General features: G+C 56.7%; 104 protein-coding genes and 3 pseudogenes (2 of these 107 only partly in view). 52 read left to right on the top strand and 55 right to left on the bottom strand.

Going from position 1 to position 113,269, the window contains the following annotated elements; genetic code table 11:
* Positions 1–1,529 carry the 5' portion of an autotransporter domain-containing protein gene (locus LOY55_RS30565; protein WP_223522304.1) on the bottom strand. The gene continues 628 nt to the left of window position 1, outside the view, so only the first 1,529 of its 2,157 coding nucleotides appear in the window; its start codon is at positions 1,527–1,529; its stop codon lies beyond the left edge, outside the window.
* 450 nt (positions 1,530–1,979) lie between these two features.
* Here LOY55_RS30565 and LOY55_RS30560 point away from each other — a divergent pair.
* A pseudogene (locus LOY55_RS30560) lies at positions 1,980–2,543 on the top strand (HipA domain-containing protein); the annotation flags it as partial.
* Complete coding sequence (locus LOY55_RS30555) at positions 2,540–2,818, top strand: helix-turn-helix domain-containing protein (RefSeq protein ID WP_223522303.1); 279 nt, start codon at positions 2,540–2,542, stop codon at positions 2,816–2,818. The pseudogene LOY55_RS30560 and the gene LOY55_RS30555, both read left to right, overlap by 4 nt.
* 66 nt (positions 2,819–2,884) lie before the next feature.
* Here LOY55_RS30555 and LOY55_RS30550 read toward each other — a convergent pair whose 3' ends face one another.
* The 3 genes from LOY55_RS30550 to LOY55_RS30540 are packed head-to-tail and all read right to left on the bottom strand — an operon-like array spanning position 2,885 to position 4,653.
* Positions 2,885–3,556 carry a GNAT family N-acetyltransferase gene (locus tag LOY55_RS30550; RefSeq protein WP_223522302.1) on the bottom strand — a complete coding sequence of 224 codons (672 nt, stop codon included), beginning with the start codon at positions 3,554–3,556 and terminating at the stop codon, positions 2,885–2,887.
* A 17-nt stretch (positions 3,557–3,573) separates the two neighbouring features.
* The gene (locus LOY55_RS30545; protein WP_223522301.1) at positions 3,574–4,020 is read right to left on the bottom strand and encodes a GNAT family N-acetyltransferase; all 447 of its coding nucleotides are present in this window, start codon (positions 4,018–4,020) and stop codon (positions 3,574–3,576) included.
* Positions 4,021–4,029: 9 nt separating this feature from the next.
* Positions 4,030–4,653 (bottom strand): FMN-binding negative transcriptional regulator, encoded by a 624-nt coding sequence (locus tag LOY55_RS30540; protein WP_223522300.1) that lies wholly within the window; start codon positions 4,651–4,653, stop codon positions 4,030–4,032.
* Between the two features lie 90 nt (positions 4,654–4,743).
* Here LOY55_RS30540 and LOY55_RS30535 point away from each other — a divergent pair, with 90 nt between their 5' ends.
* Positions 4,744–6,294, top strand: a complete 1,551-nt coding sequence (locus LOY55_RS30535) for a PLP-dependent aminotransferase family protein (RefSeq protein WP_223522299.1) — start codon at positions 4,744–4,746, stop codon at positions 6,292–6,294.
* A 21-nt stretch (positions 6,295–6,315) separates the two neighbouring features.
* Here the strand turns inward: LOY55_RS30535 and LOY55_RS30530 are convergent, their stop codons facing one another.
* The 7 genes from LOY55_RS30530 to LOY55_RS30495 form a co-directional block, all read right to left on the bottom strand.
* Positions 6,316–10,866, bottom strand: coding sequence for a dermonecrotic toxin domain-containing protein (locus tag LOY55_RS30530; protein WP_258667369.1), 4,551 nt, complete (start codon positions 10,864–10,866; stop codon positions 6,316–6,318).
* A gap of 151 nt (positions 10,867–11,017) precedes the next feature.
* Complete coding sequence (locus LOY55_RS30525) at positions 11,018–12,118, bottom strand: polyamine ABC transporter substrate-binding protein (protein WP_046030780.1); 1,101 nt, start codon at positions 12,116–12,118, stop codon at positions 11,018–11,020.
* A 12-nt stretch (positions 12,119–12,130) separates the two neighbouring features.
* Entirely contained in the window at positions 12,131–13,162 is a 1,032-nt protein-coding gene (locus tag LOY55_RS30520) for a histone deacetylase family protein (protein WP_223522297.1), read from the bottom strand.
* A 1,884-nt stretch (positions 13,163–15,046) separates the two neighbouring features.
* Positions 15,047–16,051 carry a hypothetical protein gene (locus LOY55_RS30510; RefSeq protein ID WP_258667366.1) on the bottom strand — a complete coding sequence of 335 codons (1,005 nt, stop codon included), beginning with the start codon at positions 16,049–16,051 and terminating at the stop codon, positions 15,047–15,049.
* Between the two features lie 199 nt (positions 16,052–16,250).
* Positions 16,251–17,063 carry a hypothetical protein gene (locus tag LOY55_RS30505; protein ID WP_408980970.1) on the bottom strand — a complete coding sequence of 271 codons (813 nt, stop codon included), beginning with the start codon at positions 17,061–17,063 and terminating at the stop codon, positions 16,251–16,253.
* A gap of 242 nt (positions 17,064–17,305) precedes the next feature.
* Positions 17,306–17,545 carry a hypothetical protein gene (locus LOY55_RS30500; protein WP_258667363.1) on the bottom strand — a complete coding sequence of 80 codons (240 nt, stop codon included), beginning with the start codon at positions 17,543–17,545 and terminating at the stop codon, positions 17,306–17,308.
* Positions 17,546–17,947: 402 nt separating this feature from the next.
* A complete protein-coding gene (locus tag LOY55_RS30495) occupies positions 17,948–18,238 on the bottom strand; it encodes a hypothetical protein (RefSeq protein ID WP_223525578.1) in 291 nt (96 codons plus the stop codon).
* Positions 18,239–18,786: 548 nt separating this feature from the next.
* Here LOY55_RS30495 and LOY55_RS30490 point away from each other — a divergent pair.
* Entirely contained in the window at positions 18,787–19,065 is a 279-nt protein-coding gene (locus LOY55_RS30490; RefSeq protein WP_223525579.1) for a hypothetical protein, read from the top strand.
* Positions 19,066–19,304: 239 nt separating this feature from the next.
* On the top strand, positions 19,305–19,616 hold the full coding sequence (locus LOY55_RS30485; protein WP_194940115.1) for an addiction module antidote protein: 312 nt from the start codon (positions 19,305–19,307) through the stop codon (positions 19,614–19,616).
* 293 nt (positions 19,617–19,909) lie between these two features.
* Here LOY55_RS30485 and LOY55_RS30480 read toward each other — a convergent pair whose 3' ends face one another.
* On the bottom strand, positions 19,910–20,815 hold the full coding sequence (locus LOY55_RS30480; protein WP_258667356.1) for a LysR family transcriptional regulator: 906 nt from the start codon (positions 20,813–20,815) through the stop codon (positions 19,910–19,912).
* A 128-nt stretch (positions 20,816–20,943) separates the two neighbouring features.
* Here LOY55_RS30480 and LOY55_RS30475 point away from each other — a divergent pair, with 128 nt between their 5' ends.
* The 5 genes from LOY55_RS30475 to LOY55_RS30455 all read left to right on the top strand — a co-directional run bounded on the left by LOY55_RS30475 (position 20,944) and on the right by LOY55_RS30455 (position 24,919).
* Entirely contained in the window at positions 20,944–21,795 is an 852-nt protein-coding gene (locus tag LOY55_RS30475) for a transporter substrate-binding domain-containing protein (protein WP_258667354.1), read from the top strand.
* 15 nt (positions 21,796–21,810) lie between these two features.
* Positions 21,811–22,491 carry an amino acid ABC transporter permease gene (locus tag LOY55_RS30470; protein WP_223525586.1) on the top strand — a complete coding sequence of 227 codons (681 nt, stop codon included), beginning with the start codon at positions 21,811–21,813 and terminating at the stop codon, positions 22,489–22,491.
* A complete protein-coding gene (locus LOY55_RS30465; RefSeq protein WP_258667352.1) occupies positions 22,481–23,143 on the top strand; it encodes an amino acid ABC transporter permease in 663 nt (220 codons plus the stop codon). Before LOY55_RS30470 ends, LOY55_RS30465 begins: the two co-directional genes overlap by 11 nt.
* A 25-nt stretch (positions 23,144–23,168) precedes the next feature.
* The gene (locus LOY55_RS30460) at positions 23,169–24,131 is read left to right on the top strand and encodes an agmatinase (RefSeq protein ID WP_258667350.1); all 963 of its coding nucleotides are present in this window, start codon (positions 23,169–23,171) and stop codon (positions 24,129–24,131) included.
* 68 nt (positions 24,132–24,199) lie between these two features.
* Entirely contained in the window at positions 24,200–24,919 is a 720-nt protein-coding gene (locus LOY55_RS30455; RefSeq protein ID WP_223525637.1) for an amino acid ABC transporter ATP-binding protein, read from the top strand.
* 395 nt (positions 24,920–25,314) lie between these two features.
* Here LOY55_RS30455 and LOY55_RS30450 read toward each other — a convergent pair whose 3' ends face one another.
* The 8 genes from LOY55_RS30450 to LOY55_RS30415 form a co-directional block, all read right to left on the bottom strand.
* Positions 25,315–26,700, bottom strand: a complete 1,386-nt coding sequence (locus tag LOY55_RS30450) for an aspartate aminotransferase family protein (RefSeq protein WP_223525589.1) — start codon at positions 26,698–26,700, stop codon at positions 25,315–25,317.
* Between the two features lie 11 nt (positions 26,701–26,711).
* The gene (locus tag LOY55_RS30445; protein ID WP_258667348.1) at positions 26,712–28,184 is read right to left on the bottom strand and encodes an NAD-dependent succinate-semialdehyde dehydrogenase; all 1,473 of its coding nucleotides are present in this window, start codon (positions 28,182–28,184) and stop codon (positions 26,712–26,714) included.
* A 145-nt stretch (positions 28,185–28,329) separates the two neighbouring features.
* Positions 28,330–28,809: an Lrp/AsnC family transcriptional regulator gene (locus LOY55_RS30440; protein ID WP_223525591.1), complete on the bottom strand. Its 480-nt coding sequence runs from the start codon at positions 28,807–28,809 to the stop codon at positions 28,330–28,332.
* Positions 28,810–28,942: 133 nt separating this feature from the next.
* Positions 28,943–29,944 carry a N(2)-acetyl-L-2,4-diaminobutanoate deacetylase DoeB gene (doeB, locus tag LOY55_RS30435; protein WP_060543910.1) on the bottom strand — a complete coding sequence of 334 codons (1,002 nt, stop codon included), beginning with the start codon at positions 29,942–29,944 and terminating at the stop codon, positions 28,943–28,945.
* A gap of 3 nt (positions 29,945–29,947) precedes the next feature.
* Positions 29,948–31,138 (bottom strand): ectoine hydrolase DoeA, encoded by a 1,191-nt coding sequence (gene doeA, locus LOY55_RS30430; RefSeq protein ID WP_060543911.1) that lies wholly within the window; start codon positions 31,136–31,138, stop codon positions 29,948–29,950.
* A gap of 43 nt (positions 31,139–31,181) precedes the next feature.
* Positions 31,182–32,174 carry an ectoine utilization protein EutC gene (gene eutC, locus LOY55_RS30425; protein WP_223525592.1) on the bottom strand — a complete coding sequence of 331 codons (993 nt, stop codon included), beginning with the start codon at positions 32,172–32,174 and terminating at the stop codon, positions 31,182–31,184.
* A gap of 36 nt (positions 32,175–32,210) precedes the next feature.
* Entirely contained in the window at positions 32,211–33,182 is a 972-nt protein-coding gene (gene eutB / locus LOY55_RS30420) for a hydroxyectoine utilization dehydratase EutB (protein WP_223525593.1), read from the bottom strand.
* Positions 33,183–33,289: 107 nt separating this feature from the next.
* A complete protein-coding gene (locus LOY55_RS30415; protein WP_060544068.1) occupies positions 33,290–34,684 on the bottom strand; it encodes a PLP-dependent aminotransferase family protein in 1,395 nt (464 codons plus the stop codon).
* Positions 34,685–34,961: 277 nt separating this feature from the next.
* Between LOY55_RS30415 and ehuB the strand changes: the two genes are divergently transcribed.
* The 5 genes from ehuB to LOY55_RS30390 all read left to right on the top strand — a co-directional run bounded on the left by ehuB (position 34,962) and on the right by LOY55_RS30390 (position 38,417).
* A complete protein-coding gene (gene ehuB / locus LOY55_RS30410; protein ID WP_060543914.1) occupies positions 34,962–35,819 on the top strand; it encodes an ectoine/hydroxyectoine ABC transporter substrate-binding protein EhuB in 858 nt (285 codons plus the stop codon).
* 69 nt (positions 35,820–35,888) lie between these two features.
* A complete protein-coding gene (ehuC, locus tag LOY55_RS30405) occupies positions 35,889–36,548 on the top strand; it encodes an ectoine/hydroxyectoine ABC transporter permease subunit EhuC (protein WP_060543915.1) in 660 nt (219 codons plus the stop codon).
* Positions 36,545–37,201, top strand: coding sequence for an ectoine/hydroxyectoine ABC transporter permease subunit EhuD (gene ehuD / locus LOY55_RS30400; RefSeq protein ID WP_060543916.1), 657 nt, complete (start codon positions 36,545–36,547; stop codon positions 37,199–37,201). Before ehuC ends, ehuD begins: the two co-directional genes overlap by 4 nt.
* Positions 37,201–38,076: an ectoine/hydroxyectoine ABC transporter ATP-binding protein EhuA gene (gene ehuA / locus LOY55_RS30395; protein ID WP_082457645.1), complete on the top strand. Its 876-nt coding sequence runs from the start codon at positions 37,201–37,203 to the stop codon at positions 38,074–38,076. The genes ehuD and ehuA overlap by 1 nt, the downstream gene beginning before the upstream one ends.
* Positions 38,077–38,177: 101 nt before the next feature.
* The gene (locus LOY55_RS30390) at positions 38,178–38,417 is read left to right on the top strand and encodes a hypothetical protein (RefSeq protein ID WP_223525594.1); all 240 of its coding nucleotides are present in this window, start codon (positions 38,178–38,180) and stop codon (positions 38,415–38,417) included.
* A gap of 162 nt (positions 38,418–38,579) precedes the next feature.
* Here the strand turns inward: LOY55_RS30390 and LOY55_RS30385 are convergent, their stop codons facing one another.
* The 3 genes from LOY55_RS30385 to LOY55_RS30375 form a co-directional block, all read right to left on the bottom strand.
* Positions 38,580–39,200, bottom strand: a complete 621-nt coding sequence (locus LOY55_RS30385; RefSeq protein ID WP_258667327.1) for a tyrosine-type recombinase/integrase — start codon at positions 39,198–39,200, stop codon at positions 38,580–38,582.
* A 92-nt stretch (positions 39,201–39,292) separates the two neighbouring features.
* Entirely contained in the window at positions 39,293–40,081 is a 789-nt protein-coding gene (locus LOY55_RS30380) for a VacJ family lipoprotein (RefSeq protein ID WP_109787266.1), read from the bottom strand.
* Entirely contained in the window at positions 40,074–41,372 is a 1,299-nt protein-coding gene (locus LOY55_RS30375) for a serine/threonine protein kinase (RefSeq protein ID WP_223525580.1), read from the bottom strand. The genes LOY55_RS30380 and LOY55_RS30375 overlap by 8 nt, the downstream gene beginning before the upstream one ends.
* 397 nt (positions 41,373–41,769) lie before the next feature.
* Here LOY55_RS30375 and LOY55_RS30370 point away from each other — a divergent pair.
* Positions 41,770–41,915: pseudogene (locus LOY55_RS30370) on the top strand (thiolase C-terminal domain-containing protein); the annotation flags it as partial.
* 606 nt (positions 41,916–42,521) lie between these two features.
* On the opposite strand, the gene LOY55_RS30365 reads toward LOY55_RS30370, so the two are convergent.
* From LOY55_RS30365 to istA, 9 genes and pseudogenes are all read right to left on the bottom strand, one after another.
* Entirely contained in the window at positions 42,522–43,118 is a 597-nt protein-coding gene (locus LOY55_RS30365; RefSeq protein WP_007943094.1) for a cytochrome c3 family protein, read from the bottom strand.
* Between the two features lie 9 nt (positions 43,119–43,127).
* On the bottom strand, positions 43,128–43,619 hold the full coding sequence (locus LOY55_RS30360; protein WP_223525583.1) for a nitrate reductase cytochrome c-type subunit: 492 nt from the start codon (positions 43,617–43,619) through the stop codon (positions 43,128–43,130).
* 11 nt (positions 43,620–43,630) lie between these two features.
* Positions 43,631–46,135 carry a nitrate reductase catalytic subunit NapA gene (gene napA, locus LOY55_RS30355; RefSeq protein ID WP_258667324.1) on the bottom strand — a complete coding sequence of 835 codons (2,505 nt, stop codon included), beginning with the start codon at positions 46,133–46,135 and terminating at the stop codon, positions 43,631–43,633.
* Entirely contained in the window at positions 46,126–46,392 is a 267-nt protein-coding gene (locus tag LOY55_RS30350) for a chaperone NapD (protein ID WP_258667322.1), read from the bottom strand. Before LOY55_RS30350 ends, napA begins: the two co-directional genes overlap by 10 nt.
* 39 nt (positions 46,393–46,431) lie before the next feature.
* Positions 46,432–46,599, bottom strand: a complete 168-nt coding sequence (locus tag LOY55_RS30345) for a periplasmic nitrate reductase, NapE protein (RefSeq protein WP_150781125.1) — start codon at positions 46,597–46,599, stop codon at positions 46,432–46,434.
* A 956-nt stretch (positions 46,600–47,555) separates the two neighbouring features.
* Positions 47,556–48,914 carry a tetratricopeptide repeat protein gene (locus tag LOY55_RS30340; protein WP_258667318.1) on the bottom strand — a complete coding sequence of 453 codons (1,359 nt, stop codon included), beginning with the start codon at positions 48,912–48,914 and terminating at the stop codon, positions 47,556–47,558.
* Between the two features lie 585 nt (positions 48,915–49,499).
* Positions 49,500–49,625 (bottom strand): hypothetical protein, encoded by a 126-nt coding sequence (locus LOY55_RS30335; protein ID WP_258667317.1) that lies wholly within the window; start codon positions 49,623–49,625, stop codon positions 49,500–49,502.
* A 533-nt stretch (positions 49,626–50,158) separates the two neighbouring features.
* Positions 50,159–50,461 (bottom strand): hypothetical protein, encoded by a 303-nt coding sequence (locus LOY55_RS30330; protein WP_258667315.1) that lies wholly within the window; start codon positions 50,459–50,461, stop codon positions 50,159–50,161.
* A 98-nt stretch (positions 50,462–50,559) separates the two neighbouring features.
* A pseudogene (gene istA, locus LOY55_RS30325) lies at positions 50,560–51,093 on the bottom strand (IS21 family transposase); the annotation flags it as partial.
* Between the two features lie 368 nt (positions 51,094–51,461).
* On the opposite strand from istA, the gene LOY55_RS30320 reads away from it, so the two are divergent.
* Positions 51,462–51,701: a hypothetical protein gene (locus LOY55_RS30320; RefSeq protein WP_258668376.1), complete on the top strand. Its 240-nt coding sequence runs from the start codon at positions 51,462–51,464 to the stop codon at positions 51,699–51,701.
* 191 nt (positions 51,702–51,892) lie between these two features.
* On the opposite strand, the gene LOY55_RS30315 is transcribed toward LOY55_RS30320, so the two are convergent.
* Both LOY55_RS30315 and LOY55_RS30310 read right to left on the bottom strand, forming a co-directional pair.
* On the bottom strand, positions 51,893–52,507 hold the full coding sequence (locus LOY55_RS30315; protein WP_258667313.1) for an HAD family hydrolase: 615 nt from the start codon (positions 52,505–52,507) through the stop codon (positions 51,893–51,895).
* Positions 52,508–52,582: 75 nt separating this feature from the next.
* Positions 52,583–54,037 (bottom strand): TnsD family transposase, encoded by a 1,455-nt coding sequence (locus tag LOY55_RS30310; protein ID WP_258667311.1) that lies wholly within the window; start codon positions 54,035–54,037, stop codon positions 52,583–52,585.
* Between the two features lie 715 nt (positions 54,038–54,752).
* Between LOY55_RS30310 and LOY55_RS30305 the strand changes: the two genes are divergently transcribed.
* From LOY55_RS30305 to LOY55_RS30295, 3 genes are all read left to right on the top strand, one after another.
* A complete protein-coding gene (locus LOY55_RS30305; RefSeq protein WP_258667310.1) occupies positions 54,753–55,715 on the top strand; it encodes a hypothetical protein in 963 nt (320 codons plus the stop codon).
* A 128-nt stretch (positions 55,716–55,843) separates the two neighbouring features.
* Positions 55,844–57,721: a transposase gene (locus LOY55_RS30300; RefSeq protein ID WP_258667309.1), complete on the top strand. Its 1,878-nt coding sequence runs from the start codon at positions 55,844–55,846 to the stop codon at positions 57,719–57,721.
* Positions 57,718–59,067, top strand: coding sequence for a transposase (locus LOY55_RS30295; RefSeq protein WP_258667308.1), 1,350 nt, complete (start codon positions 57,718–57,720; stop codon positions 59,065–59,067). The genes LOY55_RS30300 and LOY55_RS30295 overlap by 4 nt, the downstream gene beginning before the upstream one ends.
* A 350-nt stretch (positions 59,068–59,417) precedes the next feature.
* On the opposite strand, the gene LOY55_RS30290 is transcribed toward LOY55_RS30295, so the two are convergent.
* The 4 genes from LOY55_RS30290 to aspA form a co-directional block, all read right to left on the bottom strand.
* Entirely contained in the window at positions 59,418–60,416 is a 999-nt protein-coding gene (locus LOY55_RS30290) for an AraC family transcriptional regulator (protein ID WP_046030777.1), read from the bottom strand.
* Positions 60,417–60,584: 168 nt separating this feature from the next.
* A complete protein-coding gene (locus LOY55_RS30285) occupies positions 60,585–61,589 on the bottom strand; it encodes an asparaginase (protein ID WP_077431007.1) in 1,005 nt (334 codons plus the stop codon).
* Between the two features lie 162 nt (positions 61,590–61,751).
* On the bottom strand, positions 61,752–63,203 hold the full coding sequence (locus LOY55_RS30280; RefSeq protein ID WP_077431008.1) for a sodium:alanine symporter family protein: 1,452 nt from the start codon (positions 63,201–63,203) through the stop codon (positions 61,752–61,754).
* 451 nt (positions 63,204–63,654) lie between these two features.
* Positions 63,655–65,079, bottom strand: coding sequence for an aspartate ammonia-lyase (aspA, locus tag LOY55_RS30275; protein WP_027926288.1), 1,425 nt, complete (start codon positions 65,077–65,079; stop codon positions 63,655–63,657).
* 180 nt (positions 65,080–65,259) lie between these two features.
* Here aspA and LOY55_RS30270 point away from each other — a divergent pair, with 180 nt between their 5' ends.
* The 5 genes from LOY55_RS30270 (at position 65,260) to LOY55_RS30250 (ending at position 69,046) form a co-directional block, all read left to right on the top strand.
* A complete protein-coding gene (locus LOY55_RS30270; RefSeq protein WP_223522296.1) occupies positions 65,260–66,174 on the top strand; it encodes a LysR substrate-binding domain-containing protein in 915 nt (304 codons plus the stop codon).
* Between the two features lie 307 nt (positions 66,175–66,481).
* Positions 66,482–66,973, top strand: coding sequence for a 5-(carboxyamino)imidazole ribonucleotide mutase (purE, locus tag LOY55_RS30265; RefSeq protein WP_007942709.1), 492 nt, complete (start codon positions 66,482–66,484; stop codon positions 66,971–66,973).
* 11 nt (positions 66,974–66,984) lie between these two features.
* Positions 66,985–68,067, top strand: coding sequence for a 5-(carboxyamino)imidazole ribonucleotide synthase (locus tag LOY55_RS30260; RefSeq protein WP_077431009.1), 1,083 nt, complete (start codon positions 66,985–66,987; stop codon positions 68,065–68,067).
* A 108-nt stretch (positions 68,068–68,175) separates the two neighbouring features.
* Positions 68,176–68,421, top strand: a complete 246-nt coding sequence (locus LOY55_RS30255; RefSeq protein ID WP_008030708.1) for a GlsB/YeaQ/YmgE family stress response membrane protein — start codon at positions 68,176–68,178, stop codon at positions 68,419–68,421.
* 88 nt (positions 68,422–68,509) lie between these two features.
* The gene (locus tag LOY55_RS30250) at positions 68,510–69,046 is read left to right on the top strand and encodes a DUF3299 domain-containing protein (RefSeq protein ID WP_046030764.1); all 537 of its coding nucleotides are present in this window, start codon (positions 68,510–68,512) and stop codon (positions 69,044–69,046) included.
* 85 nt (positions 69,047–69,131) lie between these two features.
* Here the strand turns inward: LOY55_RS30250 and LOY55_RS30245 are convergent, their stop codons facing one another.
* Together LOY55_RS30245 and LOY55_RS30240 are read right to left on the bottom strand one after the other, a co-directional pair.
* The gene (locus tag LOY55_RS30245; RefSeq protein WP_223522295.1) at positions 69,132–70,031 is read right to left on the bottom strand and encodes a D-hexose-6-phosphate mutarotase; all 900 of its coding nucleotides are present in this window, start codon (positions 70,029–70,031) and stop codon (positions 69,132–69,134) included.
* 57 nt (positions 70,032–70,088) lie between these two features.
* Positions 70,089–70,493: an acyl-CoA thioesterase gene (locus LOY55_RS30240; protein ID WP_007942704.1), complete on the bottom strand. Its 405-nt coding sequence runs from the start codon at positions 70,491–70,493 to the stop codon at positions 70,089–70,091.
* A 363-nt stretch (positions 70,494–70,856) separates the two neighbouring features.
* Here LOY55_RS30240 and LOY55_RS30235 point away from each other — a divergent pair, with 363 nt between their 5' ends.
* Positions 70,857–72,155 carry an MFS transporter gene (locus tag LOY55_RS30235; RefSeq protein WP_109786773.1) on the top strand — a complete coding sequence of 433 codons (1,299 nt, stop codon included), beginning with the start codon at positions 70,857–70,859 and terminating at the stop codon, positions 72,153–72,155.
* A 9-nt stretch (positions 72,156–72,164) separates the two neighbouring features.
* On the opposite strand, the gene LOY55_RS30230 is transcribed toward LOY55_RS30235, so the two are convergent.
* Both LOY55_RS30230 and LOY55_RS30225 read right to left on the bottom strand, forming a co-directional pair.
* On the bottom strand, positions 72,165–72,656 hold the full coding sequence (locus LOY55_RS30230) for a type II toxin-antitoxin system VapC family toxin (RefSeq protein ID WP_223522294.1): 492 nt from the start codon (positions 72,654–72,656) through the stop codon (positions 72,165–72,167).
* Positions 72,653–73,711 carry a helix-turn-helix domain-containing protein gene (locus LOY55_RS30225; RefSeq protein ID WP_109786771.1) on the bottom strand — a complete coding sequence of 353 codons (1,059 nt, stop codon included), beginning with the start codon at positions 73,709–73,711 and terminating at the stop codon, positions 72,653–72,655. Before LOY55_RS30225 ends, LOY55_RS30230 begins: the two co-directional genes overlap by 4 nt.
* A gap of 186 nt (positions 73,712–73,897) precedes the next feature.
* Here LOY55_RS30225 and LOY55_RS30220 point away from each other — a divergent pair, with 186 nt between their 5' ends.
* The 7 genes from LOY55_RS30220 (at position 73,898) to LOY55_RS30190 (ending at position 83,134) form a co-directional block, all read left to right on the top strand.
* Entirely contained in the window at positions 73,898–74,899 is a 1,002-nt protein-coding gene (locus tag LOY55_RS30220) for a phosphate ABC transporter substrate-binding protein PstS (RefSeq protein WP_046030758.1), read from the top strand.
* Between the two features lie 255 nt (positions 74,900–75,154).
* On the top strand, positions 75,155–77,437 hold the full coding sequence (locus tag LOY55_RS30215) for an ABC transporter permease subunit (RefSeq protein WP_223522293.1): 2,283 nt from the start codon (positions 75,155–75,157) through the stop codon (positions 77,435–77,437).
* 16 nt (positions 77,438–77,453) lie between these two features.
* The gene (gene pstA / locus LOY55_RS30210; RefSeq protein ID WP_109786770.1) at positions 77,454–79,124 is read left to right on the top strand and encodes a phosphate ABC transporter permease PstA; all 1,671 of its coding nucleotides are present in this window, start codon (positions 77,454–77,456) and stop codon (positions 79,122–79,124) included.
* 157 nt (positions 79,125–79,281) lie between these two features.
* The gene (gene pstB / locus LOY55_RS30205) at positions 79,282–80,115 is read left to right on the top strand and encodes a phosphate ABC transporter ATP-binding protein PstB (protein ID WP_008018291.1); all 834 of its coding nucleotides are present in this window, start codon (positions 79,282–79,284) and stop codon (positions 80,113–80,115) included.
* Positions 80,116–80,187: 72 nt separating this feature from the next.
* Entirely contained in the window at positions 80,188–80,949 is a 762-nt protein-coding gene (gene phoU / locus LOY55_RS30200; protein WP_008150055.1) for a phosphate signaling complex protein PhoU, read from the top strand.
* 167 nt (positions 80,950–81,116) lie between these two features.
* Complete coding sequence (locus LOY55_RS30195; protein WP_223522292.1) at positions 81,117–82,019, top strand: response regulator; 903 nt, start codon at positions 81,117–81,119, stop codon at positions 82,017–82,019.
* A 215-nt stretch (positions 82,020–82,234) separates the two neighbouring features.
* The gene (locus tag LOY55_RS30190; protein ID WP_046030750.1) at positions 82,235–83,134 is read left to right on the top strand and encodes a peptidoglycan DD-metalloendopeptidase family protein; all 900 of its coding nucleotides are present in this window, start codon (positions 82,235–82,237) and stop codon (positions 83,132–83,134) included.
* Positions 83,135–83,251: 117 nt separating this feature from the next.
* Here the strand turns inward: LOY55_RS30190 and LOY55_RS30185 are convergent, their stop codons facing one another.
* The 3 genes from LOY55_RS30185 to phoB all read right to left on the bottom strand — a co-directional run bounded on the left by LOY55_RS30185 (position 83,252) and on the right by phoB (position 86,773).
* Positions 83,252–84,592, bottom strand: coding sequence for a hemolysin family protein (locus LOY55_RS30185; protein ID WP_046030749.1), 1,341 nt, complete (start codon positions 84,590–84,592; stop codon positions 83,252–83,254).
* Positions 84,593–84,715: 123 nt separating this feature from the next.
* Complete coding sequence (gene phoR, locus LOY55_RS30180; RefSeq protein WP_256577246.1) at positions 84,716–86,002, bottom strand: phosphate regulon sensor histidine kinase PhoR; 1,287 nt, start codon at positions 86,000–86,002, stop codon at positions 84,716–84,718.
* Positions 86,003–86,083: 81 nt separating this feature from the next.
* Positions 86,084–86,773 carry a phosphate regulon transcriptional regulator PhoB gene (gene phoB, locus LOY55_RS30175; protein ID WP_007896474.1) on the bottom strand — a complete coding sequence of 230 codons (690 nt, stop codon included), beginning with the start codon at positions 86,771–86,773 and terminating at the stop codon, positions 86,084–86,086.
* 152 nt (positions 86,774–86,925) lie between these two features.
* Between phoB and LOY55_RS30170 the strand changes: the two genes are divergently transcribed.
* Positions 86,926–87,309: a hypothetical protein gene (locus LOY55_RS30170; RefSeq protein ID WP_109786768.1), complete on the top strand. Its 384-nt coding sequence runs from the start codon at positions 86,926–86,928 to the stop codon at positions 87,307–87,309.
* Between the two features lie 178 nt (positions 87,310–87,487).
* Here LOY55_RS30170 and ubiA read toward each other — a convergent pair whose 3' ends face one another.
* Together ubiA and LOY55_RS30160 are read right to left on the bottom strand one after the other, a co-directional pair.
* Positions 87,488–88,378 (bottom strand): 4-hydroxybenzoate octaprenyltransferase, encoded by an 891-nt coding sequence (gene ubiA, locus LOY55_RS30165; RefSeq protein ID WP_046030740.1) that lies wholly within the window; start codon positions 88,376–88,378, stop codon positions 87,488–87,490.
* The gene (locus tag LOY55_RS30160; RefSeq protein WP_223523088.1) at positions 88,378–88,929 is read right to left on the bottom strand and encodes a chorismate lyase; all 552 of its coding nucleotides are present in this window, start codon (positions 88,927–88,929) and stop codon (positions 88,378–88,380) included. The genes ubiA and LOY55_RS30160 overlap by 1 nt, the downstream gene beginning before the upstream one ends.
* Positions 88,930–89,129: 200 nt before the next feature.
* Between LOY55_RS30160 and LOY55_RS30155 the strand changes: the two genes are divergently transcribed.
* The 3 genes from LOY55_RS30155 (at position 89,130) to LOY55_RS30145 (ending at position 90,939) form a co-directional block, all read left to right on the top strand.
* Positions 89,130–89,300: a rubredoxin gene (locus LOY55_RS30155; RefSeq protein ID WP_007942683.1), complete on the top strand. Its 171-nt coding sequence runs from the start codon at positions 89,130–89,132 to the stop codon at positions 89,298–89,300.
* 20 nt (positions 89,301–89,320) lie between these two features.
* Positions 89,321–90,469: an NAD(P)/FAD-dependent oxidoreductase gene (locus LOY55_RS30150; protein ID WP_223523086.1), complete on the top strand. Its 1,149-nt coding sequence runs from the start codon at positions 89,321–89,323 to the stop codon at positions 90,467–90,469.
* A 194-nt stretch (positions 90,470–90,663) separates the two neighbouring features.
* Positions 90,664–90,939 carry an HU family DNA-binding protein gene (locus LOY55_RS30145; protein ID WP_003213368.1) on the top strand — a complete coding sequence of 92 codons (276 nt, stop codon included), beginning with the start codon at positions 90,664–90,666 and terminating at the stop codon, positions 90,937–90,939.
* A gap of 90 nt (positions 90,940–91,029) precedes the next feature.
* On the opposite strand, the gene LOY55_RS30140 is transcribed toward LOY55_RS30145, so the two are convergent.
* From LOY55_RS30140 to tssI, 8 genes are all read right to left on the bottom strand, one after another.
* On the bottom strand, positions 91,030–91,425 hold the full coding sequence (locus tag LOY55_RS30140; protein WP_223523085.1) for a DUF6124 family protein: 396 nt from the start codon (positions 91,423–91,425) through the stop codon (positions 91,030–91,032).
* 398 nt (positions 91,426–91,823) lie between these two features.
* Positions 91,824–94,160, bottom strand: coding sequence for a lipase family protein (locus LOY55_RS30135; RefSeq protein WP_223523083.1), 2,337 nt, complete (start codon positions 94,158–94,160; stop codon positions 91,824–91,826).
* The gene (locus LOY55_RS30130; RefSeq protein WP_223523081.1) at positions 94,157–94,993 is read right to left on the bottom strand and encodes a hypothetical protein; all 837 of its coding nucleotides are present in this window, start codon (positions 94,991–94,993) and stop codon (positions 94,157–94,159) included. Before LOY55_RS30130 ends, LOY55_RS30135 begins: the two co-directional genes overlap by 4 nt.
* Entirely contained in the window at positions 94,990–95,826 is an 837-nt protein-coding gene (locus LOY55_RS30125; protein WP_258667303.1) for a hypothetical protein, read from the bottom strand. Before LOY55_RS30125 ends, LOY55_RS30130 begins: the two co-directional genes overlap by 4 nt.
* On the bottom strand, positions 95,823–96,659 hold the full coding sequence (locus tag LOY55_RS30120; protein ID WP_223523077.1) for a hypothetical protein: 837 nt from the start codon (positions 96,657–96,659) through the stop codon (positions 95,823–95,825). The genes LOY55_RS30125 and LOY55_RS30120 overlap by 4 nt, the downstream gene beginning before the upstream one ends.
* Positions 96,656–97,447 (bottom strand): hypothetical protein, encoded by a 792-nt coding sequence (locus tag LOY55_RS30115; protein WP_223523076.1) that lies wholly within the window; start codon positions 97,445–97,447, stop codon positions 96,656–96,658. Before LOY55_RS30115 ends, LOY55_RS30120 begins: the two co-directional genes overlap by 4 nt.
* Before the next feature lie 17 nt (positions 97,448–97,464).
* The gene (locus LOY55_RS30110; protein WP_223523075.1) at positions 97,465–98,292 is read right to left on the bottom strand and encodes a DUF4123 domain-containing protein; all 828 of its coding nucleotides are present in this window, start codon (positions 98,290–98,292) and stop codon (positions 97,465–97,467) included.
* Positions 98,289–100,313, bottom strand: coding sequence for a type VI secretion system tip protein TssI/VgrG (tssI, locus tag LOY55_RS30105; protein ID WP_258668375.1), 2,025 nt, complete (start codon positions 100,311–100,313; stop codon positions 98,289–98,291). The genes LOY55_RS30110 and tssI overlap by 4 nt, the downstream gene beginning before the upstream one ends.
* Before the next feature lie 708 nt (positions 100,314–101,021).
* Here tssI and tssA point away from each other — a divergent pair.
* From tssA to tssH, 15 genes are all read left to right on the top strand, one after another.
* On the top strand, positions 101,022–102,581 hold the full coding sequence (tssA, locus tag LOY55_RS30100) for a type VI secretion system protein TssA (RefSeq protein ID WP_223523073.1): 1,560 nt from the start codon (positions 101,022–101,024) through the stop codon (positions 102,579–102,581).
* Between the two features lie 32 nt (positions 102,582–102,613).
* A complete protein-coding gene (tssB, locus tag LOY55_RS30095) occupies positions 102,614–103,117 on the top strand; it encodes a type VI secretion system contractile sheath small subunit (RefSeq protein ID WP_027926311.1) in 504 nt (167 codons plus the stop codon).
* A gap of 28 nt (positions 103,118–103,145) precedes the next feature.
* Entirely contained in the window at positions 103,146–104,621 is a 1,476-nt protein-coding gene (gene tssC / locus LOY55_RS30090) for a type VI secretion system contractile sheath large subunit (RefSeq protein WP_027926312.1), read from the top strand.
* Between the two features lie 13 nt (positions 104,622–104,634).
* Positions 104,635–105,042 carry a type VI secretion system baseplate subunit TssE gene (tssE, locus tag LOY55_RS30085; protein WP_223523072.1) on the top strand — a complete coding sequence of 136 codons (408 nt, stop codon included), beginning with the start codon at positions 104,635–104,637 and terminating at the stop codon, positions 105,040–105,042.
* A gap of 10 nt (positions 105,043–105,052) precedes the next feature.
* Positions 105,053–105,577 carry a PAAR domain-containing protein gene (locus LOY55_RS30080; protein WP_046030733.1) on the top strand — a complete coding sequence of 175 codons (525 nt, stop codon included), beginning with the start codon at positions 105,053–105,055 and terminating at the stop codon, positions 105,575–105,577.
* 10 nt (positions 105,578–105,587) lie between these two features.
* Positions 105,588–106,559, top strand: coding sequence for a DUF6402 family protein (locus LOY55_RS30075; protein ID WP_046030731.1), 972 nt, complete (start codon positions 105,588–105,590; stop codon positions 106,557–106,559).
* A gap of 2 nt (positions 106,560–106,561) precedes the next feature.
* Positions 106,562–106,963 carry a hypothetical protein gene (locus LOY55_RS30070; protein WP_223523070.1) on the top strand — a complete coding sequence of 134 codons (402 nt, stop codon included), beginning with the start codon at positions 106,562–106,564 and terminating at the stop codon, positions 106,961–106,963.
* Between the two features lie 76 nt (positions 106,964–107,039).
* Positions 107,040–107,456: a hypothetical protein gene (locus tag LOY55_RS30065; protein ID WP_223523068.1), complete on the top strand. Its 417-nt coding sequence runs from the start codon at positions 107,040–107,042 to the stop codon at positions 107,454–107,456.
* A 2-nt stretch (positions 107,457–107,458) separates the two neighbouring features.
* Positions 107,459–107,590 carry a hypothetical protein gene (locus LOY55_RS30060; protein ID WP_258667299.1) on the top strand — a complete coding sequence of 44 codons (132 nt, stop codon included), beginning with the start codon at positions 107,459–107,461 and terminating at the stop codon, positions 107,588–107,590.
* Complete coding sequence (locus tag LOY55_RS30055) at positions 107,587–107,808, top strand: hypothetical protein (RefSeq protein ID WP_046030729.1); 222 nt, start codon at positions 107,587–107,589, stop codon at positions 107,806–107,808. Before LOY55_RS30060 ends, LOY55_RS30055 begins: the two co-directional genes overlap by 4 nt.
* Positions 107,805–108,227: a hypothetical protein gene (locus LOY55_RS30050; protein ID WP_223523066.1), complete on the top strand. Its 423-nt coding sequence runs from the start codon at positions 107,805–107,807 to the stop codon at positions 108,225–108,227. The genes LOY55_RS30055 and LOY55_RS30050 overlap by 4 nt, the downstream gene beginning before the upstream one ends.
* Positions 108,220–108,648: a hypothetical protein gene (locus tag LOY55_RS30045; RefSeq protein WP_109785761.1), complete on the top strand. Its 429-nt coding sequence runs from the start codon at positions 108,220–108,222 to the stop codon at positions 108,646–108,648. The genes LOY55_RS30050 and LOY55_RS30045 overlap by 8 nt, the downstream gene beginning before the upstream one ends.
* Before the next feature lie 24 nt (positions 108,649–108,672).
* Positions 108,673–110,460 carry a type VI secretion system baseplate subunit TssF gene (gene tssF, locus LOY55_RS30040; RefSeq protein WP_223523064.1) on the top strand — a complete coding sequence of 596 codons (1,788 nt, stop codon included), beginning with the start codon at positions 108,673–108,675 and terminating at the stop codon, positions 110,458–110,460.
* Entirely contained in the window at positions 110,424–111,431 is a 1,008-nt protein-coding gene (gene tssG / locus LOY55_RS30035) for a type VI secretion system baseplate subunit TssG (protein ID WP_046030724.1), read from the top strand. The genes tssF and tssG overlap by 37 nt, the downstream gene beginning before the upstream one ends.
* Positions 111,432–111,444: 13 nt before the next feature.
* Positions 111,445–113,269, top strand: the 5' portion of a protein-coding gene (gene tssH, locus LOY55_RS30030) for a type VI secretion system ATPase TssH (protein WP_109785759.1). It continues 824 nt past the right edge of the window; only the first 1,825 of its 2,649 coding nucleotides appear in the window; the start codon lies at positions 111,445–111,447; its stop codon lies beyond the right edge, outside the window.

Below are 113,269 nucleotides of genomic sequence, written 5' to 3'. Positions count from 1 at the left end.
AGATCGCCATCGAGGTCGCGGCTATCGAGGCGTGTTTCGGATTTGCCACCCATCATCCCGATACGCCATTCATCATCGATGCCCCAATCGGCGCCCAGCACCAGGCCTTGGGTGGCGTGTTTCAAGGGGTCAACTTCACGATCCAGTGTTCCGCCATGACCTAACGCTTGAAGCCAGACCCTGCCGTTGTCTTCGCTGCCCGCGGCCAACCGTGGAGCGTTGTTGCGGTTTCTGCCGGAGTTGTAGTTGCTGGCGCTGTCCAGTTGGCGCATGGCCGAGAGCATGGTTGTGCTCACCGGGTTGGCGCTGGAGAGCGTTGCCTTGGCGAGATTGGCGGTGGTGCCGCCGGCCAGTTGCTCGATGGCATGGGATGCGGTTGTCTTGTCGCTGGCCAGCAGGGCCACGACTGCGGCGTTTTTGGGGCTGGATGGCGTTGGGGTCGAAGATGATTCATTGGCAGTAACGGGGGAGGTGTTTTCAGATGGCGTCTGCCCTCTCGGCTCCTCAATACTTGCTCCTAATTCCTGTCCGTTCTTCGAAGTCGCGATGCTTTCGATAGGTACATCGTTTCGGGTCAAGACCAAGTCGACTTTCTTAGGATCGTCGTATAGGACAACAGGCGTCAAAAAGACAAGGTTGTTGATCACATTGCCAAATCGGCCCTCGATTTTATCGGCCACAAGAATGCTGTTTGCGCTGATTGTCGGGTAGTCACCGGGTGCGGCAGCGATGTTCAGTGTGGCGCCACCGAGCGTGGCGGTGCCATCGACTACTATCGTTTCACTTTTGCGTTCAGGGTGGACCTCGTAGACCAGTTCGGCAGTGTTGGAAAGCTTCAGGTCACCCTTAACTTTTGGGGCGCCGTGCACCTTATCCACCAAAAATTTTCCGTTTACCTCCAGCGAACCCGTGCGACCACCGCCCGCAAATACCCCTTTTTCGTGAATAAAGACGTCGCCTTCGATCGTACCCGGGTTATTCAGGATGCCACCTGATTGCACGGTGACTCCGCCGCCAATCCTGCCGTTGTTGACGAGCGTGCCTTGGGTCAATGCATCTCCCAGGACGTTACTGTTATTGACTAGCTTCGTTTTGGGGCGCACCAAGGCGCCTGAGTTGAAGTCACCCTCGGCACCATTCAAGGTCCAGGTGCCACGTTTGAGTTCCAGTCCTTCGAAATTTCGACTGTCGCCTAACGTGCCAGCGCTCGCCGTATCCAGTTGCAGAATATTGGTGCCGCCACCACCGTCAATCAATCCGGTGATGCTCCCGTGGCGGGATACGGTGACCAGATCATTGTCGTCACTGAAGACTCGGTTAACACCGTCCACTGTTTTGCCGATGATGACCTTATTGGTGTCAGGGGCACTGATGAACACATCAAGCGCTGCCAAGAACTGATCCGGCGTTTCAAGCGCAGGGGCCGTGTTTTCGACAGGACTTTGTTGGGCAAAAACTTCAGTGCAACCCAGCGCAAGTGCGATGGCCAGCGCCAAGTGATGGGGTCGGTATTTGTGCTGAACAGACATTGAATTTAGCCTTCATGAAAAGAAGACCAAACTCTATGGAGAGCGCCTGGATACCGATGTCAGCCGCTTCCGGCGGGTATGCAGGCGGTGTCAGATAGATAAGTAGAAAATTACCCACCGTTGGAATTCGGCAATTTTTAGCCGTTTGAAATGAAGACCTTTCTTACAGCTAATCGAGACGTGGCTGGCTTTCGCAATGTAGAAACTTATCCGCCACGGTCCTATCAGCCCATGATTACGGCTTGCCATAGCCGCCGATGGCTTACAGCCAGAGTCGGCCTGGCGCATTTTGGTCATTGAGGTTGCGTGCTTCGGATGGCATGCCGGAGGGTTTTTACAGAATGATGTATGCAGTTGAAATCTGCATTATTCTGCGGTTTTTAACCATCCGCCGTCCTTTATGCGCAATTTAATGCATTTTACAAAGTGCTTTTGAGAAGTTGAATGCACTTTGCAGTTGAGTCGATCTACTCTCTGGCACAAATAACCACGCCCGGTAGCCTGATGGACCACATGGACGTCATCCGGATGCGTGCCGGACTCTGGCGTGATGCTGGGCAGATGGACCAAATCCCGAATCTCGTGGCTGACTATCTGCGACGTGATCTGCTCAATAAAATCCTTGGTAACTCAGATAACCACGGGCGCAACACCGCAATCATTCGCGACACCGCCTCGTTCCGCTTGGCACCTATCTATGACCTGGCACCGATGGCAATGGACGACGAGGGTGTCACACGAACCACCAAGTGGCCAAAAGAGTTGGAGAGAGCGGGTGATGTTGATTGGCGAGGAGTATGTCGAGCACTGGCTGACATCGCCGATCCGAATGATCCGCTGGCCGCATTGAGTGACCTGTCGGAACCCTTTGTGCGATTGCGCGAGGATGCCAAACACCTGGCGGCACTCCCCGATATTTTGACTGCCAGTGGCTTGCCCGACGCGACAATGAATCACCCGGCGATTGCCTTGAAAAATCTGGAGCAGCGTTTGAAAGAGTGGGACCTGACATGAGCATGACCGTTGCAGAGCGCACCGTGCTCCTCGAAAGTATTCAAGAAGGGTTGGCTCAAGGCGCTCTTGAAATAGGCGAGGCGGTTCGTCGATTACGGGTAGAAGTCACAGGCCTGCACCAGACTCAATTTGCAAAAATGTGCAAAATCTCAGTGCGCACGCTGGTGCATATCGAACATGGGGAAGGGAATCAAACGCTGAAATCGCTGAATGCAGTGTTTCGACCATTTGGGCTGAAGATGGGCGTCGTGCGGATTCGGCGCGATTTGAGCTGAAACTAACGCACATCAAAAGCTTCGCGGGCTAGCGTGCCCGCGAAGGCGTGCTGGCAGACACGAGGATTACGCGCGGCACTCCACCAACGTTTTCAGCTGTCCCGAATCCGTCTGGTTTTCATCGCTCAACCACCGCTCGAACCCGGCGCCAATCGCTGGCCATTCCGAGTCCAGAATCGAGTACCAGGCGGTATCCCGGTTCTGTCCTTTCACCACCATGTGCTGGCGGAAGACCCCCTCAAAACTGAACCCCAGTCGCTCGGCGGCGTACTTCGAGCGGGCATTGCCGTTGTTGCATTTCCACTCCAGGCGTCGGTATCCCAGTGCAAACGACTCCTTGGCCAGCAGGTAAATCGCCTCGGTACTTTTCGGCGAGCGCTGCATGGGAGCGCCGAAGGTCACGTGGCCGATTTCGATGCGTCCTTGCGCCGGGACGATCGACATCAGGCTGAGAATGCCCTGCACCTCACCGCTGGCACGGTCGATCACGCTGAAGAAATACGGATCGCTATTGGCTGCATGGTTGTTCAACCAATCGTTAAACACGCTCCGTTCCGGGAACGGTCCGTAGGGCAAATAGTCCCAGAGCTTCGGGTCGGCACCGGGGCCTTGCAAGGCCTTGAACAAACCCTCGGCATGACGCGCCGGGTCGAGTTTTTCCAAGCGAATGAAGCGCCCTTCGAGAGCTTTAACGGTGGGCGCCGGGACGCCTTTCCAGTCTGCGAGTAAAGTCGACATGGTGTTCTCCTTGAACCTTAAAGGGCTTTGCGAAACTGAATGAAACCGGGGCGCTCGGCGATGCGCTCGTAGAGCTGGATCGCGGTGGCGTTGGTTTCGTGTGTCAGCCAGTGGACTTTGCAGCAACCGTCCACTTTGGCAGTGGCGTAGACGAATTCAATGAGCTGGCGGCCGACCCCGGTGCCACGGGTTTCAGGCGACACCATCAAGTCTTGCAGGTAGCAGGAGTTTTCGATGCTCCAGTTCGAGCGATGGTAGATGAAATGCACCATGCCGACGGCTTTGCCATCGGCCCAGGCCAGTGCGGCGTGGGTCGGTTCGCTCGGGTCAAGCAAGCGCTGCCAAGTGCTGTCAGTGACCGCCGCGGGTAACTCGGTGTTATAGAAACGCAGGTAGGCTTGCCACAGCGGCAGCCAGGCGGCGTGATCGTCGGCGCTGACCTGGCGGATTTCAATCTGACTCATGTTCATTCCTTAACGCATCAAGTGGGCGAGGGCCTGGTCGTGCACATCAGGGCTGGCGGTGAGCCCCTCGCGCACGCCGGCAATGTCTTCAGGGCTGCGGTTCTGGCTGAGTTTGCGTTTGCCTTCCAGGCGCTGGATCGGCAGGGCAAACCCGACAATGGCTTTGAGCATGCCGTCGATGTAATCAGCGGGGGCGTCGGCGACTTTCCAGGGGTGCGCGCGGCTGGCTTCGTGGCGATCGGTCAGCGCGCTGACCAGGTCGAGCAGGCGATCCGTATCGCTGAACACTTCGGCGGTACCGTAGGCGTGTACCGCGACGTAGTTCCAGGTCGGCACGACTTTGCCGTGTTCGGCTTTGGCTGGATAAAACCCGGGGCTGACATACGCATCGGCACCGGCAAAAATCACCAGGGCTTCAGCGCCGTCCTGCAATGCCTTCCACTGTGGATTGGCCCGGGCAAAGTGGCCGTAGAGGGTGCCATTCGGACCTTCGTCAGGTTTGAACAACAGCGGCAGATGACTGGCTTGCAGGCCTTGCTCGCCGTGGGTAACCACCATGGCGAGGCGGGTGCCGAGGATCTGCTGGCGCAGTTCATCCAAATCTTTGATGGCAAAGCTGCTGGGGTTGTACATGGAAATATCCCTTGGCGAATGCCTCCATCCTAGGCAGGCTATTGGTCTGTTGTAAGAGCCATTACCGACCAATTTCATAGGTCCATTACCATGACGGACGCGCCGCTTTCCCTCTCATTCAACCCGGCAGGCATCGAACTCGATCGTCGCCAGGGCCTCAGTCGCCAGCTGTATCAGGCGTTACGGGTGCGAGTGCTCGACGGGCGACTGGCCAGCGGCACGCGACTTCCGGCCAGTCGGGATCTGGCGGCGGCGCTGGCTATATCCCGAAACAGTGTGGTCCGCGCTTACGATCAACTCTATGCCGAAGGCTTTATCGAAGGCCGAGTGGGCGACGGGACTTACGTCGCGCAACTGCCCGAGGCCGCGTTACCGTCGAAAAAATTATCCACAAAAGTATCCACAGGGTTTTCAACAGGGTTACCCACAGCCTTATCCACAAATTGGCTGGATTTACCTGTGATTCCATCCAGTAAAGTTATCCACAGCGGCGCATTGGGTCGCGTTGAAAAGAACCATTTAGCCCTGCCGCCGAGTGGACCGCCGCGTGCCTTCCGGGTCGGTGTTCCGGCATTTGATCTGTTTCCTTTCGAAGTCTGGGCCAAGCTGAACGCGGCTTTCTGGCGCAAACCGGATTTACAGCAGTTGTGTTACGGCGATCCGGCGGGCGATGCGCGTTTGCGCGGTCTGATTGCTGCGTATTTGCGCAGCTCGCGGGGCATGCAGTGTTCGGCTGAGCAAATAGTGATCACCAGTGGCGCGCAACAGGGAATTAGCCTTTGTGCACAGCTGCTGGTGGAGCCGGGTGATGGGGTGGCGATCGAGAATCCGGGGTATCGGGCAGCGGGCCATGCGTTCGCCGTGGCCGGTGCGCGATTGCACGGTGTGGCGGTGGACAGCGAGGGTATCGATTGTCGCGAATTGGCAGGGCTCAAGGATTGTCGCCTCGCTTATGTCACGCCGTCGCATCAATACCCGACCGGTGTGGTGATGAGCCTGGCACGGCGCCTGGAATTATTGGCATGGGCCGAACGCACCCAAGGCTGGATCGTCGAGGACGATTACGATGGTGAGTACCGATACAGCGGTGCGCCGCTGGCGCCGCTGGCGGCACTCGATCGGCAGGGACGGGTTTTGTACGTCGGGACGTTTGGCAAAGTCGCTTTCCCGGCACTGCGTCTGGGTTATCTGGTGTTGCCGCCGACCCTGGTGCAGGCATTCTCTCAACGGCGCGCTGTGGACGTGCGGCATTCCGAAGTGAGCACTCAAGCGGTGATGGCCGAATTCATGGCTGCCGGGCACTTTCAGCGTCATATCCGCCGCATGCGCCGTGCCGCCCTGAGCCGGCGTAATACGTTGCTGGCCGGTTGGCCGCAGAACATTCCCGGGATTGGCAGCCTGCCGAGCGTCGCGGCAGGGCTGCATTTGACGGTGGCGGTCGACTCTCAAGCCCGGGAGCAAGAACTGGTGGAAAAAGCGGCCAGCGCGGATGTCGAGATCAACGCATTAAGCAATTACTGGCTGCCGGATTCGCAAACACCGGTGGACCAGCGCGCAGGGCTGGTCCTGGGGTTTGCGGCAGTGCCGGAATCGGCGATCAGCGCTGCACTCGGGCGTTTGGAAGCGATCTGGCGTCCATAAGCAGTGCCTGGGTTCCCGGGTTTACTTGAAGAACAATGCAGCAGCCAGTCGTTGGTTGATTTCAGAGCGATAGATGGCAATGGACTGATGAGCGTTCAACTCATCACGCTTTTCGTGCGATCCCCCTAAACCGCGTTGTTCGACGGTCTTCAAGTGTGCAGCAGAGAAGGCAGCTCGTGGGCTGTCAGACGCCGGGTAGTGAAAGTGCGCGTACCAAAGGACTTTGCGGGTTTCGTGATCGCGAATCTCATACTCGTCCAGATAGTCTTTGCGTGGTCCTTTCAAACGTTGATGTTCCGGCAGTGGTTTACCGATCCTGTGGATGGTCACCTGGCCCCTGCTGTGCAGCCATTCAACGCGGCCCGCGGTGGGCGGCTGTCGCTTGGTCATGCTGATACGGACATCGGTGCCTTTTTTGTAAAGCGCGACCGCCTCATCGTTTAGCCTTTTGGCCACGGTGACCGCCGATCCCGGGCCGCCTTCGGTGGAGTTGCTATCGGTCAGGGCATTTTCGATGGTGTCCGCTGCCGCATCCATTCGGCGGGCCTGCTGATGAAACATCTCCTCGATTTCCAGCGGAATACGTCGATCGGCTTTTGAGTGGGCCTCGGTACGTCGGATGAAAGGTTCCAGCTGCGTCAGTAACGATTCACCGTTTTGCACGCTGACCGTCAGCGTTGGAGGTATGACGGGGGGTACGGCCGTTTTGACCGACTCATGCTCGACCCAGACACCGGGCGTTTTCTCATGGAATGTAGCGATCACTTTCCCGGTGAGTGGGGAGGTCACGTCGACCAGATCGGTGTCGGTAGAGTTTGCGCGCGTTCGGGACTTGCCGACGACGGCGCCTTTGAAACGCGTTTTGATGAGGCGATGCGGGGCCATTGCCGGTCGCGATGGGCCAGGCACCGGTTCGAGGGTCTTGCGTTCAAGCAGCAACCCCGACAGGTGATTCACGGCGCGTTCATTGAACGCTTCGATACGCTGACGCATCAGGTCCACTGACGGTTGCAGCAATTGCCCGGGGTACTCGTCGGGCAAGTCGAGAATACGTTGGTCGATGGTTGCGAACTGCTCCACCAGATCGCTGAAGCCCTCAATCCGTTCGGGTAGCGACAGGGGATTTTCCTGGGCGAGGTCCAGCGACGACTGGATGGTGAGGCCCGCGTCTTCGACAAGGCTTGCCAGTGCCCGACGGGCAGGTTCGGTGGTGACTGTGCCGGTGTCATTAAGACAGAGCTCTTGAGCGAGGCTGACCTGAAACAGCTTCAGGTCGTGCAGGTCGAAGCTGGGTAGTCGTCGCGTGTATTCCCTGGCGGTTTCGGTGGCTTCTCTGCCCAGCCGTTTCAACTCGTCGATCCGGGCCTGGGCAAATTCGATTTTGTCGATAAACCTCTGGGTCAGGTCGCTGGTCTGTTGATGAGTCTGGTGTCGTGTCAGGGTGGATTCGTTCATTGGCTCTGCGTCAAGCAGGGCCAATGAGCGACGCATGCAGGTGCCAAACACCGTGTTTTGTCGATGGAACCACATCTGTGTCAGCAACAACTGTTGATCCAGGCAACTGACCAGGACCGCGCGGTAGTTGATGATGGACTCCAGTGCGTTGAATGCCCTGAGCTGTTCAATGTAGACGCCGTAGACGGCGATCTGTTTTTCCAGTGTTTCTATCAGTCTGCGTCCATTGGGATCATCGATTCCCGCAGGGAGAGAGACAGCCGCTTTCTCTGCGGTTTCGAGTGCAGTCTTCAATACCGCTTTGTTCGAATCGAAGGTTTCCAGCTGATTTCGCAATTCGTTTTTTCGCCGGGTATTTTCCTGCATCAGCGCTTTTCGGCTACGGCCTCCGCCGCGCAACCTCAGACGTGTGTCGACGACCCACTGTCCCGTCGCGGTACGGGTCAGCAGGGGGCCAGTCCCTGATGGGGACTGACGGGTATCGATGATTTGCACGAATTCGTTGTCGTCGACCATGACTTCGAACCAGCGCTGGCCAACCTGTGCGTACCATTTTTGGTTGAGCGGGCTCAAAAAACGATGGGGGCCGATTTGGGTCGAGGGGGCTGAAAGGCCTTCAGGTTTTGCAATGGACAGCCCGTCCAGCAGGGTCACCAGGCTCGTTCGCGCCAGGGCGCCTTGGGTGTAAACGCTGGACTTGTGATTCGCTGGCAGCCGTTGAGCGGTGATATCGGGTAGCCGGATCACGGTGATTGTCGGCCTCGGTATGGGCTGTTGCTTCAGCGTCAAAGCCTGCTTTTCAATGGCGCGACTTGTCGTGTGGCGCGTCGCGGCGTAATGGGCCAGGACCATACCCAATGACAGGAACAGGTCGGTCAATGCCGTCCATGCATCGCCACTGTCACCTTTCTGGCTGGCTTCATTCGCTTGATCCAGGTCGCTCATGATTTGCCAGATCCAGGCCGCACTGGCAGCCGTTTTGCCCAGAAATGGCAGTGCAATGTTGAACAGCACCCACGCCCCTTGCTTGAGGGTCTGCCAACGACTTTGTGCATTGGAGACTGACTGCCGGTCTGCCAGGGTGATCATCGCGTTGGCATTGGCGGTGAACACGGCTGACAGGGAGAGTGGCGCCAGTGGCACTGCCGCCAGCCTGACGGCCCCCATCATGCCGAGGACCGATGCTGGATCAACCAGCCATTGCGACAGTGTCCAGACGGAAGGCAACTGGCCGGTAAATACGTACTGTGAGTAGTTGAAGCGCACATCGTCCGGCAACCAGGCCAGCACGGATTGGCGAAGCGTCTGGTTATGTTTGATTGCATACAGCAGGTTGGTTTCGCGGGGATATTGCAACAGCGGGGGATCAAGCAGCGGACGAAAGAGCAGGCAGGGCCCCTTGTCGGCGAGACGTGGGCCGATGACGAACATGTTGGCAACCTCGTCAGCCTTGTTGCCCGTGCGCCCCCCCGGAATGAACGCCAGCGGACGAATGATGATTTCCTGGCCGTCCACAAAGCGGTCGCCGGGCTTTTCCTGCATCGCCGCGACCACGAATCGGTAGCCCTGATCATCGATGCCTGCCTCGCCACGAATTTTGTACTGCAACGCCTGGAGCGGCAGCTGGATACGCAGGTGGCTGGCGAACAGGTTTTGCCGACGTTGTGTTTCCTTCGCGTCACCGAGTAGTTTTTGCTTGATCAGCGTGGGATAGGTTTCACCGATGTCGACCTCGGTGACCAGCTTTTCCAGGTAGTCCGGTGTCATCCAGGACTCAACGGCGCTGCCATCGGTACGGCGCACGGTCTTGTTGCCCAACGGCACGGTAATCAGGTTCTGCAGGGCCAGATCGATCAGCGACAGGGTGACGGTTTCGGTTTTTCCCGGTACCGCGATGGCGCCCAGGATCACTTGGCTGGTAATGCTGAGTTCGATCGTTTCGAGCCTGGCGTCCGTCGCCTCCGGGTGATCTTTCAGCACCTGGTCTTTCAGTGCTTGCAGCGTAAATACCGGGAGCGGTGGAATGTCATCCAGAAAGGATTTGCCGCTGTGTTGCTCCCGAAGTTGAGCCAGGTCCATCAAGTGTCGGCTATAGCAGGTCAGGTCCGCCGGTTGAGCACTGAGCAGCCACTCAGGCAGCAAGCGCTCGATCCGGCTGAAGCGCCCTTCGTCAACGTTTTTGCGGTTTCTGGCAGCCGTCATGGCTTGATGCGCAAGGTCACCGTTGGTGATGGTGCCTTGAAGCTGGCCGATAGCAGCGACTTCGAGAGCAATCAGCGCACAGGCTTGATGGTCGAAAAAGTGGCCAGCGGGTTCATACAAACGCCATTGAAAAGTACGCGAACCCGATGTGGATGCAACGCGTGCGGACAACGTTTCACTGAATGCTTGCAGTGAGTCGTAACGCTTGAAGCCCTCGGTGATCGAGTGGCTGATCACCAGCGTGCGCGTACCCAGCGTACCCACCAGCACGGCCACATCCAGTACCCACAGATGTTTTTCCGGCTCATCGATGTCGATCAGGCAGGCCCTCGATGTATAGGCGTCGTTGCGGTTTCGGCTGGTTTTATCCGGGTTGTTGAACAAGGCGAGCGCCATGGCCTTTTCATCCTCATCCCAGTCTGAAACCTGCTCGATGTTCCAGAGGTTGCGCAGTGAGCCTGAAAGTTGATGCCAGCGTGGTGTTTCGTCTTCTGTTGGCTGGTTCCAGTAATCAAGCTGCTGCTCTTGATAGGACACGAACAGTAGCGGGATCAATTGGTTGATCAACCGGCCAATGTCGTCGATCTTGACGGGCAACTGGATCGCCGATTCCACCCCTGGTTGCAGGGTCAGGAAGTGTTCCCCGTCGAGGTAGGTCGCGGTCTGCGCCGACAGCGTGAGCCGCACCAGCGCGTCGGTCAGTGACTCGTATCGATGTGGGCCGGGCGTGACCTGGTCGCCGCTGACCGTCCAGGTTGGCGTCACGACCATGGCCTGGACCGGGTCGATATCAAGGCTTGGGTACGCGGCGTCGAGCACGGTGCGCAGTGCGTTCGACGCCACTTCCCTGAGCGAGGGGCCAGTGACCAGTTGGGTCAATACATCTTCGGGGCGGGTGGATGAGGTGTCGGGCATGGCCATTTCCTTTGTACCGATGAGGACGCGGGCCACTGGGCCGCGTTGTATCGGGGCAAGGTAGAGGGCTGTCGAAGGTGAAAGGTGGTAGATAGTTATTGCAGGCAAAAAAAGACCCGCTTATTGGCGGGTCTTCCATTTCATCAATGTGTCAGGTGCCTGACTTGATCTTGGTCCAGGCCCGTGTCCGCGCACGTTCGGCATCGCGCGGCAGGGGTTGCAGGGTGTACAGCGTGCTCATCGCCGTTTCGGTCGGGTACAGGTTCGGATTGTTGCGAATCGCCGGGTCGACCAATTCCGTGGCGTCCTTGTTCGGGTTCGGGTAGCCGACGAAGTCGCTGACCGGCGCAATCACTTGCGGCTGCAGCAAGTAGTTGATGAAGGTGTAGGCGTCTTCCGGATTCTTCGCACCTTTGGGGATGGCGAGCATGTCGAACCAGATCGGCGCACCTTCCTTGGGCAAGCGCATGTCAACGATCACACCGTTCTTGGCTTCCTTGGCGCGGTTGGCGGCCTGGGAGAAGCTGCCGGAATAACCGACCGCGACGCAGATGTCGCCGTTGGCAATGTCGGCCATGTACTTGGACGAGTGGAAGTAAGTGACGTACGGGCGGATCTTCATCAGCAGCGCTTCAGCCTTGTCGTAGTCCGCAGGCTTTTTGCTGTTGGGGTCCAGGCCGAGGTGTTGCAGGGCCAGCGGCAGGATCTCCGACGGTGAGTCGAGCAGGGCGACGCCGCATTGCTTGAGCTTGCTGATGTTCTCTTCCTTGAAGATCAGATCCCAGCTGTCCACCGGCGCGTCGGCGCCCAGTGCAGCCTTGACCTTGTCCGGGTTGAAACCGATCAGGATGGTGCCGTACATGTACGGCACGGCGAACTTGTTGCCCGGATCGTTGGCCTCAATCAGCTTCATCAGCTTCGGATCGAGGTGGTTCCAGTTCGGCAACTTGCTGCGATCCACTGGCTGGAACACACCGGCTTCGATCTGCTTGGCGAGGAACACGTTGGACGGCACCACGACGTCATAGCCGGAGTTGCCGGTCAGCAGCTTGGCCTCCAGTGCTTCGTTGGTGTCGAAAATGTCGTAGACCAGTTTGGTCTGGGTGTTCTGTGCCTTGAAGTCTTCCAGCGCCTTGGGGGTGATGTAGTCGAACCAGTTGTAGACGCGCAACGTTCGTTCTTCAGCATGAACCGCACCGCTGAGCACCGTGGCGCACAGGGTGGGGATGATAAAACGCTTGAGTCTGTTCATTGTTCTAATTCCTCAGTGGGCGCTTTCAAAACCTTCGAGAACGTTGACGGCATTGATGCCGATTTCTTCTACCGCGTAACCGCCTTCCATCACGAACAGCGTCGGCTTGCCGAGGCGCGCGATGCGCTCGCCCATGGCCAGGTAATCCGGGCTGTCGAGTTTGAATTGGGAGATGGGGTCGTCCTTGAACGTATCGACGCCCAGGGAAACCACGACAATGTCAGCGCCGTACTTTTCGATCTCTTGGCAGGCCTGATCCAGGGCTGCGCTCCAGGTGTCCCAGCCGCTGCCGGCGGGCAACGGGTAGTTGAAGTTGAAGCCTTCCCCCGGGCCTTCGCCGAATTCGTCTTCATAGCCGAGGAAGAATGGAAATTCTGCTTCCGGGTGGCCGTGAATCGAGGCGAACAGCACGTCGCTGCGCCCGTAGAAAATCGATTGGGTACCGTTGCCGTGATGGTAATCGACGTCGAGGATCGCGACCTTCTTGTGGCCCTGATCGAGGAACGCTTGAGCGGCGATGGCGGCGTTGTTGAGGTAGCAATAACCACCCATCAAATCGCTGGCAGCGTGATGTCCCGGTGGGCGGCACAGCGCGAAGGCACTGCGCGCTCCACGCTGGATTTCGGCTTGAGCGGTCAACGCCACTTGCGCTGCGCTGTACGCCGCTTGCCAGGTACCGGCCGTGATCGGTGCGCCGCCGTCGAAGCTGTAATAGCCGAGCTGGCCGTGCAGGCTGGTGGGGATGATCCGGCGCAAGGTGCGGGCCGGCCAGGTGTAGGGCAGCAAATCGCCGTCGGTGTTGAATTCGGTCCAGCGTGCCCAGGCACCTTTGAAAAAATCGAGGTAGTCGCGACTGTGAATGCGCGCGATCGGCTCAAGGCCGAAATCTTGCGGTGCTTCGACCGGGCCCAGATTCTGCTTTTGCACGCGTTGCAACACATGGTCGGCGCGCGACGGCATCTCGAAGCACGGCTTGAGTTGCCCGTCGATCAATTCGCAACGGCCATGGTGAAGGTGGTGATCGTCTGAGTAGATCGTCAGCATTTTCTTGTTCTCCGCAGGCTGATTCGGTTGATCACAGTCTTGCGGGAGGCGGGGTTTGAGAGAACGGCAGGAAAGGCCAAAAGGGGATAAATATGGCCAAAAGGTTTGACCGAAATTCGCCCCTTAATGGCGCGATGACGCTTCAACATTGGGCTTGTGGATTTAGACAATAAAAACTGTCTCGAAACAATAAAAGCTGTCTCAGAGGTTGGGGGCCTTCTTGGGCCTCCAACCTCTGTGCTTTATATTCTTTTTTGTAAAATGGTAAATTAAGCAACTAGGCTGCATCGGAAAACGTTATTGCCCATTGGGCTGGAATGGACAGTCATTGAGTGCTTTGGTTGATATCCACGATCGTCAGTAGTGGCTCTGACAGGAAACCTGGCCCAAGAATGGTTGGATTCGACGACACCCCAAGAGCGTGCGGACCAGATGGCGCTATTTCAGGGTAAATTATCGGAGGCCTCTGAATGGTTCAACGTCGATCGTGTATTTGGCAATGTGCGCAATCAAGGTCGAGCCCTAATCGAACCGGTTGGACAAATCCAAGGTGATGACGATAAGAGTGATGATTATAAGTGAGTGAAGTCATCGATAGTCTCCCTTATTGACAGCCAATAAGCGTCCGTTGTTCGAAATGCGAAAAAAGCAATTTTTGTTATTGACCCGAGGCTAGTAATTGGGTTCAGTTGACTTATGCTGAAATCAAATTTGTTTTTATGAGTAAATTCGCCCAGATAGTTGTTCAGATCAACGCAGACATTTTTCCAGTTGATATCACCCTCCAACACATATCCAAGCTCTCTAAGCTGCTTATAAATCGCATGTCGCACATGCGAAAAATTTGCATTGTGCACTTTGCAGTGTAGGAGTTCGCGTACAAATTTTGCATATTTTATGTTAGCGGCTTGGAATTTATTTTCATTTTCATTCAGATTAAACGCTTTTGCGCATCCGTGGAAGCTAGAGTTTAAGTGTTTTTTTATAGGAGTGTTACAGGAGGGGCAAATCTCATCTAATAATAGGCCGTGTAGGTCGCAAACTTTTATGCTAGATAACAAGTGATGTCGACGTATGTAACCGACGCCGATAGTTTCTAGGTCGGTCGTGATGCATTGTCTACAAATACGCCATGAATCACTCGGTGTGATTACTGTCAACGGATTCGTGCTTAACCCAAGTGATTTAGCTAAAGGAAGTAGTGTTGCTGTATCCGCCAGTGTTACAAATGTGGGATTACTTTCACGAATAAAACACGTCAACGTCTTACGGTAATTTAATGGCGGTTTGATTTTATATTCTTTACGAGAAAGTCTTCCTAGATTGAATAGTTCCTTTTTTCGCCGGATTACTGACCCGATATATTCGTCAGGAAGTGTTGAAGGTAGTAAATGCAATTTTTGCCTCTAGCAGCACATCAAAAATAAAATTTCTTAAGTTGATTTGTATTTGTGGCTATACAGCCTCGGAACAGGCCCATCTGTATGGCTGAGGGGCTGAGGGGCTGAGGGGCTGAGGGGCTGAGTCTAACTAAAGTAGCTGGCGAGCGACAATGTAAGCTTTTTCTTTGTTAAAGCGACCTTCACTTATCGTCCGCTTTTGGTCGCATTCTGCGTGTCGCGAAGGACTGAAAACAACCCAAAGCGGCCTATCGCATGAGACGGAAAACGGTCGATAACGGCCCTTCGGCCTAAGTCAGATTTCGGCAAAAGCGTTACGAAACCAGGAACGACTCAATCTGCCGCACCTTCCAGCATGACATCAGCAAATAAACTCTTCTGCTTCAGCTGTTTATTAATCAACTTTATCAGTTCGCGAATTGCCTACTCCAGCCGAGTCATATGCTGGATCATCCACTGGATTCTCCGGCTCTCTTTGGCATGATCACTGTCTATGTATTTCGACGAGCCCCCTGTCTATGGCATCTACCACCCAACCCAATGGTCGACCTACTTTTCCCTGAATATTGGGTTCTAGTAGCTCAAGGATATGGTGTACTTGAGAAACGGTTAGGCCATCCATCAACGATACGACTTGCCATGCTAGCGCCCGCTGAGTTTTAGGGCGATAGGGCTCTGCCTCTCGATTTATGACTCGGATGATAAGATTCCCGTGCTTCTGGAGTGAAAGGCTAGTTTTTCCGGCAGGCGCATCCGTGAGAGTCACAAGTGTTGACTCCTGACAATTGTCAGTTCTGCTGTTTGCCACTATCTCTTTTATCCGGCGGATAACTTTCACCCACTCTGGCTTGCTAGCGAAGTACGAAGGATGACCAACTGCGATAATTGGTATTTCACGTCCTAGACAGTTCACAAAAAGTTTTTCCCCGAAAAAAATTCGAACCTGCCTGCCTCGATGTTGTGTATAAATTGGAATCCCTAAATTTTGATCAACTTTGCCTTGGCAGTAATTAGCACGAAAAAAATCAAACGTGGTGATCCCCTCCAAGAGGATTATCTTCGGCGAAATGAACGAGATCATTTCCTCCAAAAATGGTTTGGCTTCGCGCTGGGCCTCATCTAATGTGATTCCTTGTTCAACCTTAAAGGTTTCTACACTGGAGGCCCTTCGGAAGGCAAGATTAGACTTTGGTATCTTCCTGACCTCTTCCTTGCTGATACCAAAAACTTCCATGAGAAGCGGCAGCATTGCCCTTTGGATTGGATAGTCACAATCCACATACTCATGCTCCCAGTTTTCATAAAATGATTGAGAGGCCAGTTCGGATTCAGACCACTTTGAAGGATTTCCACCAGGTTTAATGCCTACGACGAGCGCTTCGGATGGATCAATTCGGCTAAAAAAAATGCTGTAAAATCGGCGTTCACTTAGACCACTCACCTTTTGATAACGGCTAGCGATGTCTTGCATTTTGACGATTGTATCCAAGGGCGACATCCTCCGATTAGACCGAGTCAGTAAGGTTAGATGAATAGCTACTGTTGGCCGCTTGCAGGCTGTCATGAAGGGCTGCAACCGACCCTTTACAGACGTTCGCGAACGGCTTGAGGCTAACAACATTAGATTTGAATGCATCTCCTGAAGCAGGGCCGCTTCAGGACGGACATCCGCTGAAAACTAAAACGGATTAGATTACGCGAAGCGAGTGATCGACGACGAGTTGAGCCTGCTGCAACGCTGAGCCAAATTGCACAGAGTGCTGTAACGGCGCCTCCCACCAGATATGTTCGTGGGAACTTGATGCCTGGGTCTTACATTTCCGCCGAAACCCATGATGCGATAGAAACTCTACAAATTCGTTTCGGAGGACTACACCCTCCGAGATGTAGCAGTGGCGGTGCTTTCGATTTACTCCGCCAAGCTTTACTCCGCGGTAGTACACAGCAGTTTGCATCCTTCCCGACTGCACAATGAAATGCGGTGTTCTTTCGAGCTGGAGCAATAGCGAGGCCATCGTGGCTGGCATTCCACTGAACGCTTCCTCATTATCGAAAGTTTCCCATAGCCCCGCTTTTCCGGAACCTCCATGCAATACACCGGCGATTCTGCGGTCGCCAAGTAGATCTCTCTCATCAAGACCGCGCGCCATCATTAACGTCTCACATCTCGCAAATGAGATTGCTAGCGTCTTTACCCCTGCACTCACGGCGTGCTCTGCGACTCGCGTCGGTATCTCATGTGCAATCACCCATGGCATCACTGTTGCGCCATCCAGCAGCGCAGAAAGTTCTTCGGAATATCGGACCGCTTGAGCGATCGCCGCCGGCGTAGCGCGCCCCTTCTTCAGCTCAAGAAGGTGGCGATTGTCTAGGCCGTCCGCGATGAGCAGATCCAACCGTCCAGAGGGCAGCGAAAGTTGCTGAGCAAGCAGATACCAGCCAATCCCGAAAATGTCTTCTAAGCAGTTTCGAACAAGTATTTCGAAAGCTCGCTCGTGCATGGTAAAGAACTCCAGTTCCGGAACCGATGAAGCCTTGAATGTCGGTCAGGCCGATAAGCTAACGGGCACAATAGCGTAGTTTTTAGCTGACCAGCGAGCGAAAAGGGGGGCAAATTTTATCTACTCGGATGCCCGCTTTTGGCCGATTTCTGCCTGAGGCCAGGGGGCTGTAATCGACCCAATACGGACGTGGGTCTAGAGCTCAAAAAGGCGGGGCTGCTTATCCTCTCGCTTGCCACCCGTTACTCATCCCATCCCAGCTCTGCGTAGGACATTTGGTCCTGTTCGGGGAAATCTGTCTGGTAATCACCCCATGCCATGAAGGAGTAGTATTTGGTCACCGCCTCGAAGTAACTGTCAGCTTCGACCGTCCAGACCAGTTGGGAGTTTTCTGAAAGAAGATTGCGCGCGTCATCACCGTGAATACCTACCAGGCAGAAAGTCTGGCAACCATCGGGTTCCAGCCAAAGTTCATGTTTCATACTCATAGCTCGTTTTTGCCCAGCTTTATGGTGCCCGAAAAGTAGATCGAGTGGCCACTCTTGGGCTGTAATTGCGCGTTGAACTCAAAGGCCACTTTTGGCCGATTTTTGCCGGTCGTGACAGGCAACAAACGGCCGATTCTGTTGAAAAAGTCGGCTGCGGTTTTCGGCTCAGGAAAGAACGCGTCTGAGATTGAAATCCGCACTACGCGCAGAAGGATCAGGGCTCAGATTTTACGTAGCAGCGTACAAAAATTACGTTTTCACCGCTCAATGCATTGCCCATTGGGCCGGGTCGACTTTTTCAACACAATCGGCCAAAAGCAGTCGTCGGATGCTCCAGAATATCCGGGATGATTCACTTCTCATTCACAACCATGCATGGATTCTAATGAACTACAGTCAACCGTTCTCGATGATGGTGTTCCTGCATTTATCTAAGGCCTCTTGGTGAGCCAGGATGATTTTCGCGCCCATCGAAGTGAAATCCGTATGGTCAACCAGCGCACCCGCATGGACACCCCATGCAAAACCCCGGGCGATTGAAACGTGCTCTAGAATGGCCAGTTCCGTGCGGGCCTGAATGATGTTTTCCAGCGACGTTTCCCAAGCGCATTGCAGCGATTCCGTCGGCAAACGCACAGAGAGTGGGTCGATCGAGTCTATGGGGGATAATTCGTTTACGCGCTGCATATGGGCGCTTCCTGTTTAAGTTGGGCATCGTACGGCTGTTTATCAAGAAAGCTTACCGTTAATCGATTGGTTATCTCATCTGCCACAGGATTACGCTAAAGCTCACAACCAAACCGAATGTGAAGATCGCAAATCCACAGGTAATGCCGAGCAGTAGAGGATGTTTCCACAAGGCGCTAATCTCCGGCTTTGATGCATCAATGAATGCTGCCTCTAACCGTCGAAGCAAAATCCACGCCAGTAGGCCACGTCAGCGCCACGCTTCGCGGCACCGCGATAAACCCGCCACGTCATTACACCAGACATCAATTTTCCTTTAGGACAATTCCCCAAAAACGGGGGCTATCACTTACCTATGGTGCTGAACGCCATAAAAAAAACCGCCGATTACCCATAACGCCGCTTATGTAAAACAGGCCCCCACCTCAGCCCGGTGCGGGGGCCTTTTTGATTGGCGGCGGAAATCACCACCGCCTAGACTGGTATACCGACCCCCGGCCCTCTGGTTTGACGCACCGTCGGCCACTCATTCGCCCAGGAGCCTCCCCATGTCGCGCTCAAAAGAACCGATGCCGGATGACCCGCTGCCGCTGCCGCTGCGCCTGCCGACCCCGTCCTTGCAACAGGCCTGGGACACCGAGCTACAGCGCATCGGTGAGCACCTGGCGGTCCCGATTATCCAACACCACATCGCGCACGCCCTTGGCTTCACCCTGGGACTGCAGGCCGCCGGGTTGATTGGCGCCGAGGCCTACCGGGCCATGATCGGGGCGGTGCATCGGGCCGAGCAGGCCGTCTACCAGCGTCTGCCGAATGGCCGCCCATGACCGCTTTCTGACCTTTGCGACTGAGCGAAATGGGGCCAAAACCGGGTAACAACCCTCCGAATCTGATCAGTCATTAAGACCGAGGAACATCAGAACACTTAAATTTCAGAGTGCGGGATAGAAAGATCCAGCACATCGCGTTAATGCGTCCGGAATGGTCTAGATTTTCATATGAGCATCTTCACCGACTCTGGCGTAGCCATTGCTTTAGGAGACGCTCTTATCACGGGGAGGCTGCTATGCATTACACAGGTTTGGTTGAGTCGGACAGTCGAATCAGTGATAAGGATTTTGCCGCCCTTCTGGAGAGCGGTCTGATGGCGAATGATCCGAGCGTATTGGTTGCTGCACTGGGCACAATTGCGCGAGACAAAGGAATGAGCCGGCTTTCTCGCGAGACCGGAATTAGTAGAGCCACGCTGTACCGGGCATTTTCTAAGGATGGTGATCCGAACCTTTCTATCGTTCTGAAAGTGGCCACGGCCTTAGGCATCAAAGTCAAGATCGTTGTCGCAACTGTTCCCGGAAATGGAGGCAGTTCACGGATATAAACACCACGGCAAAAAGCAGCTAAACGTGTGAGTCCGTCCGATGAACGTCGCCTATGGGTCGTTTTGTGCCTGTCAGCAGAAAATGGCCGATTTTTGCCTGTTGCCACCATCAGATTTGGGCCGACGCCGACTACTCGTGATACCGAGAAACCAAATGACGACATGGCCGAGTTGGGGGGCAGTCTTGTTTCAGCACTCGGGTCAACTCGGCGTCTACGTCTTTTGATCAGCCAGGACTCGCCGGGGTATCTACGAAACTTGGGAGGATTCATTGTGCCGGAACCATTCGTTTTCTATCTGGCGCTATTCCGATTCGAGATGGAGGCGTCGCTTGCATGCAATTCGTCAAGGATCTCTAGAAAAAGCTCTGCGCTTCGTGACAGAGGGCGAGAAGCCTCGGTTATTGCGCAGATGGTGTTATGGAACACGGGGCTTTCCGGTAACTCGCGAAAGTCGAAGCGCGGGGTAATGAGTTCGACATAGTGCTCCGGTAGTAGCCCCGCATAACCACCGCCTTCAACGAGCATCGCGATCGCTTCCAATCCCGCAGCTTCGGGGCCTCGTTCAAAACCATGTGCAGCCAGCGTTTCTTCGACGAAGGGATGCGGTCGATAAACCAGTTGAGGTCGGAGCTGCCTCTCGCGCGGCGCTTGATTCGCTACATATACGCGATGGTCTTCGACGAACAGCTTTTGGTAATGAAAGGCTCGTTCTTTTCTGTACATCCCACGAATAGCCACCTGCACCCGGCGCTCGCGCAGTGCCTGGTTCAAATTGGCAAAGGTCATCACAGCCACTTCTGCCTGAACATTAGGTGCCCTTCGTCTCAGTTCTTTAAGTGCTTCCGCCAGTCGGAAATTCGGATCAGCGAGCATATGCTCGACAGTACCAATCGAAACAGTGCCGGATATCACAGCACGTACCGCATCAATTTCAGGCTTGATTCGTTCAAGAGAGTTGAGTGCATTAGTCGTCAACTCCAGCGCCACCCTCCCGGCCGCGCTCAGCTTGAAACCGGCCGGACCTCGCTCGCACAGACGAACACCCAGGCGTTCTTCTACCTCCTTGATATGCCTACTGATGGAGGCTTTGGTCATATTCAGTCGGCGTTCAGCCGCAGCAAATCCACCGGCTTCAGCGGCAGCACAGAAAATACGCAGAGAACGTAAGTCACGCTCGGTAAGGTCAAATCGGTTCATGGGGAAAAGGTATCAGATTCCAAGACCATATTGCCAACAAAGTGATTTTACATGCGCTTTCCCACTGATTAATTTGGTTCCAGCAACCTTCACAAATACAACACTCCACGAAATGGGGGGACCGCATCATGACAACACTCAGTCGCCGAAGCATCGTCAAAGCCGTGCTCTTGACCTCGCTGGTTATCTGCACATCAAGCTTCGCATTAGCCCAGGCAGGTACGCTTGCCGACATCAAGCGGCGTGGCAAGCTGACAGTGGGCACCGAAGCCGCTTACGAACCTTATGAGTTCGTTGAAAACGGCAAGGTGGTGGGTTACGGCCACGATATTCTGGAACTGATGGCCGCAAAACTCGGCGTCGAACTGGAGCAGTTGAACTTGCCGTTCAACGGTTTGCTTCCCGGATTGATGAGCAACAAATTTGATTTCGTGGCCACTTCTGTCGGGATCACACCGGAGCGTGCCAAACGGTTCGCATTCAGTCAGCCCATCGGTATCGTCCGCTCAATGTTCGTCGTCAAGGCGGACAACACCACCATCAGCAAGCCCGAGGATGTAGCAGGCAAAGTGGTGGGGACCCAGATGGGTTCTTCAGCCCAACAAGCACTGCAGGAATACGAGCGAGAACTTAAGGCCGGCAAAGGGCAGGGTTACGCTGACCTCAAGCTATTCCAGGGCTATCCCGATGTCGGCTTGGCGATTGCCAATGGTTCGATCGATGTTGGTGTTCTACCCAGCAACGTATTGGCGGTGCAAATGCGTCGTCAGCCGGACACTTATAAGTCGGTTGGCGAAGTCGGCGATGCCAAGCTGCTGGCCTGGGTAGTCAACGCTAAAAATCCTGAAGTACGCACCTTTATCAACGAAACGCTGGATGAGATGCGTGCTACGGGCAAGTTGGCCGAGCTGCAGAAAAAATGGTTCGGCGAAACAATGACATTACCGACTTCAGGGTATCTGCCTGAAGCGGCCCTCTAATAGGAGGGTCTGGAAATGATGAGCTGGTTGAGTGCACACACCGCGCTGGGACCCTTTTTCGATGGGTTGCTTCAAGGAGCGGCTACAACATTTATCGCAAGTAGCCTGGCTTTTCTCATCGGGCTGGGGTTCGGCGTCCTCTTACTTCTCCTGAGAGTCGCAGCAGGACCGATTTTCCGATTCGCAGTAATGGTCTACGTCAGTGCCATCCGCGGCACACCGCTATTGATTCAGTTGCTGATCGCGTATTTCGTTTTGCCGAGCCTGATCGGTATTTCACTGACACCACTGGAGGCGGGGATCCTGGCCCTGTCGTTGAACACGGCGGCTTACATCAGTGAAATCTTGCGGGGAGCTTTGACTTCGATTCCTGCAGGTCAGGTGGCTGCAGCCCAGGCACTGGGGATGCGCGCTCATCAGAAGTGGCGTTACGTGCTGTTGCCGCAGATGTTCCATCGTTCTGTTCCTCCGCTGACCAACGAGTACACCGTACTGCTCAAAGCCTCATCGCTGCTGTCGGTCATTGCCGTCAGTGAGCTGGCTACCGTGGCTCGTAACGCGACGCTGCAAAGCGATCTGCCGCTGCAAGTGTTCAGCGCAACAGCGATCGTTTACTTCCTTATTCTGCTGTGCGCTTCGTCGATCTCGCGACTCATCGAGCGCCGCATTGCCAAGGTAATGCCAAATGCCCATTGATATTGAAGTGATCAGCCACGCAATCCCCGCATTGCTGCAGGGGCTGAAAATCACCGCAACGGTCAGTGCCATAGGTATTCCGCTAGGGATGTTGATCGGTGCTCTGTTCGCTTACATGGCCGATGCCCCGCATTGGTTGCCAAGGCTGTTTGCTCGTTGCTATGTCGAACTTGTCCGAAATATTCCATTCCTGATCGTGGTGTACCTGCTGTTTTTCGGTCTGCCACAGCTGGGAGTGCAAGCCTCATCGTTTGCGATCGCCATTGGTGCCACTGCGTTCTACACGGCCGGGTATTTCAGTGAAATTCTGCGTGCTGCCTTGAAGAGCGTGCCTGCCGGCCAGGCGCGCGCAGCGCGGTCGCTGGGGTTTTCCGTCTGGCAGGTTCAGCGCTACGTGGTCGTACCGCAAAGCTTCAGCTACCTGATCCCGCCTACTACCAGCCTGATCATCATGATGTTCAAGGACACCGCGATCTTCTCGGTAACCAGTCTTCCTGAGCTGACCTATCAGAGCAACCTGATGACCGCTGACACCTTCGCCTATCTCGAAGTGTTAGGCACCGCTGCATTGCTTTATTGGCTGTCGAGCATTGTCCTCGATGCTCTTGGCCAAGCACTGGAAGCCCGTGAAAGACACTGGCGACATCGCTAGAAAATCCCATCATTTTGGAGTTTTTATGAATAACCTGACCGTCGCTCCACGTACCAGCCATCAGACCCTGCTCTATTCAGAACTGATGACCGATCTCGAAAACCTTAAACAGGCCGATATTGCAGTGCTTGGTATGCCTTTTGGTTCGCCTTACGGCCCGCGCTCATATACCAACGACCAGACTAATGCACCGTTAGCAATACGTCAGCTCACTGACCGTATGGTGCGTGATCCACGGCATTACGATTTCGATATCGATGGCCCATTGCTGCAAGGCCATACCGATATCCGATTCATCGACTGTGGTGACGTGTTGCCAGATGTCGCAAAACCGGGTGAGCACTATGTACGTGCCGAGCAGGCCGTACGCCAGCTGCTCAAAGCCGGAGCGTTGCCAGTCATTCTTGGTGGTGATCATGGTATTACCACACCGGTTTTACGGGCCTACGACAGTCTTGACCCGATCACTATCATCCATATCGATGCGCACCTTGACTGGCGCGACGACGTAAACGGGATCAAGGAGGGGTTGTCCAGTCCAATACGTCGCGCCTCCGAAATGGCCCATGTCGGCCGTATTTTCCAGATCGGACTGCGTGCTCAAGGCAGCGCCCGCCCCGAAGATCTCGAGGTGGCGCGCGAGTATGGTGCGGAGTTGATCAGTGCCTACGAATTGCATGAGATCGGTATGGACGCGGTGCTTGCGCGTATTCCCGATGGTGGGAACTACTACTTGACCATTGATGCCGATGGTCTGGATCCGACCATTATGCCTGCTGTAGATGGTCCGGCCCCAGGTGGGGTGACCTTTTTACAGGCCCGCAAGCTCATCCACGGTTTGGTGAAAAAGGGACGGGTAGTCGGTATGGATATCGTTGAAATACAGCCAGGCAAGGACAACGCAAGCAACCTGACATGCGTGACGGCGGGACGCTTGATTGTCAATCTCATCGGCGCCTCTATCCGCGCGGGGTATTTCGACAAATGATTCAGACTATTGCCGCAGTGGCATCGCTCGCAAACTACGCTGTAGATGTTCAGCCCAGCTGTATCAGAATGCGGGGCGTCAGCAAATGGTACGGTAATCTGCAAGTACTCAAAGACTGCTCGACCCAAGTCAGCAAAGGCGAAATTGTCGTGGTGTGCGGGCCGTCGGGTTCAGGCAAGTCGACATTGATAAAGACGGTCAATGGTCTGGAGTCTTTTCAGAAAGGCGAGATCCTGGTGAATGGGCAGTCGATCGGCAGTGCAAAAACGGATCTGCCAAAATTGCGCCAGCAAGTCGGTATGGTGTTTCAGCATTTCGAGCTGTTCCCCCATATGTCCATCATCGAGAACCTGACGTTGCCACAAACCAAGGTGCTCAATCGTGCGACAGCCGATGCAAAAACCAAAGCTCTGGCATTGCTTGAACGTGTCGGCCTCAGCGCACATGCCCACAAGTATCCGGCACAGCTCTCAGGTGGTCAGCAGCAGCGTGTTGCTATCGCCCGGGCGTTATCGATGGATCCCGTCATCATGCTCTTCGATGAGCCCACCTCGGCGCTGGACCCTGAGATGATTAACGAGGTACTGGACGTGATGGTGTCGCTAGCGAAGGACGGTATGACAATGATGGTAGTCACTCATGAAATGGGCTTCGCTCGGCGTGTGGCAGACCGGGTGGTTTTCATGGAGGAAGGGGTGATCATTGATGACACGTCGTCTGAGGCGTTTTTCAACGGGGCATCGTCAGAGCGGGCAAAGCTTTTTCTATCGAAAATACTGGGGCACTAAGTCCTGCAATGTATTCAGAGCGTTGAACACGAAATCAGTCAATTAAAGCTCAGTCAGCAGGTTTCGATCAGGGATTACTCTGCTGACTGACGCATTTCGTATTAGATCTGCTTCGCATCGTGTACAAGATCTACGACAGTCAGTTAAACAACCTTAATGCGGATATCCACTTTAGATGGAAGTCTGTTGCAAGGGCAGTATCGGCCAAAAGCAGTCATTCGATGGGCCTTCAGCAGTTCATCTCCGGGCCTCCTTACTCCCAAAATGAGTTTATGTAGTCACAATCTTCTATTCGCAGTTTATTCACGATAAGGCCAAAACTGGCGATACAAAAAACCACCCGAACGGTGAAGGATCGAACGGTTTTTTGGGGAGGGAGGGATGAGCGGCAAGGCTTAGCCCAGTATCTCGCTGGCCACGTGATCGACCGCACTTTTGGTGATGTCGACTATCAGGTCGGCCTCCTCCTCGGTCAAGATCAACGGTGGTGCAAAGCCGAGAATGTCGCCATGGGGCATCGCTCGGGCAATCATTCCGCGTTCAAGACAGGCTGCCGATACTTTCGGACCGATCTTCAATGCAGCATCGAATGGTGTGCGTTGCTCACGATCGGCCATGAACTCGACTGCGGCAAGCATGCCGTCGCCACGCACTTCGCCTACCAGCGGATGACCTTCCAATACTTCCCGCAACCGACGATTCAGATAACTGCCAACCTTCTCTGCGTTGGCTGTCAGGTTTTCCCGCTCCAGGATGTCGAGGTTGGCCAAGGCCGCCGCCGCGCAGATCGGATGCCCCGAGTACGTCCAGCCATGCCCCATGGCACCTTGAGATTGGGAGGCTTTTTCGATCACGTCCCAGACTTTTTCACCGACAATCACTGCAGATAAAGGCGCATAGGCACTGGTCAGGCCTTTGGCCGTAGTGATCAGGTCCGGACGCATGCCGTAGCGCTGGCTGCCCATCTTCGAACCCAGGCGACCGAAGGCGCAGACCACTTCGTCGGCGATCAACAACACGTCATACTTGTTCAACACCGCTTGTATGGCGGCCCAGTAGCCAGCCGGCGGAACGATGATGCCGCCGGTGCCCATCAGCGGTTCGCCGATAAATGCGGCGACGGTGTCCGGCCCTTCGGCCAGGATCATTTTCTCCAACTCGTCGGCGCAATAGCGCACGAAAGCTGCTTCATCCATACCCACCGGTGCCTTGCGGTACCAGTGCGGACAAACGGTATGTTTGACGCCCTCCGCCGGCAGGTCGAAATGCTGATGGAACGTCGGCAGGCCGGTTAGGCTGCCGGTCATGATGCCCGAGCCGTGATAACCGCGATCACGGGAGATGATTTTCTTCTTCTCCGGGCGACCCAATACGTTGTTGTAGTAACGCACCAGTTTGATCTGGGTTTCGTTAGCGTCGGAACCGGACAGGCCGTAGTAGACTTTTTTCATGCCCTCCGGCGCCCAGTCGATGATGCGGCTCGACAGCTCGATGATCGCTTCGGTCGAGTGCCCGACATAGGTGTGGTAATAGGCCAGCTCCTTGGCCTGCTTGTAGATCGCATCGGCGACTTCGGTGCGGCCGTAGCCGATATTCACGCAGTACAACCCGGCAAAGGCGTCGATGAATTCGCGGCCTTCGTGGTCGCGGATACGAATGCCTGACGCGCTCTTGATGATGCGTCCCTTGAGCGTGCCGCTGGCGTGGTCATGGGCATGGGTCGACGGGTGCATGAAGTGCGCACGGTCTTGTTCGAACAACGAATCGAGTTTTTGGCTCATGGCGGATCTCCTTAGAACTGGCCTTGATGGTGCAGGCAAAAGTATTTGGTTTCGACAAAGGCTTCGAAGCCCTCGGTACCGCCCTCGCGGCCCAGCCCCGAGGCTTTCATGCCACCGAACGGGATCGGATGGCCGGTGAACTTGACGCCATTGACTGCGACCATGGCGTGGTCGAGGCGGCGAATCAGGGGGTAGATTAGGTCCAGGCGGTTGGAACAAATGTAGGCAGCCAGACCGTATTCGGTGTCGTTGGCCATTTCGATGGCTTGCTCGAGGGTGTCGAAAGGCATGACGCCAGCAATCGGCGCGAAATTCTCTTCGCGGTAGATACGCATCTGCGGCGTAACGTCGGCCAGCACCGTCGGCTGATAGAACAATCCGCCGAGGGCATGCGCTTCGCCGCCCACCAGACGTTGCGCGCCCAGCTTCAGCGCATCAGCCACACGCTCGGCGGTCACATCGAAGGCGGCCTGATGCATCAGCGGGCCGATGTCGACGCTTTGCTCTTGATCACCCACCAGTGCCGGGCCGACCCGCAGTTCGCGCACCGCAGAGGCAAAGCGGCTGAGGAACGCCGGATAAATCGAGCGTTCGACCATAATCCGATTGGCCGCGCAGCAATCCTGGCCCGAGGTCTGGAACTTGGCCTCTACCGCGACTTTCACCGCCAGATCCAGATCGGCATCGGCGCAGACAATAAACGGCGCGTTTCCGCCCAGTTCCAGCGACACTGTCTTCACGTCCTGGGCCGCCGCTTGCAGCACCAACTTGCCGACCCGGGTCGAGCCGGTGAAGCTGACCGAACGCACGCGAGTGTCCTGCACCAGGGTTTGCATGGTCATTTGCGGTTCGCCCAGCACCACGTTGAACACGCCGGCCGGGAAGCCCGCCTCTTCTGCCAGTTGCGCCAGGGCCAATGCCGAATACGGTGTTTCGTGGGCCGGTTTGATGACCACAGTGCAACCGGCGGCCAATGCGGCGGCGGCTTTGCGGGTGATCATCGCCGAAGGAAAATTCCACGGCGTCAGCAGTGCACAGACGCCAACCGGTTCCTTGATCGTGCCCAGATGCGCGCCGGGGATATGGCTGGGGATGTTCTGCCCGTAAAGGCGCCGCGCTTCTTCGGCAAACCATGGAATGAAACTGGCGGCGTAGGCGATTTCGCCGCGTGATTCGGCCAGGGGCTTGCCTTGTTCCTGGCTGAGAATCCGCGCCAGGTCTTCCTGATGCTCAAGGATCAACGCCGCCCAGCGCCGCAGAATCGTTCCGCGGTCATCGAGGCTTTGTTCACTCCAGGCTGAAAACGCCCGGTGTGCGGCATCTACGGCGGCGATGATCTGAGGCTGATCGAGCATCGGCACATGACCGATTAACTTCTGATCGGCCGGATTGTGCACGGCGACGCTATGGCCGCTGTCACTGTGGACCCAATGGCCGTCTACGTAGCAAAGTGCTTTGAACAACAGCGGATGTTTGTATGTCATGGCGTTCACTCCAAACCGTGTGCGTGAATCCATGCTAGGGCAGCGCAGCCAAGATGAGTTGGCGTTTGGCGGGGTGTAACGACAGGTTTTTTCTGATTGAACGTCGGCAAACAGAGGCTTTTTGCGGTGATGGTTTTGCCTCGGTTTATGGCTCTTGCGCCAGCTCGGCCGGCAAGGCACCCGCGGTCTTGATGGTTTTAGTGACGATATAGGTGAAGTAGCGCTCGATGCCTAGGTCATCGAGCAACAACTGGTCGATAAAACGCTGGTAATGGTCAATGTCCGGCGCCTGGATCATCGCCATGTAATCAACACCGCCACCGGTGGCGTAACAGAATGCCACTTCGGCGGCCTCGTTCATGCGTTGTTCGAACCGCCGCATGTCCTGGGCGGTGTGTCGGGCTAGGGTGATTTCCACCAGCACCTGCTGGCTTTTGAACACCGCGTTCCAGTCGATCAGTGCCCGGTAGCCCTTTATCAGCCCAAGCGACTCCAACTTGCGAACCCGCTCCCACGCCGGGGTCACCGAGAGATTGATCGCCTCGGCCAAGCTCGACTTGGTGATCCGACCGTCTTCGGCGAGGATTCGCAGGATTTTCAGGTCATAGCGATCGAGCTTGTGCATGGGTCGAGGATCTCCTGAATGAGTAGGACAAACCTGTGGGAGCGAGCCTGCTCGCGATAGCGATATTTCAGTCACATCAATGAGAGATGTAACGCCGCAATCGCGAGCAGGCTCGCTCCCACAGGTTTTTAGATCAGGTCAATACATCGGCGATGACTGCAATGATATCGCCGCACTGCACCACTCCGGGAAAGTGGCGCGCCGCCAGCAGCCCGCTGCGGGCCGCGCGATATTCCACCGGGGCGACGCCGCTACGGGTAGCGTCGTAAACGCGGGCAATCACGTCTCCTTCTCTCACGTTATCGCCCAGATCGCGGCACATTTCCAGCAAGCCATCGTGTTCGCTGTCGATGAAGCAATTGGCATCGGGCATGTCGAGCATGATTGACTCCGTGGTCTGGATCTCACCTTCGAGAATCCCCGCATGCACCAGCAGATTGCGCACCCCGCGCTCGGCAATCGCCACACTGCGCGCCGTGGACGAACCACCGCCACCCAGTTCGGTCGTGACAAAAACTTTGCCCTGACGCTCGGCGGCGGTGTCGTACATCGACCCGGCATCGAGCTCCAGCATGCGCATGCTGTAAGGCGCATTGAAGGCGCGCATAGCGGCTTCACATTGCTCTTGCTGGTTCTTGTCGGGCAGCACATGACAAGCCGCGAAAGGCAGGAAGTCCAGGGTGCGGCCACCGGAATGGATATCCAGCACGATGTCGGCCAAGGGCAACAAGGTCCGGTTGAAGTAATCGGCGATTTTCTCGGTCACGGTGCCGTCCGGCTTACCGGGGAAACTGCGATTCAGATTGCCCTTGTCGATCGGCGACGTGCGCCGACCGGCATGGAACGCCGGGGTGTTCATGAACGGGACGATAATCACCCGCCCCGTGACATCGGCGGCCGTCAGGCCCTGGGCCAGTTTGCTCAGCGCCACCGGGCCTTCGTATTCGTCACCGTGGTTACCGCCGGTAAGCAGCGCGGTCGGACCCTGACCGCGCTGAATCACCGTGACCGGAATCATCACCGCGCCCCAGGCCGAGTCGTCCCGGGAGTACGGCAATTTGAGGAACCCGTGCTGCACGCCTTCGCGGGCAAAATCCACCGTGGCGCTGATCGGGTTGTCAGGCAGGTCGCTCATGGCTCAATCCTTCACGAACAGTTGGCGTGGCACGTTGCACAGCGTCTCGACGCCGGTTTCGGTGATCAGAATGCTTTCGGTGATTTCTAGCCCCCAATCGTCCATCCACAGGCCCGGCATGAAGTGGAAAGTCATGCCCGGCTGCAACACGCTGGTGTCGCCGGGACGCAGGCTCATGGTGCGTTCGCCCCAGTCTGGCGGATAGCTGATCCCGATCGGGTAGCCACAACGGCTGTCCTTGTGGATGCCGAATTTCTCCAACACTTTGAAAAACGCCACAGCGATGTCGCCGGTGGTATTGCCCGGTTTGGCTGCTTCCAGTCCTGCGGCGATGCCTTCGACCACGGCTTTTTCGCCGTCGAGGAAGTGCTGTGGAGGTTTGCCCAAATAGATCGTGCGCGACAGCGGACAGTGATAACGCTTGTAGCAACCGGCGATTTCAAAGAAGGTCCCGGCGCCTTTTTCGAACGGCGAATCGTCCCAGGTCAGGTGCGGCGCGCTGGCGTCGGCACCCGTGGGCAATAGCGGCACGATGGCCGGGTAATCGCCGCCATGACCGTCAGCGCCGAGGATCCCGCTGCTGTAGATTTCAGCCACCAGTTCATTTTTGCGCATGCCCGGCTCGATCCGTTCGAGGATCCGCCCGTGCATGTTTTCGACGATGCGCGCAGCGATGCGCATGTAAGCGATTTCCTGGGGCGACTTGATCGCCCTCTGCCAGTTCACCAACCCGACCGCGTCGATCAGCTTGGCCTGCGGCAGGTTTTTCTGCAGCGACAAATACGCGGCGGCGCTGAAATAATAGTTATCCATTTCCACGCCGATGGTCAGCGCGTCCCAACCCCGGGCACTGATGACTTCCCGCGAAAGGTAATCCATCGGATGGCGTTCCCGGGACTGCACGTAGATGTCCGGGTAACCGACGATGTTCTCGTGCTGCATGAACACCGTGCGCTTGGCGCCGTTGGCGTCTTGCCCGCGACCGAACCAGACCGGCTCGCCGTCGAGCGCCAACAACACGCATTGGTGAACGTAAAACGACCAACCGTCATAGCCGGTCAACCAGGCCATGTTCGACGGATCGGTGACCAGCAACAGCTCGATGCCCTGAACCTGCATGGCCGCTCGAACCTTGGCCAGACGCTGGGCGTATTCCTCCCGTTCGAACGGGAGATTGACGACTATCTGAGACATGCACATGCCCTCTGATAAATGACGCACGGATGAAAAAAGTGGATTAGCTACCGAACTGAAAACCCTTGCCGGCCGAGCGCGCGCGCTCGAAGGCCAGATTGGCCATGGCGGTGTCCTGGGCGCCGGTTCCGGTGAGGTCGCACAAGGTGACTTGCGCATCGCTGGTCCGACCCGGGTGCTGGCCCGCGAGCACTTGCCCCAATTCGGCCAAGCCCGATTCGTCGGTAATAACACCGGCCGCCAGAGCGTGATGCAACTCGCCGAGGATTCGTGTTTGGCTCAAGCGATCCGCCACGTAGCGGTCGACCTTGGCCAACGCTTGGGGAGAAATTTCATTTTTGTGTTCGGCATCCGAACCCATGGCGGTGATGTGCAAGCCGGGGTGCAAGTGGCGCGCTTCGATCAGCGGTTCACGGCTCGGGGTGCAGGTGATCGCAATGTCCACGCCGGTCATGGCCTCGTCGATGCTAGCGCAAGGCGTGACCGTCAGACCGCTGTCGCGCGCCAGCTCGGTGCTGAAGTCTTTGGCCTTGGCGCTGTCGCGTGCCCAGACTTGAACGGATTCAATCGGCCGAACCAAACGCAACGCCTGAAGCTGCAACGCGGCCTGCTCGCCGGCACCGATCAGCGCTACGCTGCAACTGTCGACCCGGGACAGGGCTCGAGCCGCCACGGCGCCCGCCGCGGCTGTGCGTACGGCGGTCAGATAACCGTTGTCCAGCAGCAAGGCGTCGAGCAAACCGGTGCGCGCCGAAAGCAACATCATCATGCCGTTGAGACTCGGTAGGCCCAGTTTCGGATTGTCGAAAAAACCCGGACTGACCTTGATCGCAAAACGCTCCAGGCCCGGCAGGTATGCAGTCTTCACGTCCACTTCGCCATTGTGCTCGGGGATGTCCAGACGCAGGATCGGCGGCATTGCCACCGCTGCCGTGGCCAGCAGCACAAAGGCTTGTTCGATAGCTTCGATGCTCGGCAAGTCTAGTGCCACACAGGCACGCAGATCCGCTTCGCTCAATAAGGTTATGTCACTCATCAATGCGGCACTCCATTCAGTCGTTATTGTTGGGGTTCACGCATCTGCGCCCGCGAGGACTCGCAGGTGCTGATCGATGTCGACGTTACGGCCGCTGACCACCACCACGATCGGCCCGCGCGGCTCAATCAATCCATCAAGCAACGCGGCAATCCCGACCACGGCCGCGCCCTCCAGCACCAGACGCTCTTCGCGATAGGCATGGCGTAGGGCAGTGGCGATGGAAGTCTCGCTGAGCAAATGCACGTGGTCACACAGATCGCGGGTCATGTTGAAGGTGTAACGGTTGTTCAGGCCGATGCCACCGCCGAGCGAGTCGGCCAGAGTCGGCAGCTCTTCGACTTCCACCGGATGCCCGGCTGCGAGGCTGGCGTGCATGGCCGCACCGCGTTGCATGCTGATGCCGTGGGTGATGATGTTCGCGCTGACGCTTTTGATCGCCAGCGCCACACCGGCAAACAAACCGCCGCCGGACAACGGCACGAGGATTTGCGCCACGTCCGGTTGCTGTTCGAGGATTTCCAGCCCCAGCGTGCCCTGCCCGGCGATGATGGCCGGGTGATCGAACGGCGGCAGCAATGTCGCGCCTTGCTCGTTGGCGATCCGTTCGGCTTCACGCTGGGCGTCGTCCTGAGACTGGCCGACGATGCATACCTCGGCGCCCAGATCACGAATGGCTTGAACCTTGTTCGCCGGCACCAGATGCGACAGGCAAATCGTCGCCTTCACGCCTTGCCGGGAAGCGGCATACGCCAGAGCACGACCGTGATTACCGGTCGACGCCGCCACCACGCCACGCGCTTTCTCCTCGGCGCTGAGCTGCGCCACGGCATTGCTCGCGCCGCGCAATTTGAAACTGCCGGTGATTTGCTGGGATTCGAGTTTGAGGTACACCGCCACGCCCAATCGTTGCGAAAGGCTGGGCGAATATTCCAAGGGGGTACGCCGGACAAGCGATTCGATGCGCTGGCGAGCGAGGTAAACATCATGTAGCTGCAACGTTGACATGACCGCGTCCCGACTGTGGTGTTGGGCGCAGTCTAAGAGGACTGGATTGTCGTAATGAATGTACTAGGGCAATTTAGTCGACAAACTTTTTTGCGAACTTTTCCCGGTCAGAAATCGTGGATTTGCGGGTACTGCCCGAATATCTCGCGCATGCTCATCAGTGCGTCCCGCATTTCTTCGTCGCTGCATTCGGCTCCGACACACATCCTTACCGCTCGAGCCCGAGGCGTGCCACGCACGGTGAACGGGTCAGGCGACGTGACGGCAATGTGCCGGTGACGCAGGGCCCGAACCAGGCTGTCGACCTCCCAATGCGGGGGAATGCCTACCCACGCATTCAATGCATGAGGATGCTGGCTGAGCAGGTGCTCGCCCAAGTATTCGCTGACCATCGCCTGTCGGCCGGCCAACAGTTTGCGCTGCAAACGCACGAGCGTGTCGGCGCGACCGTCGCGAATCCAGCGCGCGGCGATTTCGGAGACCATGGGCGTGGCCATCCAGCTGTTAACCCGCAAGATGCTCTCGGTGCGCAACGCCAAACGCTTGGGCACCACCAGATAACCGATGCGTAAACCGGTCAGCACCGACTTGGTCATGCTGGTGCAATAGAACGACAGTTCTGGCAGGTAATGGCTGATCGGCGGCGCGCGATGCTCATCCAGCAACGGCCCGTATACATCGTCCTCAATGATGTGCACGCCGAAACGCCGAGCGATGTCGGCAATCTCCCGCCGACGACTGTCCGGCATCAGGCTGGTGGTCGGGTTGTTCAGGTTCGGCGTGCACACCAGCGCGGTGATGCGCTCGTTGCTGCACATGTCTTCAAAATGTTCCGGGTCGATGCCATAACGGTCCATCTCCAGGCCTTTGAGGGTGAACCCCAATACCTGAGAGTTGCCGATCACTCCGTGATCGGTGACCCCTTCGCAAAGTACTACATCATCGGGGCCCGCCAGAGATGCCAGCGCAAGGAAGATACCGTGGGCCGCGCCATTGGTAATCAGGATGTCATCGCGCTCGACCCGCAGTCCTTGCCGTCCGATCCAGCGCATGGCCTCTTCGCGGTGCGACTCGAAACCGGCAATTGGACGAAATGCGTGAATCCACGGCTGATCCTCTTCCGTGCTGAGCTCGCGGCAGGTGTCACGCCAGAACTGGTCGTGCTCGCGGGTGTGCAGGATCCGCGCGATGGAAAAATCCACCAGGGCCCGTTCAGGGCTATCGAGAATATAGGTAGCCACTCGATCGCTCATGCGCCGCGACACAAAGCTACCGCGCCCGACTTCGCAACGCACCAGCCCCTGACGCTCCAGCTCTTTATAGGCGTTGGTGACCGTCTGCACGCTGATACCCATGGTATCGGCAACATGCCGCTGCGGTGGCAGGCGCTGATCATTGGCCAAGACACCCTGCTCGATATCATCGGCAATCGCCTGCACCAGAATCTTGTACTTTGACTCGCCACTGCGGACGATATCCAGTGCCGCTTTCCATTTGTCCATCAGCGCTAAAACCCGGGTCTGTGCTCGTCGGGACAGCATCGCGCTAGTATCCATGCAATGCAATTGTCCTAGTGCAATACAATGATGCTCAGCGCTTTTGTATGCTCGGCTCAAGGTCGACAGCCGGGCACCTTCAAGCCCACAACAAAATCAGTCGACCTGTACCGGACTGCGCCCAGATCCATGAGATCAGTCCTTGTACGCTTTGCTCTTGTAACACTGCCTCCTACCACAGAGCCGTCACCGACGGGTCAACAAGAAACAGGAGATTTTATCGATGAGCAATTTCCCTTCCCGCAGCACCCATGCATTGCGTCACCTGTTCGTAGCTTGCGCGATGTTCGGCCTAGTCTCCGGCGCCCAAGCAGCTACGACACTGGAAACCGTCAAACAGAACAGCAGCATCCGTATCGGTTATGCCAACGAAACCCCGTTCGCCTTTACCGAAACCGACGGCAGGGTCACCGGTGAATCACCGGAAATCGCCAAAGCCATCTTTGCCAAAATGGGCATCAAACAGGTTGACGGAGTGTTGACCGAATGGGGCTCGTTGATCCCGGGTCTGCGCGCCGGGCGCTTCGACGTGATTGCCGCCGGCATGTACATCACGCCGGCTCGCTGCAAGCAGGTGCTGTTTACCGATCCGCAGTATCAACTGCCGGACGCGCTGCTTACGGCCAAAGGCAACCCGAAGGGGCTGCACAGTTACGAAGACATCGCCAAGAATCCCGAGGTGAAGCTGGCAATCATGGCCGGCACGGTGAACCTGGGCTATGCCCGCGACTCGGGTGTTAAGGATGAGCAAATCCTCCAAGTACCGGACACCACCGCCCAGTTGCAAGCCGTGCGCGCCGGTCGTGCCGACGCGGCAGTGGGTACTCAACTGACCATGAAAGGTTTGGCCGCCAAGGGTGGTGAAAAAGTTGAAGCAGTCACCGAGTTCAAGGATGACCCGTCACACATTGGATACGGTGCTCTCGCCTTCCGTCCGGAAGACAAAGACCTGCGCGATGCGGTCAACGCCGAGTTGAAAAAATGGTTGGGCTCCGAAGAGCACCTCAAGGCAGTTGCCCCTTTCGGGTTTGACAAATCCAACGTGACAAGCAAAACGGCTGCCGAGCTCTGCGCTCAATAGTCGAAACAGGCATGGCGCCACGGCGCGATGCCTATTTCCCTGCTTAATCCGGATGGACAGGTTTAAACCATGGGTGAATTACTTCCGCTATTGATACAAGGCGCCTGGGTGACACTCCAGGTGACGATCTTCGGTTCGCTGCTGGCGATTGTCGCGGCAATCCTCGCGGCTCTGGGGCGCATGTCGCCTTGGCGGCCATTGCGCTGGTTTTCCATTGCTTACATTGAAGTGTTTCGAGGCACGTCGTTGCTGGTGCAATTGTTCTGGCTGTTTTTCGTGCTGCCGCTGCCGCCGTTCAACCTCGAACTGAGTCCCTACAGCGTGGCCATCGTCGGTCTCGGCTTGCACATTGGTGCTTACGGCGCCGAGGTGATGCGCGGTGCGATCAGCTCTGTCGCCAAGGGGCAATACGAAGCGTCCACGGCACTGAACTTTAGCGGCTATAAGCGCTTTCGCCGCATCATTCTTCCGCAGGCATTGCTGGCCGCTATTCCGCCGGGTACCAACCTGCTGATCGAATTGCTGAAAAATACTTCACTGGTGTCGTTAATCACCTTGTCAGACCTGAGCTTCAGGGCTCGTCAATTGGATCAGGCAACTTTCGAGACTCTGGAAATTTTTAGCCTGGCGCTGGTGATGTACTTCGTCTTGGCGCAGGCGATCAACATCGGCATGCGTCACATTGAGCGCCATCTGGCTCGCGGGCGGATGCGTGGAGGTCTGTCATGACACTGTTCGATTGGACCTATGCCTGGCAAATCCTCCCCGATTTACTGCGCGCTTCCCTTAACACCGTGGGGATTACCCTGGTCGGCTTCCTGATTGCCATTGTGCTGGGGCTGTTCCTGGCTATCGGTCGAAGGAGCCGCAGAGTCTGGCTGTCGTGGCCGACCACCGCCGTGATCGAGTTCATTCGCAGCACGCCGCTGCTGATCCAGGTGTATTTCCTTTACTACGTGCTGCCCAATTACGGTGTCAGCATGACCGCGATGCAAGTGGGGATTCTCGGCATAGGCCTGCATTACGCCTGCTACATCGCCGAGGTGTATCGCGGCGGCCTCGATGCGGTGCCGCGCGCGCAATGGGAAGCGGTCACGGCGTTGAACATCGCCCCATACAGCGCTTATCGCAACATCATACTGCCCCAGGCCCTGCGGCCGATCCTGCCTCCATTGGGCAACTACCTGGTGGCGATGCTCAAGGACACGCCGGTACTGTCGGCGATTACCGTGGTGGAAATCATGCAACAGGCCAAGAACATCGGCTCCGAGAATTTCCGCTATTTGGAGCCGATCACCATGGTCGGCCTGTTTTTCCTCGCCCTAAGCATTGCTTTGGCTTATCTGGTACGGCGCCTTGAAGTGCGCCTGGAGCTACGCTAATGACTACTCCACTGTCGACACCCGGTGACCTTTCACGGCACAGCAACCCGACCCCGCTGCATCCGCAGGAGGCCATGGCCATGCAGGAAACCAAACCGGTAAAGCCGATCGTCAGCTTCCAGGACGTTACCAAGAGCTACGGCAACTTTACCGTGCTCGATCATTTGAACCTGGACGTCACGCCGGGTGAGAAAGTCGCGATCATCGGCCCCAGCGGCTCCGGAAAATCCACACTGCTGCGGGTACTGATGACACTCGAAGGCATCGATGACGGACTGATCCGCATTGAGGATGACTTGCTGACCCACATGCCCAATCGCAACGGTGTATTGGTGCCCGCCAATGACCGGCACATCCGCCGAGTGCGCGGCAAGATCGGCATGGTGTTCCAGAGTTTTAACCTGTTCCCTCACATGACAGCGTTACAAAACGTTATCGAGGCGCCGGTGCAGGTGCTCGGTATGAAACCGGCCGAGGCCCGTGAACGTGCAGCAGACTTGCTGGAACTGGTGGGTCTGGGCAGCAAACTCGGGCATTACCCATCGCAGCTGTCCGGTGGTCAGCAACAACGGGTGGCGATCGCCCGGGCACTGGCCATGCGCCCGAAAGTCATGCTGTTCGACGAAGTGACCTCCGCGCTCGACCCGGAACTGTGCGGCGAAGTGCTCAACGTGATCCGCAAGCTCGGCACCGAACACAACCTGACCATGCTGATGGTGACGCATCAAATGGGTTTCGCCCGGGAATTCGCTGATCGTGTGTGCTTTTTCTACAAAGGGCAGATTCACGAGCAGGGCACCCCGGCGCAAATCTTCGAACACCCGCAGCAGGAACGCACGTGCGCGTTTCTGAGTGCGGTGAAAGAAGCCAACTAGGCAAAGTTCACCAGCCCTGGCCGCCATTCGGGTCGATTACGCGTTGGGATTGCTATTCATCGTCCCGCTGGGGGATTTGGTAAAGCCAAAATGAGTAGTTCATGACTTGCTTGATTTGTGGTGAGTCTGCGGCGGTCGTTGAAACTGATGGTGAATACGAGGAAAGAACCTGTCCGAGCTGTGGGCATTGTCGAATTACGGGTGCGGCGCTTGTGCTGATGAAAACCCACGGCTGGTACTTCGATATAGAGCTGACTCGGAGGTGGATCACAGAGCACCAACGCATCGGATTTATTCCAACAATTGATTCGCGCCAGGCATTTCGCCTGATTGACGTTTAAAAAGTGATTAAAAAAATGAATTACTGGGCTCAGTGTAGTAGTTGAAGTTTGGTTGGATAATTAGGCAAGGCGCTACTACTTTGAATGTCCGCTTCCGCGAAAGTCGTAAGACCGCTTAGGGTCGGATAGCGACGGTCTGGGGTAGACCGTCGCAATGTATGGTCAGACTTCTGTCTGCTCTGCCATTTCCAGGGCATCATCGACCTCGATGCCCAAGTACCTGACGGTGCTTTCAAGCTTCGTATGCCCCAGCAGGAGTTGAACTGCTCTCAGATTCTTTGTCCTGCGATAGATCAACGATGCCTTGGTTCGCCGTAGCGTGTGAGTACCGTACATGGTTGGGTCAAGGCCAATGGCGGTCACCCACGCTTTGACTATTCGAGCGTACTGTCTGGTGGAGAGATGGTCTGAGTCGTGCAAACGGCTCGGGAACAAGAAGTCCTCGCTGTGGAGGTGGGCTTGATGCATCCAAGCCTCCAGAGCCGTTCGGGTTTGCTCAGTGATTTCAAATTGCACTGGGTGGTGGGTTTTCTGCTGCATCACGATGGCTCGTGACGACACATGTTCCCCATGGGCTATGTCTCGGACTCGCAGCTTGGTTAAGTCACAGGCACGCAATTTGCAGTCGATAGCCAAGTTGAAGAGCGCCAGATCCCGTGTCTTCTCAGCAAGCTGAAGTCTTACGCGGATAGCCCAGATATCTCTGACTCGGAGCGGCGCCTTTTGCCCGACGAGCTTTCCCTTGTTCCAAGGCTGATGGCGATGTGTAGCAATTGAGTTCATGGCTTGTCCTCCAGGTTGAGGGAGGACAAGGGTGGCTCAGTCACGGTGCGTCGTGGTCGCTATTCGACCCATAGATGTCTGTCAGGCTGAGGCTATTCAGCAATTTGCAACTTACGCGCCTGGGTGTACACATAGCGGACTTTTTCGTATTCGAACGGTGAGTTCATCTGGCCATAGCGGAAGTTGGTGGTGTAGCGCTTGTCGATGGCGCGCAGCAGGTAAATTTCCGGGTGATTCTTGCTGACCTCGGCGACATTGAGGTAGTTGATTTGCGAGGCGGTGCTCCAGTCGAAGACTAGTCCGCCGGTGTCGCGAAGGTTGGATGGACCAAGGAACGGTAGAATTAGGTATGCGCCGCTCGGCACGCCGTAGAAACCCAGGGTCTCACCGAAGTCTTCGCTTTGTCTTCGAATGCCCATGCTAGTAGCTGGGTCCCAAAGACCTGCAATACCGACGGTGGTGTTGAGCAGCAGCCGTGCGGTGATTTCCATCGAGCGCTCGCCTTTGAGCTGCAGCAGGCTGTTTAGCAGGTTGGAGACATCGCCCAGATTATTGAAGAAGTTACTCACCCCGGTACGCAGAAAGCTGGGTGTAATGTAGCGGTAGCCGTTGACCACTGGCAGGGCAACCCACTGGTCGAAACGGTAGTTGAAGTGGTAGACCCGGCGGTTCCAGCTCCCCAGAGGGTCGTAGACGCTCAAGGCGTCTAAAGTCGAGCGCTCGAACTCGCGCTGGTCCAGGCCAGGGTTGAATTCAAGTTGCTTGAGCGGCTGGGTGTAGCCATCGGGTTCGACGACGTTGGGCGCCGGCGGTACGGTGCCTTCGGCTTGGACCATGCCAGCGCTCAACAGCGTTGCAACGAAGAGAAGTTTTCTAGCCATGGAAGAACTCCAGCATGGCGTCGCTGTTGACACGGTAGTTGATGTTGCCGCAATGCCCACCGTGCGGGTACACGGTCAGACGGTTACCGAAGGTATTGCGCAGGAAGCCGAGATCACCAGGGCCGAGAATGATGTCATCGGCGTTATGCATCACGGCAATTTTGGTGCTGGTTTTCAAATAATCCTTGAGTGCGTAGAGGCTGGCCTGGTTATTCAGTTGCAGCACGCTACCGCCGTTGGTGTGGGCGCGCCACATGGGGATGACTTGCCCCGCCATATAGCAGTCAAAGTTGCACTCTAAGGCTCGCTCGAAGAACGGCGTGAGGTCGGTACCTTCGTTAATCGGGAATTTGGGCGGGGTGATCAGGCCGCGATGGTTGATCAGGTCGGAGGTGAAGGCGATGTCAGCTGCCGAGAAGCGGAAAGACGTGCCGATCAGCATGGCCATCTGCTCATTGGACAGGCGGTTGTGCGAGTTCTGAAAGTCATAGACAAGGGCATCGTTGAGGTCGATGTAACCCTTTTGCTGGAAATAGCGGGTCAGCTTTGTAAGCATCAGCTCGTAGAAGGTCGTGTTGTTGTCGATACCTTTGACCTTGGCCTGCACCAGCTTGTCCAGGTTGGCTATCGAAGTGACGAGGCTGACTGGAGGGTTGAGCAGCAGCACGCGTTTAAAGTTGAAGCTGTGTCTGGACTCGTCAAGGTTGGCAACAAACGCTGCATCGAGTGCCCCAAGGCTATAGCCCGTAAGGTAGTACTCTGTGACAGGTACGTTCAATTGTTGAGCATGCACTGCCTGCATGACTCGGTACAGGTCTTCGGCATCGTCTCTGGTCACTCCGGGGGTGGCCACTTGTGAGGCTGAGGTCATGAAATCGTAGCTGGTGGGCGAGGATAGCTGCACTACATTATAGCCAGCCTTGTAGTACAGCTTCTTGAGGAACTCGTTGACACTGCTGTAGTAAGGCGAACCAGTGCCGGCGATCAGAAAGATCAGCGGGGCTGGGTGGTCCTGTTTGGCCATGCGGTAGCGTAGTTTTTTCACAGCCCAAAAATTGGCAGGCAGTTCGAATTCGCGATGTGGCAGCAGGTTGAGGGAGTAGTCGCTCTGTTTGATGTCGTCGTCGAGTGGCAACTCGGGGCGAAGTTCGGGCGGTGTTGAGAGGATGGTAGCTTCAAACGGGTTGGTCAACGGATAGTGGTATGTTGCGGCGTCGACTTCGGCGGCCAGGACCGACGCACTCAGGATTAGGCCGCCAAACAAGGCGGCGAAGTGCAATGATAGGAGCATGTCGTTGTCCCCAAATAGAAAAATGCTGTGCAAGCAAACACGAGCTAGGGCAACTGCACAGCTAGTCGCCTAGCTTCTTGTCATTTGTCATCTATCAAGACAATCACTCGGATGTCGTATCAGGCATCTCCCCTAGGAGCAATATAGTTGAGTTTTGGGGAGGTGCTCGCCAAGTGGCCCCGGAACGCCCCGAGTGTTGTCGTCGACCGAAAACTGACCCGATAACGATGATTCTGCCAATTGAAAACGGACCTAGGTTTTCAGAAGATTTCATCTTTAAACTAGGTCATGCAGGTCATTAGATTTTTCGCCTTGGACCAATCTGCGACAGCCTCCTAGGTGAGCGTTCAGTCGGCGTTAACACCGCCTGGCTGCCGACATTGCCTACCAATAGGTCGGAATTGGTCCGAAAGACATCGATGTCTTCGAGCTGCACGACTGCTTTGCCCAGTACCAATTGCTGACATACGAAGGCTGGACTTGTGTGGCGACGGTTAGGCCGAGCGCCTGGTCATGGATGGCGACAACACCTATGGCAGCAAGTAGATGGTCAGCCCATCGGGCGGTTTTCTCTCCAAGGGCCAGCCGCGCAGTCAGCTGGCCTGAACGTTGGCAAATCACAGACAAACCCCAAGCATTGTACAAAGCACTTATTTTTCAAACATCGACCCAAAGCTGCCCTTCGTGGAGGGCAGTAGTCGACCCATAGCTGCCCTTCACGAAGGGTGGAGATTGGCCGTTCTCTGCCTGTCGACTCTTGTGTGTGCATTGGTCAACCGTATGCAAACGGCGGTCTCCGCGAATGCAAATGTCTTGTGAGTGGCAATGCAATGGGTGGCCATGTGCGATGCAATTAAGCGTTTAGGAACACTTGAGAATTCACCACATTCGACGTGTCGCATAAGGCTAAACGCTCTACGACGACCTCTTTGCTTCGATAAAAGAGGCCGATGGTAGTGGGTAATCCTGCGTTGCTGCCTGCCTGAGCGTGGGCCGGATCAATGAGAGATCGCTGTCCAAGTGTTTGTAGAATGGCGCCAAAGTGCGCGTGGAATCCGCAGACCAACTTGCGCACAGAGGCTAAACCCCCTTGAAACATTGGGTTTGGGGGTTATCAGAGACAACGAAGTGAGAGCCCAACCGATTCGACTACCAGCCTTTGACACCGCTCATGTCAGGCAACTTGTGGGCGATGCCCTTATGGCAGTCGATACAGGTGGCCTGCCCGCTGGCCAGTGCCGTGGAGTGCATATTGGCGGCGCGTTTGCCCTGACGGGTAAAGTCCATGAATTCAAAGTTATGGCAATTGCGGCATTCTCGGGAGTCATTTGCCTTGAGCCGCCCCCACTCGTGCTCGGCCAGTTCACGCCGCATACCGAGAAATTTTTCCCGGGTGTCGATCGTTCCGAACACCTTGCCCCACACCTCTTTGGAAGCCTGCATCTTGCGGGCAATCTTGTGCGTCCATTCGTGCGGGACGTGACAGTCCGGACAGGTGGCGCGTACGCCAGAACGATTGGTGTAGTGAATGGTGTCCTGCAACTCGACAAACACGTTATCGCGCATTTCATGGCAGGAAATGCAGAACTTCTCGGTATTGGTGGCTTCCAGCGCAGTGTTGAAACCACCCCAGAAAATCACTCCGGCGATGAACCCGCCGAGCGTCAGAAAGCCCAGGCTGTAATGCACGCTGGGGCGACGCAGAATGCCCCAATAGTCTTTGAGCAGCGCACGCAAGGATTTCATGGCCTCTCCTTAAGGTTTCTGCTGGCCGTTGATTTCGTCTTGCAGCACCTGGTCAATGTTCTTGAAGTTGTTGCCCACCAGAGGCTTGACGTCTTTTTGTGGCACGTGACACTGCGTGCAGAAATACCGACGCGGCGAAACAGCGGCCAGCGCCTGACCATCACGGTCCATGTAGTGGGTAATACTGATCATCGGCGCCTGAGTGCGGGCGCTATTGGCACGGCTGTGACAGGACAGGCACTTGTTGCTGTTCTTGTCGATCGGATACCCCCGGATACTGTGGGGGATGGTGGGCGGCTGGTCAGGATAATTACGCTCGCGCTTGAGGTCCTTGTTCTCGTCATCAGCCATCAACGGTGCCGCAAATTCCTGGGTCAAGGTCCCTCCGGGTCGCCGGCCATCCGGCGCAGGCGCATCCAGCGGGTAATCGGGCTGCGCCGCGAATGCCAGCGGCATCCACAGCAACAGAGCAGCAAGCAAAGACAGCAAATGACTCTTCATCTGAGCGCTCCTTATGCCGTCTTGATCAACTCAATCCTGATCGCACATTTTTTATAATCAGTCTGCTTGGAGATGGGATCCGTCGCATCGAGTGTGACCTTGTTGATCAGCTTGTTGGCATCGAAAAACGGCACAAAGACCAAGCCTTGTGGTGGCTTGTTGCGCCCTCGGGTTTCGATGCGCGCACGCATCTCACCGCGTCGACTGATCAGCTTCACTTCGCTGCCTCGACGGGCATTCAAGGCTTGGGCATCAGCCGGATGCATGTAGACCAATGCGTCGGGAACTGCTTTATGAAGTTCCTCGACACGCTGCGTCATGGACCCGGTGTGCCAGTGCTCAAGCACTCGTCCGGTGCTCAGCCAGAATGGGAACTCCGCGTCGGGGGATTCCGCCGGGGGCTCGTAGGGCAGCGCGAAAATAATCGCCTTCTTGTCGGGATAGCCATAGAACTGCACACCGCTGCCCTTCTCCACGTAGGGGTCATAGCCTTCCCGGAAACGCCAACGGGTTTCCTTGCCCTCGACGACGGGCCATCGCAACCCTCGTTCGGTGTGATAGAGATCGAACGGGGCGAGGTCATGGCCGTGACCACGGCCGAATTGGGCATATTCTTCGAACAGCCCTTTTTGCAGGTAAAAACCAAAATCCCGGGCCTCGTCGTTTTTGTAGCCCGCCGCCATCTGATCAAGCGGGAACTGATCGACCTGACCGTTCTTGAACAACACCTCGTACAGGGTTTTGCCCTTGTACTGCGGTGAGGCCGACAATATTTCCTCGGACCACACTTCTTCCGTTTTAAAGCGCTTGGAAAACTCGACCAGTTGCCAGAGATCTGACTTGGCGTCACCCGGGGCCGAAACCAATTGATGCCAGAACTGCGTACGTCGCTCCGCGTTGCCGTAAGCGCCCTCTTTCTCGACCCACATCGCGGTGGGCAGAATCAGATCAGCCGCTTGGGCGGAGACGGTGGGATACACATCCGAGACAATCACGAAGTTCTCGGGGTTGCGCCAACCCGGCAACACTTCCTGCATGATGTTGGGGCCGGCCTGCATGTTGTTGCTGGCCATCGTCCAATACACATTGAGCACGCCGTCCTTGAGCATCCGACTCTGCTGCACGGCATGGAACCCGACTTTTTCATTGATGGTGCCTGGCGGCAATTTCCAGATTTTCTCCGCCGTGGCGCGATGCTTTGGATTGGTGACCACCAGATCAGCGGGCAAGCGATGGGAGAACGTTCCCACTTCCCGCGCCGTGCCGCAGGCCGAGGGCTGGCCCGTCAGGGAAAAAGGACTGTTGCCCGGCTCGCTGATCTTTCCGGTCAGCAGGTGAATGTTGTAAATCAGGTTATTGGCCCAGACGCCCCGCGTGTGCTGGTTAAAGCCCATGGTCCAGAAGGAGACCACCTTGCGCTTCGGGTCGGCATACAGCTCAGCCAAGGCCTTGAGTTGCTCGGCCGGTACGCCGGTTTCCTTGGCGGTGCGCTCAAGGGTGTAAGGTTTTACGAATGCCGCGAATTGCTCAAAATCGATGTCGGTCCAGGTATTCGCCTTGGCGGCATTGCGCGCCTTCATCTCCAGCGGATTATCGGCACGCAGGCCGTAGCCGATGTCATCCGTACCTTTGGCGAACTTAGTGTGCTTACTGACAAAGTCCTTATTGACCGAGCCGCTTTCAATAATGTGATTGGCAATGTAGTTGAGGATAAACAGGTCAGTCTGTGGCTTGAACACCATGGGAATGTCGGCCAACTCAAAACTGCGATGCTCGAAGGTAGAAAGCACCGCGACCTTGACGTTGGGCTGGCTCAATCGGCGATCCGTCACCCGACTCCAAAGAATCGGATGCATCTCCGCCATGTTTGAACCCCACAACACGAACGCGTCGGTGACTTCGATATCGTCATAACAGCCCATCGGCTCATCGATACCGAACGTACGCATAAACCCCATGACCGCAGACGCCATGCAATGACGTGCATTGGGATCAATGTTATTTGAGCGAAACCCGGCCTTCATCAACTTGTTGGCCGCATACCCTTCCCAGACGGTCCACTGACCCGAACCGAACATGGCGATTGATTCGGCCCCTTTGTTTTTTATCGCCTCCTTAAACTTCAATTCCATCACATCAAACGCTTGATCCCAGGACACCGGCTGAAACTCGCCCTGCTTGTCATACTGCCCGTTGGTCATGCGCAACAGTGGCTGAGTCAGGCGATCAACGCCGTACATGATCTTTGACAAGAAGTAGCCTTTGACGCAGTTCAGCCCGCGATTGACCTCGGCTTTCACATCACCGTGAGTGGCGACCACCCGATTGTCCTTGGTCGCCACCATCACGCTGCACCCGGTACCGCAAAAACGGCAGGGTGCCTTGTTCCAGTCCAGGGCCACCCGATCTTCTTCGGTGATGAGATTGCTGGCAGAGGTAAATACCGGAAGTCCCGCAGCCGCCGCAGCAATCCCCGCAGCCTGGGCTTTGACAAATTCTCGCCGCGTCATAGGCATGTGCTTTCTCCCGTCACATCGAGAATCTCGTGATAAACGAGGGAGGCATTGAGCACACCCGGCAAGTTGTTGATCTGGTTTATGCGCTGGGAAATCTCGCTTTCTTTTTCCATCTCCAGCACCACCACCAGTTTGCCGGCGGGACTTTCCTGATGCAGTTCAACGCCTTCGAGCAAGCGCAAGTTGGCTTTCACCGCCTTGAACAATTCAGGGTGGGCAAGCACCACCAGACTGGCAATATGCAGCGTCTTTTCCATGACCCGTACTCCCCGTCTTTTGCTAAAGATGGACAACGATCAATTAGGTGGACCAGGAGGGCCGAGCAGCATTTGCAGAAACCAGACAAAGAAGCCGTAACCACCCACTATCGCCACGGACAGCAATGGAAAAAAAATGACAATCAGAAAAAAGAACAGGCGGGTTTCTTTGCGCGCTTGCCGGGTAGAGTCATCCGCTGATGGCATGGTTATCGCTCCTGCCAAACTTTGAATTCAGCCTAGACGGCCAACATCACAAATTCCACTAAACGGATTAACGGCAAAGCTAAGGAAGGTCTGAGCCAAGAGACAGATATTTTCAGATGGCGAGTCGAAGGACAGGCTGACACAACCAATTCAAGCTCAGGTGACCGGCGGCAAGCGAGAAGCGGAGGGGGTATCGACCAAAATTTGATGTTTTCCCCAGTCAACTGGAACCCAACCCATTAGCGACGCCATATCGCTGATATTGCACTTTTTGAAAATCGAGCGTCCACTTTTGGCCGATTTCTGCCTGTCTTGACCGGCAGAAGTCGGCCAGAAGCGGGCATACGCGGATGGAGGCGCCTCCATAATAACCGGCATAGACACACAGCCGACGACTTCGTAACCTTGAAGCAGGTCTTGTCGATTTTTCTGTTTTGCCCATGTCGCGCTTCTAGCGTTCGACTCAGTTGGCTCAAGGTGCTAGCCATGGGCAAGCAGCGTTATGCGACACAACTGGCGCAAATTATCACGCCAATTATGTCACCTACTTATAGTTAGGCGGGTACTCAAAAAATGGATATCGGAACAATATACGATGTAGTTTATACGCGAGGAATATATGAAATCGAGTATGAAAACCGTGTCAAATGCATTAAAAGAACACCTCAGTCCTACCGCCTTGAAAGGCCTGACGGCTCAACATTCCTAATTAGGCAAGACTCAATTATAGAGCTTAAAAAGGTGTCAGCTGCCAAGTGATGCAAAGCCTATAGCAGCTGAACGACCCTAAGCTGTCCTTCGTGGAGGGCTGCAAACGACCGGTTTTTGCCGGTCGTACCAGGTTGAAAAGGGTCGACTGCCGTCTGTCGCGACCGGCGATACCCGGCCAAGAGCGGTCAGTGGCGGAGCTGAACAACCGGCAGCACAACCCTCATATAAAAAATGCACACCAGAAATCAACGACGTGATTGGTATTTCTCACAATACTGGCCTGCTAACTTTTGCGCTGCTGCCAGTTGGGATTTGGATAGTTTTTCAGCTACATGATTTCGATCATCTGTGGCTTTTGACTGGCCATTAGCAGCCGCAACAGAAAACCAAACATACGCTTGGCTATTATCCTGAGCCACTCCCTTGCCCTGGGAGTAGAGGACTCCAAGATTGAACTGGGCGGCTGCATCCCCCTGCTCAGCGGCCTTGTGGAACCAGAAAATTGCCTGGTGGTCATCCTGCGCAATCCCTTTGCCGGTCCCGTAGAGGGCCCCTAGGTTGAACTGGGCCGTTACATCACCCTGCTCAGCGGCTTTACGGAACCAGAAAATTGCCTGCTGGGAGTCCTGCGCAACTCCCTGTCCGGTGCCATAGCACGCTCCGAGGTTGTTCTGGGCAGCGGCATGACCTTGCTCAGCGGCCTTGCGGTACCAGAAAACCGCCTGCTCGTAGTCCTGCACGACCCCTTGTCCGGTCTCGTAGCGGACGCCGAGGTCGCCCTGCGCAGCGGCATTACCTTGCTCAGCTGCCTTGCGGAACCAGAAAACCGCCTGCTGGTAGTCCTTCTCGACCCCTCCGCCGTAGGCGTACCGGACTCCAAGGTGGTCCTGGGCAGCGGCATCACCCTGCTCAGCGGCCTTGCGGTACCAGAAAACCGCCTGCTCGTAGTCCTTCGTGACTCCTCCGCCGTAGGCGTACCGGACTCCGAGGTTGTCCTGGGCAGTGGCATAACCTTGCTCAGCGGCCTTGCGGTACCAGGAAATTGCCTGCTGGTAGTCCTGCGCCACCCCTTGGCCGGTGGCATAGCGAACTCCGAGGTTGTTCTGGGCAGCGGCATGACCTTGCTCAGCGGCCTTGCGGTACCAATAGACCGCCTGCTGGTAGTCCTTCTCGACCCCTTGGCCGGCGGCATAGCGGACTCCAAGGCTAGTCTGGGCAGTGACCTCACCCTGCTCCGCAGCCTTGCGGTACCAATAGACCGCCTGCTGGTAGTCCTGTGCAACACCCTGACCGCTGGCATAGCTGGCGCCTAGGTTATTCTGGGCAGCGGAATATCCCTGCTCAGCGGCCTTGCGGTACCAATAAACAGCCTGTTGGGCGTCCTGCGACACCCCTAGACCGCTGGCATAGCAGGCTCCGAGGTTAAATTCGGCAGCAGCATCACCATGCTCGGCAGCCTTGCGGTACTGGGAAGCAGCCTGTTGGGCAGCGGCAATACTCTGTTCGACTATTCTCTGAGTCGCTATTGGATCCAGCGAGGCAAACGTATCGCTGACTGGCTGTAGTAAGAAAAACGCAAAAAAGAGGGAGCGTGCATGGCGCATATAACGGGGCTCTACGGTTGGCGTGGTTCACGTCCCTGCTCTCACTAAATTCCCAAAGAGCCGAGCTAAATGGATAGAAGCGGATTACGCCTGAATGATAGCGTTTTGAGATCAATCTTGTCCGATACCAGTAGCCAAGGGCGAGGTAGCCAAATCTAAAGTGGCAAGCAGTAAGTGTCGACGGTTCTAGCTGTAGCTTGAAAAATAATAGGTAGAGTCGTCCGCTCGGGGTCGATTGTCGCCCTTTGGGGCGGGCAACAATCGGCCAAATTCGGACGTTCAGAACAGGTCACTTTCGGCCGATAGAGGTCATTTACTAGCGGTACGGATGCGCGTCTGTTTGAAAGAGGAGTTCTTCTATGTTGAAGCTAGTCTTCAGGAGCTCCCGACGACCTTGGTCACCAGGAATTCACGCACCGCGTGTTGTTGCACCAGGTGCACCAGAGCGTCTTCGTGAATACCTTCGCCAATCACTGCTCATGCTCCAGGCGCCGCGCCGTGGCCGCGTTGTCGAACGCCACATACAAGCCTTCCAGGCTCGCCGCGCTCAGCGCCTTGACGGTTTCCAAACCCAGGACAAAACCTTCAGACGCGATCAGCGGCGCTGAACAGCTCGTCCGCCGTGCGCGCCTGCTGAATGCGCTCCAACAATTTTAACGCCTGGGCGCGCACCGCCGCCGGCAGGTTCAACGCGACCAAGGAGTCGTTCATGCTTATTCCCATTTCCAGCCGCTCCCGTTCGCCGACTGTCCGAGGGCATGATCCCGATCGACATCGAGCATCACGTGCAAGGCGTCCTCGTGAATACCGCTCTTCATTTTTGGCGGTTCCAGGCTTTGTAAACACACAGGGCGGCAACCAGCAGGGCAACGCCTATCGCGAGGCCTACTGGGTGAACCGTGAGCGAGCCTTTTATGACTCCCATTCTCCCCATCTCATCGGGGGTTCGTTGCAGTGCGTCCGCAATAAACATGACCCCGAAACCGCTCAAGGGGACGATCTGCACCGGGGGGTGTTGGAGGAAACGGACCAAGCGAGAACGCATGTCGGTCACAGGGCTTTCCTTTTTCGAGTGAATGGCAGTCTGTGCGTAAAACCAGACCATGGGGGCATGGTAGCCCAGTCGGTGGGGGGCTGGTGTCCGTGGCCCATCAAAAAGGCCCCCGCACCGGGCTTAGGTGGGGGGGCCTTTTTTACATAAACGCCGTTATGCGCTTGATGGGCTTTTTCCATCGCCTGCTGTTTCAGTCGTCGCTCTCATCATCGGTAACGGTGTAGCGGAAATCGTCGCGCGTCAGCAGGTACGCAGCAGGCTTCAAGACACCGTGGTCAGCGCGCACGACGTTGACCGTGATGTGGATGTTGTCGATTTCGCTGATGTAGTCACTCCATAGCGAAAAAATCTCGTCGCGGAAAAACGCCTTTGTCAGTCGTCCCTGATCTTTGGCGAACATATGAAGCACCTTCCATGCCGGAATCAGTGTCATCCCAGTGTGGTAAAGTTCTGCAAAATGCAGTTCAAAAATAGTATTTTCCATCCTGTTCATGGCATTACCTTATTAAGCGTTGTTATATGTATGTAGCGTTGTTACAACAATACAGCAACGCTAAATTGATCGCAATGCCATTCCGTGCCCGTAATTCAACGGGTATGGGCATCGAATAGCATCTCGTGACCTTGGCTAGGGTACGCAACCAACCAGAATGCGCGACTGGCGCACAGCTTCATGTGGGAGACCTGGATGCGTCGGAACAGGCCTCCGATCAGCAGCCCTTCTTCGCTCCAGTCAAATTGAAAAGCTTCACCGAGCGCAAACGTCAGCGGTACAAAAGCGCGTAAAGACTTGCCTTGTTCACCTCGCCACGAGCGTACAAACGCTGTGAGCTGGCTGTAGCCGCCGTCATAACCCTCGGCCTTGATCTGCTCGAAAAGTGCTTTGGCGCTTCTGCGATTGTGCTTTGCCCGGAACGAATCGGCTTTCAGCGCCTGTTCCAGCGTGTCGTGGAATGGGCTGAGTTTGTTGAAGGTCGCGCACCGCTGGTACGCCGGCTGAGTGGCTTCGGGCGCTCTGACCCATTTTCGGATGGTGTTTCTCGACAGCCCGGTACGCTTGGCTATCTGGTGCAGCGAGAGCTTGTCGCGGAAGTACATCCGCCGGATTTTTCCCAACATTTCCATGCTGATCACCCTGTGTTCTCCTGCTCGGAAAGTGAGCAGAAGCAGTTGAACACCTGGGTCAGTTTTCAGTCGGCAGAACAGCCTTTACTGGGTCAGTTTTCGGTCAGCGGCAACACAACACTGCGCATTCCGCGCAACGCTGCGGAGCCGAGCGTGTAGGAATGGGACGGGTACGGGATCGTCGGCCATATGGTGAGTAGCAGCCTGATGAAGCGCGACGGCGCGATCGACGAAAAGGTCGTCACTATGTTGACGGTGATGCCGATTTGACACACTTGCCGACGCAAGACTCCCCCACCTCCAAATCGGCAAAAATCCTGCACAGGTAAGTTTTTCGAGGAATCGGACTGGATCAGTGACATCTCGGCATCTGTGTAAATTCGGCGTCAGCGCCAACACTCACGCTGCTCCTGCACAACCAGCACGCCATCAGTGCGGCCATTGAAGAGGTGACAAAGTGGCTCTCTGATAATGGACTGAGGGGCGTCGCCGCGAACGCAATCGCGGCCATGGAAACGCTAGACGCAAATGCTCAAAACATCTCAGGCGCCATCATGCGACTACGGCAGTTATGGAAATCATTTAACGCCTCCCTGGCTTCTTTATGACGAGTGCCGACCCTTTGCTTGCGGATTCCACGACACTTGGACACCCAGCCCACGATCATTTGGACACTCGTTCCATGCTCACTTGGACAGGCAGTCGGAGCGCAGCGACGCAGGTTTGTATTGTTAGTCTGAAGTCTCTGTTGCTACCTTCGCGATAGATAGTCATGGGCCAAGAGAGGCCGATGAGCCAATTAATACCGGGTGCTTAGAATGGCTTTGGTAAACTGATGGAGTGATGTGTACGTACTATTGCCTTGCCGGTCGAGCCACAACCCGTGCATACCGAATGCAGTAGGTCCTTCACAATCGCAGCGCTCTGAATCGCCAATCATCCAGGCATCAGCGGGCGAAACCGACACCAGTTGCACGGCATGCCGGTAGATCTCGAACGAGGGTTTGACTGCACCCACGTCAAAACTGTAGCTATAGCCGTCCAGTCCGGGATATAGACGTTCGATAGCCGCAGCATATGGTTTTGCCAAATTTGAACACACCACCACTTTTACGCCGGCGTCCTGCAGCATTTGAACGGCAGATAGGCCGTCCGGAAAAGCTTGGATTTCGGCGAGCTCGGCGGCGAGATCGCATTCGATTTCGGCCATCACCTGTGGATCGACGTGAATGCCAAAAAAACCGGCCGCCTCGCGCAGGTCCAATGGCAGGGTGAGCAGGCTTTCTGCATCAGTGGATTGTGGGCGACGTCCTTGCTCAATCCCGAGTTTAAGAATTTTTCGGTAAGGGTGAGTGCCTTCGCCGATTTTCACCAACGTGCCAAAAGCGTCGAAAATAGCCGCCAAAACAGTCATACAGTTTTCCGTTCACATGAGGTTGTTTGGTGCCCGTAACCATTTGAACAGCGGGTGTTACAAGACTCGGTGTGTTTACGTCCGCTCGCCTGTATTTGTGTTGACTCCCGTTGGCGCTCCCACTGATAGCGACTTTCCGCAGCGGAGTTCGCGTGTTTGCGCAAGCAGCCACACTCGATCATTTCTATATAGCCATGCATAAATGCCTGGTATCTCTAGGCGAATTCTTTTTGCGTTAGTGCCTGAATGGGCCATGACGGTGTCATGCCATTTTGATCGATGTTCTCGAAGGGCCGTCTGCTGGAGCCGCTCAGCCCACAATTTCAGTACCGTTGGGGCCGAGCTGGGCAATCCATTGGCATTGCAAGTGGGTTGCCCGATCTTGGAAACGATTGAATCAGCAGAGTCACCATTCCCAAGGCGCTTTAAGGCAGCGTCACGAATCGTCGGCTTGAGATTTTCGGGTTTATTGAGAGGCTTTACAGCAAACAGCTCACCGGACTTTGGTGCAGCTGTCACAGCCTTGAGGTATTCCAACTGCGTGATAGGACGTTCCGGATGCTGGAGTAGCCTTTCTAGACGATCATAAGCCTCGATGAACGATTCCAGTCGACCAAAAAGCCAAGTGATTAGCGTCAGGTGCTTAAGCGGATGGTAATGCCCGCCGGGATTGTGGGTGAGCTGTTTGAGGAAGGCTTCTGGGTCCTGCGTCGCGGCGGGCAGAGTATGGAGGGGAGCGTAGGTCTGAAGCAGTGATGCATACTCAGTAAATGAGGTTGCTATCAGTGTTCTATCTTGGCCGTTGATGCACAGTCGGGTTAATGCATTCTGATAGACGGATCTCACAATCATTGGGTTAAAGCACCTGGACATCGCGTAGCTCGCAAGATCCAACACCCCCTTTCCTAATCGCTGAAGTGCTTCGTGAACTGCGGTAGAAGGTACTGAGACTGTCTGCGGCGCAAGAATATCGTCGCAAGGTAATTCGAATTGAAGACGTCCAGGCCATTGGCAATTCACGGTGCTTTCTCTTAGCACCAACCCGTGAATAGGGCACAGAACTACGCCAGGATATTGATGCGATAGGTGCCAGAAAGCTACCCCCTGGATGACTAGATCCTCAGCCATACAGGCTGTGCAGGCTTTCAAAGGATGCTCTGCACCGAATCGCCCAGCGAGAAGCCCCAGGCGATGCTTGATCGCCCCAATAAGAGCTCTCTCGGAGCTTTGAGCCAGTTCTGGGATCTGCTGATCCGACTGAAATGGAAAAAACAGTGGAAGAATCGTGTGTTCCCTGATGATCGATGTCGGATCACCCCAGGCTGACGGTGCTTGAGTTGTGAGGGAGCCAAGATTGTGAGGAAAGTCCTGCGTCATGGTGTCGTAATGACGGCTGAACAGCCAATCTAATGTGTCTGAGGTTTTCAAATTCCCCAAAAATTTATGCTGTCGGCAGCAAAGACTGTAAAACGTCTCATCCTCGAACCATCGGACGAATACGTCCTGCAATTGAACGGTTGAACGATTCACGATTATGGCCGTTAACGAACCGCTCTTATGGTAAACCTCTCAGCATACCTTGCGAAGTGCCCTGTTAGCACTAAAAACAGTAGCGTCCTTACTGTTCAGTACGATTCGCTATTTTGACATTAAATAGAAGAACTCGGTAACGACGGTGAGAGTGCAGAGGCACGCATCCAAAATGAAGCCGGAGAGGCTTTTGGTTGTCATAGGATAATTTCAAGCGGTACCATGATTCGTTTATCGAAAGCGGAGTGTGTTACTCGGTTTCGGCTGACGTAACCAATATTATTTGTTGTTCTACTTGGCTTTGACCTGTCAAAAATTGTACCACGGTAGTTGTACCACAGCCTTTGTACCACAGACTTTTATTAATTGTACTACGCACTTTTCATGACTTGTACCACGACAAGTGCTAATAGGTATTGGAGTTCAAATGAAAACTTAGCTAGTTCTAGAGCTAGAAATCAGATAGACAAAGGCCCAAGTGCTACCTTGGGCCCTTGTGGATAAGTCAGAATTGCGCCCTGACAAATCCATTGTCTATTCCATACATGTGGGACGTCAAGTCTTGCACGACTTCGTTCGTCCACAAGTTGGTACGCGTTATCCACAGACACACGTGTGCTCGACTGCCCGCTGGATAAGGGGTTCGTCCAACGTCATAGCTGTTATCCCCAGCTAACCAGGCGTAGACGTTCCTATAAGACATTGGATTAATCGTATGAAATTTCAGGATAAATTTACCCTGATCATGAGCCGTCAGAGTCGGTTCGAATGGGGAGATGAATACATTCCGTCAACATTGGCGGTCCCACGTGAAGCACCCAAGGGCTCTCGCATAAGCAGGCTTAACAGTGCAAAGCTGGGCCGTGCGTTGCATGCTCTGTCGACACCCGAACGGGTGTTCGCGCAACTTGCGCTTTGTCATCCAGACCTCCTTGATATCCACGAGCAAAAAATGCTGTGGCCTTACAGCGCGGGTCATCCACTTCGAGGTCACCCTCTGACGAAAGGAACCTCTTCTGCGCCTGTACGTGGAACAGTAGAGATAGCCGAGGAAATCGGGTTCAAGCACCACCTGTTCGTGTACGAAGGCGTAGATGGTAGACGCCAGAAGATCCCATTTCCCTACCAAGGGGACCTTCTCATATATATGAAGAGTCCTGACGGCATCCCCTACGCCGTTAATTGGACCGTCAAAGACCGAGAGGAAGCATTTCGTGAGAGAAGGTATTCGAAACCCAAAACACCAATCCAGCAGAAGAAAGATCGTGATCATGGTGAACTGCGGACAGAGCTGGAGAGAGCCTACTACGCCAGTGCTGGCGTCCGAACGGTGCAGGTTTCCCTTGATAGGGTAGAGCCTGAGGTCATCGCAAATCTGGATCTGCTTTTTGTCGTGCACGACATACCACTGAGCCATGACCAGGCGCTGCTTGATGAGTTCAGCGCGGAGGTAAGGGAGGCAGTTCAAGCGGGAAATCCGGTTGCATATGTGGCAATACAATATGGGAAGCGCTGGGGGAAGCGTGATCAGTTTCTTACTAGAATCTATCAGGATATTTGGAATCAGAAACTATCCATAAATTTTTTCGACAACATTCATGTCGACCGTCCATTTAACACCGACGGCGGGGATCTATTTTCTGTCTATGGTTCGCTCTTTGAAGAGTCGGCGCCATGAGGATGGGCTCTCGAATCATTGCGCCTGAGGGATTTCTATGTCTTTCGAAAGACGTTACATATCACTTCTTAAACAGTAATGGCAACATCAACAGAGTTCGGCTAGTACTGTTTAGTGATGACGGTAAGATGTTGGGCGCGAATTTAATTACCCTAGCTAGGATCGAATTTGAAGATGCGCTCGAGCAAGGATTGTTGCTGGAGGTCGGTGCTGTAGACAAATTTCCTCCTTGGCTTTCGAAAATTCAAGGTGTTTCTATCCAGCAGTTGGAAAGTCGAAGACATTCTGCAAAGGAAACATATGACCAAAAGGTCAATAAGCGATTTGCAGCCATATCTGATCTTGTTTTACGTACAGATGAAATTCTATCTTGTGATGATCCTGACGCTTTTATTAATGCGCACGCTAAATCAACGCATCCGGTACAGAATACAGTGCGACTGAGATTGTGGTTCTACACGTATATTATATTTGGACATAACAAGTGGGCGTTAATGCCTCCATTACATCGCATTGGCGGTTGGAATCGCCTTGATCCGGCACGAAAAAATAAGCTGGGCAGCCCTTCGCGGAAAGGTAAGCGCTATGGGTATCATTCTGACTCCGAAATGAGGGAAAAGATAATAGAAGGATTTATAAAATATAAGTCTATTACTAAGACAAGGGACGAAGTTTATGGTGATGTGGTTACCAAAACATTCGGATGCAAATCATTTTATTCAAATGGTTCTATGCAGTTTCAGCACCCTGAGGGCAAGGCTTTTCCCACGTTCAATCAGTATAGATCTCACGTTAAACGGTATTTTAGTCCGCGAGATCTTCTAAATGAGTTAAAAGGCCAACACAAAGCAAGATCAATGTCGGGATCTGCGGGAAGCTTTGCTGATAGCATTACTAATATATATCAGCGCGTTGAGTTTGATGGATATTACATATCTGAAAAGCTTAGCGGGGTTATCGAGGGGAGCGCAATTGAGGGCTTTTGTGTAGTACGTGCTGTATGCGGTTTGTCGGGTGCCATACTGGGTGTAGGATTTGCCGAGGCTAAAGAGAATATGGATGCTTACAATATGGCGTTGTTTTGTATGGCCATAGGTAAAGTTAAATATTGTAAGCTCTTCGGGGTTGATATAGAGCCGTGGGAATGGCCAGGTGATGGGCTTTCAGGCGGCATCATATTTGATCGAGGGCCCGCTGCGTGTTACCCCAGTAAGCCACATATCAACTGGCTGAAAGCTCACGAGCTTACTCCAGTTTATTCTGGACAATCCAAAGCAACCGTAGAATCTTCTCATCCTAGGGATAAGAAATTATTAGGTCAGCCTTCGCATAAGCATAGCAAGTTTAATTTCGTTGAGATGTCTCGGCAGGAGATTTTGCAGGCAATAGAAGACAATCGTAGTTCAGATGCATCCCACCGGATGGACGACGACATGTATCGAGCCGGTATCAAGCCCACACCGCTCGGTATTTTCAACTATTACGACGTTATTGGTCGTAACTCGTGTATCAGCATGGAGTTTGATACGGCGGTAAGATCATTTCTAAAAACATGTCCCGCATGTGTAAGAAGAGATGCAGTCTATTTATACGGACGCAAATACAGATCTCCGGAATTAGAGGCTAGTGGAATATTCGATTTGGCAGCAAGGAACGGCGTCATTAATGTCAGTGTCTTTGTGTTGACGATGTGTGTTAGGCATATATGGGTTGAGTTCAATGGGGTTTTGTACGAACTAGAATTTGTCCGACCTGCTAGTGCGCACTCAGGGATGGCGGATATTTCATTGCGGGATCTACAGGAAATTGACCAATTACGACGTAATGCAAATGCGGATCATAGGGAAGAAAAGTCAGCAATTCAGCAATTCTACGGACAAAAGATCAAAAGCCTGACCGGAAAAGAACGGGATGCTGGGGAGCGAAAACTTGGGAGACCCCCTAAAAACGGAGCGGCTGAGCGTGATACGGCAGACTTTAAGCGATTTCATGGAAAAGCCAAATGAACGTACAAGTAAGAACTCGTTTTGACGATGGTCTGAACTTGGACCAAATCCGAACTCGGGTAACGGTTAGGCCTCAACCACTCATTGAGTTGAGCGGTATTGATCCTCTTATCGCTGCAGAAATTATGGAGGCTTCTTTAAAGAATATTTACGTGCCTAACAAATTTTCTCTGGATTTCATTAGAGAAATGTTGGGTCGGGCATCTCTCCATAATGCAGATTTGTTTAAAAGCGAAACTGTATATGTTTCCAGAATTTACAACCCGCCCGAAGTAGAAAAATTCCCAGTCTGTTTAACTGGTTTGGCGGGAGTCGGCAAGAGTCAGACTATTGCAGCATTGAGAAAAGTCTGTCCACCGGCTATGGATTTTAACTGCAGTCATTTCGAAGGTTCGATCGAGCTGATTTCTCATTGGTATGTCAGTGCTAGAGGAAAGTCTAGCGGTAAGCAACTGTTGCTAGACGTTGTGTTGGGCGATCTAGAGGCGGGGAAAAAAACGAACGTTGCAAAGTTACTCGTTGAAAGCCGGCGGCGAGCAAATCTATATGGCGTCTCACTCGCAATGCTTGACGAAACTCAGCACATAACCGGATCCGGCGCCTCAAAGGTAACTGACATTCTGTTGACGATGGCTGCTATCGGTCTTCCAGTAATATTCGTTTCTAACTACAGCCTCGTGCATAAGCTACTTCGCCGAAATAGCGAAGATAAACAGAGGCTCCTCTCGGAGCCTCGGATCATGTTGCCTGATCATCCAGAAAGCCAAGACTGGAAAGACTATATAAGCGAGTGCCTTCGGGTCTGCAATGGTCACATTCAGATTGGGATTGATGTCCTAACCACAGAGCTTTATCGTTCTACTTTTGGGATTAAGCGGCTTGCTGTACAGCTCCTTAAGCTTGCTTACATAGAGTGCCGCAGCGCTGGCAGAAAATCTATAAACCTCGCCGATGTGAGTAAGGCATTTCGTTCTAGTGCGTATTCAAGCAATTCGCAGGATGTCCAACAGCTACAGCTTCAGTCGCTGCAGCCTCGTATCACCGGCACCCATTTGGATCTGCGATGTCCATTCGATCTTCCAGTTGATAGAAACTCCAATGTCGTGAATTTCGCTCGTGAGGATCGAGACAATCGCATGAACGCAGCGGTCTTCGACTCAGCACTGAATGAAAAAGAGCGAATGGCAATGAAGCATATTGGGCTGCTACCAGGTGACGTTACACGATCTAGTAAGCAAAACCGCCCTCCGCCGGTACCTAAGGTTTCAGATGAAGAAATGACAAAATCTTTTTTCGAAATCGTAGGCTCCTTAAAACAGACAACGAAGCCGAGGAAACCTCGATGAAGGCGCCATCGCGAAACCGCGAGTCCAAATAGGATGGAGTGGAAGGAAGAGTAGAGATTCGCCATGAAAAATCTTTTGATTTCAATAAGTTGGCGCTGCGAGACAGTTTTTATTCCCTAGAGCTTCATGAACAAATAGCTTTTCGGGTGGTTGGGACAGTTTTGCCAGCGTTGTTTTTTCGTCCTGCGAACCGCGGTATGCGGGGGCTTCGCAGGACAGTTTTTATTATCTAAATTCACTTGGAATGCCAAACCTGTGGGAGCGGGCTTGCCCGCGAAAGCGGTGGTCCAGTCAATGGAGATGCGTCGAATGTACTGGCCTCTTCGCGGGCAAGCCCGCTCCCACAGGGGTTATCGGTGTGGCCTGAACTGACTCGGCGCCACGCCGCTCCAGCGCACAAACGCATGGCGGAAACTCGCGGTCTCGCTGAACCCCAATGCCTCGGCAATCCGGTAGATCGGCAGTTGATCCTCGCAGAGCATTCGCTTGGCCTGTTCGAACCGCAGCTCATCGAGCAGTTCCTGATAGCTGCATCCCAGGTCCTTGAGATGTCGTCGCAAAGTACGCGCCGAACAATTCAACTGTTCGGCCAGACCGTCCAGGCCCGGCGCCGCGCTCAACTGGGTGGCGAGGAGTTGGCGGATACGCCCCAGCCAGGCCTGACGCCCGGTGAATTCGGTGTTTTGCTTGCGGCAGCGTTCGGCCATGGCCTGGTGGGTAATGGCGTCGGCCAGCGGCAGGGGCTGATCCAGCCAGCTTTTGTCGAAAGCAAAGGCGTTGGACGCGGCGTCGAACTGCAAGGGGCAGTCGAAACGTTCGGTGTAGCGTGCCTGATAGTCCGGTGCCAAGTACTCGAAGCGTGCACCCAGTAGCGGCAAAGGTCGGCCGAGCAAGTCTTCGCAGGTGACTTTCATCGACACCAGGCAAAATTCGACATTGAACGGTGCCAGTGCCGGGTTTTCCCGATAGTCGCCAGCGGTGAGCCAGATGCGTTCGTTATCTTCTTCCAGGCTCAGTTCGAACAGCGTTCCCAGCAGCGCCGGATAGTGCAGTGCCAGTTGCAAGGCGTCACCTAAAGTGGCGCTGGTGAGTAAGGCGTACCCGAGCATGCCGTAGGACGAAACGTGCATTCGCCGGCCCAGCTCCAGGCCAATGTCGTGGCGTAACGCGACAGCATTGGCGCACACCAGCATCTCTTGGTTGGTCGTGATACGCGTGTCCGCCCGACTCAGGTCTGCCGCACTGATACCGCTGCCGGCCAGTAATGCCTCGCTGGAAAGGCCTTCGGCCTTGAAGGTGTTGAGCACCAGAGAGACAGCGTTGAGGGTGGTGAGGTGGGAGTGGAGCATGGGGGGCGTCCAGCCGTGGAATGGCTGGAACGCAGCAAGTTATATGCCGAGCGAAGGACCTGTAGGAGCCGAGCTTGCTCGCGATAGCGGTATTTCAGTCGAGTTCAATGGTGACTGACATACCGCTATCGCGAGCAAGCTCGGCTCCTACAGGGGGGTTGTGTGGTGTCAGATGAGTTCGCCGCAGAGGTCGAGTTCTACCAGGCGCCGCACTTCAGCGGTGTCGAGCCCGGCACCCAGTAAGCCATGCAACTTGCCGAACGCCGCTTCACGGGTCATGCCGCCACCTGAAAGCACACCCACACCACGCAACCGACTGCCAGCCTCGTAAACATCCAGCTCGACGCCACCTTCATGGCATTGGGTGACGGCTACAACCACAACACCCTTGTCCCGCGCCCGTTCCAGGCTGGCGAGGAACTCTGGATTGTCGCTCGGCCCGGTGCCGCTGCCGTAGCACTCCAGCACCAGGCCTTGAATGCCGCTGTCGAGCAGGCCGTCCAGTATCTCGGCGCCGATGCCGGGGAACAGCGGCAGCACAGCGACTTTCGCCAATTGCTTGGGTTGGTTGTAGGTCAGCGGCGCCGGTATGGAAGAAGCCTTCTCACCGCCACCCTGACGCGCCAGCCGCTTGAACGGATGACGCCCGAAACTGCGCACCTTCGCGCATCGGGTCGGGTCCAGCAGTTCGCCATGGAAGTACAGATGAACGCCCGGTGCCAGGCCATGACCGAGGGCAACCAGCGCACCGCTGAGGTTTTCCCAGGCATCGCTGTCGGTCACACCGGCTGGCAGCATCGAGCCGGTAAAGCACACGCGGGCATGCAGGCCGAGCAGCTGAAAACTCATGGCCGCCGCACTGTACGCGAGGGTGTCGGTGCCGTGCAGGATCAGCACGCTGTCACAGCCCAGCACATCCACTGCCTCCACCACGGCTTCGCGCAGCTGCTGCCAATACGCGGGAGTCATGTTGGCGCTGTCGATCAGCGGCGACATCTCGCGAAAGCGCCACTGCGGCACCACCAGCTCAGGCTGGCTGTGCAGGTATTCACGCATCCGCGCTTCGAAACCGGACGCCGGGGCAAGGCCGTGGGCGCTGGCTTGCATACCGATGGTGCCACCGGTGTAGAGCACCATGACGTGTTGGGCGGCAGGGTAGGTCGAGGAATTCATGGCGGTTCTCCGAAAACGGTAACGGTGTGGGAGTGAGCCTGCTCGCGAAGGCCGCGACGCGGTCTGGCCGGCTCAGCACCAAAACAACATACGACCGAGCATGACGCCGGTCGCACGTTGTGTCACGTCGGGCGCAGGGGATGCGCCCGGTTTTTTTACCGGTCAGCGTTGCGCTGCGAGTACGCCTTGCGGCTCGGTTGTTGCTGTCGGCGCTGGCGCTGGCGGGTTGGCTGGCCAGGCTTTCAGGTCGAGGTCCAGGTCGGCGAATTTGCTCGAATCGAACACTGGCGTCTTGATCCCGGCAGCACGCTGGTCGTCATAGTCACGCAGGATGCGCATGCCGACCTTGAACAGCAGGAACAACGCGATCAGGTTCACGAACGCGAGCATCGTCATGGTGATGTCGGCGAAGGCGAACACCGTGCCCAGGTTTTCGATGGCGCCCCAGAAGATCAACGCCAACACCAATGCACGATAGCCAATCAGTGCCTTGCGGTTTTCACCGATCAAAAAGCGCAGGTTGCTCTCGCCCAGGTAGTAGTTGTAGAGGATCGAGGTGAACACGAACAACGACAAGGCCACGGAGATGAAAATCCGGCCCCAGTCACCGACGACGGCGGCCAGCGAGTTCTGGGTCAGGGCAATGCCATCGCCTTCGAAGCCCGGGGTGTAGAAACCCGAGAGCAGGATCAGCAACGCGGTGCAGGTGCAGATCACGAAGGTGTCGAGGAACACGCTGAACGCCTGGACCACGCCTTGTGCCACCGGGTGCTCGACCGAGGCCACGGCGGCCACGTTCGGCGCACTGCCCAGGCCCGCTTCGTTGGCGAACACGCCACGCTTCACGCCCATGACGATGGCGCTGCCGATCAGGCCGCCAAACGCCTGGTCGAGACCGAAAGCGCTTTTGACAATGGTGATCAACATGCCGGGTACTTGATCGAATTGCAGCACGATCACATAGATAGTCACGCCGATGTAGACCAGGGTTTTCACCGGTACCAGCAAGTCGGCGACCTTGGCGATGCGTTTGATCCCGCCGACGAACACCAGCCCCAGCAAAACGGCCAGCGCAATGCCGGTGTAAGTGGTGTCGAAGCCGAATGCGTTGTTCAGCGAATGAGTCACGGCGTGGGATTGCAGGCCGTTGAAGGCAAACCCGAAGGTCACCAGCAACAGGAACGCCATGATCATGCCCAACCAGCGTTTTTGCAGGCCATGCTGAATGTAGTAGGACGGGCCGCCACGGTAGGTGCCGTCGGAGTCGCAGCGCTTGTAGAGCTGGCCGAGGGAACATTCGAAGAAGCTGCTGGACATGCCGACCAGCGCGGTCACCCACATCCAGAACACCGCACCGGGGCCACCCAGGGTCACGGCAATGCCGACACCGGCAATGTTGCCTGCGCCGACGCGGCCGGCGAGGCTGAGCATCAGGGCCTGGAACGAGCTGAGTTGCCCGGCGCTGCTTTTGAGGCTGTCGCGGAACACCGCGAACATGTGGAAGAAGTGACGCAATTGAACGAAACGCGAGCGGATCGTGAAGTAGCTACCGAGCCCGACAATGAGCACGATCAGTACTTTCCCTGAGAGGAAGTCGTTAATGACTTCGAGCATGGATTATTCCTCGCTGTTTTTTGTGTAGGCAAATGCCGGACAGGAAGCAACATCGCGTTACATCGCTGTGCGCGTGGCACAACAGATGAGGCGCGTTTTCGTCCCGGTCCTTTATTGCAGGTTTGTTATTAGTTCGGGTTTCGCATGGGTTTGGGCCTCGTTACCGACGACCGCTCACGCGAAGAGGGGCGGCACTATACCGATGAGTGTGCCGTCCGTCTGCCCGATTATGGTGCAAGCGGTAAACGAGGTGGCTTTCCTGTCGGAGCACGGCTTGCCGGCGATGGCGATAGTGAGGGCGCCATCGCCGGCAAGCCGTGCTCCTACAGAAGTGACGCGTCCGCAAAAAAATCAAAAAAAAGGGCCTGGGGATTAAATCCCCAAGCCCTCAAAAGGTGAGAGGTGTCTAGTCCCTCGACCTGGTGAGCGGTGCTACAAGTAACGCGTCGGTTCAGGCTTTAAGCGGAACCAGACGCGGAGCAATCATGTTTTCCGGGCGCAGGATGTCGGCGAGCATGGCGTCGTCGAGCAAGCCTTCTTCGCGCACCAGTTCCAGTACGCCACGGCCGCTTTCGAGGGCGATACGGGCGATACGGGTGGCGTTTTCATAGCCGATGTACGGGTTCAGCGCAGTCACCAGGCCGATCGAGTGCTCGACCAGTTCGCGGCAACGTTCTTCGTTGGCCGTGATGCCGGTGATGCAGTGCTCGCGCAGCATGTCCATGGCGCGTTGCAGCAGACGGATCGAGTCGAAGATCTTGAAGGCGATCAGCGGCTCCATCACGTTCAGTTGCAGTTGGCCACCTTCGGCCGCGATGGTCAGGGCCAGGTCGTTGCCGATGATCTGGAACGCCACTTGGTTGACCGCTTCCGGGATAACCGGGTTGACCTTGCCTGGCATGATCGAGCTGCCTGGCTGACGCGCCGGCAGGTTGATTTCGTTGATGCCGGTGCGTGGGCCGCTGGACAGCAGACGCAGGTCGTTGCAGATCTTCGACAGTTTGACCGCGGTGCGCTTGAGCATGCCGGAGAACAGTACGAAGGCGCCCATGTCGGACGTGGCTTCGATCAGGTCGGCGGCCGGTACCAGCGGTTGACCGCTGATCAGTGCCAGGCGCTGAACGGCCAAGTGCTGGTAACGCGGGTCGGCGTTGATGCCGGTACCAATCGCAGTACCGCCCAGGTTCACTTCGGTCAGCAGTTCAGGCGCCAGCGTTTTCAGACGCGCCAGGTCTTCGCCCAGGGTCGTGGCGAAGGCACGGAATTCCTGGCCCAGGGTCATCGGCACAGCGTCTTGCAGCTGGGTACGACCCATCTTCAGGACGTGGCTGAATTCTTCACCTTTGGCGGCGAACGACTGGATCAGGCTGTCGAGGCTGGCCAGCAGAGCGTCGTGACCCAGCAGCAGACCCAGACGGATCGCAGTCGGGTAGGCGTCGTTGGTCGACTGCGCCATGTTCACGTCGTTGTTCGGGTGCAGGTATTGGTATTCGCCCTTCTGGTGACCCATGGCCTCCAGCGCGATGTTGGCGATGACTTCGTTGGCATTCATGTTGGTTGAAGTGCCAGCGCCGCCTTGAATCATGTCGACCACGAACTCTTCGTGGAAATCGCCGCGGATCAAACGTGCACAGGCTTCGCTGATGGCAGCGTGCTTGGCTTCGCTCAGGTGACCCAGTTCGCGGTTGGCGTCAGCGGCGGCCTGTTTGACCATCGCCAGACCGACAACCAGCTTCGGGTAATGCGAAATCGGAACGCCCGAAAGGCGGAAGTTATTCACCGCTCGCAGGGTCTGGATGCCGTAATACGCTTGAGCAGGTACTTCGAGTACGCCAAGCAGGTCTTTTTCTGTGCGGAAAGATGCAGCGGAGGACATGATAGAAATCATCTCGATATGGACCCGGTCTGTGCCGGAACACTGCAAATGCTAGGCTTGTGGAGAATTTTGGGCCAATGCTGTTAAACACTAGCCTATGCACATTCGGCATAATGCCCGTGTGACGCCGCGTGTGCGGCGAGCGTGCGACCTAAATTGGTGCGTGTCCGGGAGGGCGTGATGAACCTTGAAAGTAAATGGCTGGAGGACTTCAGCGCCCTGGCCGCCACCCGCAGCTTCTCCCAGGCTGCGGAAAGACGCTTCGTGACACAACCGGCGTTCAGCCGGCGAATTCGCAGCCTTGAAGCCGCGTTGGGACTGCAACTGGTCAATCGTTCGCGCACGCCCGTCGAGCTGACGGCAGCGGGGCAATTGTTTCTGGTGACCGCGCGGACTGTGGTCGAACAACTGGGCGAAGTGCTGCGTCATCTTCATCACCTGGAAGGTGGGCAGGGCGAGGTGATGCAGGTCGCCGCCGCTCACTCCCTGGCGCTGGGTTTCTTTCCGCGCTGGATCGCGCAATTGCGCAATGAGGGGCTGAATATCGCCACGCGATTGGTGGCGACCAACGTTGGCGACGCGGTGCACGCATTGCGTGAAGGTGGCTGCGATTTGATGCTGGCGTTCTATGACCCCGACGCTGCCTTGCAGATGGACCCGGAGATCTTTCCATCCCTGCACCTGGGTCACACTGAGATGCTCCCGGTGTGCGCGGCCGATGCGGACGGCAAACCGCTGTTCGACCTGGAAGGCGAGGGCAGTGTGCCGCTGTTGGCCTACAGCACCGGCGCCTTTCTCGGTCGCTCGGTCAACATGCTGCTACGCCAGCGGGCGCTGCGGTTTACCACGATCTACGAAACGGCCATGGCCGACAGCCTGAAAAGCATGGCGCTGGAAGGACTGGGCATTGCCTGGGTGCCGCAACTCAGCGTGCGCGCCGAACTGGCTCGGGGTGAGCTGGTGGTTTGTGGCGGCCCGCAATGGCATGTGCCGCTGGAGATTCGCCTGTACCGTTGCGCCTTGGTGCGCAAGGCCAACGTGCGATTGTTGTGGCGCAAGCTTGAAGGCGGCGCTGCCCAAGGGACAACCAGCTAACGATGCCTTTGTAGGAGCACAGCTTGCTGGCGATGGCGACTTACAGGACGCCATCGCCAGCAAGCTGTGCTCCTACAGGGGCGGGGTTTATGGCAAGTCTGTCTGCTGACCTGAAAGTCAATAAAACCGGGCTTTTGCGCCGTATGACAGATGGTCGTAACAGGGGCTGTTTATCTGCGTCATTGCGGTATACTGCGCGGCCTTCGGCCGGTTCGCCCGGCCATAATTCGTACATCAAGCCACGCATTTTGCGTGGCTTGTTGTTTTTTGACGCGCCTGCGGGCGCCCAGAGAGAAGAGGCACGACGATGAGTGCACTGGTTGGCGTGATCATGGGCTCCAAGTCCGATTGGTCCACCCTTAGCCACACCGCCGATATGCTGGAAAAGCTCGGCATCCCTTACGAGGTGAAAGTGGTCTCTGCCCACCGCACCCCGGACCTGCTGTTCCAGTACGCCGAAGAGGCCGAGGCCCGTGGCATTGAGGTGATTATCGCCGGTGCCGGTGGCGCGGCCCACTTGCCAGGCATGTGTGCGGCCAAGACCCACCTGCCGGTGCTGGGCGTGCCGGTGCAGTCGGCGATGCTTTCGGGTGTCGATTCGCTGCTCTCCATCGTGCAGATGCCAGCGGGTATCCCGGTGGCGACCCTGGCCATCGGCAAAGCTGGCGCGATCAACGCCGCGCTGCTGTCGGCGAGCATCCTGGGCGCCAAGCACCCGCAGTTCCACGACGTGCTGAAAACGTTCCGTGCTGAACAGACAGACAGCGTCCTGGACAATCCAGACCCACGCATCGCCTGAGGTTGTTGACGATGAAGATCGGTGTAATCGGTGGCGGCCAGTTGGGTCGCATGTTGGCGCTGGCGGGCACCCCGCTGGGTATGAATTTCGCTTTCCTGGACCCCGCGCCGGATGCTTGCGCAGCCGCGTTGGGCGAACACCTGCGAGCCGATTACGGCGACCAGGACCACCTGCGTCAGCTGGCCGATGAAGTCGATCTGGTGACCTTCGAGTTCGAAAGCGTCCCGGCTGAAACCGTGGCGTTCCTGTCGCAATTCGTCCCGGTCTACCCAAGCGCCGAAGCCCTGCGCATTGCGCGGGATCGCTGGTTCGAGAAGAGCATGTTCAAGGACCTGGGGATTCCAACCCCGGCGTTCGCCGACATTCAGTCGCAAGCCGACCTGGACGCCGCCGTGGCCTCCATCGGCCTGCCTGCCGTGCTGAAAACCCGCACCCTGGGTTACGACGGCAAGGGCCAGAAAGTCCTGCGCAAACCTGAAGACGTTGTCGGCACGTTCGCGGAACTTGGCAGCGTTGCTTGCCTGCTGGAAGGCTTCGTGCCGTTCACCGGCGAAGTCTCGCTGATCGCCGTGCGTGCCCGCGATGGTGAAACCAGGTTCTACCCGCTGGTTCACAACACCCACGACAGCGGCATCCTCAAACTGTCCGTGGCCAGCACCGACCACGCGCTGCAAGCCTTGGCTGAAGACTACTCCAGCCGCGTGCTCAAACAGTTGGATTATGTCGGCGTGATGGCGTTCGAATTCTTTGAAGTCGACGGTGGCCTCAAGGCCAACGAAATTGCCCCGCGCGTACACAACTCCGGGCACTGGACCACTGAAGGCGCCGAGTGCAGCCAGTTCGAAAACCATCTGCGGGCCGTTGCCGGCCTGCCGCTGGGTTCGACGGCCAAAATCGGTGAGAGCGCGATGCTCAACTTCATCGGCGTTGTACCACCGGTTGAGAAGGTGATCGCGATTGCCGATTGCCATCTGCACCACTACGGCAAGGCGTTCAAGACCGGTCGCAAGGTCGGTCACGCCAACCTGCGCTGTGCGGACCGCGAGACGCTGGCGGCACAGATCCTCAAGGTCGAAGCGCTCATCGCCGAATAGTTTCATGTGGCCGCGGCGGAACCATTCAGGGGCCGCCGTTCTCTCATGGCAGGATGCCAAAGTCTGACTAGGCTTTGGGCATATCCAAATCATTCAGAGGGAAATGCCATGGGAATTATCGGAACCATCTTTATCGGCTTGATTGTCGGCCTGCTGGCTCGGTTCCTGAAACCGGGCGATGACAGCATGGGCTGGATCATGACCATCCTGCTCGGTATCGGCGGTTCACTGGCGGCCACTTACGGCGGCCAGGCTCTGGGCATCTATCAGGCCGGCCAAGGCGCGGGCTTCATCGGTGCGCTGGTCGGCGCCGTGGTGTTGCTGGTGATCTACGGCCTGATCAAAAAGAACTGATCCAAAGCGACAAAGCCCCCTCTGCGCCGCACGCAGAGAGGGCTAGAATGCTCGGCGACTTATCACCCTTCCTTTACCGAGCACCTCAATGCGCCGTCTTCTGTTGACTCTCCTTTTTCTGGGCAGTGGTTTGGCCCATGCCGGCGAACTGCCGGAAACCGACTGGCTCGAACTGATGCCCAAGTCGGACCAGAAAGCCCTCGAGGCCATGCCCGAAATCGACCACAACTCCCCTGAAGGCGATGGCACGTTCACCGCCAAGGGTGGCATGAAACAGAGCAAAGGCTTGCCCGCGGTGATGTATTCGACCAAAACCGTGCCGTCGATGAATGACAAGAACATCCGTATCGGTGGTTACCCGGTGCCGCTGGAGTCCGATGCCAAGGGTCGCAGCACGCTGTTCTTCCTCGTGCCGTACCCGGGCGCGTGCATCCACGTGCCGCCACCGCCACCCAATCAGTTGGTGCTGGTGCGTTATCCGAAGGGGCTGAAGCTGGATGACATCTACACACCGCTGTGGGTCACCGGCACGCTGAAGATCGAGACGGTCAACAACGACCTGGCCGACGCGGCGTATGCGCTGGATGCGGCGAAAGTGCGGGTGGTCAAAGAGTCGGATTTGTAAGCATCAGATAAAACCAATCGCGGGCAAGCCTTGCTCCTACAGGGCAGTTCATATCCTGTAGGAGCAAGGCTTGCCCGCGATGCGTTTAAAGTGGTTTGCTGCCGATACTCACGCCCAGTGTGTGAGTGGCTCCCGCAGCCAAGGTCACCACATCATCCATCACATTCGCTGTCTCGATGCACAACATGCGCTGCCAGCCATCGTCGGCCATGTCGCTGAACGCTGCCGCGCGTTCAATCCAAGGATTCCAGATCACTGCGTTGCGCGAGTTTTGGCTGGTCAGCTCGATGCGACGTTCCCAGGCCGGGTCGACGATACTCAGCAGTGGCGGGGTGTCGAGGTAAATGCGATCGGTCTCGCCGGTAAAGCGCAGATCACCGTGCTGTTCCTTGGTTTTCCAGTCTTCCAGCGTTTCGATGTAACTCAGGCCATCCACGCCTTCGACCTGCACGTTGCGCACATCGCTGACCGCGAAATAGCTGTGCAGTGCCTGGCTGAGGGTGACGGTGTCAGTGCCCTGGTTATGGCTGGTCAGGTTGATGTGCAGTTGCTCATCCAGGCGAATGCTCAGCTTCAAGTCCACCTGGTGAGGCCACTCCGCAAAGCCACCTTCAGGGTAGGGCAGCAGGAATTCCACCTTCAGGCTTTCGCCCTCGGTTTCGATGCCGCCCAGTTCCCAATCCATCGCCCGGACAAATCCGTGGGCCGCGGGCGGCTCGCTGCTGACGCGCATCGCCTGGACGCTCTGCGGGTTGCGTGCAAGGTTACCGAACCACGGCCAGCACACCGGCACGCCGGCGCGGATGCTTTTGCCGGTCTTGAACACAGCCTCGTCGTTGAGCCAGATCAGCGGCGGTTGGCCGGCCAATTGATAACTGAGGATGTGCGCACCTTGCTGGGCAACCAGCAATTCGGCCTGGCCGTGGCGGATACGCCAGCAGTTCAGTTCATCCAGTTTCACGGCTTCAACGTTGGGCGTGTTCATGGGACAACTCTCGATCGGGAACAATGACTGCAATGGACCGCAAAACCGCCGCAGCGTTTAACGCGCGCGGGGCGGAACCGAGCGAGTGCGGCCGCTGCCGTCGATGGCGACGAACACGAACACCGCTTCAGTCACTTTACGCCACTCACTGGACAGCGGGTCGTCGCTCCAGACTTCGACCATCATCTTGATCGAGCTGCGGCCGATTTCCAGGGCCTGGGTATAAAAGGAGAGCTGAGCGCCCACCGCCACTGGAACCAGGAACGCCATACGATCAATCGCAACGGTGGCAACGCGTCCACCAGCAACCTTGCTGGCCATGGCGGTGCCGGCCAAATCCATCTGCGCCACCAGCCAGCCGCCGAAAATATCGCCGAAGCCGTTGGTTTCGCGAGGAAGCGCGGTGATTTGCAGGGCCAGGTCGCCTTGCGGGATTGGATCTTCTTGTTCGAGCTCTATCATGCCGGGGGTGCCTCTGACCCGTGACTCTTCATTGGTACTTCAGGTGAATAGCCGCTTTCAAGAAAAACGATTCAGCCCCGAACATACTACGTTCGTCACGTTTTTCGTAAGGCGCCTAAAGGGAAACTCTGCGAAATCGACTGGTAGAGCCAGCAGCGTCTTCGCACAGCAACCCTTTCAAATTGTTGCCAGATCGCGAGTATATCGGTCGGTAGACTCCGAGACGACCGTCCGGTTCTCATTTTGGCGGTCAAAACCGCACCTCTATGTGCTTTTTCGAACAATTTGCTATCGTGCCGGACCTGTCCAAGCCTCGGCCAGCGTTGTTGAGGTCGCAGATCCGACTATAAGAGAAGCCTTGCCATGACCACAGCGCCTTCGAGCATCGCGCAGCCAGCTCAACCCGCACGACCGTTGACCCGCAATGATTACAAGACTTTATCGCTGTCTGCCCTGGGCGGTGCGCTGGAGTTCTACGACTTCATCATCTTTGTGTTCTTCGCCACGGTGGTCGGCAAACTGTTCTTCCCCGCTGACATGCCCGAGTGGCTGCGTTTGATGCAGACCTTCGGCATTTTCGCCGCCGGCTACCTGGCGCGGCCGTTGGGCGGCATTGTCATGGCGCATTTCGGTGACCTGCTGGGGCGCAAGAAAATGTTCACCCTGAGCATTTTCATGATGGCGGTACCGACCCTGATCATGGGGCTGCTGCCGACTTATGCGCAGATTGGTCTGTGGGCACCGATCCTGTTGCTGCTGATGCGGGTCATTCAGGGCGCGGCGATTGGTGGTGAAGTGCCAGGCGCGTGGGTATTTGTTTCCGAACACGTACCGCAGCGCCATATCGGTTACGCCTGCGGCACCCTGACCAGCGGCCTGACGGCGGGCATTTTGCTGGGCTCCCTGGTCGCCACGGCCATCAACAGCATTTATACCCCGGGCGAAGTGGCCGATTACGCCTGGCGGATCCCGTTCCTGCTGGGCGGTGTGTTTGGCCTGTTCTCGGTGTACCTGCGCCGCTGGCTGCACGAGACCCCGGTATTCGCCGAGCTGCAATTGCGCAAGGCGCTCGCCGAAGAAGTGCCGCTGCGGGCAGTGTTGCGCGACCATCGCGGGGCGATCCTGATCTCCATGCTGCTGACCTGGCTGCTGTCCGCCGGCATCATCGTGGTCATCCTCATGACCCCGACCGTGCTGCAGACCGTCTACCACTTCGCGCCGACCACTGCATTGCAAGCCAATAGCGTGGCGATCGTGTTCCTGAGCCTTGGGTGTGTGGCGTCTGGCGCCTTGGCTGACCGCTTCGGCGCAGGCCGGGTGTTTGTGTTTGGCAGCGCCTTGCTGCTGATGAGTTCGTGGACCTTCTATCACAGCCTGTTCAATCATCCGGACTGGTTGTTCCCGATGTATGCCCTGACGGGTCTGCTGGTCGGCACCATCGGCGCGGTGCCGTATGTGATGGTCAAAGCCTTCCCGGCGGTGGTGCGCTTCAGCGGGCTGTCGTTCTCGTACAACCTGGCCTATGCCATCTTCGGCGGCCTGACGCCAATGGTGGTGACCCTGCTGCTGAAGGAAAGCCCGATGGGGCCGGCCTATTATGTGGCGATCATTTGCGGGGTCGGGATTCTGGTGGGTGCTTACCTCTGGAAAAGGGGGCGCTAACCATCTCCCTCAAGGCTTTCGCCAGCGCGAAAGCCTTGCCTCACACTCGCCTGACGGTAATCGTGCTCCGCCCATGAGCATGTCCTCTAAAGCATCCGCAGCCTGTTGCAATCCAACAACCTGATGGTTAACCATCAGGTCCAGCAGCCAAAGTGCACCGTGTACCTGTAGCCCATCCTTTCGTGCCTGTTTCCTAAGTTTGCCGTCCCCCGTCAATAACGGACGACCTGTTTGCTGAGCAAGTAGATAACAGGAAACGTCTGCCAGAGAACTGTTGCTATGTTCGATTTTAAGACCGAACAGCCGTGCCACTTCCGGACCCTCGAATGATTCGACAATTAACCCGTGGGCAAGCAATTCGTCATGCGGAAAATCTTCGAGTTCGTGCAGTACGAAATCTGTGCAGCAAAGCGTGAACGGCAGACTGAACATCTGTTCCAGCAGCCCTGCATTTCTGAAATCGATCCAGATATTCGTATCGCTGATGTAGATCAGAGTCATGCACTCTCCAGTGAGCCCAGGAAATTGGGATCTAAAGCGCTCACTGGTTTGCGTAGAAGTTCAGCTGCACGGGATTTGGTGATCAATCCTTCGGCCAATCCCCAAAACACCAACGACTCAAAACGTTGTGGGGGTTTACACGGCAATGGCTCTGGCTCGGCCTTGCGCCAGCCGTTCGAGCTGAACTGAATGGTGAGGGATTTGTAACCGCCGTCGCTGAGAAGATTTAAATCCTTGAGGCGCCGCAGCGCTGCGTGCATCGAAATTCCGTATTGGCGCTTGGCGATTAGCAGTTCCCGGGGATGAACCCTGGAGCGAGGGTGATTACCAAAGTCACTGGTGACACCTTTGGCCGGATAGAGGAAGGCACCCGCGAAACGATGGCAGCAGTTTTCCTTTTCTCTTTCGGGCATTTCTTCGGGTAACTGCATGACCCAATGACCCAGCTCATGGGCAGCGGTGAAGCGTATGCGTTCGCCGGGGCGCTCCGAGTTGAGTGCGATCAAGACATGACGACCGTCACCGGTTGCGGCGCAGGCCCCATCAAAGTCATTTGGCCCCATGAGCATTGCTACCTTGATGCTGTGCTCTTCCAGTTGCTCGGTAAGATTGGAGATGGGATCACTGCCGATTTTCCAGAATTCACGCAGTTGCTCGGCCGCGCGTTCAGCTTCCTCTATAGAGGAAACCGGTAGCATTTGCGCTGGGGTGGTCGGAGTCTGGATGTCCGCCGGGTCGAAGCAATCCTCTAGAGCGATGTAGCGCTCGAGATGCTCACGAATCTGTTCTTCAACTTGAACCTGACGGTACTTCGGCATTTTCGCCAGTTTGCGAAACTCTAACGGTGCAAGCGGCACAGCCTCCGCCCGGAAAAAGTACTCTGGACTGACCTCCAATACTTTTGCCATTTGTAACAGGCGTGCGGAGTTTGGAGTGCTTGCCCCTTTCTCGTATTTGCTGATGCCTTGCTTGGTGATATCGCCAAGCTTGAGCGCTAAAGCCTCTAGAGACATGCCTCGTAGTAGGCGAGCGCGGCGGATTCGGTCGTTAATCATGGGTTCCTCTCGTGGTTGACAAGGCTATCTCTTGGTTATGATTTGTCAACCTGCGCTGCGAGACTGGATGTATCGGGCACTCGAATGCTGGCCTTTCATCCAATTGTCATATTTCAGCCATAGAGTGTTCACACGGCCTGCTGATACTTGGCCCCGACTAACAACTCTATCTGCTAGGAGTAAGGCATGAAACTGAAGCGTTTGATGGCGGCAATGACTTTTGTCGCTGCTGGCGTTGCGACTGCCAACGCGTTCGCCGCTGTTGACCCGTCGATCCCGAGCTACACCAAGACCACTGGTGTGTCGGGCAACCTGTCCAGCGTCGGCTCCGATACCCTGGCCAACCTCATGACCCTGTGGGCTGAGAACTACAAGAAAGAATACCCGAACGTAAACATCCAGATTCAGGCCGCTGGCTCCGCCACCGCGCCACCTGCGCTGACCGAAGGCACCTCTAACCTGGGCCCGATGAGCCGCAAGATGAAGGACACCGAACTGGCTGCCTTCGAGCAGAAGTACGGCTACAAGCCAACCGCTATCCCGGTTGCCGTGGACGCCCTGGCGGTGTTCGTGCACAAGGACAACCCGATCCAGCACCTGACCATGGAACAAGTCGACGCGATCTTCTCGTCCACTCGTCTGTGCGGCGCTAAAACCGACGTGAAAACCTGGGGCGACCTGGGTGTGACCGGCGACCTGGCCAACAAGCCGGTTCAACTGTTCGGTCGTAACTCGGTATCCGGCACCTACGGCTACTTTAAAGAAGAAGCCCTGTGCAAAGGCGACTACAAGCCAAACGTGAACGAACAACCAGGTTCGGCTTCGGTCGTACAGTCGATCAGCTCCTCGCTGAACGGCATCGGTTACTCGGGCATCGGCTACAAAACTGCTTCCGTGAAGACTGTGGCCCTGGCCAAGAAAGGCAGCACTGACTTCATCGAAGACACCGAAGAAAACGCACTGAACGGCAAATACCCGCTGTCGCGTTTCCTCTACGTTTACGTCAACAAAGCTCCGAACAAGCCTCTGGCCCCGCTGGAAGCCGAGTTCGTGAAACTGGTTCTGTCCAAACAGGGCCAGGAAGTTGTCGTGAAAGACGGTTACATCCCACTGCCAGCCAAAGTCGCAGCCAAAGCTCTGGCTGACCTGGGTCTGTCGGAAGGCGGCGCTGAAGTCGCAAAAAAGTAACACCCTGATCCGGGGCTAGCCCCGGATCTGTAGGAGCAAGGCTTGCCCGCGATGGCGTCGACACATTCAGCAATGATGTGACTGGAAAGACCGCTATCGCGAGCAAGCTCTGCTCCTACAACGGCTCAGGGTTACCACGCAGGTGACCCGGCCCCCCCCCAAATTCCCGGTCTGCTGCCAGTTCCCACAGGCAGCGGATTTGTCGCGTCACTGCGCTGTCATCTTTCTGTCATACAGGATCGCTAGGGTGTGCGAATGAATGATCTGGCCAATTCCACCATGACTAATAATCCCCCCAAGCGAATTGATTTCAATACGCCTGAGTTGCAACGCAAGCGTCGCATTCGCGCGCTCAAAGATCGCCTGACACGTTGGTACGTCCTGATTGGCGGCCTCGCTGTCCTCGGCGCGATCACGCTGATTTTCTTCTTCCTTGGCTACGTCGTCTTGCCCCTGTTCCAGGGTGCCAACCTGACGACCAAGGACGCCATCACGCCTGCCTGGATGCAAGATGCCGGCAAGCCGTTGATGATCTCCCTCGAAGAACAGAACCAGGTCGCCATGCGGGTTTCCGACAAGGGCCAGGCACTGTTCTTTGATATCGACAATGGCGCTGAACTCAAGCGCGTCGATCTGCCGATCCCGGCCGGTGTCAGCGTAACGTCCATCGGTGAAGACCAGCCAGGTCACCCGCTGGTCGCCGTGGGCCTGTCCGACGGTAAGGCACTGGTGTTCCGTCACACCTATAAAGTCAGCTACCCGGATGGCAAGAAAACCATTACGCCGGCCATCGAGTACCCGTACGGCGAGACGCCGATCGCACTGAACGAAGCCGGTGGCGCGCTGGAACACATCAGCCTCAACGCCAACGATTCGACGCTGATGCTGGTGGGCGCAACCGGTTCGCAACTCAATGTTTTGTCGCTGACCAGCGAAGAAAACATGATGACCGGCGAAATCACCAACGAGCAGAAACGCATCGACCTGCCGCAGATGAACGAGCCGGTGAAGAACATCTTCGTCGACCCGCGCCAGCAGTGGCTGTACGTGATTAACGGGCGTGCCCAGGCCGACGTGTTCAGCCTGCGCGACAAGAGCCTCAACGGTCGCTACAAATTGCTTGAAGACGGTGAAGCGCAAATCACTGCCAGTACTCAACTGGTGGGCGGTATTTCGCTGATCCTCGGCGACTCCAAAGGTGGTCTGGCCCAGTGGTTCATGGCGCGCGACCCCGATGGCGAGCTGCGTCTGAAGCAGATCCGTACTTTCCAGATGGGCACCACGCCTATCGTTGAAATCAGCGCTGAAGAGCGTCGCAAAGGCTTCGTTGCCCTCGACGCCTCCGGCAAGCTCGGCGTGTTCCACAGTACCGCCCACCGTACGTTGCTGGTGGACCAGGTCGTGGAAGGCCAAGGCCTTTTCGGTCTGTCGCCGCGCGCCAACCGCATCATCGTCGAAGAGGGCGGCAAGATTCAGCCGCTGTTGCTCGACAACCCGCACCCGGAAGTATCGTGGAGCGCGCTGTGGAGCAAGGTCTGGTACGAGAACTACGACGAACCTAAATACGTCTGGCAATCGACCGCCGCCAACACTGACTTCGAACCGAAAATGAGCTTGTCTCCGTTGACCTTCGGTACTTTGAAGGCCGCGTTTTACGCGATGCTGTTGGCCGCACCACTGGCCGTCGCCGCTGCGATCTACACCGCGTACTTCATGGCACCAAGCCTGCGTCGCAAGGTCAAGCCGGTGATCGAGCTGATGGAAGCGATGCCGACGGTGATCCTCGGTTTCTTCGCCGGCCTGTTCCTCGCACCGTATGTAGAAGGGCATTTGCCGGGCATCTTCAGCCTGCTGATGCTCCTGCCGATCGGCATTCTGGTGGCGGGCTTCGTCTTCAGCCGCCTGCCTGAGTCGATCCGCCTGAAAGTGCCGGACGGCTGGGAAAGCGCGATTCTGATCCCGGTGATCCTGTTTGTGGGCTGGCTCTCGCTGTACATGAGCCCGTACATGGAAACCTGGTTCTTCGGCGGCGACATGCGCATGTGGATCTCCCACGACCTGGGCATCACCTACGACCAGCGCAACGCACTGGTGGTCGGCCTGGCCATGGGCTTCGCGGTCATCCCGAACATCTACTCCATCGCCGAAGACGCCGTGTTCAGCGTGCCTCGCGGGTTGACCCTCGGCTCCCTGGCCCTCGGTGCTACGCCGTGGCAGACCATGACTCGCGTGGTGATCCTCACCGCCAGCCCGGGTATTTTCTCGGCGCTGATGATCGGCATGGGGCGTGCGGTCGGTGAAACCATGATCGTGTTGATGGCCACCGGTAACACCCCGGTCATGGAAATGAACCTGTTCGAAGGTCTGCGCACACTGGCCGCCAACGTCGCGGTGGAAATGCCGGAGTCGGAAGTCGGCGGCAGCCACTACCGCGTGCTGTTCCTCTCGGCGCTGGTGCTGCTGTTGTTCACCTTCGTCATGAACACCCTCGCAGAACTGATTCGTCAGCGTCTGCGCAAGAAATACTCGTCGCTTTAAGCAAAGGTAGAAGTCTGTGAAACAGAACTCCCTGAATGGATGGTTCAAGAGCGGCGCCCCCGGCGTCTGGATCAGCGGTGGCGCGGTGTCCATCGCTGTCATCATGACCATTGGCCTGCTGGCCGTGATTGCCGTGCGCGGTCTGGGGCACTTCTGGCCGGCGGACCTGATCCACGCCAGCTACGACGTACCGGGCCAGGCCAATCACCTGGTCATTGGTGAAGTGGTACAGAAGGAAGAAGTCCCACGCGAGCGCCTGAAAAGTGCTGGCCTGCCGGTGCCCGATCAGGGCCCGGAGTTCATGACGCGGGAGCTGATCAAGGTCGGCAACCGTGACTTGAACGGCAACGACTTCACCTGGGTCGTCGGCGAGTGGCTGACCAATCAGAAGACGCCGCCTGAGCTGATGACCATCGAGCGTCGCGAGTGGGGCAACTTCTACGGTTACCTGGTCAACGTCAAACAAGACGGCAAAGTCATCGCTGAAGGCGAAGCGGGCTGGCCTGAGCTGCAAGCGCGTGTTGATCGCGTGAATAAACTCGCGGCACAGCTCAAGACCCTGGAAAAGGTCGACATCGGCGCGATCAACTCGGGTCTGGAACGCATTCGTTTGCACGGTCGCAAACTGGAACTGGCCGGCAAGCTGGACGCCGCTGCGCAAGCCGACATGGACGCCGAGCGCGCTGAGCTCAATGCACGTTATCAAGACATTGAAGCCCGTCTGAATGACTTGCACGCCCAGTTCAACCGCGACAGCCTCACCGCCCGCGACGCGAACGGCAAGGAAATCGAAATCAGCATCGGCAAAGTGGTTCACGCCTACCAGCCGAACGCCATGAGCACTACCACCAAAATTGGCTTCTACTTCAGCAAAGTCTGGGAATTCCTGTCCGACGACCCACGTGAAGCGAACACCGAAGGCGGGATTTTCCCGGCGATTTTCGGCACCGTGATGATGACGTTGATCATGGCGATGATCGTGACACCGTTCGGCGTACTGGCGGCGGTTTACCTGCGTGAATACGCCAAGCAGAACACGTTGACCCGGATTATCCGGATCGCTGTGAACAACCTGGCCGGTGTACCGGCGATCGTCTACGGTGTGTTCGGCCTGGGCTTCTTCGTCTATGTGCTGGGTGGCTCGGTTGACCGGCTGTTCTTCCCTGAAGCCTTGCCGGCACCCACCTTCGGTACGCCGGGCCTGCTGTGGGCCTCGCTGACCCTGGCGTTGCTGGCGGTGCCAGTGGTGATCGTGGCCACCGAAGAAGGCCTGGCGCGAATCCCTCGCACTGTGCGTGAGGGCTCGTTGGCCCTTGGCGCAACCAAGGCAGAAACCTTGTGGAAGATCGTGCTGCCGATGGCCAGCCCGGCGATGATGACCGGCATGATCCTCGCCGTGGCGCGCGCCGCCGGTGAAGTGGCGCCGCTGATGCTGGTCGGTGTGGTGAAACTGGCACCGTCGCTGCCACTGGATGGCAACTATCCGTACCTGCACCTGGACCAGAAGATCATGCACCTGGGCTTCCATATTTATGACGTCGGCTTCCAGAGCCCGAACGTCGAAGCCGCGCGGCCGCTGGTGTACGCCACGGCGCTGCTGCTGGTGCTGGTGATCGCGACATTGAACCTGTCGGCGGTGTACATCCGTAACCACCTGCGCGAGAAATACAAAGCTCTAGATAGCTAATACCGCCGCTCCCTGTAGGAGCACAGCTTGCTGGCGATGGCGATTTCGAAAACGCCATCGCGGGCAAGCCTTGCTCCTGCAAGACGGCAACACCGCTGGCCCATTATGTGAGGCCAGCGGCCAACTGAACCGAATTTGTTAGCACAGGGAGCCTCCCATGCAGCACGAAGCACATACCCACGGCATTAACATGTCGGCATTGGGTCGCGACAAACAGAGCCTGAACCTCGAGCAGGAAACCGTGGCCATCGAAGTGCCGGGCCTGAGCCTGTTCTACGGCGAAAAACAAGCGCTGTACGACGTCAGCATGAACATCCCGAAACAGCGCGTGACCGCCTTCATCGGTCCGTCCGGCTGCGGCAAGTCCACGCTGCTGCGTACCTTCAACCGCATGAACGATCTGGTTGACGGTTGCCGTGTCGAAGGCGCGATCAACCTCTACGGCAGCAACATCTACCGTAAAGGCGAAGACGTGGCCGAGCTGCGTCGCCGTGTCGGCATGGTGTTCCAGAAGCCGAACCCGTTCCCGAAAACCATCTACGAAAACGTGGTTTACGGCTTGCGCATCCAAGGCATCAACAAGAAGCGTGTACTCGACGAAGCCGTCGAGTGGGCATTGAAAGGCGCTGCCCTGTGGGACGAAGTCAAAGACCGTCTGCACGAGTCGGCACTTGGCCTGTCCGGTGGTCAGCAACAACGTCTGGTCATCGCTCGCACCATCGCCGTGGAACCGGAAGTGCTGCTGCTCGATGAACCGTGCTCGGCACTCGACCCGATCTCCACGCTGAAAGTCGAAGAGCTGATCTACGAACTGAAATCGAAATTCACCATCGTGATCGTGACCCACAACATGCAGCAAGCCGCGCGGGTTTCCGACTACACGGCGTTCATGTACATGGGCAAACTGGTGGAATTCGGCGACACCGATACTCTGTTCACCAATCCGGCGAAGAAGCAGACCGAAGACTACATCACCGGTCGTTACGGCTAGGAAGCCTGTGGTTGCTCACTGAACTGACGCTGCGGCCCACCGCACCTTACCGGACGCTCCAAGGACGCCAACATGATTAGTAAAGAAGGCCTTACCCACCACATTTCCGCGCAGTTCAACGCCGAGCTTGAGGAAGTGCGCAGCCACCTCCTGGCCATGGGCGGGCTGGTGGAAAAGCAGGTCAACGACGCGGTCACCGCGCTGATCGAAGCCGACTCCGGTCTGGCCCAGCAGGTTCGCGAGATCGACGACCAGATCAACCAGATGGAACGCAACATCGACGAAGAATGCCTGCGCATTCTGGCCCGTCGTCAGCCGGCGGCGTCTGACTTGCGCCTGATCATCAGCATCTCCAAATCGGTGATCGACCTGGAGCGCATCGGCGACGAAGCGACCAAAATCGCCCGTCGTGCCATCCAATTGTGCGAAGAAGGTGAAGCGCCGCGCGGTTACGTCGAGGTTCGTCACATCGGCGACCAGGTGCGCAACATGGTTCGCGACGCACTGGACGCGTTTGCCCGCTTCGACGCCGACCTGGCGTTGTCGGTGGCGCAGTACGACAAGATCATCGACCGCGAATACAAGACCGCCCTGCGTGAGCTGGCGACCTACATGATGGAAGACCCACGCTCTATCTCGCGGGTCTTGAGCATCATTTGGGTGTTGCGTTCGCTGGAGCGGATCGGCGACCACGCGCGCAACATTTCGGAATTGGTGATCTACCTGGTACGCGGCACCGACGTGCGTCACTTGGGTCTCAAGCGCATGAAGGAAGAAGTTGAAGGAACAAGCGGTGAAACCGCTAATGTTCCGGGCAAAGCTGACGATAAGTAAGACTGCCCAAGAAAAACGCCCGGTCCTTTGGCCGGGCGTTTTTGCAGGTGGTTTTCGACGTTAGAAGCAGCACCCGCGAACGAAAAGTCCCGGCGTGACTGAAGGTTTTTGGCAATGTGCCATCAGCAAGACGGTATGCTTGCCGGGATTTTTTCGAGGGGTGATGGATGAGCAAGATCAGCATATTGGTGGTGGACGATGCAGCGTTCATTCGTGACCTGGTAAAAAAGTGCCTGCGTAACTACTTCCCGGGTATTCGCACCGAAGATGCCATCAACGGCAAGAAGGCTCAGGCCATGTTGGCCAGGGAAGCGTTCGACCTGGTCCTGTGCGACTGGGAAATGCCGGAAATGTCTGGCCTGGAACTGCTGACCTGGTGCCGCGAGCAGGACAATCTCAAGACCATGCCCTTCGTGATGGTCACCAGCCGTGGCGACAAAGAGAACGTGGTCCAGGCGATTCAGGCCGGCGTTTCCGGCTATGTCAGCAAGCCGTTCACTAACGAGCAACTGTTGACCAAGGTCAAGCAGGCCCTGAACAAGGTCGGCAAACTTGATGCCTTGATGAGTGGCGCGCCGACCAAGATGAACTCGGCCTTCGGCAACGACTCCCTGAGCGCATTGACCGGTGGCAAGGCTGCCGTGGTCGCACCGACTCCGGCTGCCGCACCGTCTAAAGGTCTGCTCAACAGCCCACCGGTCAAGGCACCGGCTACTTCCGCAGCGCCTGCCGGCGGTCGCGGTCAAGGTCAGCTGCGTTTGCCCAGCGGCATTCAGCAATGCGTGATCAAGGCCTTGAGCATCAAGGAAGCGCTGCTGGTGATCAAACGCACCGACACGCTGCCGCAGATCCTCGACAGCGCGGTACTCGACCTGGAGCAGGGTGAGAACGCTGAAATCGCCCGCCTGAACGGATACCTGCACGCGGTCGTCGCCCACGAGCCAAAACCCGACAGCGACTGGTTGCAACTGACCTTCCGCTTCGTCGACCAGGATGCTCAGAAGCTCGATTACATCTCTCGCCTGATTGCTCGTGGTACCGCGCAGAAGCATTTCATACCGGGCGCGTAATCTTCGTCGCCTGACAGTGCGCCATCGCGAGCAGGCTCGCTCCTACATGATCGTTCCCACGCTCTGCGTGGGAAGGCCTCCCCGGACGCTCCGCATCTGCTTCGCTGCATCCCCGCACGAAGCGTGGGAGCGATCATTTGAAACATCTGTCGACTAGCCGGGTCCATTGCACCTGCTAGGCTCCATTTGATGCCTTACTCGACAGAATCCTGCCCATGTTCACGCGACTGCTGTTTTTTTGTGGGCTGTTTATGGCCGCCACCTCGGCGATGGCCGTGACGGTCTACAAGTCCACCGATGCCAATGGCGTGGTCTCCTACAGTGACCGCCCTACTAAAGGCTCGAAGGTGTTCGTTTTTCAGGATCGGATGGAAGAGCACCTTGAACGTCAGGTGTACCTCGTGTTCATGAAGAAGGACGGTGTGCACAGTGTGTACGTGCGCAATAACCTGTATGCGCCGGTTGAGGTCGGGTTGGGTTTCACCGGGTTGAAGAACGTCAGCGGCGCCCCGAGTCGACCTATTCGCAAGGTGTTGCCGGCGCGCAGCAGCATTCGTGTCGCAGTGCTCACGGCGGCGCAGGCCGGAAGACCGCTCGTGTACACCCCGAAGTTCGAATATTCCCTGGGCGACCCTTCAGGGGCCGCCATGGTGGGCTATCGCTACCCGCTGCCCTGGCGGGGCGGTCCGTTTCGCGTGAGTCAGGGCGCCAATGGCCAATACAGTCACTTCGGGCCGAAGAATCGCTACGCCATGGACATCGTCATGCCGGAGGGCACGCCGATCATCGCGGCGCGTGGCGGCGTGGTGGTGAAAACCGAGAGCGGGCAGAGCGGGCGCGGCACGGACCCGTCGGGCAATTTCGTACGGGTGCTGCACAACGACGGGACCATGGGCGTGTATTTGCACCTCAAGCGAGGCTCGGTCTGTGTTCGCGAGGGGCAACAAGTGACGGTGGGCAGTGCGTTGGGGCTGTCGGGCAATACCGGCAACAGCAGCGGGCCGCACCTGCACTTTGTGGTGCAACGCAATACCGGGCTGGGGCTGGTATCAATTCCGTACCAGTTCAAGCAACCGGTCGGGGTGTTGCCCAACTTTGCGTTGGGCAAGAAGTGAAGGCGACACCGATCCCTGTAGGAGCCGAGCTTGCTCGCGATAGCGGTGTGTCAGACACGGTGATGTTGGATATTAAGCCGCTATCGCGAGCCAGCTCGGCTCCCACAGGTTTTGGGCTTAATCGAGCATCAACACCTTGGCCAGAATGATCTTCGGCCCTTTCATCTTCTTGATGATGATCCGCAGGCCTTCGACTTCCAGTACTTCTTCCTCTTCCGGCACCCGCTTCAGGCTTTCGTAGACCAGCCCGGCGAGGGTTTCAGCTTCGACGTGATCCAGATCGATGCCCAACAGGCGTTCGACCTTGAACAGCGGCGTATCGCCACGCACCAGCAGTTTTCCCGGCTGGTAGGCGAGGATCCCGCGCTCGGCCTTGCGGTGTTCGTCCTGAATGTCGCCGACCAGTACTTCCAGCACGTCTTCCATGGTCAGGTAGCCGATGATGTTGCCGTCGGCCTCCTCAACCACCGCGAAGTGCGAGCCGCCCTTGCGGAACTGCTCCAGCAATTGCGACAGCGGCATGTGCCGCGAAACGCGCTCCAGTGGACGGGTCAGTTCGGCCAGGTTGAACGACTCGGGGATATGGTCCAGCGCCGCCAGTTCCAGCAGCAGGTCCTTGATGTGCAGCAGACCGACGAACTCCTGACGATCGCTGTCGTACACCGGGTAACGGCTGAACTTGTGGCGACGGAACATCGCCAGGATTTCCTTGAGTGGCGCATTGAACTCCAGCGTCACCAGGTCTTCGCGGGAGTTGGCCCAGTCGACCACTTCCAGCTCGCCCATTTCCACCGCCGAAGCCAAAACGCGCATGCCTTGGTCGCTCGGGTCCTGGCCACGACTGGAGTGCAGGATCAGCTTCAACTCTTCGCGGCTGTAATGGTGCTCGTGATGCGGGCCGGGTTCACCCTGGCCGGCGATACGCAGAATCGTGTTGGCGCTGGCGTTCAACAGGTAGATGGCCGGGTACATGGCCCAGTAGAACAGGTACAGCGGCACCGCGGTCCAGAGCGACAGCAGCTCGGGTTTGCGAATGGCCCAGGATTTGGGGGCCAGTTCACCGACCACGATGTGCAGGTACGAAATGATGAAGAACGCGGTGAAGAACGACACGCCCTTGACCACTTCGGCGGACTCAACACCAACGGCGCTCAGCAGCGGTTCCAGAATGTGCGCGAACGCCGGTTCACCGACCCAGCCAAGGCCGAGGGAGGCGAGGGTGATACCCAATTGGCACGCCGACAGGTAGGCATCGAGCTGACTGTGAACGGTGCGCAGGATATGCCCGCGCCAGCCGTTTTTATCGGCGATGGCCTCGACCCGGGTCGAGCGCAATTTGACCATGGCAAATTCGGCCGCAACGAAAAATCCGTTGAGCAAAACCAGGATCAGAGCAAAAAGAATCATGCCGAAATCGGCGAAGAGTGTTGCGAGGGTCAAGCCAGGGGAAGGGTCCATGATGGAGTTTTGCGGGTTCCGTGTATTCAAGAGGAATGGAAAAAGTGCACCTGAAAGGCAGGCACAAGTCAGCCAATGTAGCGGCTGACTCGGTAATTGCCTAGTGGCCAGTGCTGGCCGGTATCAGTCGGCGGTCTTGAGGACCTGCAATTTGGCCACCTGCGCCGGCGCAAAGTGGCAGGTAAAGGTACTGCCATGCCCCGGCACACTGCTGATTTCCATCCGCGCACGGTGGCGCAGCAACACGTGTTTGACGATGGCCAGGCCCAGGCCGGTGCCGCCGGTGTTGGAATTGCGGCTGGAGTCGACGCGGTAGAAACGTTCGGTCAGGCGCGGCAGGTGTTTGCTGTCGATGCCGATCCCGGAGTCCTGCACGCTCAGGTGTGCGCCTTGCTCGTCAGCCCACCAGCGAATGCGGATAGAGCCTTCGGCCGGAGTGTATTTCACCGCGTTGAACACCAGGTTGGAAAACGCACTGCGCAGTTCCGCTTCACTGCCCTTGAGCAAAATCCTCGGGTCGGCTTCAAGCGTGATGTGCTGGTTTTTCTGGGCGGACAACTGCTGGGCGTCGCTCTTGATGGACTGCAACAAGCCGTCAATTACCACGGGTTGGTTGTCCGACGGGTAATCGGTGGCTTCCAGTTTGGCCAGCAGCAGCAAGTCATTGAGCAATGTCTGCATGCGCCCGCCTTGTTGCTGCATCTGCTGCAAGGCGCGGGTCCAGCGCGGATTCACTTCCTCGGCGTTGTCGAGCAGGGTTTCCAGATAGCCGCAGATCACCGTCAGCGGCGTGCGCAACTCATGGGAGACGTTGGCGATGAAGTCTTTACGCATTTGTTCCAGCTGATGAATGCGTGTGACGTCGCGCACCAGCATCAAGTGTTCGTTGTTGCCGTAGCGTGTGATGTACAGCTGAATGCGCACGCGATCATTGGTCGGCGACGGGATTTCCAGCGGTTCGGCGTAGCTGCTCTGCTCGAAATATTCCTTGAAGCGCGGGTGGCGCACCAGGTTGGTCACTGGCTGGCCGCTGTCTTGCGGGGTCTTGAGGCCGAGCAGGGTTTCGGCGGCGCGGTTCCACCATTCCAGGTTGCCATCGCTGTCGAGCATGATCACCGCGTCTTTGAGCGCGGCGGTGGACTCCTGGACCCGGTCGATCACCGCTTGCAGACGCCCGCGTACCCGTTGGTCGCGGCGTTGCAGGTGATAAATGCTGTCAAATACCTCGCCCCACAGGCCATAGCCGTCGGGCGGTGCTTCATCGGGTGTGTGCAGGCGCAGCCATTCGTGCAGGCGCAGCAGTTGCTTGAGGGTCCAGGCCAGATAAATGCCCAGGCCTGCGGCGAGGCTCCAGCCGTAGTAGCCGGTAATCAGGCCGATCACCAGGCAACCGGTGACCAGTAACAGCATGTGGCGAATCAGGGTGCCATGCCAGTTTTGGTTCACGGAAACATGCGTCCTTGTCGGCTTGTCGGGCGGGTAAGGGCAGTATCAGGCCTTGGTGGAAAACCGGTAGCCTGTACCGCGCACGGTTTGTACCAGATTTTCATAAGCATCGCCGAGGGCTTTGCGCAGACGACGGATGTGCACGTCGACGGTGCGTTCTTCGACGTAGACATTGCCGCCCCAGACCTGATCCAGCAATTGCCCACGAGTGTAGGCACGTTCCTGGTGGGTCATGAAAAACTGCAGCAGGCGGTATTCGGTCGGGCCCATCTCGGCAGGTTTGCCGTCGATGGTCACGCGGTGGCTGATCGGGTCCAGCAGCAAGCCGCCGACTTCAATCGGCGCCTCGCCATCGGTGGGGCCGGCACGGCGCAGCACGGCTTTGAGGCGGGCTACCAGTTCGCGTGGGGAAAACGGCTTGGTGATGTAGTCGTCAGCGCCGACTTCCAGGCCCTGGATCTTGTTGTCCTCTTCGCCCTTGGCGGTGAGCATGATGATCGGGATGTCCCCGGTCAGCTCATCACGCTTGAGACGGCGGGCCAACTCGATACCGGAGGTGCCGGGCAGCATCCAGTCGAGCAGGATCAAGTCCGGCTTGCGGTCGACGATGATGGCATGGGCCTGCTGAGAGTTCTCGGCCTCCAGGCAGTCATAGCCGGCCATTTCCAACGCAACGGCGATCATTTCGCGAATGGGCGCTTCGTCGTCGACGATCAGAATGCTCCTGCCAACCATGCCTTAATCCTCTTGTCATTTAACTGTCTTGCGCCGCATTAGATAACGGAATTATTGCAGTCGTGTGACAGTATTTTAGACGCCCGGCGATTGTCATGAACCTGGACTAAGCTCTAAGTCCGAATCCTGACAACCACAAAAGGAAGGTTTCCATGAAGCAATACTCGTATTCCTTTAAGGCCCTGATGCTTAGTGCGGTCCTGGCTTTGCCAACGATGGCCTTCGCAGCTGATCCTGTGATGATGAAAGACGGCATGATGGTCGACCATAAAGGCATGACCCTGTACACGTTCGACAAGGACACTGCCGGCAAGTCCTCGTGCACCGGTGAGTGTTTGGAGTACTGGCCACCGTTCATTGCAGAGGCGGGCGCCAAGCCTGAAGGCAAATGGTCAATCATCAAGCGTGACGATGGCAGAATGCAGTGGGCCTACGGCGGCAAACCGTTGTACTACTTCAAGAAGGACGAGAAAGCCGGGGAAATGAAGGGTGACAAGATGAAAGATGTCTGGCACGTCGTTCGCGAGCATATGTAACGGAAGTTGCGAACCTTAACGGATCGTAGCCCGGTAGCAGCTGGCGTAGCCTGCGTCCGGCTGCGCAGCAGTCGTAAAGTCTGCTCATGCGGTGCATCAGATGAACCGCGGGTTCAGGATTTACGACTGCTGCGCAGCCGGACGCAGCCTTCGGCAGCTGCTACATAAAGCGTGTCCATCAACGAAAAGCGTAATCCAGCACAATCCCGACAAAAATCGCCAATCCGGCCCAATGGTTGTGCAAGAACGCCTTGAAACAACGCATCCGGTCACGGTCGCGGGTGTACCAGAACTCCCACGCAAAACAGCCCGCCGCCGCCAGCAAGCCGAGATGGAACCAGCCCCCGAGCTCGAACTTCGACCCGGCCAGCAACAAGCAACCCAGCGCCAACCCTTGCAACGTCAGGATGATCACCCGGTCCGCATCGCCAAACAGAATCGCTGTGGATTTCACCCCGATCTTCAGGTCGTCATCGCGGTCGGTCATTGCGTAATACGTGTCGTAACCCACGGTCCACAGCAGGTTGGCGATCCACAACAGCCACGCCACGGCCGGCAGTTCCCCGGTTTCTGCGGTGAACGCCATCGGCATCCCCCAGGAAAACGCGGCGCCCAGCACCACTTGCGGGTAATAGGTGTAGCGCTTCATGAACGGATAGGTGAACGCCAGCGCCAGCCCGCCCAGCGACAACCAGATCGTCGGCGCGTTGGTGCACAGCACCAACAGGAAACTCACGCCCATCAACAGCGCAAAGAACACCAACGCTTCTTTCGAACTGATCTTGCCGCTGGCCAGTGGCCGTTGCGCGGTGCGTTTCACGTGGCCGTCGACCTTGCGGTCCGCCCAGTCGTTGATCACACAACCACCGGCGCGGGTCAGCACCACGCCGAGGACGAAAATCACCACGTTGGCCAAGGAGGGCGAACCTTTACCGGCAATCCACAACGCCCACAAGGTCGGCCACAGCAGCAGGTAAATGCCGATGGGCTTGTCCATGCGCGTCAGTTGAATGAAATCCCAGGCCCGAGGATTCAAGCGGTTCAGGGACTTGAGCAGGCTCTGGTACATCAACAGTTCTCCGGATGGGCGCGGGTGGCGTTCCATAAGGTCGGCAGGAAGATCTCGGCCACCAACACGCTCAAGGCGCCGCGGTCGAATCGCGAACGCCGGCCCCACAGCTCAGGTGCCCGGCATTCCTGCGGCAGCCATGCTTGAGGATAGTGACAAACCTCGATGGCGCGGCGCAGGAACGCATGATCGCAAAACAGCAATTCCCCCAGGGAGCGGCTGCCCAATTCGTCCATGTGCAAACCATCGCCCTGCAGCGCGCTGCGTGCCGCCACGCTGCGGGCAAACACCCATGCCTCGCCGTGACCGCGCAGATACACCTCGCGAACCCAGCCCTCGCTGCCTTCGGCCAGGTCCAGCGCAGCACATTCGTCGGTGCGCAGCAGTTGCCAGCCTTCGAACAGCGGCGTGACGCTGAAGCGGTCATTCGACAAACGGATCAAACGTCGGGTCAGGGAGCCTTCGTCGAACAGCCAGTCGAGAATAGAGGCGTCGGGGCGGGGAGTGAGTTGGCCTTGGGTGAGCCACAGCGGGGATTTTGAGTGCGGCACAGTGAGTCATTATTGGCAGCAAATGAGGCGGCGAGCTTACCATGTCAGCCGGCGATTTTGATTGACCGCGGCCGCCGTCGCGCCGAACAGGCTTGCATCTGACGGGCCCGATCAGTACAAAACGCCCTGAGCCGGACGGCAGCGCTGCAACCATCGACCGTTCGCGCCGGCAATACGCCTGAATCCTGAGGATGAACCAAATGAAAAAATGGCAATGTGTGGTCTGTGGCCTTATCTATAACGAAGCCGACGGCTGGCCGGACGACGGCATTGCGCCGGGCACGCTGTGGCAAGACGTGCCGGAAGACTGGCTGTGCCCGGACTGCGGCGTGGGCAAGATGGATTTCGAAATGATCGAAATCGCTGCTTAAAACAATTAGAGGAGTAAGGAATGAACGCACCTGTCGTGATCGTCGGTACCGGGCTGGCCGGGTACAACCTGGCCCGGGAGTTTCGCAAGCTCGACAGCGAAACCCCGTTGCTCCTGATTACCGCCGATGACGGGCGTTCCTACTCCAAGCCGATGCTTTCCACCGGTTTCGGCAAAAACAAAGACGCCGACGGCCTGAGCATGGCCGAACCCGGTACCATGGCCGAGACGCTGAAGGCCGAAGTGCGTACGCACACGCGCATCAGTGGCATCGACCCGGGCCACAAGCGCTTGTGGATCGGTGAGGAAGCGGTGATCTACCGTGACCTGATTCTGGCCTGGGGTGCCGAAACTGTGCGGGTGCCAATTGACGGCGACGCAGCGGATTGCGTGTTCCCGATCAACGATCTGGAAGATTACGCCCGCTTTCGTGCGGCGGCGGCCGGCAAGCGTCGGGTGTTGCTGCTCGGCGCCGGCCTGATCGGTTGCGAGTTCGCCAATGACCTGAGCCTTGGCGGCTACCAGGTGCAACTGGTCGCACCGTGCGAGCAAGTGATGCCGACCCTGCTGCACCCGGCCGCCGCGGCTGCCGTCCAGGCCGGTCTGGAAAGCCTTGGCGCACGCTTCCACCTCGGGCCGGTGCTCAATCGCTTGCAGCGAGTGGCTGACGGTCTGGAAGCGCATCTGTCCGATGGTCAGGTGATTCCTTGTGACGTCGTGGTCTCGGCCATCGGTCTGCGCCCGCGTATCGATCTGGCGGCTGCGGCCGGCGTGCAAGTCAATCGGGGCGTGGTGGTCGACCGTCACCTGAAAACCTCCCATGACAATATCTACGCACTGGGCGACTGCGCCGAAGTTGATGGGCTGAACTTGCTGTACGTCATGCCGTTGATGAGCTGCGCCCGAGCGCTGGCCCAGACTCTGGCCGGAACCCCTACGGCGGTGAGTTACGGCCCGATGCCAATCACCGTGAAAACCCCGGTGTGCCCATTGGTGGTCTCGCCGCCACCACGCGGTACCGAGGGCGTCTGGACGGTCGAAGGGCAGGGCGCCGACATCAAGGTCTTATGCCGCGATGCGGGCGGAAAACTGCTCGGTTATGCCCTGACAGGCGCCGCGGTGATGGAAAAACTGGCCCTCAACAAAGAGCTTCCGGCACTGCTGGCGTAAATGCCGGTCGTTCTGTCGGAATCACCCCTGTTTTGCCCCTACAAACCGCGCGCCGAGACTGGCGCGGCTCCTCCGTGCGTGCCATCCTCAACCCCGTCTGCCGCAGAGTAGAGCACCTGCGGCGCTTTGGGCGCTGCTCCGCAGAGAGCAGCACGGACATAACAACAAAAAACCGTCAAAGGGGCTTCACTAATATGCGTAAACCAGAACTCGCCGCAGCAATTGCTGAAAAAGCAGATCTCACCAAAGAGCAGGCCAACCGCGTTCTCAACGCCGTTCTCGAAGAAATCACCGGCGCTCTGCATCGCAAGGACAGCGTCACGCTGGTGGGCTTCGGTACCTTCCTGCAACGCCACCGCGGTGCCCGCACCGGCAAAAACCCGCAAACCGGTGAACCCGTCAAAATCAAGGCCAGCAACACTGTTGCGTTCAAGCCAGGCAAATCGTTGAAAGACAGCGTTAATCCGTAACACGCACCGACTGCCCGCGTAGCGGGTGAGCGGGATAAAAAATGGGCACGCCAACGAGGTTGGGTGCCCATTTTTTTTGTGGCTGGCGGGTCAGCTGGTTCGGCTGTGCTTCCTGGCGAGAATCGCCGCCATTTCCGGCTCGTCGAGGTCATCCAGCGCGCGTTCTACCAACAAATGCACCCCGTCGGCCATGCGGCTGATCGCCAAGGCTACGGAGCGTTGTGGGCCCTCCACATCGTCGGCGAGGTCGGCGGCGATGGCGCTGATAGATCGAGAGTCTTCCGACGCGTTGGCGAGCAGTGCATCCGTGTTGATGTCGGGGCAAACGCTGAAGAGCTGGCCGTTGCGTTTGGGTTGTTTCGGCTTGATTGGAGGGAAGTGATGGTCGAGGGCGCGCTCGGCGGCGTCGTTGAGTTTTTTTGAATCGGGGTTTTCGTAGGGTGAGACCGGATCGGTGTCCGGTGGGTTGGGTGTGACCTTCAACATGTCTTAGCTCTCTCTGAATGAGGCTGCGACCGGTCCGCTACTAAACGTAATGGAGGCAGCTGTACGCAGGTTAGTAGACCGACGAGCTAAGAAATCGGCGCGCCCGAGGGCGCCCTACGCACAGCTACCATCAAGCGCAGGGTTGAGGCCCTGACTAATGAGTACTTGTACGACTTAACTACGACGGGCTACTAAACCCGATCACTGATGGGCAGTGACAGGAACCAAGTTACCGACTGGCCCTAAGGCGCACAAGCCGGCGGATTCTGGCGTAGCCGTAGGCAACGACGCAAGGTGTTGTAGCTTTCACGACGTTACCTGCAAGGCCTTTAAACAAGAATGATCAGGCGGTGTTTAAGTAGCGGCGACACTGACACTTTTGTTTATTCGTGCAAGCGCTACACAATCGAATCTATATCCAAATGGAACGGCGTGCCCACCGCATGCCCTCCGGTGATTGCCGCAATCGCGGCTTCATTGTCTACGGGGGGTGAGGGAATCATCGCCAGTTGCTCCTTGGCGATATTTTCCGGATGAGCCTTCCACCGAAGCAGGCTCTCCTGCACCCACTCGGGCTGATCGGCGTAGCTGCCATAAACATCAGCGTCGATGACCGTCCGCTTGTGCAGCGCGAGCAAGCGGGCCTTGGTTTGGCCTATTTGTTCGACTTCTTTTTCAAGATCCCTTATCGCTTGGGTATCTCGCTGGGGATTGGCATGGGCACGGGAGAGCTTTTCGATTTTCGCTTTGAGTGTACTCAGTTGTCCTGAGACATTTGTCAGGGCGTCGCTGACCCATTGGAGCTCCGTCAACGTCACCAGCGAGCGTCTTTTTTCCAGCGCTTCCTGCCAGCGCCGCAGGCTGGCCCAGCAGCCCGGAATGTAGCTGCCGATCATCGAGTGATGGCCTCTATCTATCACCTGTCGCAGAAAGTGGTCGCGCTTGGGCAGGCCATCCGTCTGTCGCAGCGCTTCGGCGTAACCATGATCGTTGATCGTGCTGCAACCCGGTTCCCAGAGGATGGACGACCTGTGGCCTTTGCCGAATTCCACCGGCATGAAGTGACGCAACTGGCCGTGATGCCCATACGGGTCACCGAGGAAATTAGTGATCCCGCCTATAAAAAACGCCAAGCCACCCACCGGGTGAAGGGCAAGTACCGCTCCATGGGTGGCGTACATCGGAACGCGGTTGGAAGGCGTGTTCATCCAGGTGGAAGGAACGCTCGGTACGGGGTCGTTGTGGAAAACGATGCGATGGTGGTTCAGCGGTTTTGCAGCTTCGATAAAGGTTGTGTCGGCGACGCGGGGGGCGCCGTAGGTGTATAGGACGATGTCCGGTTGATACCGATTATTGCGTCGCAGCATCTCAGCCAGTAACAGCGCTACTGCACCGCCAAGACTGTGTCCGCAAATCACCAGCTTTTGCCCGCTGTAGAATTTTTCCATGTAGTCCACGACAAATGTGTAGGCCACTTTGGCAGCTCTATAGAAACCGTTGTGTACCTTTCCATCCCCTTGTTCGAAAGGCACCTGGTTGGCATCCGCATCAAGCCAGGCATCGGGTCCTGTCTCACTGGTTCCCCTGACACTGATCAATATCAACTCGTCGTGATGGCAGATGAAGGCCTGGGTGTCGGTCTTGTTTTCTTTGTTGCGATCATCGAGGAAGTTTACGTTCGCCGGGTGTTCCTGCGCATCGCCCAGTTCCGGATCGTTGGCCTCGGGGTACAACTGAGGGTCGAACGGCACCAATTCCAGACGTTTGGAGTAGGGTACCTCTTCATACAAGGGGTAGAACTTCGCAGTCTGTGAACCATCGACTTGCCATAGCTCATCAAATTGCGGCAAGGCATGCCCGAACCAGTTACCACTGCTGGGCTGCAGTGGAAATGTCACGCTGTCCGTTTCTACGGGATGGGTGTTCGGGTCTTGACCAAAGTCGGTGTAACTCAACGTCGACATCAGCGCCAGTTGATAGAGGTTGAGTGCGCAAAACTCGCTGCCGGTCGACAACATCGGCCGCAGCGCCCTCATCGGCCGCACTTCCAGCACATGATGTTTGTTCGGTAATAAGGCAATGCCCTTTGACTTGGGCGGCGGCGGGGCGAAACCTAGTTCGAACATGCCAATGTCCGCCGGAGTCATGACAGCGCCCATTTCCCCACCGGAGGCAGCTTTATTCTGGGGCGTTAATGCTCTGGTTTTTGCCGGCTGGCGGAACAGCGTATGCAACACCGTGTTGGGTGGGGCGCTGCGTGAGGCCAAGGGCGGCAAATGCGCTACGTGCTTGACCAGTTCGCTTACTTCAACCTGGTAATAAGTATCGGGATCAGCGAGATCCTTCGCGGGATTTGCCAGAGTGCGTACGCCTGATTTGTCGAAAAAGCGGGTTTTTTCAGCGCGTACCTGTAGTTCGGTGATGGGGAGAGGGTAGTTCGGTCTATCCCTTAGATCCTTGTAGAGCTCTTCTGCGCCTTGGAAGCGCTGATCGACTTTGAGCATTACCGGGCCGCAGTAGTGGTTATCCACCTTTCCGGCGCCTATAGCGTTCAACTTTCCGGTGTAGACAGTGTCTTCGTAATCGATGACTTCATAGGTCAAACCTGCATACGGTTTGCCGTCGCCGAATTCGTCTACTAACTGAAAGCTCGTCGAATGACCGCGTAACGGGCAGGCGTGGATGTTGCCCCCCATAAAAGGCCTGTCGCTCACGGCTAAAGTTTCAATGCTCATGGGGTTTCGTCCTTATTTTCGGTACAGCCTGGGTAGATGGTGCAAACCCGTTCGTCCACCATCCTGAAGGTGCTGAAATCCGTGTAGTTTCCATTGCAATAACCACGCTGGTCTTCGTAGCCTTTACCCATGCAACGCTTCCAGCCACCGGCAACCTGGACCCAAGTGTCGCCCCAACCTGGCAGCTCTTCATTGCTTAGCTTTATTTTCAGTCTTACTGTTTTTCCCGGCAGCTGAGTCAGTGTGTAGGCCGTGAAAGGACGACCTCGGGCGACATTTCCCTGTTCATCCATTTTTTTGCAGGTAAGCAGTTTTATCAGGTAGCGCTTGGGGCCGACCGTGCGAAACGACCATTGGCATTCGCCAGAAAACTCACCTACGCCAGCAGCGTTGAACGTGCGCTTATTCCGATCCGACAACTCTGAGCGCACGGCAATTACGGCATAGTCAGAGCTTCTATCACTGAGTTCCGGGCCAAAGATCCCCGTGACCCTGATTTCCACTAGATTCAATGCCACCCGGCAGTCTTCAACTGTCCTGTACAGCTCAATCTCAGAAGTTGCTTCGTATTTCATATCAAGTTTGTTGAAGCCGAGCTGAGCATTTCTGCCTCCCGCCAGGGTGCACGTTTGTCCTTTGGCTGGCAGATAGATCGCCTTAAGTTCGTACTTGAAGTCCGGCGGGAGTTCGGGAACGAAGGTGAAGCTGTCCGACTTGCCGAGCGCGGCACAACCCAATGTCAGAGACAGGCAACTGCCGAGGGTCAGACCTTGAATGATTCGTTTCTTTGGCGGGACAATTTCCCGCGAATAGCAAGGTTTTTGACACGTCATGGGGTTTCGTCCTTGGTTTCTGTACAGCCTGGGTAAATGGTGCAAGTCCGTTCATCCACCAACTTGAAGGTGCTGAAATCCTTGTGATTACCGAAGCAAAACGCGTACTGGTCTTCGAAGTTGTCGCCCATGCAGCGTTTCCATCCACCGGGCACTTTCACCCAGGTATCACCGATCGCAGGTAGTTCTTCCTCGGCCAACTTGATCTTCAGCCTCACGGTTTTTCCCGGTAGTTGATCCAGCGTGTAGGCCGTGAAAGGACGACCTCGGGCGACATTTCCCTGTTCATCCATTTTTTTGCAGGTAAGCAGTTTTATCAGGTAGCGCTTGGGGCCGACTGTGCGAAAAGCCCACTGGCATTCACCAAAGAACTCACCTACGCCGTCAGTGTTGAAAGTGCCCATTTGTCGCTCTAACAACTCTGGACGCACGGCAATAGCGGCATCGTCATAGCTTCTATCACTTCGTTCCGGGCCAAAGATGCCCATTACCTCGACCTCCACACGGTTCAACGCCAGCGGGCAGCCGCTCACGGTTCGGTAAAGCGGAATCTCAGAAGTCTCTTCGTATTCCATGTAGACCTTGTTGAAACCGAGCTGAGTACCTTTCCCTCCCGGCACGGTGCACGTCTGCCCTTGGGCGGGCACGTAGTTGGCGGTCAGTTCGTACTTGAAGTCAGGCGGAAAGTCGGGAACGAAAGTGAAGCTGTCCGACTTGCCGAGCGCGGCACACCCCAATGTCAGAGACAGGCAACTGCCGAGGGTCAGACTTTGAATGATTCGTTTCTTAGGCGGGACAATTTCCCGCGAATACCAAGGTTTTTGACACGTCATGGGGTTTCGTCCTTGGTTTCTGTACAGCCTGGGTAAATGGTGCAAGTCCGTTCATCCACCAACTTGAAGGTGCTGAAATCCTTGTAGTTTCCATTGCAATAGCCACGCTGGTCTTCGTAGCCTTTACCCATGCAACGCTTCCAGCCACCGGCAACCTGGACCCAAGTGTCGCCCCAACCTGGCAGCTCTTCATTGCTTAGCTTTATTTTCAGTCTTACTGTTTTTCCAGGTAGCTGAGTCAGTGTGTAGGCCGTGAAAGGACGACCTCGGGCGACATTTCCCTGTTCATCCATTTTTTTGCAGGTAAGCAGTTTTATCAGGTAGCGCTTGGGGCCGACTGTGCGAAAAGCCCACTGGCATTCACCAAAGAACTCACCTACGCCGTCAGTGTTGAAAGTGCCCATTTGTCGCTCTAACAACTCTGGACGCACGGCAATAGCGGCATCGTCATAGCTTCTATCACTTCGTTCCGGGCCAAAGATGCCCATTACCTCGACCTCCACACGGTTCAACGCCAGCGGGCAGCCGCTCACGGTTCGGTAAAGCGGAATCTCAGAAGTCTCTTCGTATTCCATGTAGACCTTGTTGAAACCGAGCTGAGTACCTTTCCCTCCCGGCACGGTGCACGTCTGCCCTTGGGCGGGCACGTAGTTGGCGGTCAGTTCGTACTTGAAGTCAGGCGGAAAATCGGGAACAAAAGTGAAGCTGTCCGACTTGCCGAGCGCGGCACAACCCAATGTCAGAGACAGGCAACTGCCGAGGGTCAGACCTTGAATGATTCGTTTCTTAGGCGGGACAATTTCCCGCGAATACCAAGGTTTTTGACACGTCATGGGGTTTCGTCCTTGGTTTCTGTACAGCCTGGGTAAATGGTGCAAGTCCGTTCATCCACCATTCTGAAGGTGCTGAAATCTTGGTGATTGCCGTAACAAAACGCATGCTGATCTTCGAAACCTTTCCCCATGCAACGCTTCCAGCCGTCAGGCACTTTCACCCATGTGTCGCCCATATAAGGCTCCTCCTTACCGGCTAACGTGATTTTCAACTTCACGGTTTTCCCTGGTAACTGATCGAGCGTGTAAGCCTTGAAGGGACGACCCTTCGCGATATCCCCCTGTGGATCAGTTTTTTTGCAGTAAAGGATTTTAATGAGGTAACGCTTGGGACCGACTGTGCGGAAAAACCACTGACACTCGCCTAAGAACTCACCTACGCCAACAGCGTTGAAAGTGCCTTTGTTCCGATCCAACAACTCTGAGCGCACCGCAATTACGGCATAGTCAGAGCTTCTATCACTTCGTTCCGGGCCAAAGATTCCCGTGACCTCGACCTCCACACGGTTCAGCGCCAGCGGGCAGCCGCTCACGGTTCTGAAAAGCGGGATCGCGGAGGTTTCTTCGTATTCCATGTAGATTTTATTGAAGCCAAGCTGAGTACCTTTCCCACCCGGCACGGTGCACGTCTGCCCTTGGGCGGGCACGTAGTTGGCGGTCAGTTCGTACTTGAAGTCAGGCGGAAAATCGGGAACGAAAGTGAAGCTGTCCGACTTGCCGAGCGCGGCACAACCCAATGTCAGAGACAGGCAACTGCCGAGGGTCAGGCTTTGAAAAATCCGTTTCATGCGAGTGCATCTCCCTGTCAATAACGCATCTGCTGATACACCCGCTCAAAATGCGCCGCTGGTGCCTCGTCGGGCTTCGGTTCCCACGACTTGGAAGGCAGGTATCCCGGCGCCTTCAAGCATTGGGTCAACAAAAAATGCACCTGCTCGGGTTGTTGCCAATTCCATAAATGGGCCAGTTGAATCAGGCTCCACAACCAGTCATCCACGTCCCTGTCTGCGGCGAGCCGAGCCAGGGCCTCGGTGTGCTCACGGATCAGGTAGCGGCGTGTGTTATCGAACTGGATGTTCGCGTAGACGATGTCCGGTGTTGGGGTGTGCAACCAGGCAGGGTCAAGCGGCAGCGGATGTTCGCCGGGGTCAGGGTTGTCAGTGACTGTCCATTGCTCAGCGTGCCAGTAACAGACGCTGGCGATCGGCCCGAGAAAATCGGCGCGTTGCTCAGGTTGCAGATGAGTCAGGGCGCGTCCCAGCACGCGATTATCGTGGAGGCGATACACCGCTTGACTCGGTCGCTCACCGACTACCAGCCGGTTGCGCCAGTGAGCAGCCAAGGCATCTAGTTCAAAGTAAATGGCGCTCGCCAGCCAACCCCAGTGACGCTCAGGCGTCTTGAGCAGTGCCTGGATGACCGGATGGTTAACGGAATCAATCTGAAAAAGAAAAGGACCCGATGACGCCATTGAGTTAGCCGCCGTACCCACATACAAACTGCGGTACTGGTCGGCTCCCAATTCCTTGGCTAACGCCATGCGTTCTTCGTTCTGGCCGTAACTGTCGAGCATCAGGTAGAGGTCCCGTCCGGCCCGGGATTGTTCGAGCAGCCATTGTTCAAGTGGATTCATGCGGCTTCTCCAATATCGCACTGGCCATCGAGACACGCCTCGCAAAGCGGGCAGTAATCCACTGCCTGCTGGTGGGCGCCGGCAACAATCGATAACGGGTTGGCGATGACGGCATTGGGAGTGCTGCCCACAGCCTGCAGCGGCTGAATACCTGCCAGTGGCGCACCTCCCTCGACGATGGCCACGCTGCTGAAGATCCCGCCTGTGTTGATGACGATGTGATGACCGCCCGCCGTGAGCGTCAGGCTCATGCCCGCATCGATCACCACGTTGCTGGCGGTGACATGAGCCTGTTGACCGGCCTGAATGACCAGCGAACCTGCGGACGTCGTGCTGCTATTGCCGCTGATGGTGATCAGCTCGTCACCGCCGATCACCGTGCTGCGCGCGTCTTGGGTGGTGTGCCATTCCTTGCCCTTGATCAGGCTGGTGCTGTTGTTGTCCACCTGTTCGAAGCGGTCATTGCTGATCAGGCTGTGGCTGTGGCTGTCGTTGAGGATCAGTTGCTCGATATCGCGTTGTGCGCGCAGGTAGATTTTTTCACGCCCGGCGCGGTCTTCAATCGACAGTTCGTTGTAGCCGCCACTGCGCGGCGAGCTTTGGCTGCGCAGCACCGTTTTAGTCTTGTTCTCGGGCAGTTGATGCGCGACGGACATCACCTTGTTGGTCACGCAACCGGTGATTAACGGCTGATCCGGATCGCCTTCCTGAAAAGTCACGACCACTTCCATCCCGACACGCGGGATCGTCACCGCACCAAATCCCTCGCCCGCCCAACTGGACGCAACCCTTAGCCAGCAGCTGCTTTTTTCGCTGTTGAGTTCTGCTCGATCCCAAGGGAATTCGACGCAAACCCTGCCGTACTCATCGCAAAAAATCTCCTCGCCGGGCGGTCCCGTTACACGAGCGGTCTGGCAAACAAGTACAGGTTTTCGGGGAGGCCGCGGCGGCCGGTAGAGCACGTACGACGGAATCGCGCTGAAGCTATTTCGGTAGCCTTGGGTAAACCCATCGGCGGATTTATCGTCGCTGCTGAATGCTTCTTCCAGGGATTGCGGTTGTTTCCCCTCGTGACGAAGGCTTACCAGTAACCACATATCGTTGCAGGCTGTGCGCGGGTGTTTGGTCAGGTCAAACAAGTAACCGCTGCGCAGCGTCGGCTGGTTGCTTTCACCCTCGACGACCTGGTAGTCGCGACGGTGTCGTTCCAGAGCAAGGCGCACGAGGTGCTTGCCTTGTTTCTCGGTCTTCATCAGTAGCGGATAACGGTAGTCTTCAAGCGTTGGGTTGAACTCGGCCGTGTAGCGATTTTCGAGCAGCAAACTGGGGCGTTTCAAGTCATAGTCGCGGCGTGTGACCGTGCTGGTGCGTGTGCTGAACCCCATGGCGAACCGGTTGACGACCGGATGCTCCGCGACCATGCCGGCATCTTGCCGATAGGGGGTTGGGCCTAGCGTCGGTAAAAAGACCTGGTCGTCGGTGAAGACCAGTAAATGATTTTCAGACGAATGCTGGTGATGCCATGCGATACCGTCTTCGGCGCACAGACGCTGGACGAATTCGAAGTCACTTTCCCCATATTGGGTGCAAAACTCGCGCTCGACGTTGGTGCTGACATGGAAAGTAAACACATCAGTCTGGATGCCATGCTGTTGGAGCACCTGAGTGATGATTTGCGGCACAGTCAGATTCTGGAAAATCCGTTGGTTGTGGCTGAGTTTCAAATAGTGGAGGGCGGGGACCAGTGTCAGGTGATAGTGGGTCAGACGTTTTCCAGATTCGCCCGCGACCACATTTTCGATATGACCATGAATACCTTCGCCATGCAGGCCGAATTGCAAAAATGCAGGTTGGTTGAGCAAGCTCTCCAGATCGATATCCGGGTTCTCGCTGACCAGATCGACGTTAACTGAATACAAGGTGCTGATGGTTTCGGTGCCTTCAAAGGCCAGCACCTTAAAGTCATTGCGAACCGTTGGGATCGCAAGGGTGAAAGGGGCAGCATTAGCCGGTGCGAGCATGCGCTTGTCCTTTTGCTTTTTAAGCCCGTCCTTGAGCTCAGAAGAGAAAAAATTGCGCAGTCTGAGTCCATGATTGGTCTGCGCAGGCGTCAATGTTCTGCACGTTAACAAGCCATCGAGAGGGGTTATGTAGGATGCAGCCTGAAGCACCGTCAGAAACTTCCGTATTTCAGGATGTTGCATTGCAGTTGTGAGCGAAGTACTTACAATCGCACTGGATATCGCCGAACTTGAGTAACTATTCAAATTGTAAGTGATGTCACATCAATGGCACTTTTTTACAGTTCCATTGTCTGCTTTCGTTTTTCTTAACATCTCTGAAACATTTCAGAGCTTTCCTACATTCTTCCTTGCTAATTGTTGGCATGCTGCACACCTTCCGCGAAAGCTTGAAGCCAACAATCTGAGCCAGGTTGAGTATGCCGCTCTAACTCAATGGTTTCAGGGGCGTCAACCGAAGGCTGGGGAATTAAGGCGACATCAGGGAAACCCCTTGCACATATAGGGCAATCTCTTACAGGCAATAAACAACGCTTCGTCTTGTTGTTTAATCGGGTGCTTGCTAGTGGCCATCATAGTGATTACGATGCGCGCACTTGAAAGAGCACGAACTCAATTGGATGAGACTTCTCGCAGCTCTTTGATACTGTCCATACCCCCTGAAATTTTCATTGGGCGTACGACCGTAATACTAATTAAAGGCCATGGATGTCCTACTCAAGCAAACTTTCGGCGCATTACCTTGATCTCGCAAAAGTCTCTGTTTCCAAAGAGAATTTCGCGGGCGAGGATGTTCGCTTTTCGAGCGAATATGAGGCGTTGGAAAGCGAGCTGGCGAAAGCCTCGTCCATGCACGAAAGCGGTCAGATCGACTGGCTGAAAATCCGTGAAAACAGCGAAAACCTGCTGCGTAGCCAGTCCAAGGATTTGCGCGTCGGCGCCTGGCTGACCTGGGCTTTGTACCAGCGTGAATCCTTCCAGGGCCTGCTGGCCGGCCTCGGGTTGCTGCACCATCTGTCGGAGCATCACTGGGCCGAGATTCATCCGAACAAGCCCCGCACACGCGCCGCCGCCATCAGTTGGCTGGTGCCGCGTCTGGAGCAGGTGCTCACCGAAAACGTCGCGATCATAGAGCAGTTGCCGATGTTCCGGCGGCTGGTCGAACACCTTGAAGGCCTCGACGCCGCTTGCACCGAGCACCTGGGCGACGATGCGCCGCTGTTGCTGCCGATCTCCCGTCGCCTGAAAAGCATGGTGCAGCGCGCTGCCGACAATCAGCCGGAACCCGGTGTGGTCGGCGCCGCAGTCGCTCAGGTCAAACAAGCCGCCACGCAGTTGTTCACCCCCGGCGCACCGATCGATAACGAAAAAGAAGCCCACAAGGCCTTGCGCGCTCAGCAAGAGAGCGCGCGGCCGTTGTGTGCCTGGTGGCTCAAGCAGAAAGCCACCGACTTGCGCGCCTTGCGCCTCAATCGCACGTTGCTTTGGTTGCCGATCGATGCCATCCCCGAGCGCAATGCCGAGCAAATCACCGTGCTGCGCGGCTTGCCGGCGGACAAGCTCAAGGTCTATCAGGACCGCTACGATCAGGGCAAATACGCTGACCTGTTGGTGGAACTGGAGGCGAGCCTGGCGAAGGCGCCGTTCTGGTTCGATGGCCAGCGGATGGTCTGGGAATGCCTTCAGGCCCTGAACGCCGAGATGGCCATGCGCGAAGTGGAAATCCACTTCGCGCTTTTGATTCAGCGCCTGCCTGGCATCGTCGAGTTGCGTTACCACGATGGCGCCCCGTTTGCCGATCCGTCCACCCGGGCGTGGATCGCCGCCAATGTCATGCCGCACCTGCAAAGCGCCAGTGCGCCGCGCAAAGTCGAAACCGACGTCGATACCCAGCCGGCCTGGGAACTGGCCCTGGAAGAAGTCCTGCCGATTCTGCGCAAGGACGGCCTCAAGGCCGCCGTGCAGATCCTCAAGCAAGGCCTGCAAAGCGCTCAGGGCGGGCGCGTTCGATTCTTCTGGCAGTTCGCCCTCGCGCGGTTGTGCTTCATGGCCAAGAAATACGAACTGGCCAAGACCCAACTCGAAACACTGGACCAAACATTACAGGACTCAGGCCTGAACGCCTGGGAGCCCGATCTTGCGCTGGAAGTGCTGCATTTACTGCATAGCTGCTGCGAGTTGTTGCCGCAGAACCATGCCGTACGTGAACGCAAGGAAGAGATTTATCGCAGGCTGTGCCACCTCGATCTCGAAGTGGTACTCGAATAGGCCCCAGGGCCACAACCGCAAGGAGAAAAGCCATGGCCAAAGAAGGCTCGGTAGCCCCCAAGGAACGCATCAACGTCACTTTCAAACCTGCCACCGGTGGTGCACAGGAAGAGATCGAACTGCCGTTGAAACTACTGGCAATCGGTGACTACACCCACCGCAAGGACGAACGCAAAGTCGAAGATCGCAAGCCGATCAGCATCGACAAGATGACCTTCGACGAAGTACTGGCCAAGCAAGAGCTGAGCCTGACACTGAGCGTACCGAACCGTCTTCAGGAAGAAAGCGACACTGAAGAACTGGCCGTGAAACTGCGCGTCAACTCGATGAAGGACTTCAACCCGGCCAGCCTGGTCGAGCAAGTGCCCGAGCTGAAAAAACTGATGGAACTGCGCGACGCGCTGGTGGCCCTCAAAGGCCCGCTGGGTAACGCACCTGCGTTCCGCAAAGCCATCGAAGGCGTGCTCGCCGACGACGAATCCCGCGGTCGCGTACTCGGTGAGCTGGGCCTGAACGCCGCCGCCCAGGACGCCTGAGTCTCCATCAGCCAAGGAAGCCAACACAATGAGCACTAGCGCAGCACAGCAAAAGAGCAACGAGAACGGCGAATACAGCATTCTCGACAGCATCATCGCCGAAACCCGCCTGACTCCGGACGACGAAGCCTACGACATCGCCAAACGCGGTGTGTCGGCCTTCATCGAAGAGCTGCTCAAGCCGCAGAACAACGGCGAGCCGGTCAAGAAAGCCATGGTTGACCGCATGATCGCCGAGATCGATGCCAAGCTCAGCCGCCAGATGGACGAGATCCTGCACCACCCGGACTTCCAGTCCCTGGAATCGTCGTGGCGTGGCCTGCAGTTGCTGGTCGACCGCACCAACTTCCGCGAAAACATCAAGATCGAAATCCTCAACGTCTCCAAGGACGACCTGCTGGACGACTTCGAAGATTCGCCGGAAGTGATGCAGTCGGGCCTGTACAAGCACATCTACACCGCTGAATACGGCCAGTTCGGTGGTCAGCCTGTAGGCGCGATCATCGCCAACTACTTCATGTCCCCAAGCTCGCCGGACGTGAAACTGATGCAGTACGTGTCCAGCGTTGCCTGCATGTCCCACGCGCCGTTCATTGCCGCGGCCGGGCCGAAATTCTTCGGCCTGGAAAGCTTCACCGGCCTGCCGGACCTGAAGGACCTGAAAGATCACTTCGAAGGCCCGCAATTCGCCAAATGGCAGAGCTTCCGTCAGTCGGAAGACTCCCGTTACGTCGGCCTGACCGTGCCGCGTTTCCTGCTGCGTAACCCGTACGACCCGGAAGACAACCCGGTCAAATCGTTCGTCTACAAAGAAACCGTCGCCAACAGCCACGAACACTACCTGTGGGGCAACACCGCCTACGCGTTCGGCACCAAGTTGACCGACAGCTTCGCCAAATTCCGCTGGTGCCCGAACATCATCGGCCCGCAAAGCGGTGGCGCGGTGGAAGACCTGCCGTTGCACCACTTCGAAAGCATGGGCGAAATCGAAACCAAGATTCCTACCGAGGTTCTGGTTAGCGACCGTCGTGAATACGAACTGGCCGAGGAAGGCTTCATCTCCCTGACCATGCGTAAAGGCTCCGACAACGCGGCGTTCTTCTCCGCAAGCTCGGTGCAGAAGCCGAAGTTCTTCGGCATCAGCGCAGAAGGCAAGGCGGCAGAGCTGAACTACAAGCTCGGCACCCAACTGCCGTACATGATGATCGTCAACCGCCTGGCTCACTACTTGAAAGTGCTGCAGCGCGAGCAACTCGGTTCGTGGAAAGAACGTACCGACCTCGAGCTGGAACTCAACAAGTGGATTCGCCAATACGTGGCCGACCAGGAAAACCCGAGCGCCGAAGTCCGTGGCCGTCGTCCACTGCGCGCTGCCCAGATCATCGTCAGCGATGTCGAAGGCGAGCCTGGCTGGTACCGCGTCAGCCTGAACGTGCGCCCGCACTTCAAGTACATGGGTGCCGATTTCACCCTGTCGCTGGTTGGCAAGCTGGACAAAGAGTAAGCGGAGCTAACTCATGACTGGATACGGCAGCCTTTTCGAACGCCTGGGTGGCGACGCGGACAAACGCGTCGGCTGGAGCCGCGAGGTATCCGCCACGGCGTCCGTGGCTGCCCATCTGGCCAAGATGCTCAGCACCCGTGCGGGCAGCGTGCAAACGCTGTCCGATTACGGGCTACCCGATCTCAATGACATGCGTCTGAGCCTGCACGACTCCCTGAGTCAGGCTCGTCTGGCCATCGAAAATTTCATCGAAGCCTACGAGCCACGCCTGAGCAATGTGCGTGTCATCTCCCTGCCGCGTGACCACGATCAGCTTCGCCTGTCCTTCAGCATCGAAGGGCTGCTGGAAGTTGATGGTTTCAAGCGTCAGGTCAGTTTCGCCGCGCGCCTGGATGGCAGCGGTCAAGTGAAGGTCAACTAAGGAGATTCGTATGTCCGGCAAACCCGCAGCACGTGTATCCGACCCCACCGCTTGCCCGCTCCCCGGCCACGGCACCAACCCGATCGCCGCCGGTTCCGGCGACGTGTTCTTCGACGGCCTCGCGGCCGCCCGCCAAGGCGATGCCTCGGCGTGTGGTGGTGCGATGTCGGGCGGGTTGGCGACGACGGTTTTGATTAACGGCAAACCGGCTGCGACGGTGGATTCCGTCGGGACTCATGGCAACAAGGTTACGGCCGGGTCCGGGACAGTGATTATCGGGAATTCGCATTCGGCGGTGCCGTTTGTTCCTCCGTTGCCGGTGGAAATTCAGTGGCCGTTTACCGAACACTTCGTTGTGACTGATCCCGAGACAGGCGCGCCGATAGCGGATCGCGGATACACAATCCGCACGGACTCAGGAAAAGAAATAACAGGTGTCACGGATAGTGAAGGAAAAACTTCGGTAATTGGCTCCTCAATTGCTGAAGGGGTTACGTTGCTTTTAGAACCTCAAAACTCTATTGCCATTTGCTGAGGTTTATTCCATGCCCGCGCCGATCAAAGCTCCTCTGACTCCAGCTCAGAATAAAGAAGGTCAAAGCGTTCAAGCTAAGGTTTTTCAGCTTTCTTCAATTCCTAAAGTTATGGATAAATTGGGTTGGACGGTGGCCGCTCGTGTCATGCGGAAGTGGTTCGCTGGTGAGCCCTATGAGTTGCCAAAATCTGTTAAGCAAGGTGACATAGCAGCGAGTACCTTGAGTGCGGATAAGCTTATAACTGATATACCGTTTGAGTGGTTGTTTACTGGGTCGAAGCGTGTAAAGCCAAAAGTTGATGAGTATATTGCTGAGCTATCATCAACATCAGAATTTAACGGAAGTGCCGGTAGAGTAAAAGGTTCGCTCGACGAGCTTTCTAAAGGGCTGATCGTATTGATGACGCGACTCCAGCGACTTGGCTTGCTGGATGCAAAGTCAAAGAAGCTAAAAAGCGCATACCTGGATTACAGTGATAAAACAGCTATTGAGTTGGAGGATATATCCCAATTTAATTTGATTAGGTTCGGGGCTAAAGATTGGGAAAAGGCTACGGATGCGTTGGATGATGTATACGGCGCTTTAGGGACTTTCGTCGTAAAAGTCGCGGCAACTAAATTTCGCACTATTCAAAACGATCATGGCTTTCCCGCAATAGAAATAGAGCAGGTTGGCCTTTACGTTCGGGATACTTACGACTTTCTCAATGCCGGGGACGATCAATTATTGGGCTATTGGGCGCCTGAAGGGGTAACCCGGCCCGGTCCGATTGACTATTTTGCCGAGCCTGCGTTGATTGAAAAAGCCGGAGTCGAATATCACAAAGTGACGAATGGGCACTTTAATAAATATCGGCAAGTGAACGGGAAGGGTGGAGATATGATGATTTATACGACGGTCAAATTGTATGACGTGTCTTTTATAATTCATCTTGGTCCTATCGATTTTGAAGAGTACCTATCTCGCTCTGGGTCTAAGTGATTATGAAAAAAATGTCGTATTTGTTGGTGCTGATATTGCTTGTAGTAGGCGCGCTTGTTTCCGTTTGGCTATACATTAAGCATGGGGCTGCCGTTACGGCGGAAGTTTATTCCACGACTTGGAATGAAGCTAAAACTTGTTATATTAATTCGTATATACCGAAGTATTCTAATTTTGGCGTCGCAGGGAAATTTGTAAAGCTTTTCACTAGTGAAGCGTTTTTTCGAGTGTATAGCGTTGACGGTGAGTTGCTGAAGTCGTCTGAGTGGCTGCTTTGGCAGAATGAATTCACGACAGATGAGCGCTCGCAATGGGTTAATGGTCATGCGATTTATCCAACTTCAACCGGGTACGAAGGGTGGAGTATTACAGCGTGCGCGCCGTTAGATGACGGAAAAGAATAAGCAAACTGTCGGATTGGAGGGGAAGTGTATTGAGCATATTTATCAGCAACACCCCACACAAGGTTCTGGAGATCTGATGTCCAGGCTCACTAGGGAGGGGGAGTTGTGCCAGTGCACGGATAAAAAGCGCCTGTCCATTACTTTGCTTATCGCTTTCCTGAGCTCCATTGGGCTGCTGGCGATTTTGGTTTTGTTTGCTGTGCTGTTGCGTATGGAACGGTCCGTCGCCCCGACTTTGATTGCTCATCCCAATGCGCTTTGGGTGGGTGGCGAAGATGGTGGGGTATTTATCGAAGTCTCCAAGGCCGAAGCACCAAATTACTACGTACAGGTTCGTCACGAGAATGGCGATATGTGGTCGCAAGGCTGGGTTCGATACAGCACGAAAGACGGTTTTCCTCTGAGCGCTGCCGGTATTACAGGGTTTGACGGCGAACAACTTTATCTACACACCAGCACGGCGATGACGCCTGAAAAAGCGAGAGACCGGTAATCATGGACGAGCAAAAAGAACAGCAAAAAGAGGTCGGGCCTCATCTCCATTTCTACGCCCTGCAATCCGTCAAACGTGAACGTGATGGTTATCAGCGCAGCTGGACCCTCGAGGATGGAGCCTTTTGCCCATGATCGACGTATCGGACGAGATGCGCATGTATCTGATGTTCATCGCCGACAGCAATCTGTTCGGCGGCATCGCGATCTTGAGTTTTCTGCTGATTGTCACGGCGATCAGCAAGCGACTGCGTCAGTCATGGCTGCATCGCTCGCTGACGTTCATGGTCCTGATTTCATTGGTGGCCATCGAAATCGTGGGCAGCTGTTACTCCTCGGTGCGTCCCGCATGAACATGCTGGCCCGCATCGTCTGCTGCCTGTTGATCCACAGTGTTTTCTGTGTGGGTTACGCGTTTCTGAATAACTTCGCGGCCGACTGGTACATCTCGACCTACGGCGGCTTGACCTCCCGTGGCGTGAACATTCGTCTTACCAGCAAATTCCTCTACGAGTTTTTCCTTGTCTTCAACGCGGTGCTGGCGCTGATTCCTGTGCTACGTGTGAAGTTGATCCTGTGGGCGATCTGGGTAGGACTAATTCTCCTGTGGATGCTGCCGCATCATCCGCTACGGGCGCTGCTCTATGGCATCGGCCAAGGAATATTCACCTTGACGGGGATCCTTCTCAGCACCGGGCTGGATGGCTGGTACAAGCGCAAAGTAGTTGGCGCAAAAGCCTCGAAGCTCGCGTCGGGGGCCGACCATGCTTAGCCGAGCGCAACTGAGTTTCTTCATGGTTGCCTTGTGGTGGCCATTGCTGGCGGTGCTGGCGATTTTTTCCTATGGCCTGTGGATTGGCGAGTACTCCACGTTCGACTCATCCGAGACCCATTGGGTGTACCTGTTGTGGTGGGGCATCCCCGGTCTGTTGATGTTTTCGCTGTGGACTTCTCGATCCGCCAAGAACCGTAGCGAGCAACAAGCGCTGCGGATGGTCTGGTTGGCGCCGTTGAAGTTCATTCCGTTCTACGCCGTGCCATGGATGCTTTATGGCTTGTTCAGTCTGGTCGCCGGGCAGCTCAGTGACTCTTACATGGCCTACGGCTGGATCCTGATCGTGCCGTACCTCCTGATCGCCGGCTACGTCTGTGCGGGTCTGACGGTAGCGCTCTACAGGACGTTTTATTCATGAGATTCAATACCAGGCAGGTACCCCGTGTCCTTTAACCACTACTACCAAAGCGAACTCACCGCACTGCGCCAGTTAGGCCGCCGTTTCGCCGAGCGTAGTCCCGCGTTGGCACCTTTCCTCGGCCAGGCTGGGCGGGATCCGGACGTGGAGCGGTTGCTGGAAGGTTTTGCGTTCCTGACCGGTCGCCTGCGTCAGAAGCTCGACGACGAATTGCCAGAGCTCAGCCATTCGCTGATGCAGCTGCTGTGGCCCAACTACATGCGCCCGCTGCCGGCGTTCAGCATTTTGCAGTTCGACCCGCTCAAGCGCTCCGGGCCTGCGTTGAAAGTCGAGCGCGATACGCCGATTGAAAGCGTGCCCATCGAAGACGTGCGCTGCCGTTTCCGCACGTGCTACCCGACCGAAGTCCAGGCGCTGGATCTGGCCGCGCTGACCTATTCGGTGAAGGGCGACGGTTCGTTGTTGAGCCTGCGGCTGGAGATGAGCGCGGACGGTCATCTGGGTGAGTTGGAACTGAACCGTCTGCGCCTGCACTTCGCTGGCGAGCGTTACATCAGCCAGATGCTGTACCTCAGCCTGTTGCGCAACCTCGAAGGCATCGAACTGATCCCGCTGGATGGCGCAGGCAAACCCATCAACGGTGTCAGCGGTAAACCGATGGCGTTCAAGCTGCCCGGCGACCGTGTGCAGCCGGTGGGCTTTGCCGAAGAAGAGGCATTGATTCCGTATCCGCTGAACACCTTCCGTGGCTATCGCTACCTGCAGGAGTATTTCGCCTTCCAGGACAAGTTCCTGTTCGTCGACGTCAATGGTCTGGACCTGCTCAAGGCGCTGCCGGAAGACACGCTGAAGCAGATGCGCGGCCTGGAATTGCGCTTCGATATTCGCAAGAGCGGCATCATGCGCATGCGTCCGACGCTGGACAACGTGAAGCTCTATTGCACGCCCATCGTCAATCTGTTCAAGCACGATGCGTTGCCAATTCGCCTCGACGGCAAGCAGGACGAATACCTGCTGCTGCCCGCCGAATACGACCTGGAAAACTGCGGCGTGTTTTCGGTGGAAACCGTCACCGGCTGGAAGCCCGGCGGCCTCGGTTATCAGGAATACGTGCCGTTCGAATCCTTCGAGCACGACCCGAGTTTCGACGTGCCCACCAGCCGTCCGCATTACAGCATTCGCCAGCGTTCGTCCTTGCTGCACGACGGTCTCGACACTTACCTGAGCTTCGGCATCCGCCACACCGAAGCCCATGAAACCCTGTCGATCGAGCTGACGTGCACCAACCAGAACCTGCCGCGCAAGCTCAAGCTCGGCGACATTTGCGTGGCCTGCGAAGAGACGCCGGAGTTCCTGAGTTTCCGCAACATCACCCCGGCCACTTCCAGTTTCGCGCCGCCGCTGAACCGTGACTTCCTGTGGAAGCTGATCAGCAACATGTCGCTTAACTATCTGTCGCTGGCCGACGTCAATGCGTTGAAGGTGATTCTCGAAACCTACGACCTGCCGCGCTACTACGACCAACACGCGGAGAAGGTCAGCAAACGCCTGCTCGGCGGGCTCAAGTCGATCAAGCATCACCACGTCGACCGTTTGCATCGCGGCTTGCCGGTGCGCGGGTTGCGCACCGAGCTGACCATCGACCCGGAAGGCTATATCGGCGAAGGCGACCTGTTCGTGTTCGCTTCTGTTCTTAACGAGTTTTTCGCGCTTTACGCCAGTCTCAATTCGTTCCACGAGCTGCGGGTAAAAAGCACACAGGGAGAGGTGTACCAATGGACACCACGTATGGGCCTGCAGCCCCTGCTTTAAGCGGGCTGACCCGGGTAATACGCGAGTACTCGCTGTTTCAGGCCGTGCTGCTGGTGATCGACCGGCTGCGCGCGGCGCACCCGTACCTGAGCGAAGACGATCTGTACGACCAGCTGGAATTCCAGGCCAACCCGAGCCTGGGTTTCCCGGGCAGCGACGTCGATCGCGTGGAGTTTTTCGAAGAGCACGGGCAGATGCGCGCGCGCCTGCGGTTCAACCTGATCGGCCTGGTCGGTTCCGGTTCGCCGCTGCCGGCGTTCTATGGCGAACAGGCCTTGGGCGACAGCGAAGACGGCAACCCGACGCGCAACTTCCTCGACCTGTTCCACCATCGCCTGCAACGGCTGATGCTGCCGATCTGGCGCAAGTATCGCTACCGCGCGAGCTTCCAGAGCGGCGCGCTCGACCCGTTTTCCTCGCAGCTGTTTGCCTTGATCGGCCTGGGTGGCGAAGAGATCCGCAAGGCCCAGGAACTGAACTGGAAACGCCTGCTGCCGTACCTCGGTTTGCTCAGCTTGCGGGCACACTCGGCGGCGCTGATCGAAGCGGTGTTGCGTTACTACTTCAAGCACGAAGACCTGGTCATCGAGCAGTGCATCGAGCGTCGCGTGGAAATTCTCGACGAGCAGCGCAATCGTTTGGGCCGAGCCAACAGCCTGCTGGGCGAAGACCTGGTGCTGGGCGAGCACGTGCGCGACCGCAGCGGCAAATTCCGTATCCACATCACCCAACTCGACTGGCAGCGATTCCATGAATTCCTGCCGATCGGTTTCGGCTACCAGCCTCTGTGCGCGCTGGTGCGGTTCACCCTGCGTGACCCGCTCGACTACGACATTCGCCTGGTGTTGCGCCAGGAAGAAATCCCCGAACTGCGCATCGGTGAGCAGAACGCCTGTCGCCTGGGATGGACCAGTTGGCTGGGCCGCGAAAAAGCGGACGGCGTGGTGACCCTGGGCAGCAAAATTCATTAAGGACAGATGACCAATGATCAACGTAGACCTGCAACAACTTATCCAGGCGCTGGACGCCGAAACCCGTCGTGATCTGGAAAGTTCGGCCGAGCGTTGCGTCGCTCGTGGCGGCAGCAAAATCCTCGTCGAAGACTTGCTGCTGGGCCTGCTGGAGCGCCCGCAAGGCTTGCTCGCACGCGCGCTGCAAGATGCCGAAGTGGACGCCGGTGAGCTGAACGCCGCGTTGCAGTCGCGGGTCGAGCACAGCGCCTCGCGCAATCCGGTGTTCGCCCCGGAACTGGTGCAGTGGCTGCAAGATGCGTTGCTGGTGGCCAACCTCGAACTGGGCCAGACCCAGGTCGAACAAGCTGCCCTGATTCTCGCGCTGCTGCGCAACCCGATGCGCTACGCCGGCAGCCGCTACCAGCCGTTGCTGGCCAAGCTGAACATTGAGCGTCTGAAAGAATTCGCCCTGTCGCAGAAAGAACAACCGGCCACCGGAAAACCCGCCGTGCCGGGTGAGTCGTTGCTGGAGCGCTTCACCCACAACCTGACTCAACAGGCCCGCGACGGCAAACTCGACCCGGTGCTGTGCCGCGATGGCGCGATCCGCCAGATGGTCGACATCCTCGCCCGCCGGCGCAAGAACAACCCGATTGTGGTCGGTGAGGCTGGTGTGGGTAAAACCGCCATCGTCGAAGGCCTGGCCTCGCGCATCGCCGCCGGTGAAGTACCGCAAGTGCTCAAAGGCGTTGAGTTGCTGTCGCTGGACATGGGCCTGTTGCAGGCGGGCGCCAGCGTCAAAGGTGAATTCGAGCGTCGCCTCAAAGGCGTGATCGACGAAGTCAAAGCCTCGCCGAAACCGATCATCCTGTTCATCGACGAAGCCCACACGCTGATCGGCGCGGGCGGTAATGCCGGCGGTTCCGACGCGGCCAACCTGCTGAAACCGGCCCTGGCCCGTGGCGAGTTGCGAACCATCGCCGCAACCACGTGGGCCGAGTACAAAAAATACTTCGAGAAAGACCCGGCGCTGGCCCGTCGTTTCCAACCGGTGCAACTGCACGAACCGACCGTCAGCGAAGCGGTGACCATCCTGCGTGGCCTGGCTCAGGTGTACGAGAAGAGCCACGGCATCTACCTGCGCGATGACGCGGTGGTCTCCGCTGCCGAACTGTCCGCCCGTTACCTGGCGGGTCGCCAACTGCCGGACAAAGCCGTCGACGTACTCGACACCGCCTGCGCCCGCGTTCGCATCAGCCTCGCCGCCGCCCCGGAAAGCCTTGAACGCCTGCGTGGCGAACTGGCCGAAGGCGGCCGTCAGCGTCAGGCCCTGCGCCGTGATGCCGAAGCCGGTTTGCTGATCGATCACGAAGCGCTGGACGCGTTGGAAGATCGCCTCGACGAAGCCGAGAGCGAAATGATCGCGCTGGAAACCCTGTGGACTGAACAGAAAGAATTGGCCGAGCGCCTGCTGGATCTGCGTCAGCAACTGGCCAAGGCCCGTGAAGCCGCCGCCGTCGAGCCGACCGTGACGGTTGAAGAAGACGCCGAAGGCACCGTGATCGAAACCCTGCCGGTGGACGAGGCGCAAAGCGTCGCGTCTCTGGAATCCGCACTCAACGACACGCACAAAGCCCTGACCGAACTGCAAGTCAAAGAACGACTGGTGAGCTTCGAAGTCTGCCCGCGTCTGGTCGCCGAAGTGATCAGTGCCTGGACCGGTGTGCCCCTGGCGCAACTGGCCCGTGAGCACAACGCCAAGGTCGCCAGTTTCGCCACCGACCTGCGCACGCGCATCCGCGGCCAGGAGCAAGCCGTTCATGCATTGGACCGCTCGATGCGCGCCACGGCAGCGG

It is taken from the genome of Pseudomonas sp. B21-040 (assembly GCF_024748695.1).
In the GTDB taxonomy this organism is placed as follows: Bacteria; Pseudomonadota; Gammaproteobacteria; order Pseudomonadales; family Pseudomonadaceae; genus Aquipseudomonas.
This window is presented reverse-complemented; position numbering and strand designations above follow the sequence as displayed.

Excerpts from the sequence above, each read along its gene's own strand:
- LOY55_RS30555 (WP_223522303.1), top strand. The coding sequence starts at position 2,540 with ATGAGCATGACCGTTGCAGAGCGCACCGTGCTCCTCGAAAGTATTCAA.
- LOY55_RS30550 (WP_223522302.1), bottom strand. The coding sequence starts at position 3,556 with ATGTCGACTTTACTCGCAGACTGGAAAGGCGTCCCGGCGCCCACCGTT.
- LOY55_RS30545 (WP_223522301.1), bottom strand. The coding sequence starts at position 4,020 with ATGAGTCAGATTGAAATCCGCCAGGTCAGCGCCGACGATCACGCCGCC.
- LOY55_RS30540 (WP_223522300.1), bottom strand. The coding sequence starts at position 4,653 with ATGTACAACCCCAGCAGCTTTGCCATCAAAGATTTGGATGAACTGCGC.
- LOY55_RS30535 (WP_223522299.1), top strand. The coding sequence starts at position 4,744 with ATGACGGACGCGCCGCTTTCCCTCTCATTCAACCCGGCAGGCATCGAA.
- LOY55_RS30530 (WP_258667369.1), bottom strand. The coding sequence starts at position 10,866 with ATGCCCGACACCTCATCCACCCGCCCCGAAGATGTATTGACCCAACTG.
- LOY55_RS30525 (WP_046030780.1), bottom strand. The coding sequence starts at position 12,118 with ATGAACAGACTCAAGCGTTTTATCATCCCCACCCTGTGCGCCACGGTG.
- LOY55_RS30520 (WP_223522297.1), bottom strand. The coding sequence starts at position 13,162 with ATGCTGACGATCTACTCAGACGATCACCACCTTCACCATGGCCGTTGC.
- LOY55_RS30505 (WP_408980970.1), bottom strand. The coding sequence starts at position 17,063 with ATGCACGAGCGAGCTTTCGAAATACTTGTTCGAAACTGCTTAGAAGAC.
- LOY55_RS30500 (WP_258667363.1), bottom strand. The coding sequence starts at position 17,545 with ATGAAACATGAACTTTGGCTGGAACCCGATGGTTGCCAGACTTTCTGC.
- LOY55_RS30495 (WP_223525578.1), bottom strand. The coding sequence starts at position 18,238 with ATGCAGCGCGTAAACGAATTATCCCCCATAGACTCGATCGACCCACTC.
- LOY55_RS30490 (WP_223525579.1), top strand. The coding sequence starts at position 18,787 with ATGTCGCGCTCAAAAGAACCGATGCCGGATGACCCGCTGCCGCTGCCG.
- LOY55_RS30485 (WP_194940115.1), top strand. The coding sequence starts at position 19,305 with ATGCATTACACAGGTTTGGTTGAGTCGGACAGTCGAATCAGTGATAAG.
- LOY55_RS30480 (WP_258667356.1), bottom strand. The coding sequence starts at position 20,815 with ATGAACCGATTTGACCTTACCGAGCGTGACTTACGTTCTCTGCGTATT.
- LOY55_RS30475 (WP_258667354.1), top strand. The coding sequence starts at position 20,944 with ATGACAACACTCAGTCGCCGAAGCATCGTCAAAGCCGTGCTCTTGACC.
- LOY55_RS30470 (WP_223525586.1), top strand. The coding sequence starts at position 21,811 with ATGATGAGCTGGTTGAGTGCACACACCGCGCTGGGACCCTTTTTCGAT.
- LOY55_RS30465 (WP_258667352.1), top strand. The coding sequence starts at position 22,481 with ATGCCCATTGATATTGAAGTGATCAGCCACGCAATCCCCGCATTGCTG.
- LOY55_RS30460 (WP_258667350.1), top strand. The coding sequence starts at position 23,169 with ATGAATAACCTGACCGTCGCTCCACGTACCAGCCATCAGACCCTGCTC.
- LOY55_RS30455 (WP_223525637.1), top strand. The coding sequence starts at position 24,200 with ATGCGGGGCGTCAGCAAATGGTACGGTAATCTGCAAGTACTCAAAGAC.
- LOY55_RS30450 (WP_223525589.1), bottom strand. The coding sequence starts at position 26,700 with ATGAGCCAAAAACTCGATTCGTTGTTCGAACAAGACCGTGCGCACTTC.
- LOY55_RS30445 (WP_258667348.1), bottom strand. The coding sequence starts at position 28,184 with ATGACATACAAACATCCGCTGTTGTTCAAAGCACTTTGCTACGTAGAC.
- LOY55_RS30440 (WP_223525591.1), bottom strand. The coding sequence starts at position 28,809 with ATGCACAAGCTCGATCGCTATGACCTGAAAATCCTGCGAATCCTCGCC.
- doeB (WP_060543910.1), bottom strand. The coding sequence starts at position 29,944 with ATGAGCGACCTGCCTGACAACCCGATCAGCGCCACGGTGGATTTTGCC.
- doeA (WP_060543911.1), bottom strand. The coding sequence starts at position 31,138 with ATGTCTCAGATAGTCGTCAATCTCCCGTTCGAACGGGAGGAATACGCC.
- eutC (WP_223525592.1), bottom strand. The coding sequence starts at position 32,174 with ATGAGTGACATAACCTTATTGAGCGAAGCGGATCTGCGTGCCTGTGTG.
- eutB (WP_223525593.1), bottom strand. The coding sequence starts at position 33,182 with ATGTCAACGTTGCAGCTACATGATGTTTACCTCGCTCGCCAGCGCATC.
- LOY55_RS30415 (WP_060544068.1), bottom strand. The coding sequence starts at position 34,684 with ATGGACAAATGGAAAGCGGCACTGGATATCGTCCGCAGTGGCGAGTCA.
- ehuB (WP_060543914.1), top strand. The coding sequence starts at position 34,962 with ATGAGCAATTTCCCTTCCCGCAGCACCCATGCATTGCGTCACCTGTTC.
- ehuC (WP_060543915.1), top strand. The coding sequence starts at position 35,889 with ATGGGTGAATTACTTCCGCTATTGATACAAGGCGCCTGGGTGACACTC.
- ehuD (WP_060543916.1), top strand. The coding sequence starts at position 36,545 with ATGACACTGTTCGATTGGACCTATGCCTGGCAAATCCTCCCCGATTTA.
- ehuA (WP_082457645.1), top strand. The coding sequence starts at position 37,201 with ATGACTACTCCACTGTCGACACCCGGTGACCTTTCACGGCACAGCAAC.
- LOY55_RS30390 (WP_223525594.1), top strand. The coding sequence starts at position 38,178 with ATGACTTGCTTGATTTGTGGTGAGTCTGCGGCGGTCGTTGAAACTGAT.
- LOY55_RS30385 (WP_258667327.1), bottom strand. The coding sequence starts at position 39,200 with ATGAACTCAATTGCTACACATCGCCATCAGCCTTGGAACAAGGGAAAG.
- LOY55_RS30380 (WP_109787266.1), bottom strand. The coding sequence starts at position 40,081 with ATGGCTAGAAAACTTCTCTTCGTTGCAACGCTGTTGAGCGCTGGCATG.
- LOY55_RS30375 (WP_223525580.1), bottom strand. The coding sequence starts at position 41,372 with ATGCTCCTATCATTGCACTTCGCCGCCTTGTTTGGCGGCCTAATCCTG.
- LOY55_RS30365 (WP_007943094.1), bottom strand. The coding sequence starts at position 43,118 with ATGAAATCCTTGCGTGCGCTGCTCAAAGACTATTGGGGCATTCTGCGT.
- LOY55_RS30360 (WP_223525583.1), bottom strand. The coding sequence starts at position 43,619 with ATGAAGAGTCATTTGCTGTCTTTGCTTGCTGCTCTGTTGCTGTGGATG.
- napA (WP_258667324.1), bottom strand. The coding sequence starts at position 46,135 with ATGCCTATGACGCGGCGAGAATTTGTCAAAGCCCAGGCTGCGGGGATT.
- LOY55_RS30350 (WP_258667322.1), bottom strand. The coding sequence starts at position 46,392 with ATGGAAAAGACGCTGCATATTGCCAGTCTGGTGGTGCTTGCCCACCCT.
- LOY55_RS30345 (WP_150781125.1), bottom strand. The coding sequence starts at position 46,599 with ATGCCATCAGCGGATGACTCTACCCGGCAAGCGCGCAAAGAAACCCGC.
- LOY55_RS30340 (WP_258667318.1), bottom strand. The coding sequence starts at position 48,914 with ATGCGCCATGCACGCTCCCTCTTTTTTGCGTTTTTCTTACTACAGCCA.
- LOY55_RS30335 (WP_258667317.1), bottom strand. The coding sequence starts at position 49,625 with ATGAACGACTCCTTGGTCGCGTTGAACCTGCCGGCGGCGGTGCGCGCC.
- LOY55_RS30330 (WP_258667315.1), bottom strand. The coding sequence starts at position 50,461 with ATGAACAGGATGGAAAATACTATTTTTGAACTGCATTTTGCAGAACTT.
- LOY55_RS30315 (WP_258667313.1), bottom strand. The coding sequence starts at position 52,507 with ATGACTGTTTTGGCGGCTATTTTCGACGCTTTTGGCACGTTGGTGAAA.
- LOY55_RS30305 (WP_258667310.1), top strand. The coding sequence starts at position 54,753 with ATGAAATTTCAGGATAAATTTACCCTGATCATGAGCCGTCAGAGTCGG.
- LOY55_RS30300 (WP_258667309.1), top strand. The coding sequence starts at position 55,844 with ATGTTGGGCGCGAATTTAATTACCCTAGCTAGGATCGAATTTGAAGAT.
- LOY55_RS30295 (WP_258667308.1), top strand. The coding sequence starts at position 57,718 with ATGAACGTACAAGTAAGAACTCGTTTTGACGATGGTCTGAACTTGGAC.
- LOY55_RS30290 (WP_046030777.1), bottom strand. The coding sequence starts at position 60,416 with ATGCTCCACTCCCACCTCACCACCCTCAACGCTGTCTCTCTGGTGCTC.
- LOY55_RS30285 (WP_077431007.1), bottom strand. The coding sequence starts at position 61,589 with ATGAATTCCTCGACCTACCCTGCCGCCCAACACGTCATGGTGCTCTAC.
- LOY55_RS30280 (WP_077431008.1), bottom strand. The coding sequence starts at position 63,203 with ATGCTCGAAGTCATTAACGACTTCCTCTCAGGGAAAGTACTGATCGTG.
- aspA (WP_027926288.1), bottom strand. The coding sequence starts at position 65,079 with ATGTCCTCCGCTGCATCTTTCCGCACAGAAAAAGACCTGCTTGGCGTA.
- LOY55_RS30270 (WP_223522296.1), top strand. The coding sequence starts at position 65,260 with ATGAACCTTGAAAGTAAATGGCTGGAGGACTTCAGCGCCCTGGCCGCC.
- purE (WP_007942709.1), top strand. The coding sequence starts at position 66,482 with ATGAGTGCACTGGTTGGCGTGATCATGGGCTCCAAGTCCGATTGGTCC.
- LOY55_RS30260 (WP_077431009.1), top strand. The coding sequence starts at position 66,985 with ATGAAGATCGGTGTAATCGGTGGCGGCCAGTTGGGTCGCATGTTGGCG.
- LOY55_RS30255 (WP_008030708.1), top strand. The coding sequence starts at position 68,176 with ATGGGAATTATCGGAACCATCTTTATCGGCTTGATTGTCGGCCTGCTG.
- LOY55_RS30250 (WP_046030764.1), top strand. The coding sequence starts at position 68,510 with ATGCGCCGTCTTCTGTTGACTCTCCTTTTTCTGGGCAGTGGTTTGGCC.
- LOY55_RS30245 (WP_223522295.1), bottom strand. The coding sequence starts at position 70,031 with ATGAACACGCCCAACGTTGAAGCCGTGAAACTGGATGAACTGAACTGC.
- LOY55_RS30240 (WP_007942704.1), bottom strand. The coding sequence starts at position 70,493 with ATGATAGAGCTCGAACAAGAAGATCCAATCCCGCAAGGCGACCTGGCC.
- LOY55_RS30235 (WP_109786773.1), top strand. The coding sequence starts at position 70,857 with ATGACCACAGCGCCTTCGAGCATCGCGCAGCCAGCTCAACCCGCACGA.
- LOY55_RS30230 (WP_223522294.1), bottom strand. The coding sequence starts at position 72,656 with ATGACTCTGATCTACATCAGCGATACGAATATCTGGATCGATTTCAGA.
- LOY55_RS30225 (WP_109786771.1), bottom strand. The coding sequence starts at position 73,711 with ATGATTAACGACCGAATCCGCCGCGCTCGCCTACTACGAGGCATGTCT.
- LOY55_RS30220 (WP_046030758.1), top strand. The coding sequence starts at position 73,898 with ATGAAACTGAAGCGTTTGATGGCGGCAATGACTTTTGTCGCTGCTGGC.
- LOY55_RS30215 (WP_223522293.1), top strand. The coding sequence starts at position 75,155 with ATGAATGATCTGGCCAATTCCACCATGACTAATAATCCCCCCAAGCGA.
- pstB (WP_008018291.1), top strand. The coding sequence starts at position 79,282 with ATGCAGCACGAAGCACATACCCACGGCATTAACATGTCGGCATTGGGT.
- phoU (WP_008150055.1), top strand. The coding sequence starts at position 80,188 with ATGATTAGTAAAGAAGGCCTTACCCACCACATTTCCGCGCAGTTCAAC.
- LOY55_RS30195 (WP_223522292.1), top strand. The coding sequence starts at position 81,117 with ATGAGCAAGATCAGCATATTGGTGGTGGACGATGCAGCGTTCATTCGT.
- LOY55_RS30190 (WP_046030750.1), top strand. The coding sequence starts at position 82,235 with ATGTTCACGCGACTGCTGTTTTTTTGTGGGCTGTTTATGGCCGCCACC.
- LOY55_RS30185 (WP_046030749.1), bottom strand. The coding sequence starts at position 84,592 with ATGGACCCTTCCCCTGGCTTGACCCTCGCAACACTCTTCGCCGATTTC.
- phoR (WP_256577246.1), bottom strand. The coding sequence starts at position 86,002 with ATGCTGTTACTGGTCACCGGTTGCCTGGTGATCGGCCTGATTACCGGC.
- phoB (WP_007896474.1), bottom strand. The coding sequence starts at position 86,773 with ATGGTTGGCAGGAGCATTCTGATCGTCGACGACGAAGCGCCCATTCGC.
- LOY55_RS30170 (WP_109786768.1), top strand. The coding sequence starts at position 86,926 with ATGAAGCAATACTCGTATTCCTTTAAGGCCCTGATGCTTAGTGCGGTC.
- ubiA (WP_046030740.1), bottom strand. The coding sequence starts at position 88,378 with ATGTACCAGAGCCTGCTCAAGTCCCTGAACCGCTTGAATCCTCGGGCC.
- LOY55_RS30155 (WP_007942683.1), top strand. The coding sequence starts at position 89,130 with ATGAAAAAATGGCAATGTGTGGTCTGTGGCCTTATCTATAACGAAGCC.
- LOY55_RS30150 (WP_223523086.1), top strand. The coding sequence starts at position 89,321 with ATGAACGCACCTGTCGTGATCGTCGGTACCGGGCTGGCCGGGTACAAC.
- LOY55_RS30145 (WP_003213368.1), top strand. The coding sequence starts at position 90,664 with ATGCGTAAACCAGAACTCGCCGCAGCAATTGCTGAAAAAGCAGATCTC.
- LOY55_RS30140 (WP_223523085.1), bottom strand. The coding sequence starts at position 91,425 with ATGTTGAAGGTCACACCCAACCCACCGGACACCGATCCGGTCTCACCC.
- LOY55_RS30135 (WP_223523083.1), bottom strand. The coding sequence starts at position 94,160 with ATGAGCATTGAAACTTTAGCCGTGAGCGACAGGCCTTTTATGGGGGGC.
- LOY55_RS30130 (WP_223523081.1), bottom strand. The coding sequence starts at position 94,993 with ATGACGTGTCAAAAACCTTGCTATTCGCGGGAAATTGTCCCGCCAAAG.
- LOY55_RS30125 (WP_258667303.1), bottom strand. The coding sequence starts at position 95,826 with ATGACGTGTCAAAAACCTTGGTATTCGCGGGAAATTGTCCCGCCTAAG.
- LOY55_RS30120 (WP_223523077.1), bottom strand. The coding sequence starts at position 96,659 with ATGACGTGTCAAAAACCTTGGTATTCGCGGGAAATTGTCCCGCCTAAG.
- LOY55_RS30115 (WP_223523076.1), bottom strand. The coding sequence starts at position 97,447 with ATGAAACGGATTTTTCAAAGCCTGACCCTCGGCAGTTGCCTGTCTCTG.
- LOY55_RS30110 (WP_223523075.1), bottom strand. The coding sequence starts at position 98,292 with ATGAATCCACTTGAACAATGGCTGCTCGAACAATCCCGGGCCGGACGG.
- tssI (WP_258668375.1), bottom strand. The coding sequence starts at position 100,313 with ATGCTCGCACCGGCTAATGCTGCCCCTTTCACCCTTGCGATCCCAACG.
- tssA (WP_223523073.1), top strand. The coding sequence starts at position 101,022 with ATGTCCTACTCAAGCAAACTTTCGGCGCATTACCTTGATCTCGCAAAA.
- tssB (WP_027926311.1), top strand. The coding sequence starts at position 102,614 with ATGGCCAAAGAAGGCTCGGTAGCCCCCAAGGAACGCATCAACGTCACT.
- tssC (WP_027926312.1), top strand. The coding sequence starts at position 103,146 with ATGAGCACTAGCGCAGCACAGCAAAAGAGCAACGAGAACGGCGAATAC.
- tssE (WP_223523072.1), top strand. The coding sequence starts at position 104,635 with ATGACTGGATACGGCAGCCTTTTCGAACGCCTGGGTGGCGACGCGGAC.
- LOY55_RS30080 (WP_046030733.1), top strand. The coding sequence starts at position 105,053 with ATGTCCGGCAAACCCGCAGCACGTGTATCCGACCCCACCGCTTGCCCG.
- LOY55_RS30075 (WP_046030731.1), top strand. The coding sequence starts at position 105,588 with ATGCCCGCGCCGATCAAAGCTCCTCTGACTCCAGCTCAGAATAAAGAA.
- LOY55_RS30070 (WP_223523070.1), top strand. The coding sequence starts at position 106,562 with ATGAAAAAAATGTCGTATTTGTTGGTGCTGATATTGCTTGTAGTAGGC.
- LOY55_RS30065 (WP_223523068.1), top strand. The coding sequence starts at position 107,040 with ATGTCCAGGCTCACTAGGGAGGGGGAGTTGTGCCAGTGCACGGATAAA.
- LOY55_RS30060 (WP_258667299.1), top strand. The coding sequence starts at position 107,459 with ATGGACGAGCAAAAAGAACAGCAAAAAGAGGTCGGGCCTCATCTCCAT.
- LOY55_RS30055 (WP_046030729.1), top strand. The coding sequence starts at position 107,587 with ATGATCGACGTATCGGACGAGATGCGCATGTATCTGATGTTCATCGCC.
- LOY55_RS30050 (WP_223523066.1), top strand. The coding sequence starts at position 107,805 with ATGAACATGCTGGCCCGCATCGTCTGCTGCCTGTTGATCCACAGTGTT.
- LOY55_RS30045 (WP_109785761.1), top strand. The coding sequence starts at position 108,220 with ATGCTTAGCCGAGCGCAACTGAGTTTCTTCATGGTTGCCTTGTGGTGG.
- tssG (WP_046030724.1), top strand. The coding sequence starts at position 110,424 with ATGGACACCACGTATGGGCCTGCAGCCCCTGCTTTAAGCGGGCTGACC.